The sequence below is a fragment of the Streptomyces sp. NPDC030995 genome (assembly GCF_055571215.1).
Window position 1 is genome coordinate 57672 of the sequence record NZ_JBVIFS010000012.1, and the last position, 113470, is coordinate 171141.

The following is a 113470-nucleotide window of genomic DNA, read 5'->3' on the forward strand; positions in this document are numbered from 1 at the left end:
GCACGCTGCGCTCGTACGTGCGGACCTGCGCGAGGGTGCCCTTCACGCGCTCCCGCCCTTCGCGCCGCCCTTCGCGCCGCCGGTCCCGCCCCCCTTCGCGCCGCCGCCGGTCCCGCCTGCGCCGGTCCCGTCGGCTTCCGGCGCCCGGCCGCCCAGCGTGAGCGGGTCGACCACGGTGGTGCACCGGGTCCAGTGGGTCACCTCCTTCTCGTTCAGGCGGCCGATGACCTCGGGTTCGGGCGCGGGCGGTGAGCCGAGGAGGCCGTGGGCCGCGCAGTAGTCGTCGTCGTAGACGGTGCCGAGGTAGCGCTGCGGGCCGTCGGGGAAGACCGCCGCGATCCGCGTGTCCTTCGGCAGGGTGCGGGCCGCCCAGCCCGCCACGAGCGCGACGGCGCCGACGCTCCAACCCCCGGTGGCGTAGTGGGAGGACGCCAGTTGGCGGCAGGTCCACACGGCCTCCGCCGGGGCCACCCAGTGCACTTCGTCGAAGTGCTCGTACGCGACGTTGCGCGGGTAGATGCTCGAACCGAGGCCGCGCATCAGCCGGGGCCGGGCGGGCTGTCCGAAGATCGTGGATCCGACGGTGTCCACGCCCACCAGCGTCAGCTCCGGGTAGAGCTGACGCAGCACGCGCGAGATGCCGGCGGAGTGGCCGCCGGTGCCCACGCTGCACACCAGGACGTCGATGTGCCCCAGCTCGGTGGCCAGTTCGAGGGCGAGCGGGGTGTAGGCGGAGGTGTTGTCGGGGTTGTTGTACTGGTCCGGGCACCACGAATCCGCGTGCTGTTCCATGAGTTGGACCACCCGGTCGCGGCGCGCCTGCTGCCAGCCGCCCGTCGGGTGCGGTTCGGAGACGACGTTGACCTGGGCCCCGTACGCGTTCAGCAGCCGGGTCATGGACATCTCCAGGCCCGGGTCGGTGACCAGGGTGACCGGATGGCCGTACACCATGCCGGCGAGCGCCAGGCCGAGCCCGAGGGTGCCGCTGGTGGACTCGATGATCCGGGCCCCCGGCTTCAGGTCACCGCGGGCACGGGCCCGCTCGACCATGTGCAGACCCGGCCGGTCCTTGATCCCGCCGGGGTTGAATCCTTCCAGCTTCGCCCAGAAGCCCCGTCCCGCAGGGGCGAGCGGCTCCGAGACGTGGAGCAGCGGGGTGTTGCCGACCAGCCCGGAGAGGGTGGATCGAGCGGGGGGAGTCACGTCGGTCGTTGAGGAATGCATGGGTTCGCTCTCGGTCGGTGATGCGCGTCGTGTAGTCGCTCGTGTCGCAGGCGCATGCCGCCGCTTCGGCGCAGGGCTGAGCGCCCCGGCGGTGCGTACGGCTGCGTGGCGAGCGGTCTAGGCCGTCTCTTTCGGATCTTGTCGGCCGAGCCCGCGGCGTCTGGTGCCGTGCATGGCAAGGCGGAGGGGCGTGCCGCGTACTGGACGTACTCGGGCGCCCCGACAACGCGGCCAGGTGCGGTGCCAGGCGTCGCGGGCCCGACAAGATCCGAAAGAGACGGCCTAGATGCGCCACCGACAGGTGCTGGTCAGTGTGGAGCGGCCGCTCTGGGGCGGATGCGGTCCGCAGGCCCGCCGGGGGGACGCCGACGGTTCGAGGGCCGGCGGTTGGCCGGCCGAGGACAGGAGCGCCGGCCCCGGCGCGGCCGCCGTGGGCTGAGACGTGTTCTGCGTCTGGGGAGTGAGGCCGGGAGAGACGCAGACGGAGTTGTGATCGTGCTGGGGGTGGTGGTCCTCGCCGGCCCCGACCGGCGCCGCCGTGCGCACCGCGTTCTCGACGGCGGACACCGTCGCCGAGGCGTGTCCGTGTCCGTATCCATGTCCGTGCCCGAGGCTGTGGCCGTCGTCGGCGGGATGGAAGGAGCAATGGACCGTCGCGAGCAGCAGCAGGCCCAGCAGGCCCGCGAGCACACGGCCGGGCCGGGCGACTGCTCGGTGGGCGCGGCGTAGGAGGGGGTGGCGTACGAGCAAGTGGCGTACGAGCAAGTGGCGTACGAGAGGGTGGCGGGGCACAGTTCCTCCGTGCGGCAGTCGCCTCCCCTGTGGGGCACGGGGAGTGGCTGGACAGGCGGCGGGCATCATCGGCGATCCGCCCTGCGGGACGGCGAGTCCGTGGTCACAGGGCCTTGGGCCGTCAGGGAAACTGGACGATTCCGAACATAGCGGCCGCAGGGCCGCATACGCGTGAGCGGAGTCGCCGGCCGGATGCGCGCGCCGCCGCTATACCTGGAGCACGCTCGAAGTTCCGGGGTGCCGCGGCAGGGAAGGGCCGCCGTACCCCGCTGTGCGATGGGGCGCGATGCCCGGACAGTCCGCGGAGGAGCGCCGCGCTTCGACCAGCGGGACGGGACAAGGCGTGTCCGGCGCGGCCGTCTGCCGCGGGGTCCCCACAGCGCACTCGTGCGCGGGGTGGGCCGGCTCCGGGTGGCCGGGGGCCACCAGCGCCTGCACGATGCTGGCGCCGCCGCCACCGATCGGCGCGGGGGCGGACGCGCGGTGGGCCGCATGGCCCGATGTGGGGTCCTCGATGGCCGCGCCGAGCGTACAGAGGAAGCCCAGGAGCAGGATGATCAGCCCAAGCAAGCCCGCGAGACCCGCACTTGAGCGGGCCCGTGCAGCGCATAAGTGCGGTCGGGCTGTCATCACGTGGTGATCTTAAGGGCTGCTCCGCGTGGCGGGGGAACGAGATCTGGACAGTTGCTCCCGGGATCGGGGAAGTGGCCGAAGCCCGCCGGGACGGGCGCGGGCCGATCAGCCGTGGCGATCGGCCCGCGCCCGGACGTCAGCCGGCCTGGACCGTGACCGTGCGGCCCGGAGCGACCACCGGGGTCACGTAGGTGTACGTCACCCCGTCCACCACCTTCGTCCGGGCCGGCTGGGCCACCCCGTCGACCTGGAGCGTGGCGTAGGTGCCGGGGAAGCGTGCCTCCCAGGTGTAGGGGGAACTGCCCGAGTCGTGCGTGAGCGAGGACTTCGTCGCCCCGTCGTGGCGCAGCGAGAAGGCCGAGTCACCGACCCGGAGGTCGTCGATCCGCAGCCAGTCCATGCCCGACGGCAGCCGGGACTGGGTGCTCAGGGCGTGCGCGGGCGCGTTGGGTGCGACGCCCATCAGGCCTTCGACGCTCTGGCCGAGCAGGGTGAAGGAGACCTCGGGGTAGTCGCCGTTGGTGCCCTGCTTGGTGTTGACGTGCTGGACGTCCTTCCGGTCGTAGACGTGCTTCATCCACTTCCAGGCGGTGTCGTTGCGGTTGTTGCGGAAGAAGGTGTCCGGCAGGTAGGTGAGGGCTTCGATGTTGGTGGGCCGGTCCGTCCCCGAGGCCTGCTGGTCGATGTAGTCGAGGTAGGCATCCCGGCGGGCGCCGGGATCGAGGATCTGCTTCATCGGCATGAACCAGCTGTTCTCCTTGCCCCAGCCGGTCAGAGCCCGCCCGTCCGTGGTGTATCCGCGCACCATGTTCGCGCCCGAACCGCTGCCGCTCCAGGTCGAGTTGAAGTACATCTTCAGGTCCCGGGCCTTGGCCTCGTACCGGTCGGCGAGCACGCAGTCACCCTTGCCGCGCGCCAGCGAGGCCATCGCCAGGTACGCCTGGTACTGGGAGCCGATCGCGTCGCCGGCCTCGGCGAGGGGCTCGCCGCTCTGCTCGTTGTAGCTGGCGGTGCCTTGGAAGATCCCCTGGCCGGTGCCCTCGGCCACCTTGACCGGCCCGTTGTCCTTGAGCCCGTCGTGCAGGGTGACGAACTCGTCGGTGGCGTGCCGGTAGAAGTCCCACAGGACCGGATCGTCGATGTAGGAGCGGTCCCCGCTCCAGCGGTACGCCTCCTCGGACTTCTGCACCAGCTCGAAGGTGGCGGGCACCTCGCGGACGAAGTTCGTGGGGCTCTTGTAGTCGATCGAGAGGTAGGTCCTCGTGTCGAAGTTGAGGGCCCACGCCGGGTAGTACTTGTGCTCGGCGGTGGCGGACGCGGCGAAGGAGCGGAGCATCGTCTTGTTCTCCGCGTGCAGGCCGAGGACCCCCGCGCCGGCCAGCTGGTGGGCCATGTCGCGCGAGTAGTAGCCGCTGCGGTTGGCGTAGCCGGCCCAGTAGGAGGCGGCGTAGGTGCCGGTGCCGCTGCCACCGGTGTGGTTCTCGTCGACGTTGAGCGGGCCCTGGGTGCCCGGCAGGTGGACCCAGCTGTTGGCCTTCCGCTTGGACCAGTCGAACATCTCGACGATCTTCGGGTCGGAGGAGCTGATCCGCGGGTTCGCGGGGGAGGCGGGGGAGAGCATCACGTCGTCGGCGTTGACCCAGGCGTCCCCCGACTCGAAGGCGATCTGCAGGGTGTCGCCGGGGGCGAGGCCGATCCGGCTGAGCGTGTAGCGCCGGTAGTTGGAGGCGCTCGGCAGGGTCTGCGCCGCGACGACCGTGCCGTTGACGCGGGCGACGAACCGGCCGTTCGGCCCGCCCGTCGCGATCCAGGCGGATATGTCGTACGTGCCGCGGCCCGTGGCCGTCACGTTCTGGGACACCTTCATCCCCGGCCCGCCGTCGAGGTAGGCGAGCCGCGCCCCGCCGTGCGGGTAGTTCGTGGCGACCCCGGAACCGGAGGTGAACTGCCAGCCCCCTCTGCCCTGTTCGAAACCGGGGTTGGCGAGGGCGAGCGCGGCGGGCGCGGCCTGCCTGGCGGTGGTGCCCGGGGGCGCCGCCGCGGCCGGGCCGCCGAGGGCGAGCGGGGTGAGCGGGAGGAGCAGGGCGAGGGCGGACAGGAGCGACACACGGGAACGCGTCATCGGGTTCTCCCGGGTTGTGGTGGGCGGCCGGCCTGCGCTGAGCCGGGCGCGCGGCACGCTAGCAACCCTCTTTGAGGATTTGCAATAACTCTTGTCAAAATCCATTGTCGGATCGGACTGAAAGATTTCATCGCAGTCTTGCAAGTCGACAGGTGGCGTGGTTACAGTCCTGGCCAGTCGGCTTCCGTAACGGTGCGAGCAGGGGTGGATCAGGCATGGAACTGGAACGTCGCAGAGTGCTGCAGATGGGCGGCGCGATCGCCGCAGGAGCCGGGCTCACCGGCCTGACCGCCTGCTCCGGCACGGGTGACACGGGCCAGGGCGGCTCCGCCGGGGAGAAGGACAAGGGCAGGATCGCGGTCTGGTCCTGGCAGGGGCCGGCCGCCGAAATGAAGGCGCTCGTCCCGGAGTTCAACAAGAAGTATCCGGAGATCGAGGTGACGGTCGAGGACATCGGCAACCCGGCGATCTGGGACAAGATCACCACCGGCATGGCGGCCGGCGGCCAGGGCCTCGCCGACGTCCTGCACATCGGCGTCGACTACCTGCCGGGCTACGTGGAGAAGTTCCCCGGGGGCCTCGCCGACCTCGGCCCGCTGGGTGCGGACGCCCATCGGGACGCCTTCGCCCCGGGCCTGTGGCAGACCGTGTCCCCCGACGGCAAGCGCGTCAACGCCCTCCCCTGGGAGGCCAACTCGGCCGGCTTCTACTACCGCGCCGACCTCTTCGAGAAGGCCGGGGTCGACGTCGGCGCCCTCCAGACCTGGGAGGAGACCATCGAGGCCGGCAAGGAGATCAAGCAGAAGACCGGCGCCCACCTGCTGGGCATCGACAAGCCCGCCTCGCAGGCCGACGCCGCCAACTTCTTCCAGATGCTCCTGCAGTTGCAGGGCGCCTTCTACTTCAACCACGCCGGGGACATCACGCTCGACTCTCCGGAGGCCGTGAAGGCCATGACCCTCATCAAGACGATGAACGACGCCGGCCTGGTCAGCGATCTCGCCGGCGGCTGGAACGCCCTGATGAGCTCCCTGAAGCAGGGGACGGCGGCCGTCCTGCCCATGCCCACCTGGTTCGGCGGCATCATCGAGGAGCAGGTCCCCCAGGAGGCGGGGAAGTGGAGCGTCCGGCTTCCCCCGGCCGTGCGCCGGGGCGGCGCCACCGCGGCCACGGTCAACTCCACCCACCTGGCCGTCGCGGGCAGCAGCAAGCACCAGGCCGCCGCCTGGTCGTTCATCGAGTTCGTCCTCACCCGCCCGGCCTCGCAGGTGCAGATCTACAAGGGCAAGGGCATCGCGCCCGCCCTGATGAAGGCCTACGACGACTCCGCCTTCCACGAGTCCTCGCCGTTCTTCGGCGGAGTGAAGAAGGGCGAGGTCTTCCTGGAGGCCCTGAAGGCGCCCTCGCCCGCCTTCAACTACACCGCCGACTACGCCCGCGCCCTCAAGCTGGTCACCGACGCCCAGTCCAAGGTGCTGCTGGCCGGCGCCGAGCCGGCGAAGGTCCTCAAGGAGGCCGCCGACCAGCTCGCCCAGCAGACCGGACGCAAGGTCTCCCGATGACCGTGACGCTCACCGGCCGCGCGGCCCCGGCCGCCCCCGCCCCGGGGGCGGCCGCGAGGTCCCGGCCGCGCCGGCGCGTCGCCCCGTACCTCTTCGTACTGCCCGCGCTGCTGCTCTTCGCCGCCTTCAAGATCTACCCCATCGGCCGGTCCTTCGTGATCAGCCTCCACAAGACCGTCGGCGGGACCGAGCGGTACGTCGGCGCCGACAACTACACGCGGCTGCTCGGCGATCCGCTGTTCTGGACCGCCCTGAAGAACACCGCGGTGATCCTCGCCGTCCAGGTGCCGGTCATGCTGGCCCTGGCCACCGGGATCGCCGTGGCCCTGAACTCCCGTCTGCTGCGCGGCCGCGCGGTCTTCCGGCTCGGCTTCTTCCTGCCGATGGTCACCGGCCTGGTCGCCTACGGGATCATCTTCTCCGTCCTGCTCAACAAGGACTACGGGCTGGTCAACTGGCTGATCGGGCTCGTCGGCCTGGACCCGGTGCCGTGGCTGACCGACGCCCTGTGGGCCAAGGTCTCCCTCGGCCTCGCACTGACCTGGCACTACACCGGATACAACGCGGTGATCCTGCTCGCCCGCCTGCAGTCCGTGCCCGCCGAGCTGTACGACGCTGCGGCCGTGGACGGCGCCGGCGCCTGGACGTCCTTCCGGCACGTCACCCTGCCGGGCCTGCGCCCCGCGCTCCTGCTCACCACGGTGCTCTCCACCATCGGCACCCTGCAGATCTTCGACGAGCCGTACGTGCTCACCGGCGGCGGCCCGGACAACGCCACCCTGACCATCGGCGTGTACCTCTACCAGAACGCCTTCAAATACTTCGACTTCGGATACGCCTCCGCCATCGCCTACGCCCTGACCGTCCTCATCGGGATCCTCGGCGTGATCCAGTTCCGCTTCCTGGGGGAGAAGTCGTGACCGCCCACCACCGAGGCAGGAGCATCCTGCTCACCTCCGGACTCGCCATCGGCCTCGCCGCCGTCCTGCTCCCCTTCTACTGGCTCGTCGTCGCGGCCACGCACAGCTCCCAGGAGATCTTCGACAGCCCACCGCCCCTGCTGCCCGGCAGCCACCTGGCGGCCAACCTGGAAACGCTCCAGGAAACGGCGCAGTTCGGGCGGGTGATCCTCAACTCCCTGCTCATCGCCGTGGTCTACACCCTCTGCGCCGGCGTCGTCTGCGCACTGGCCGGCTACGGCTTCGCCAAGTACCGCTTCCGGGGCCGCGAAGCCCTCTTCGGGCTGCTCATGCTCGGGCTCGTGGTCCCCGCCCAGGTCACCCTCGTACCGCTCTTCCAGCTGATGGCCGAGCTGCACTGGCTGAACACGTACCAGGCCGTGATCATGCCCAACATGGCGCTGCCCTTCGGCATCTTCCTGATGCGCCAGTCGATGGCCGCGCTCCCCGACGAACTCCTCGACGCGGGACGCATGGACGGCTGCGGCGAACTGCGGCTGTTCTGGAAGGTGGTGCTCCCGCCGATGAAGCCCGCCCTGGCCGCCCTCGCGATCTTCCTCTTCCTCTACCAGTGGAACGACTTCATCTGGCCGCTGATCGTCCTGCGCGACAGCGCCTCGTTCACCGTCCCCGTGGCCCTGGCCTCCCTCCAGGGCCTCGACGAGACCGACTACGGCGCGATCCTCGCCGGAACCGCCGCCGCGGCCATCCCGATGGCCCTCGTATTCCTCGCGCTGCAGCGCCAGTTCGTCTCCGGCCTGCTCGCCGGCGCCGTGAAGGAGTGACCGTGCACAGCATCACCACCACCTCGGCGGCGGGCACCGAGGCCGTGACCACCGCGGGGCTGGCGCCCGCCCGCGACGAACCCCTCATCGACGGGGTCTCGCTCGCCGTGCTCGCCCACGCCCCCGGCGTCCACCCCGCCTGGACCTTCGGTGAACTCCCCGGCGGAATACACCTGCTGGAAGTACGCGCCGACGGATCCCCCGTCGAGATCCGCTTCTCCGTGCCCCTCGGCGACGCCGCCGGATACTGGCACCCGCACGGCGCCTGGAAGCGCACCCTCCTCGCCGACTGGGAGGGCCTCTCCCGGGTCTCGCTGGTCGACGGACACGCCGCCGGATGCCTGTACGACCACACCGGCGCCACCCTGCTGACCTTCGCGGCGGCCGACCCGGTCCCCGAGGCGACCCTGCGCTTCGGCGTGTCCGAGGAGAACGACACCCACGTCGTCCACCTGCGCCTGCCCGCCTCGGGGCAGCCCCACCGGATCCTGCTCGTCCCCCGCTCGCCGTCCGTGGCACGCGCCATGCGGGCACTGCGCGCCTGGTTCGGTGCCGCGCTCGCCCCCGTGCCGGTGCCCGACGCGGCCCGCACCCCCGTCTACTCCACCTGGTACGCCTTCAACCAGGACGTCAGCGCCGCCGCCGTCGAGACCCAGGCCGAACTGGCCGTCGGCCTCGGGTGCGGGGCGCTGATCCTCGACGACGGCTGGCAGGAACTGGGCCACGGACGCGGCTACGCCGGCTGCGGGGACTGGCTGCCCGACCGGGCGAAGTTCCCGGACTTCGCCGGGCACGTGGCCCGGGTCCGGGCCGAGGGGCTGCGCTACCTGGCCTGGGTGGCGCCCCTGCTGCTCGGCCCCGGGGCCACCTGCCACGACCGGTGGGCGCCCTGCGCGGCCGCCCCCGCCACCGTGCCCGGCGCGCACGTGCTCGACCCGCGCCTCCCGGAGGTGCGCGAGCACGTCGTCGGGCTCTGCGTCCGGCTGGTCCGCGCGTACGGGCTCGACGGACTGAAGCTCGACTTCCTCGACCAGGCCATGGTGTACGCGGGCGACGGCGCGGGGGACGTCGGACACGCCATGGTGGCCCTGCTGACGGAACTGCGCGCGGCCCTGGAATCCGTACGCCCCGGCGTGCTGCTGGAGCTGCGCCAGCCCTACGCGGGACCCGGCATGGCCCCCTTCGGCAACATGCTGCGCTCCTTCGACTGCCCGGCGGACGCCACCGCGAACCGGGTCCGCACCCTCGACACGGCGCTGCTCGCCGTCGGCGGAGCCGTCCACTCCGACATGCTCCTGTGGTCACCCGACGCGCCCGTGGCGACGGTGGCCCGGCAGCTGATCGGGGCCCTGCACGCGGTGCCGCAGATCTCCGTACGGCTGGACCGCGTGCCCGGGGCGCACCGGGAGGCGGTCGGCTTCTGGCTGAGCCAGTGGCGGCTCCATCGTGATCTGCTGCTGGACGGGGAGGTCGAACCGGGCCGGCCCGACGAGCTGTACCCGCTGGTGCGGGCGAGCGCCGGGGACCAGTGCCTGCAGAGCGTGCACGGTGACCGGGTCGTCCCGCTGGACTTCTCCGCGTACCGGCGCTTCCACGTGGTCAACGGCTCGGACCGGGACCGGGTGATGGTCGAGGTGCTGGGGGGCGGGGGCCGGGTCCGAGGCGTGGTCCACGGGCCGGACGGCCGTATGATGGACGGTCCGCCGACGTTCCTGCCGGAGGGGCCGCACTCGCTGGCCGTACCGCGCGGAGGTCTGGCATCGCTCACGATCACGGAAGGACCGCGATGAAGGTCGGCATCACCGACGTCGCAGCCCTCGCTCAGGTCAGCGAGGCGACCGTCAGCCGGGTGATCAACCGACGCCAGGGCGTTTCGAAGAAGACCCGGGACGCGGTCGAGCGGGCCATGGCGGAGCTCGGCTACGAACGCCAGACCCAGGGCCAACTGGTCGCGGTGGTCACCGAATTCGTGTCCAACCCGTTCTTCGCCGACGTCGCCGAGCGCATCGAGTCGGCCCTGGCCCCGCACGGACTCAAGACGATCCTGTGCCCTGCCTTCCCGGGCGGAGTGCAGGAGCGGGACTTCATCTCCGCGCTCGTCGACAAGGGCGTCGCGGCCGTCGTCTTCCTGTCCGCCTCCAACACCGTCGAGGGCGCCGACACCGAGGCGTACGAACTGCTGCGCCAGCGCCGGGTCCCGTACGTCGGGATCAACGGCGAGTTCGCGGACGGGGTGTCCGTCCCGGTCTTCTCCACCGACGACGCGCTCGCGGCCGAACTGGCCGTCGACCACCTCCACCGGCTGGGCCACCGCAGGATCGGGATGGCCTCGGGACCGGCCGGCAACCAGCCCGCCGACCGCCGGGTGCGGGGCTTCCTGGAGGCCATGGCCAAGCGGGGCATCGAGGAACCGGAGCGCTGGGTGATCCGGCAGTCCTACACGGTGGAGGGCGGCCAGGCCGCCGTCGGCCCGCTCCTCGCCCTGGGCGCCACCGCGATCGTCGCGGCCAGTGACTACATGGCCCTCGGCGCGATCCGGGGCGTCCGCCGGCAGGGGCGCTCGGTGCCCGGGGACGTGTCGGTGGTGGGCTACGACGGTGCGGCCATCACCGAGTTCACGGATCCGCCCCTGACCACGGTGCGGCAGCCCGCCGACCGGCTGGCGCTGGAGGTGGGCCGCAGTGTGCTCGCGCTGGTCAGTAACCGGGACGTACCGGCCGGGGAGCTGCTGTTCGACCCCGAACTGGTCATCCGGGCGACCACCGGTCCGGCTCCCGGGGAACCCGGCTCCGGAGCCTGATCCCCGTCCCTGATCCTCGTGCCCGATCCCGGCGTCTGATGTCGGCGTCTGATGTCGGCGATGGAGCTCAGTGCTCCTCGCCGGCGACGAGGAGTTCGCCCACCGCGTCCGCGAGAGCGGCGCGGGCCGGGCCGGGCATGCCCGCGTCGGTCACGAACCAGTCGGCCTGGTCGAGCGTCGCGAATCCGCTGAGCCCGACCACCCCCCACTTGGTGTGGTCGGCCACGACGGCGATCCGCCGCGCCGAGGCGACCAGCGCCCGGTTGGTCTGGGCCTCCATGAGGTTCGGGGTGGTCAGGCCGGCCTTCTCCGACACGCCGTGCGCGCCCAGGACGAGCAGGTCCACGTGGAGGGAGCCGATCACCAGGTCGGCGAGCGGGCCGGCCAGCGCGGCCGAGGGGGTGGGGGAGCCGCCGGTGAGTAGCAGGGTGGGGGCCCCGGCCCCCGGATCGCGGCCGGCGGCGCGCACCAGGTCCGCCACCGGAAGGGAGTTGGTGACGATCGTGAGCCGCGGGACGCCGAGGAGCCGGCTGGCGACCGCGTGCGCGGTGGTGCCGCCCGAGATCGCGACCACGCTGCCCGGTTCCACCAGGGTGGCGGCCGTGTTCGCGATGGCGGCCTTGGCCTCCCCCTCCAGATCGGACTTGGCCTCGAACCCGGGCTCGTCCCCGCTGGCTCCGGCCGGGGCGACGGCCCCGCCGTAGACCTTCTCCACGACGCCGCGCCGGGCGAGGGCGTCCAGGTCCCGTCGGATGGTCATGTCCGAGACACCGAGCTGACCGACCAGGTCCGCCACCCGTACCGCGCCGTCGCGCCGGACCGCGTCCAGGATGAGTGCGCGTCGCTGGTGGGCCAGTTGGGCAGCCTGCTCGGCCAAGGGTCAACTCCCGGGTAGCGGCGAATCCGGTCAGAAGGCAACAACCTAACACGGCGTTGATGGTGGATCCTGAGGAAGTCATCCCGTGTGGGTGTTGATTGATGTTGAGATCTGTTTATTCTTGGTGGGTGAAGAAGACCCTCGCGAAACTCGCGGACGGCCGCGAACTGATCTACTTCGACACCGACGAGAGCGCCGTGCGCGAGGCGCGTGACCTCCGCCCGCTGGACCGGGTGCGCAGCCACCCGGAACTGCGGCGGGACGAGGCCACCGGTGACTGGATCACGATCGCCTCCCACCGGCAGGACCGCACCTACCACCCGCCGGCCGGCGAGTGCCCGCTCTGTCCCTCCCGGGACGGCCGGCTCAGTGAGATCCCCGCCGCCGACTACGAGGTGGCCGTCTTCGAGAACCGCTTCCCCTCCCTCGCGGGCACGGCCGGACGCTGCGAGGTCGTGTGCTTCACCCCGGAACACGAGGCCCGGTTCGCCGACCTCACCCCCGCCGCCGCCCGCCTCGTCCTGGACGCGTGGACCGACCGCACCGCGGAGCTCTCCGCACTCCCGGGCGTGGAGCAGGTGTACTGCTTCGAGAACCGGGGGGCCGAGATCGGGGTGACGCTCGCCCACCCGCACGGCCAGATCTACGCCTTCCCCTTCGCCACCCCGCGCACCGCCAAGATGACGGCCGCCGCGGCCGCCCACCGCGCCGCCACCGGCCGCAACCTCTTCGAGGACCTCCTGTCCGGCGCCCGCGCCGCCACCGAGCGGGTGGTGACGGCGGGGGAGCACTGGACCGCCTTCGTGCCCTACGCCGCCCGCTGGCCGTACGAGGTGCACCTCTACCCGCACCGCCGCGTCCCCGACCTGACCTGCCTCACCGAGGCCGAGCGGGCCGAGTTCCCGGGCATCTACCTGGACCTGCTGCGCCGCTTCGACCGGCTCTTCCCCGTACCGGGGGAGCCGGAGCGGACGGCTCCCGCGCCGTACATCTCGGCCTGGCACCAGGCGCCCTGCACCCAGGGCGCCGAACTGGCCCTGCACCTGGAGCTGTTCACCATCCGCCGCACCCCGGACAAGCTCAAGTTCCTCGCCGGCACGGAGTCCGGGACGGACGCCTTCATCAACGACGTGGCCCCCGAGGCGGCCGCGCGGCGGCTGCGGGAGGCCCGGTCGTGACGCGGACGGCGCAGTGGGACGAGGACAACCGGGCCGACCGCGTCGCGGACAGCTTCGACCGGCTCTTCGCAGGCTGCCCGGACGGGGTCTGGGCGGCGCCGGGCCGGGTCAACCTGATCGGTGAACACACCGACTACAACGACGGGTTCGCCCTCCCGATCGCCCTCCCGCAGACCACCCTGCTCGCCGCCCGCGCCCGTACGGACGGGCTGCTGCGGCTGCACAGCGCCCAGGGCGACGGCCGGACCACCGAACTGCCCGTGGCCGCCCTGGCCCCCGGCGCCGCGACGGGCTGGGCCCGCTACCCGGCCGGCGTGGTCTGGGCACTCGCCGAGGCGGGACACCCGGTCGGGGGCGCGGACCTCCACTTCGACAGCACGGTGCCCACCGGCGCGGGTCTCTCCTCCTCCGCCGCCCTGGAGTGCGTGGTCGCCGTCGCGTACGACGAGCTGTACGGGCTGCGCCTGCGCGGGCCCGAACTGGCCCGGATCGCCCAGCGCGCGGAGAACGCCTTCGCGGGAGTCCCCTGCGGGATCATGGACCAGATGGCCTCGGTCTGCTGCACCGCCGACGCCGCCCTCCACCTCGATGCGCGCACCCCGGAGCGCCACCGGCAGGTGCCCTTCGACCTGCGGGGCCAGGGCCTGCGGCTCCTGGTGATCGACACCAGGGTCACCCACGACCTCGGCGACGGGGCGTACGCCGGACTGCGCGCGGGCTGCGAACGCGCCGCCGCACTGCTCGGCCTGCCCGCCCTGCGCGACCTGCCCGCCGGGGAACTCCCGCAGGCCCTGGACGCCCTGCCGGCGGCACTCGCCCCCCTGGTCCGCCACGTGGTGACCGAGAACGCCCGGGTCGCCGAAGCCGTCTCCCGGCTGCGGGAGGGCGATGTCGCGGGGCTCGGCCCGATCCTCACCGCCGGCCACGCCTCGCTCCGCGACGACTACCGCGTCTCCTGCGCCGAGACCGACCTCGCCGTGACCGCCGCGCTGGAGGCCGGGGCGCTCGGCGCCCGGATGACGGGAGGCGGCTTCGGAGGCTCGGTGATCGCCCTGCTGGAGGCCGGGCAGGAGAGCGCGGTGGGCGGGGCCGTGACGGCCGCCTTCGCCGCCGCCGGCCACCGGCCCCCGCGCACGCTCGCCGTCACTCCCGCCGCGGGCGCCCGGCGGATCGTGCCGCCACCGGGAACGGCGAGCTGAATCCGCACCCGCGTGCCCCCAACCCCCGTACCCCCTACCCCCGTACCCCCCTACCCCCGTACCCCGTTCCTCCGGAGGACACAGTGAGACGATGTTTATGGCCGGCGCTGCTCGCCGGGGTGCTGCTCCTCGGAGCGTGGGGAGGTTCCCCTTCTCCGGCGTCCGCCGCGGACTCCCCGGGCGCTCTGGCCGACACGTGGACCGCGCCGCTGAGCACCCGTGGCCGGTACGTCGTCGACGCCGCCGGCAACCGCTTCAAGCTCAAGTCCGCCAACTGGCACGGTGCACAAGGGTCTTGGAACGGTTCCGGAGACATCAACGACCCGGCGACCCACCATGACGGCGAGAAGGCCGACCAGATGCCGCTCGGCCTGGACCGGGCACCGGTCGGGGTGATCCTCGCCGGTTTCCGCGAGCTGGGCATCAACAGCATCCGCCTGCCGTTCTCGAACGAGATGCTGCACGATCAGAGGCCGGTCTCCGACGCCTCGGTCGCCGCCAACCCGCAGTTGCGCGGCAAGACCCCGCTCCAGGTCTTCGACGCCGTCATCGCCGCCACCACGGCCGAGGGCTTCGCGGTGGTCCTCAACAACCACACCAACACGTCGCGGTTCTGCTGCGGACTCGACGGCAACGAGCGCTGGAACACCAGCCAGTCCACCGCGCAGTGGGAGAACGACTGGATCGGCCTCGCTCGCCGCTACAAGGACAACAAGCGCGTGGTCGGGGCCGACCTCTACAACGAGGTCCGCCGCACGGTCACCGACGACGCCAACTGGAACTGGGGCAACGACCACGACTGGTGGACCGCTTCCCAGCGGCTGGGCGACCGGCTCCTCACCGAGGCCAACCCCGACCTCCTGGTGATCGTCGAAGGCATCAACTGGCAGGGCGTCCCCCTGGACGGCTTCCCCCACGAGCGCCCCACGCTGGAGCCGGCGCGCACCCTGTCGCACACGCTGGTGGCCTCGAACAAGCTGGTGTACTCGGCGCACTTCTACGGGTACACGGGTCCGAACCACACCGGGGCGACCGGGCTCGGTGAGACCCATGATCCGCGCTATCAGGACCTGTCCCGCCAGGACCTGTTCGCCACCCTGGACCGACAGGCGCTCTTCGTCGCCGGCGAGAGCGGCCGCCACTTCACCGCGCCGGTGTGGATCAGCGAGTTCGGCATCGGCAGCGACGAGACGAACCCGAAGGCGCGTGCGTGGTTCGGCAACTTCGTGGACTACCTGATCGACCGTGACGCGGACTTCGCCTACTGGCCCCTCGTCGGATGGACCGGACACGGCACCTGGTCGATCCTCAACTACGACGCGCAGGGCCGCCGTTCCGGCATCCTGGACGGCGGAGACTGGCGTGCGTCCCACTGGTCCCGCCTGGCCGGCGCCGCCCAGAAGAGCGGCCCCGTGGCCGTCTCGGACACCTGGGACATGCTCAACCTCGATCACGCCGACGCCGTCCAGTCGCTCCGTGTGCGCGCACGCGGGGACTGGGACCCGGGATCCCGCAAGGGAACGTGCCCCGACGGCCAGCGCCTCATCGGCCTGGCGCACCGGGACGGACGTGGTCTGTGCGCCGACGCGGGCGCTCCCGGGCTCGCCGCTCCCGACGCGCGGGACACCGTGGTGCGTGACGAGCGGTACGTCCAGCAGGGCGACTGGGCCGGCGGCTACACCAAGTACCAGTGCGGGCCCGGCCAGTTCATGACCGGCTACAGCGTGTGGCGCCAGGAGGTGTCGGCGGTGCTGTGCAGCGATGCGGGCCGGACCCTGGGGACGAGCGGCCGCACCGTCTGGTTCGACCGCGGGGACGCCCGGCCGGCCGGAGCGCCGGGCGGGGAGTTCGCCCTAGGGAACTACAAGGGCCAGTGCGGTACGGACGAATACGCGGCCGGTGTGGCCTTCACCGGAGCCTGGGCCAAGGGGAAGACCCCGGACGCCCTGCTGTGCCGCAAGCTCTGACCTCGTAGCCGGACAGGGGGGCCGGGGGCCGCGCTGCGGCGCCCGGCTGCCCTTGGGCGGAAGGCGGCCTACGGAGCCGGGCTCACGTCGTCCGGCCAGCCGTATCCGGTGCGCGGCGGCTCGGGTACGGCGCCCACCGCGGCCAGGTCCCGGTCGGCCGCGCGCATCAGCTGACCGGCCAGATCGCGCATCGCCCTGCTGGCCGCCAGCTCGTCGCCGATCGCGGGGATCTCCACGTCCTGCGGATTGCAGTGCGCCGTGCCACGGCCGACCATCGTGGTCTTCCCGTTGTCGAGTACGGCCCGGGCTTTGGTCGTGCCGGACTCCTCGGTCAGGTAGACCCCCACCTTCCACTCTTCTGCGTGTGTCATGAGGTGCCTCCTCGCGCTCCGGTTTCCCGGTTCCACTAGCTTCCAGAATCCCTCGCTCCGCCGCCCGGAGCGAGGGCGGCGAGGGTGAGGCTGCCGTCCGGGTCGTAGGCGAGGCGCGAGCCGAAGCCGCGGTTGATCCGGTCCAGGAGATCCTGGACCCACCTGCAGTCCTGCGGCGACGCCCTGTGCAGCCGCATGCGCCGGGCCTGGAAGGGCGTGATGCGCAGGGCGCGGAGCCGGCCGGTGTCGGGCTCCAGCGAGGCGGAGTAGAGCAGCCGCAGGTCGTCGCGGTAGTTCTCGTAGCCCGTGATGCCCTCGTAGTCGTTGACCAGGTCGCCGCAGCCGTAGGCGATGAGCTTTCCCCGGTACAGCTCCAGCGGCCGCGGATGGTGGGAGGAATGCCCGTGGACGACGTCCGCGCCGCCGTCGACGAGTGCGTGGGCGAAGCGGACCTGGTCGCGGGGGAGGGCGTAGCCCCAGTTGGACCCCCAGTGGATCGAGGCGACGACGATGTCGCCCGGTCGCTTCACCTGCCGGATCCGGGCGACCATCGCGGCCGCCGCGCTGTCCGACGCCTCGGCCACGAAGTCGATCCCGCTCCGGTCCGCCGTGGCGGCCCAGCTCGGCGGGATTCCGCTGGACCGCATGCCGAAGGAGTGGACCACGATCCGGCGGCCGCCCCCGGCGGGGACGACCGCCGGACGGCGGGCCCCGTCCACATCGCGTCCGGCGCCCGCCGAGACGAACCCGGCGTCCGCCAGTACGTCGAGGGTCTCCGCGAGCCCGCGGCGGCCGAAGTCGAGGACGTGGTTGTTGGCCAGGACGCAGACGTCGGGACGGGCCGCGGTCAGGCAGGGCAGGTTGGCGGGATGCATGCGGTAGTGCACCGCCTTGCCGGGCGCGAAGTCGTCGCTCAGCGTGACGCTGGTCTCCAGATTGAGCACCACGGCGTCGGGCGCGTCCCGGTCGAGGACCCGCGGCACGTCGCCCCACGGCCAGGAGAAATCGACCGGGCGGGGAATCGGGCCGTTCGCCGCCTCCGCCAGCTCGACGTAGGAGCGGGCGTCCCGTACGTACGTCTCCGCCAGCTCCGGATCACCGGGGTGCGGAAGGATCTGGTCGACGCCCCGGCCGAGCATCACGTCGCCGGCGAGGCACAGCGTGATCGGATCACCCTGCATCTGTCCAGGCTAGAACCCCCGCCACCGGGATGTCACGCGAGCCGGGTCAGACCATGGCCAACTGGGGAATCAGGCGCAACGCGTTGTCGCGGTAGATCCCCGGCAGTTGCTCCGGGGTGAAGGCGGGGTCCGCGTCGAGTGCGGGGAGCGCCAGGTCCAGGACCGTGTCGGCCGGGGCGGCCGGCCAGTCGGTGCCGAAGAGGATGTGCTCGGCGGGCACATGGGCGAGGAGGGTCGCCGCGGGCGCCATGGGCCCCGCGGTGTCGTAGTAGAAGCGCCGCAGGTGGTCGCGGACGGCCGCGGGCTCGACGGGCGGGTCGCAGAACCGTCCGAGGGCCTCCATGCGCGTCGCGATGTACGGCAGGAATCCGCCGGCGTGCGGAAGGATCACCGAGATGTCCGGGAAGCGGTCCAGGGTCTTCTTGCTGATCATGTTCACGGCGGCCCGGGTGGTGTCCAGGAGGAAGTCGCACATGAAGTTCGGAATGCCCGGGACGGCCGCCGCGCCGGGCGGGCAGCCCGGAAGGTTGTGCGGATGGGTGTCCACCACGGCGGAACAGTCGTTCAACTCGTGAAACACGCGGTCGTAGGCGGGATCTCCGAGGTAGACGCCCCCGTAGTTGGCCGTCACGTTCACCCCGACCGCCCCGAACTGGCCCAGTCCGCGACGCACGGCCCAGGAGGACGCGTCGGGGTCGTCCAGGAAGAGCGGAACGTAGAACGAGAACCTGCCGGGATGCGAGTTCGCCACGTCGAGCATGGACAGGAGCGTGATGTTGATCGCCTCGCGCAGCTGCGCGGACGAGTGGTAGCGCGCCGGCAGCATGGGCTTGAGCACGGCCGTCGAGATCCCCGCGCGGTCCATGAAGCGGACGGAGGCCTCGGCGTCGAACCGAGCCCAGGGAGGCAGCTGTTCCGGCTTGATCAGCCCGTGGCGCTCGGCCCACTCGCGCCACTCCGGCGGGCAGAAGTGATGGTGCATGTCGATCTTCGACTGGACCGCGTGCGCGACGCGGAGCTGTTCGCCCTCGCCCGCCGCTTCGACCGGCCCGTCCGCCGGCCGTCCCGGGAGGTTCAGTTCAGAGGTGCTCGCAGAGTCATGCATACGGTCCGCCGTTCGTTCGTCCGTCGGGTCTGGGCTACTTTCCGGAGGTCACGGAGGTCACGGAGGTCACGGAGGCCGCCACCGCGGCCAAGGGCGCCGACGCGCGCTCCGCGGCGACCCGCGACGGATCCAGGACGATCCGAAGCTGCTGAAGACCCCGGAACGCCGGCATGGGGCCCTTGAGCCAGGCGCCCTTGCTCTCCTGGGCGTCGCACAGCGCCATATCGGGGAATCCCCGCAGGAGGGCGGAGAGCGCGATGTCGAGTTCGAGCCGCGCGAGCGGCGCCCCCAGGCAGTAGTGCGTTCCGAAACCGAAGCCGAGGTGCGACCCCTGAAGTCCCTCGCGCGTCACGTCCAGGACGTCGGGGCGGTCGAACTTCTCGGGATCCCGGTTCGCCGATGTGAGGGCGATCTGGACGAGGGATCCCTTGGGGATCACAGTTCCCCGGATCTCGACGTCCTCAGCCGCGTACCGGAAGGTCGACGACTCCACCGATCCCTCGAAACGCACGTTCTCCTCGACCGCCTGCGGGATCAGCAGCGGGTCCTTCCGCAGCTTCTCCATCAGGTCGGGACGGAGCAGCAGGTTGAGGACGGAGTTGCCGATCTGGAACGCGGTGGTCTTGTGACCGGCGAAGAAGATGACCCACAGGGACGACAGGAGCTCCGTGTCGTCCAGACCTTCGTCGGCCTGGATGAGGTCGCTCAGGAAGCAGTCCGACGGGTGGTCGCGCGTGTACGAGATGAGCCGCGCGAACCGGTTGCGCAGCCACTCCTCGGCCTCCTTCAGCTCCGGCTTCAGCCGGGGATCGAACCTCGACCGCGCCACGACCGAGAACTGCTCGGTGATCTCGGCCCGGTCGCCCTCGGGGATGCCGATCAGCTCGCACAGCACCGCGATGGGCAGCGGGAACGCGAACGACGACATCAGGTCGACCGGGTCGCTGCCTCTGCACCCGTCGAGGAGGCTCTCGGCGATCTCGGTGATCCTCGGCCGCAGCTTCTCCACCCGGCCCGGTGTGAAGGCGCTCCGCAGACTGCGCCGCAGCCGGGTGTGCCTCGGCGGGTCCGAGAAGAGCACGTTGTCGTCCAGCTCGTCGAAGACGCTCCCGTACACCGCGTGGTAGGTGTCGAGGGCTCCGCGCATGTCCTTGCTGAAGCGCGGGTCCGACAGGGCGTCCCGGGCGTCGTCGTAGCGCGTGATGAGATAGGTGTCGATCCCGTGCGGGGGCGTCAGCACGCACACCGGCGCCTGCTCGCGCAGTGCGGCGTAATGGGCATGAGGACACGCCCGGTACTCCGGTGCCCCTCGGGACACGGCCGCCACGATCTCGTCAAGGGTTCCGCCGCCCGCTGGTGCTGCCGTCTCGTGAGCCATGCTCCGTACCCTCCGTGACACTCGCGCTGTTCGCGACAGACCGGTTCCCTGCCTCGGCCGCCCGCGAAACGACCGGCGTCCCGTTGGAGTGGTGCTGCTCCCCGTGGATACGGGCCCGTCGCTCCCGCCGGCCCGGAGGGGCGCGTCGATCGGCGGTCAGCCGATCAGCGGTCAGCCGTCCGGTCCGGCGGTGTGGCGAGCCCGGAATTCCGGGGGCATGCTGCTCGTCCAGCCAGCTCGCCCCAAGGAGTCCGCGCATGCTCCGAAGCTTCGCCCTGGCGCTCACGACAGCCGCCTCGCTCGCCCTGCCGCCCCTCGCCGCTCCCGGCGCCTTTTCCGGCGCCGCCGACACGGACCCCGGCAGAGCCGCCGCCGACCGTGCCGTCACCTACCGGGCGACCGGTGGCTTCCACCTGCACTCCAACGCGGTGAGCGCGGGCTACGTGCCGGACAAGTACTGCGTCGCCAACCGCGCGGGACCGGGCGCGCTCGGCTATCCGCACTTCAATCACGCCTACGACAACTCCGTCGACCCGGCCACACCCGCCGCGCTGTTCTACGAGGACGACCGGCACGGCGGCAAACGCCTCGTCGGGGTCCAGTGGGTCGTTTACGACCGGGACCAGAACCCGGCGACGGACGACGACCGCCCCACGATGTTCGGCATCCCCTTCAAGGGCCCGCAGCGCGGCAACTTCCCCGGCCAGCCGGTCCACTACGCCCTGCACCTGTGGCTGTGGAAGAACAACCCCCTGGGGGCGTTCGAGACCTACAACCCGAGGGTGACCTGCCTTCCCGGTACCACCCGTCCCGCGCCGCGCGTGTAGTTGGAGGCGCAGAGCCGGGGCCCCGGTGTCCCGGACGTCCTGGAGGTCGGGAGCACGCCGCGGACCGCCGTGGCGTGGATTCCCCCGGCCGAGCTGTGGCCGGCCATCCAGGGCATCCGCGAGGAGCACGATCCGCAGATCCGGCGGTGGCCACCCCATGTGAACCTGCTCTTCGGCTTCGTCCCGGAGTCCGATTTCGAAGCCGCCGCTCCGCTGCTCGCGGCCGCGGCGGCCGAGCGGGCGCCGTTCGGCGTCAGGCTCAGCGGGGTGCGCAGTTTCCGGCACCGCGCCTACGCGACCGTGTGGCTCGATCCCGCCTCGGCCGACACGGCCCCCTGGGCCGGGCTGCAGCGCGCGCTGGTGGAGCGCTTCCCCCTCTGCCGAGGCCGCTCCGCCCGCTTCACGCCGCACCTTTCCCTCGGGCGGACCAGGGACCCGCACCGACTGGCCGCGGAGTGCGCCGTACGGCTGGGCAGCATGCGGGCGCAGGTCGACCACCTCGTCGTGCTGTCGCGTCGCGGCGAGGAGCCGATGCGCCCCCGCGCCACGATCGCCCTCGGGACGGGCGAGGTGCGCTGGCAGCCCGACTCCGATGCCCCGGGCGCCACGACCGGACCGCCGGGCACACCGCCCTCGCACCGGCAGCAGGCCGCGTGGGCCGTACTGACCGTGCGTGCGGCGCCGGGCGAAGACCTCGGAGCGCGCCTGGACCGGGTACGCGAGCGGCTTCCCGCGCTGCTCACCCTCTTGGAGGAGGCGGGCACGCCCGACGCGTGCGCATGGCCCCGCCCCTTCGACACCGAACCGGGCCGGGCGCGCCTGGCGATCGGCCTCGGGCGTACGCCGCCGGACGCGGCCCGGATCGCCGACATCGCCGCCGACTGGGTCGCCCCGCTGCCCGGTGCGGAGATCGAGTGGGTGGAGGGCGGCGCCGTTCCCACGCTCCGCTGACCCGCGGGACGGAGGCCGGGCAGCCACCGGTCACCGCAGCTGGCGGCGGACCAGCTCGTGGAACAGGCCGGTCGTGTCGGCGAGCAGTTCGGCGGGCGGGCCCTGTTGGACGATCCGCCCGTCCGCCATGGCGATCACACGGTCGGCGTCCATGATCGTGGACAGGCGGTGGGCGATCACGATGCGGGTCGCGCGCAGCGCGCGCGTGGACTCGATGACCACGCGCTGGGCTTCGTTGTCCAGCGCGCTGGTGGCCTCGTCGAAGAACAGGATGCGGGGGCGGCGGATGAGGGCCTGGGCGATCATCAGCCGCTGGCGCTGGCCGCCCGAGATGGTGCCCCCGCCGTCGGACAGCATGGTGTGCATGCCCATGGGCATGGCCTTGATGTCCTCGGCGAGGCCGGCCATCGCGGCGGCTTCCCAGGCCTCCTCCGGCGAGTACGCCTCGGCGCCGCGGATGCAGTCGAGGATCGAACCGGTGAAGGGCTGGGCGTTCTGCAGGACGACGCCGCACTGGCGGCGCACGGCCGACTGGTCGAGCGCCGCCAGGTCCTGGCCGTCGTACAGCACGTTGCCCGCGGACGGCTTGTCGAAGCCGATGAGCAGTCGCAGCAGGGTCGACTTGCCGCAGCCGCTGGCCCCGACGATCGCGACGAACTCCCCCTGCCGCACCCGGAAGTCGACGCCGTCGAGCACCAGCGGGCCACCCTCGGTGTAGCGGTAGGACAGCTGCCGGGCCTCGACGGATCCGCTCAGCACACCCGGTGGGACAGCGGCGCCGGACACCTCGGGCGCCGCATGCAGGATCGGTTCGACCTCCTCGAACACGGGCAGGACGGCGGCCGCCGACAAGAGCGCGCCGGTCACCTGGGTGACCGAGGACAGCAGCAGCGTCACGGCGGTGCTGAAGGTGAGGAACTCACCCGCGGACATGCTGCCGCGGGCCGGTCCGGCCAGCAGCATGAACATCACCAGGGTGCACAGCGGCAGCCAGACCGCGTTGAGCACCGTGATGACGTTCTGGATCCGGCCCGCGCGCTGCTGGAGCTCGCGCGTACGGGCGAACTCCCGCGCCCAGGCCGCGTAGGCGAAGCTCTCGGCCGCGGCGACGCGCAGCTTGGGCAGCCCGCGCAGGGTCTGGAAGGCCTGGTTGTCGAGACGGTTGTTGATCTTGACCAGCCGGCGCTGGTAGCGCAGCTGCCACAGCCCCAGCCCCAGGAAGGCCGCCGCGATGACCAGCAGCATCGCGACCGCCGCCAGCGCCAGCGGCACGCTGTAGAAGAGCAGCAGCGCGAGGTTCATCGTGCCGACCGTGCCCGCCTGCACGCAGACCGCACCGATACCGGACAGCATGCGGCGGATGGAACTGATTCCCATGGCCGCACCGGCCAGTTCGCCCGTCGAGCGGCCCGCGAAGAACGTCGTCGGCAGCCTCAGCAGCCGATCCCACACCGCGGGCTGAAGCGTGGCCTCGATACGGCCCTCCATGCGCAGGATGGAGGTGTTCTGCACCAGCATGAAGGCGGCCGAGACCACGCTGGTCGCGATGAGCGCGACCGCGGTCTGCACGATCAGCCCGGTCTCGGCCTCCGGCACGTACTGTCCGAGCACTTTGCCGGTGGCCACCGGCACCAGAGCGCCCAGGACCACCGCGACCAGCCCGCCCAGGACGAGGCCGCGCACCTCCTGGCGGGTGCCCCGCACGCTGAAGCGCAGCAGCGCCAGGAGGCCCGGCTTCCCCAAGGGCAACGGCCGGTAGAACATGACGGCACGCGGCTCGAAGGCGGCCGCACCGGACTCCCCGGACGTGGTGATCCGCTCGCGCCTGCCGGTGTCGGGGTCGACCGCCACGTAGCCGCCGCGCCTCCAGAGCAGCGCGACCGGCGCCCCGTCCTTCGCGCGCCTGCCCACCAGCGGACCGCTGTTCTCCCGCCACCAGCGCCCGCCGAGTCCGACGACGCGGGTGCGGATGCCCGAGGCGAGCGCGATGCGTTCGACCGGGTCCGTCCGCTCGGAGCCGCCGCCCGCCTCGGCCGGTGCGGACAGCGTGATGTGCGCCTCGGCGGCGACCAGACGGCACACGGCCAGGGCCGCGTCGACGCTCGCGCCACGGCGGCCCGCTCTGCCGGAGCGGCCGGAGCGGCCGATGGAGGCCAGCAGCGTACGGTCCGCCTCGGTACGGGCGGCCCGGCCGGCCTCGATGCCGGCGGCCGTACGGTCCTCGTGGGCGCGCTCGCGCTGCTCGATCCAGCGGTCCAGGGCGTACAGCAGCCGGTACTGCTGCTCGACCATGCCCTGCCACAGCGCAGGGTCGACGAGCAGGCTGCCGGCCGCCTCCGCCTCGTAGGTGGCGCCGTACCGCACGCTGCCCGGCGTGATCCGCATCCACACGATGTCGTCGTCGGCCCCGCCGTGGGCGGCGCCGGCCGGGCCGTCGAGCGGGGCCTCGTACAGCACCCGCAGGCCGCGGCCGATGCCGCGCGCGAAGGCGGCCTCCAGGGGGCTCAGATACCCGTCGGTGGCGCCGTACCCGCCCTGGTCGGCGTGCCACTGCCCTTCGTGCCACTGCCCCTCGTACCACTGGCCTTCGTGCCACTGTCCCTCGTGCCACTGGTACGGCGGCTCCCGCAGCTCGATGCGGCGCAGCAGGCACTCCCGCGAGGGCCGGGCGACCACGGTGTGCTCGGGACCCTCGGCGGGGCCCAGCAGCAGGGCGCCCGCCTCCAGCCGGCCCAGGAAATGCCAGTGCCCCAGCTGCGCGGCGTCGACGGCGAACAGGTCCAACTCGCCCTGCACGACGAGCCACAGTACGGACGGACCCTCCAGGTTCAGGCTCCGCAGGCCCGTGCAGTCCACCGGCGAGCCCAGTGCGCCCAGGGCCGCGACGACCGGGTCCGCGACGACCGGGTCCGCGGACGTCACCCCGGAGCCGACTCCCGTGCCCGCTCCCGGGCTTGCCGCAGTGCTCACCTCAGTGCTCCTTGACCAGTTCGGCGTACGGGCCCCGCGCGGCCACCAGGTACTCGTGCCGCCCGCGTTCCACGACCGTGCCCCGGTCGAGCACGAGGATCTCGTCGCTGTCGCGCACGGTGCTGAGCCGGTGGGCGATGACCACGCAGGCGCAGCCGCGGCGCCGCAGGTTGTCGATGACGACCCGTTCGGTCACCGCGTCCAGGGCGCTGGTCACTTCGTCGAGCACCATGACGCTGGGGCGCCGTACCAGCGCCCGCGCGATCTCCAGGCGCTGGCGCTGGCCGCCGGAGAAGTTCCTTCCGTCCTGCTCGACGCGACTGTGGATGCCGCCGGGGCGCCGGGAGACCACGTCGAGGACGGCGGCGTCCTCCAGCGCGGCGACGACGGCCTCGTCCGGGACGGAGGGGTCCCACAGCGCCACGTTGTCGCGGACGGTGCCCTCGAAGAGGAAGACGTCCTGGTCGACGAAGGAGACGGAGGCGGCCAGTGCTGCGCGCGGGATGTCCTCCAGCCGCATTCCGTCGATGCGGATGGCCCCCTCCCAGGGGGTGTACAGGCCGGCTATCAGCCGGGAGACGGTGGACTTGCCACTGCCCGAGCCGCCGACCAGCGCGACCTGCTGCCCGGGGCCGACCGACAGCGAGAAGTCCTTGAGCAGCGGGGCGTCCAGCGGGCTGTAGCCGAAGGTGACCCGGTCCAGCTCCACGTGGCCCGTGAGGCGGCGGGTGCCGGCGGCGGGCTCGCGCCGGGTGTGGACGGGGTCGGCCGGGAAGTTCTCGACGTCCTTGAGCCGGGCGACGTCGGCCGCGAAGTCCTGGATCCGTCCGGCCACGCCGTTCAGCCGGGTGATCGGCGCGGTGAAGCTGGTCACCAGGGCCTGGAAGGCGACGAGCAGACCGACGGAGAGGTGCCCCTCGACCGCCCGCAGGCCGCCGATCATCAGGATCAGCGCGCTGTTGAGCGCGGCCAGGGTGGGCGCGACGATCGCAAGCCACGCGCTGGGCACGCCGAGCCGCTGCTGCACGTCGAGCGTGACCGCGTGCTGTCCGGCCCAGCGGCGGAAGAAGCCGTTCTCGCCGCCGGTGGCCTTCATCGTCTCGATGAGCTGGAGGCCGCTGTACGAGGTGTTCGTCAGCCGGGCGCTCTCGGCGCGCAGCTTCCGGGTGCCGGTGGCCCGCACGTGGACCGCGATCCGCATGGCCACCACGTTGAGCAGCGCGATCAGCACTCCGACGACGGTGAGCTGCGGATCGTAGGTCCACAGGAGCACGGCGTAGAGCACGACCACGACGGCGTCCACGCCCGCCGCGGACAGGTCGCGGGCGAGGGTTTCGGCGACCGAGTCGTTGGACCGCAGCCGCTGGACCAGATCGGCCGGGTTGCGCTGGGCGTAGAAGCTGACGGGGAGTCTGAGCAGGTGCCGCAGGAAGCGGGCGCTGCCCAGCGTGGAGGAGATGACGCGCCCGCGCAGCAGATTGGCCTGCTGCACCGCGGTGAGCGTCGCCGTGAGCGCCAGGGCGGTCGCCATCGCCGCGAAGAGCACGCCGAGGAGGGACGACTGTCCTGCGATGAGGAACATGTCGATGTACGTACGGCTCAGCGCGGGCACGGTCACGCCGACGGCCACCAGCAGGAGGCTGGAGATCACGGCGGCGGCCATGGTGCCCGAAGTGCCGCGCAGGCGGGCCGGTACGGAGCCGAGGACGCCCGGCTTGCGGCCGCTGCGGCGGAAGCCCGCGCCCGGCTCGAAGGTGAGCACGATGCCGGTGAAACCGGAGTCGAACTCCTCCATGGGGACGAACCGGCGCCCCTTGCCCGGGTCGTTGACGTACACGCCCCTGCGGCCGAAGCGGCGGCCCATGCCGTCGTAGACGACGTAGTGGTTGAACTCCCAGAACAGGATGGCCGGGGCGCTCACCTCGGCGAGCGCGGCCAGGTCCATCTGCATGCCCTTGGCCTGGAGCCCGTAACCGCGGGCCGCCTTGAGGAGGTTGCTCGCCCGGGAGCCGTCGCGGGAGACGCCGCAGGCGATGCGCAGCTCTTCCAGGGGGACGAAGCGGGCGTAGTGGCCGAGCACCATGGCCAGGGCCGCGGCGCCGCACTCCACCGCCTCCATCTGGAGCACGGTGGGGGTGCGTACGGTACGGGGCCTCCTGCCCTTGGGCGCGGGGGCGCGGCGTCGGCTTCCGGCGGGCGGGAGCCTGCGCGACGGTGGCTTGGGCCGGGCCCGGGGGCGGTCCTGGGCACGGGCGGTTTCCTGGGGCACGGTCATGGGAGCAGCCAGTCGACGGGGCGTTGTGCGGAGAGGCGGACGGCGCCGGTGACCGGCGTACGGGAGTCGATGGCGTACGGGGGCCCGTCCGCGGAGGACCAGGAGTAGCCGGACCGGGTGGCCGCGGAGCGCTCCAACGTCACGAGCACCGCGACCGGGTTGCCCGGCCGGGAGAACTGCGCGGCGAGTCCGTCGTCGCCGAGGAAGCTGCCGATCTGCGCCTGCGTCTGGGGCGCACGGCCCACCGCCTGGACGCGGCCGCGCAGCACACCGAACCGGTTCCGGGGGGCGGACTCGACGCTGAGGTCGACCTGGGCGCCGACCCGGATCGTCGACGCGCTGCCGCCCGGCACGTACAGCACGGCCACCAGCGGGTCGTCCGGGTTCGTCGCGCGTTCCACGGTCGCCACGTTCGCGCCGGTCGTGATGACCGAACCCATCCTGGCGAAGAGCGTGGTCACCCGGCCGCCGGCCACCGCGCGCACAGGCCGGTCGCCCTGGTCCGTGCGGACGGTGAGGAGGGGTGCGCCGGGGGACACCGGCCGGCCCTCCTCGACGAGGACGCCGGTCACCTGCCCGGCAACCGGACTCTGCAGCAGGTAACTGCCTTCGGCACGGGTGAGGATGCCGGGCGCACTCAGCTTGGCGGACACGGTGCCCGTGAGGCCCCAGAAACTCGCGGCGGCCATGACGGCGACCGTGACGGCCAGAACGAGACGCCCCTGCGGGCGTGCGAAGCGTACGGGCACATCGAGTTCTTCGGGGGATTGCAGCTTGGAAAGAGCCTTTTTGCGGAACTCCACGGACTATTCCTTCAACTGCAATCGTTTCGCTTGCATGCGTTTCGTTCGGGCGCGGTGCCCACGAACCCCTGAGCCGGGAAAGCCCAGGGGTTCATGGGGAAATGCCGCTTAGAGACCGGCGATACCGGTGACCGCGCCGGTGTTGACCGAAACGCCGGTGATGCCCGAGGCCAGGCCGGGGACCGAGCCGACGAGGCCCTGCGCCGCCTGGACGGTGTGCAGGGAGCCGACGATGCCCAGGACGCCGGCGACGTCGCTGGTCGCGGCGCCGGCGAGGCCGCCGGAGATGCTCACGAGGCCGCCGGAGACGGCGTCCAGCTCGGTGTCGGCGATCTCGCGGGTCTCAAGGTTGTCACGCATGATGCGCACCCTTCATTCGTTGGGGGGATGTGGGGGGAATCCAGTTCCTGCGGCGGTCCAACGGCCCTGAGCTCGAGGGTCGTTCTCTCGACTGCCGCAGCGGGCAAGATGAAAGCACGCGAACGGGTCACCCGGCCAATTCGATTGACGCTCCCTCACGGGTGGACGTGTACCCGGGGCAACGGGTGTGCAGCTACTTTCACCAAATGGTGACAACCTCTCCGCGAGATCGAGTAACAGATACGGACGCCCCGTCATGCGCGGGGAGCATAACGGGACAGAACTCCAACAGCCGGACGGGGCGGGCCCTGCGGACCGGTGAACCGTGAAGGAGGGCGGGCCGGGTCACGCGCACGATGTGGAGATTTTCGACAGGTGCGACGGGGCGGCCCGCAGTCCTCGTGCGGCGCGGTCAGGATGTGATCGGGTGACGGGCCAGGAACCGGGCCATGGCCTCGGCGACCGGCCGGGGCCGTTCGATCTGGAGCAGGTGGCCGACGCCGTCGATGACGCATTCCTCCACGTCGGGCACGTTCGAGCGCAGGAAGGAGGCGACGTCGACCCACAGCGGTCGGGTGTCGCTTCCCAGCACCGACAGCACCGGCTGGCGGATCGCCGCGGCTTCGTCGGGGCCGAAATTCCACTCGCCCAGGGCGGGGAGCTCGACGCCGAAGAGCGTGTCGGCGTCCTTGACCGTCTGCGCGACGGTGCCCGGCAGGCGCTCGTCGAGCAGTGCTCGGCAACGCTCCGCGTCCATGCCGCAGACGGCGGACAGGAACAGCCCGAGGGCGCGCTCGGCGTCCCCTTCGCCGTAGGCCTCGAACGCCGGCGTCACCTGCGCGAGGAACGCCCCGCCCGCCGGCACCGACAGCAGGGAGAGCTCCAGCAGGGAGACGGTGACGACGCGGTCGGGCTGATCCTGGGCCATCTGGGCGGCGACCGCCGCGCCGGTCGAGTGCCCGGCCACGTGGACGCGGTCGATGCCGAGCCGGTCGAGCAGCGCGACGGCGTCGGCGACGTGGTCGGCGACGGAGACCGGCCCGAAGGTGTGGGTGCTGCCGCTCCAGCCCCGCTTGTGATAGCGGATGAGCCGGTAACGCTCGGTGAGCGCCGGTTCGGCGAGGAGCGGGACGAACCCGTCGGAGAGGACGGGGTTGATGAGCAGAACCGGCTCCCCGGTGCCGCGGATCTCGTGCTCCAGCCGGATGTCGTTGACCGTGACGGTGTCCATGACGTCCTCCATTGCGGTTGTGGCTCACCATGGAGGCGTAAGCGGGACGGTTACCGCCGTAACCGGCTCGACCCGGGATCGAAGGACATGCCCGTGACCCCTGCCGCCGGCGACGGATCCGCGCTGGAGCGGGCGCGGGACGCCGCTGCCCGCGGGGCGTGGGCGGACGCCCACGCCGCCTATCTCGCGGCCCAGGAGGCAGGCGGCCTCGGCCCGGCGGAGCTCGCCGACCTCGCCGCCGTCGCGTACGCCGCGGGGCACCTCGACGTCGCGATCGAGACCTGGGAGCGGCTCCACGACGAGCTGTCCCGGCTCGGCGAGGACAACGGCGCGGCCGCGGCCGCCGTACGGGTCGCCATGCACCTGCTCTTCGACACCGCGCTCATGGCGCCCGTACGGGGGTGGCTGCGTCGCGCGGAACGCCTCCTCGACCCCGCGACGACGACCCCGGCGCACGCGTGGTTCGCGGCGGTGCGCACCTTCGAGCGACTCCTCAGCGGCGACCTCGACGCGGCCCGGGACTGGGCCGGGCGGGCGATCGAGGCCGGCTCCCACACCGACCCGGCGGCAGCGGCGATCGGGCGCGTGGCCCAGGCCCGGCTGGTGATCCTCGACGGCGACGTCGAACGGGGCCTGGAGCTCCTCGACGAAGCCGGCACGGCGGCGATGGCCGGCGACCTCGACCCGCTGTCGACCGGAGTCGTCTACTGCGAGCTGGTGTGCGCCCTTCAGGGCCTGGCCCAGTACGACCTGGCCGAGCAGTGGACCGAGGCGATGGAGCGGTGGGCGCGCACCAACGCGATCGGCAGCCTCCACGGCCGGTGCCGGGTGCACCGGGCCGAGATCCTGCGCCTGCGGGGCCAGTGCGAGCACGCCGAGCAGCAGGTGCTGCTCGCGTGCGACGAGCTGCGCCCCTACGTGCGGCGCGAGCTGGGCTGGCCGCTGACGGAGCTGGGCCGGATCCGGCTGCGCCGGGGCGACCTGACCGGCGCCGAAGAGGCGCTGCTCGCCGCCCACCGCCTCGGGTGGGACCCCGAGCCCGGGCTCTCGCTCGTACGGCTTGCCGACGGCGACGCCGACACGGCGGCCGCCGCGATCCGCGAGGCCCTGGCCCGGCCGCTGCCGGTGCCGTCGAAGGAGCTGCCGCCCACCTCCGGGCTGCGGCGGGCGCCGCTGCTGGACGCGCAGGTCAGGATCGCCCTTGCCCGCGACGACGTGGAGACGGCGCGGGTCGCGGCCCGGGAGCTCGAAGAGGTCGCCGTCCGCTTCGGGAGCAGCGCGCTCGCGGCGTCGGCCCTGCGTGCCAGGGGTGAGGTCCTGCTGGCGGAGGGTGACGCGGCCGGTGCGTCCGCGCTCTTCGCCGACGGCGTCCGTACCTGGATCGAGGTCGGCGCCCCCTACGAGACGGCCGAGTGCCGGCTCCGGCTCGCGGACGCCCAGCGCGCCCTGGGCAACCTCCAGGCCGAGACCTTCGAGCGGGAGGCGGCGCGCACCGAGATCGAACGGATCCCCCAGGTTCCCGCGGCCGCCGCGTCACGGCCCGTCACGGCCGACCCGGACACGTTCGTCCGGGAAGGCGACTACTGGAAGGTCGTCTTCGACGGCCGGCGCGTCACCACCCGCGACAGCAAGGGCATGCACCACCTCGCCCGGCTCCTCGCCGCGCCGGGCCGGGAGTTCCACGTCCTCGACCTCGTCGCCGCCAACAGCGACGACCCCGATGCGGTCGCCGGGCTCTCCCGCGCCGGCGACGCCGGTCCCCTCCTGGACGACCGCGCCAAGCGGATGTACCGCCGGCGGCTCACCGAGATCGAGGACGACATCGAGGAGGCCCGCGCCGACAACGACATCGCCCGGCTGGAACAGACCGAGCTGGAACGCGCGTTCCTCATCGACGAACTCGCCCGGGCCGTCGGGCTCGGCGGGCGCGACCGGCACGCCGGCGTCGCCTCGGAACGGGCACGGGCCGCTGTCACCCAGGCCGTACGCAAGGCCATCGGCCGCCTCCGCGACGCCTCTCCGGCGCTCGGTGACCACCTCGACCGCACGGTCCGCACGGGGACCTACTGCGCGTACGCCCCGGACCCGCGCGTCCCTTCCGGGTGGTCCACCTGAGCGCGAGCGCGGCACCGGTGTCACAGGTCGCCGCTACCCGGCCCGGCCCGGCGTCGGCCCAGGACCGTCCACGCGCGGGCGGTGAGGGGGATCGACCCGTCGGCGGCAGCCGGGAGCGACGTGCGCAGCAGCTCCCGCAGCCGGGCCCGCCGTTCCGGGGGCAGGGCGGTGGCGTAGCCGGGCGCGGGTCCTTGGCCGCCCAGGAACGGTGTCCAGTAGTCGTCGAAGTCGCGAAAGCGCGTCGGCACGTCGATCGCCGTCACGTGTACGGAGGTCAGGCCCGCCCCGGCGAACAGCGCGCGCAGCGGGCCGGGCCGGCACAGCGGGAAGCGCGTCCCCTCGTCCAGATCGCGGGCCCGGTCGTCGAGCGCGGCGGCGGCATCCCAGAAGCGGCGGATGAGCTGCATGCCCCCGGCGTAGTCCCATACGTAGGCGCCCACGACCGAGCCCGGCCGCGCGGCGCGCACCATCTCGGACACCGCTCGCGCGGGATCGGGTACGAAGTTCAGCGTCAGCCCGCTGACGACGGCGCCGGCCACGGCATCCGGGACCGGCAGGGCCATGGCGTCGCCGACGACGAAATGCGCGCGGGGACCGGACACGAGGCGGCGGGCGTGGTGGACGAACCCCTCCGAGGAGTCCACGCCGACCACCTCACCGGCCCCGCCCGCATCCAGCGCCGCCTGCGAGACCGCACCCGTGCCGCAGCCGATGTCCAGCCAGCGCTCACCCGGGACCGCGCCGAGCCGGCCCGCGAACTCGGCCGCCACCGCCCGGCTCCACCGCCCGATGTACGGTTCGTACGCCGCGCCGACGGCCCACGCGTCGCGACTGCCGTTCTGCGGCATCACAGCACCACTTCCTCTACGTCGTACCGACTCCGGTGAAATAGTTCGAGTCCTTGGGGCGCGTCGCCGCGTCATGGCTGGTGGGACGGGGGGCCGGCTCCAGATGGGGTATGAACTTGGAGCAGTGGATGTAGGCCTCTTCGATGCTCACATGGACCCACATCTCAGGACTGCGCCCCGGCGCGACGTCGGTGGGCAGTGCGGGATGGAGGGAACGCAGGTCCGTGTCGGTGTGGAGCCGGGCCGCGCCGTTGACGTGAAGGCCCACGTGGTGGTGGGTGAAGTCCACGAACAGCATGCCGAGGTGGGGGTTCTCCGTCATGTTGCCGGCGCTGGCGAGCACACCGTTCCCGCGGAATTCGGGGTACGCGAGGGTACGGTCGTCGATCACGTGGACGAACCCCGGCGGCCCCGCCCGGAAACTGGCATCGCATTCTCCGTGGGAGTCGGCGGTGGCCAGGAAGACCATGGCCTGGCGGCCTATGAAGTCCCGCATCTCGGGTGTGAGGCAGGGGCGCACCTGCCGGTCGTAGAACCGGGCGGCGCGCTCGGCGGTGCCCAGTTGCTGCTGCAGCCGGTGTTCACCTGCTGATCCGAAGGGCGGCCGGGGCGAGGTCACGGGTGTTCTCCTGGCGGGACGAGTGAGCGCTTGACTCAGGGACAGGACAGGGCGGGTGTCTCGAACGGGTCGTGATGGATGCGTTCCGGCAAGGTGCCGCCGAGCGTGAGCGTCTCGCTGGCGGAGACGACCATCGGGGCCGGACCGCTGAGATAGACGTCGTGCTGGTACCACGGTCCGTACTCTGCCAGCACCTGCGGCAAAGACCCCCGGATTCCCGGGATGTACTCGTGGGAGACCGCGCCCCTGATGGTCAGCCAGTGGTACCGCTGGGCCATCCGGAGCATGTCGTCCACCCCGTACAGCTCGGCGCCGGTGCGGGCACCGAGGAACAGGTCCACCTGATGGTGCCCGCCGCGACGTGCCACCTCTTCGACCAGCGCGCGGATCGGGGCGAGGCCGGTGCCGCCGGCCACACAGAGCAGGTCCCTGTGGACGGCGGCGTCCAGCACCATGTCTCCCAGCGGGGCGCCCAGTTGGACCACGTCGCCCACCGCGGCCCGGTGCACCAGGGCGTTGCTGACCGAGCCGCCGGCCACGGCCCGCACGTGAAAGGTGAGGGTGCCGTCCTCGCGGGGCGCGTTGGCGGGGGAGTAGTAGCGCCAGTGCTTCGGGCACCACGGGGTCTCGACGCTCACGTACTGTCCGGCGGCGTACCCGTAGGGCAGGTGGGGACGTACGGTGATCTCGGCGATGCCGTGTCCGCGCGAGACGCGGTGCACCACCGTGGCGGGCCATACGGCGGGCCGCACCGCCTCGTCCTCTTCGGCCGCACTGATCATGACCTGGGCGACCACGCCGTACGCCTTGGTCCACGCGGCGGCGATGTCCGCGGTCCACGCGGGGCCCGCGTAGCGGGCGAGCGAGGCCAGGAGGCACTCTCCCACGGCCGGGAAGTGCGCACTGAGCGTGCCGAACTTGCGGTGATCGCGCCCGAGGTGTCCACAGAAGCGAACCAGGCTCTCGGGGTCGTCGACCAGGTCCACGATGCGCAGCAGCGCGCGCAGCAGGCGCCCGCGCTGGGCGTCCATCCCCGGCGGAAACATCGGACGGACCTGGGGGTAGCGGGCGAACAGGATCGCGTAGAAGTAGACCGTCATTTCCGCGGCAAGCGGCTCGACCACCGCGACGGAGGCGCGAATGAGGTCGATCTCGCCGGGCGACAAGGGCGCCTCGGCGACCTCCGGCCGTGGCTCGACGGCATGGACGGCCGGGGTGGGTGCCGGGTCCTGCGCAGACGGGAGCGCGGATGTGGCGTTCGAGCGATTGATCCGGAATCTCAAGGGACCAGCGCTCCTCCATCCGCTATTCGAGATGGCTTCCCTCCGGCGAATCGTCGTCTCGGGACAGCGGTGGTCGGGGCGTCGAATGTGGCGGCCATGAGTCCTCATCGGGGTCGGGAGCACCTAAGCGGATCAAGCGCTTCCGGACGGTACATGACCATGCGGGTACTCAGAAGTAGCAAAGGAAAGGGGTCGCCCGGGCGACCCGCTTGATGAACGCCTCGGAGTACGACTTCGGGTGTGCAGGACCTCACGGGCTCCGCCGGGTACCTGACGCGGGAGAAGGACCCCAACGTCTCAAGCCCGCCTGACAGCCCATGAGTGACCCCGCCATCGGCGCTCTCGCCGATGGCGGGGGTGGGGGAGGGAGTGGGGGAGGGGGAGCGTGGTCAGAACAGGGTGTTGTCGTTCTTGGACGTGGCCGGAACGGCTTGGAGTACGTCCCAGTGCTCGACGACCTTGCCGTTGTCGTCGAAGCGGAAGATGTCGATGCCGGCGTACTCCTCGTCGGGCCACACCTGGCGGCAGTGCAGGATCACGTGGTCGTCGTCGGCGAACGCGCGCTTGAACTCCACCCGCTTGCCGGGGTACTCGGCGGCCATTCGCTCGAAGTATTCGATGAATGCCTGCTTGCCGTCGCCGACGTGCGGGTTGTGCTGGATGTAGGTGTCGCCCGCGTACAGCTCGATGGCCTCTGCCGGGCGGCACTGGTTGAACATCAGGTCGTAGAACGCCAGGGCCGCCGCCTTGTTGCGTTCAAGATTGCTGTCGGTCATCACCACACCCTAGGGGGTTCTAGTGGATCGGGGTCTTCGCGAGGACTGCGCGGAGAACCGGCCAGGAGAGGTCCGAGTACGTCGTGAAGTCCCGCTTGGCGTGCCAACCGGTCGAGGTAGCCGTGGGTACGGAGCGTGCTTGGGTCATGACCGAATGCTCCCGGTGTCCCGGGCGGTCCCGTGGAAGACCTCGAACGAGTGAGACCCGGCGCCCAGCGCAATGCCCGGGGCATCCGCATAATGGGATGGGTAGGACGGCGGGTGGAAGGGGCGTCTCGTGCCATCGGCTCGGCCGGGGGGCGAGAAGGCTCACGGCCCGTTCTGGTCCGAGCCGGGGACGCTGCTGGAGCATGTGCCCGTGGCGGTCTTCGGCCTCGATGACGGCGACCGCGTCTGTTACTGGGGGCCCGGCGCGCGGGACCTCTTCGGATACGACTCCACCGCCGTCCTGTCGAAGCCCGGCGCCGTTCTCTTCGCCGACGAGCCCCAGGACGGTTCCGGTCCGAGCGCCCGGCTGACGGAGCGAGGCCGGACCCAGGGATATTGGAGGGGCCGGCTGACGGCACGGCATCGCGACGGCACCGTCTTCGAATGCGGCTTCCGGGTCTTTTCCGTGACCGGAGCCGGAGGACCTTCGGTGGTGATGGTCCTCGCGAGCCGTAGTGACGAGCTCGACCGGGTCAAGACCAACCTCGCGTTCCTCGACGCGCTCTTCGAGACCTGCCCCATCGGCCTGGTCATGCTCGACCAGGACCTCCGGTACGTCCACCTCAACCAGGCGCTCGCCGACATGGACGGCCTTCCGATCGAGGCGCACCTCGGGCGGCACATGGAGGAAGTCATGATCATGTCCGACGGCGGCGAGTACCAGCGCATGCTCCGAGCCGTCGCCCTGGGGGGAGCGCCGGTCGTGGGGACGCTGGTGGGCATGCGCCCGCGGGGGCATCCGGACCGTGATCAAGTGCGGTCGGTGAGCTTCTTCCCCCTGAGCCAGGCGGTCGGCTCGCGGGCCGGAGTGGGCGGGCTGATGGTGGACGTGACGGACCGCGAACAGGCCATCCTGGAAGCCACCGCCAGCCGTCGACGGCTGGCGCTGCTCGACGGGGCCTCCACCCGCATCGGGACCACCCTGGACGTGAACCTCACGGCCCAGGAACTGGTCGACGCGTCGATGCCCGACTTCTGCGACGGCGCCGTGGTCGAAGTCGTGGAGTGGATGGACGAGGCAGCGGTTTTTGACCCGGAGCGGCCGCTGATCACCCGCAGGATCGCCTCCGGGACGATCCTGCCCCCTCCGGCCATCGAGCTCGTGAGCGGGGTGGAGACGGTGCGGTATCCGCCGGGCTCCGTCATCCACGACATGCTGCGCACCGGTCGGGCCCTCTCCGCCGAGGTGAACGAGGAGTTCCTGGCCCGGACCGTCCTCATCGAGTCGCGTGCACGGCTCCTGGCCGAGAGCGGGGTGGCCTGTGTCCTCGTCGCCCCGCTCATCGCCAGGGACACCGTCCAGGGAATCGCCATGTTCGGCCGGTCCGCCGGCCGGCCGGCCTTCACCCGGGAAGATGTCAGCCTGGCCGGTGAGCTGGCCTCACGCGCTGCGATCTGTCTGGACAACGCCCGTCTCTACAGCCGTGTCCAGGACATCGCCCTCACCCTGCAACGAGCCTTGCTGCCCAGCGCGTTGGCGACCAGCCCGTACGTGGACGTGGCCCATCGCTACCTGCCCGGCAGCCGGATCACCGAGGTCGGCGGCGACTGGTACGACGTGATCAACCTGCCCGACGGCCGGGTCGTACTCGTGGTGGGCGACGTGATGGGGCACGGGGTGTCGGCCGCCGCCGCCATGGGCCGCCTCCGCATCACCGCCAAGGCCCTGGCCAGGCACGACAGCGAGCCCGACGAGCTGCTCGCCGAGCTCGACGCGTGCGCCCAGGAGGCCGGCATCGAGCTGGCGACGTGCCTGTACATCGTCTACGCCCCGGACAGCGGCCGCGCCCGCATCGCCAGCGCCGGCCATCCCCCGCCCCTGGTACTCCGGCCGGACGGCACGGTGGAGAGCATCGACGACGTCCTGGGGGTCCCTCTCGGCGTCGGCGGCTGCCCCTTCCTCACGACCGAGATCGAACTGCCCGAGAACGCGATTCTCGCGCTGTACACCGACGGCCTCATCGAGGCACGCGGCCGGGACATCGAGGCCGGCCTGGAAGCACTGCGCGCCGAACTGGGCAGAGCCGCAGGGACGTTGGAAGAAATGGCGGACCGCATCCTCGCGAGCCTGCTGCCCGACCCGCCGACCGACGACACGGTTCTCATCCTGGCCCGGGTCCGTCGTACCCCGTGAGGAGGCGTCGCGACAGGCCCGGACGGACCTCACGACGAGGAGGCGTGGGCCATCGACGGGGCCGCGGACGGCACGGCGGGCTTCGGCAGCAGGACGTTGAGCAGGGGCGCCGCGATGGCCGTGGTGATCAGGGCCATCAGAACCATCGAGGAGAACAGCTGCACGGTCAGCAGTCCCATGCTCAACCCGACGTTCAGGATGACCAGTTCGGTCAGACCGCGGGTGTTCATCAGCACGCCGAGCGCGGTGGAGTCCCGCCACCCCATTCCGGTCAGGCGGGCGGACAGCGCGACGCCGCCGAGCTTGCCGAGGCAGGCGACGACGATGATCGCCCCGGCCTGCAGGAAGCCGGTCATGGACAACGAGGTCAGGTCCACCGAGAGGCCGGTGACGACGAAGAAGACCGGCATCAGGACCTTGCCCACCGTCTCGATGGGGACACCCGCGGCCCGGTGCAGCAGGCCGTCGGCCCGCCGCGGCATCACCAGACCGAACATGAAGGCACCGAAGATGGCGTGGATGCCGATGTGCGAGGTGACGACCGCCGAGGCGAACGCGCCGCCCGCGACGAGCACCGCCAGGTACGGACCGTGCTCGGGACGCAGCCGGTTGTTCAGCGCGGCGAGCGCCGGCCGGACCAGCCACAGCATCACCACGAGATAGACCACGGACCAGGCCATCACGCCCAGGAACCCGGACGCGCCGGTGGCGTTCGTCATGGCGACGACCACGGCGAGCATGCACCAGGCGAGCACGTCGTCCACGGCGGCGAGGCCCAGGGCGAGCACACCGGTGCGGGTGTTCTGGAGGTTGTGTTCGGCGATGATGCGGGCGAGCACGGGGAAGGCCGTGATCGACATGGCGACGCCGAGGTAGAGCGCGAACTCGGCGAACGGCACGGTGTGGCCCTTCACCACGTCGTGTGATTCGTAGATCATCCAGGCGAGCCCGACGCCCAGGACCATCGGCAGGGCGATCGAGCTGATCCAGATCGCCCCGGTGGAGCCCATGTGGCCCTTGAAGGAGCGGCTGTCGAACTCCCAGCCGATGGTGAACATGAAGAGGAGCAGGCCGACTTGGGCGACCAGGCCCAGGTGCGGGCGGATCTCGGCCGGGAAGAGCTGGGAGGGCAGGTCGCCGGGTAACAGGCCGAGCAGGCTGGGCCCGAGGCAGATCCCGGCGGTGATCTCGCCGACCACCGCAGGCTGCCCGATGCGGCGGAACAGCACGGTGAGGGCGGTCCCGACGACGAAGACCAGGGCAATACCGCCGATGGCGGTGACGGTGATCCATTCGGCGTGGGGCACGGTGTTCTCCTCTTCGGTGAGTCCGCGGCTCACGGTAGCCAGCCCGAGCCGCCGGCGCGGCGGCTCTTTCGGACCTCTGTCCTGGCGCGGCAAAGTGGTCGTTCGCACCTTCCACGCATCCGACAGCACCACTGGACCCATGGAGTTCCGCTGTGGCCACGACCTCTGAGACATCAGGGACGACGCCCGCCGACCCGCCCGCCGACCCGCCTGCCGTCCGGATCGAACGCGATGGCCCCGTCCGTACGGTGATCCTGAGCCGTCCCGGGGTCCGCAATGCGGTCGACGGCCCGACGGCAGCCCAACTCGCGGACGCCTTCCGTACGTTCGAGGAGGATGAGGACGCGTCCGTCGCCGTGCTGTGGGGCGAGGGCGGTACGTTCTGCGCGGGCGCGGACCTCAAGGCCGTCGGCACCGACCGTGGCAACCGGGTGCTGGCCGAGGGCGACGGGCCGATGGGCCCCACGCGGATGCGCCTGACCAAACCGGTGATCGCCGCGGTCAGCGGCCACGCGGTGGCGGGCGGACTCGAACTGGCCCTGTGGTGCGATCTGAGGGTGGCCGAGGAGGACGCGACGTTCGGCGTGTTCTGCCGCCGCTGGGGCGTGCCGCTGATCGACGGCGGTACGGTGCGGCTGCCGCGCCTGATCGGCGAGAGCCGCGCGATGGACCTGATCCTCACCGGCCGCCCCGTGACCGCCGCCGAGGCGTACGAGATCGGCCTCGTCAACCGACTCGTGCCGCCCGGGGAAGCCCGCCGGGCGGCGGAGCGACTCGCCCACGAGATCGCGGGGTTCCCGCAGTTGTGCCTGCGGCACGACCGGCTCTCCGTACGAGAACAGCACGGTCTGGGCGAGCGGGAAGCCCTGGCCGCCGAGTACCGGCACGGCCTCGTTCCGCTCACCGCGGGGGAGACCCAGGCCGGAGCCGACCGGTTTGCGGGCGGCGCCGGCCGCCACGGCTCCTTCACCAGTTGAGACGCACGGCCCCGCCCCGTCAGGACGGGGCTCAGCTCCGGGCCGGGGCCAGTACCACGAAGTCCGCGTTCGACGGGTCGAGGCAGACGGCCAGCCGGCCGACGCCCTCGGCGTCCTGCGGCCCCATCTGCACGCTGCCACCGTTCTCGGTGACCTTGGCGACCGCGGCATCGCAGTCGGCGACGGCGAAGACCGGGTGCCAGTACGGCCGCCCGTTCGCCAGGGCGAGGTTCTCCTCGGGCATCTCCATGAGGCCGCCGTGCATGCGCTCCTCGGGAAGGCCGGCGGGGGTGATGAGGGCGTAGGTGCCCCCGCCGCCCGGCAGCTCCATGTCGCTGAACCGCCAGCCGAAGACACCGCCGTAGAAGTCCTTGGCGGCCGCCGCGTCGCTCGTGTACAGCTCCGTCCAGGACAGCGAGCCCGGCTCGTCCACGAGCTCGGCACCCTTGTTCGTCCCCGGCTGCCACACGGCGAACTGGCCCCCCAGCGGGTCGCTGTACTGCGCCATCCGGCCCCACTCGTCGAGGTCCCTCGTCGCCACCCGCACCGTGCCGCCGGCGCGCTCGACGGCCTGGGTCGTGGCGTCCGCATCGGCGACGCAGAAGTAGATCATCCAGGCCGAGCGTGCTCCCTCCTCGGTGAGCTTGCCGAGCCCGGCGACGACCTTGCCGTCCTTCCGGAACATGCCGCCTTCCATGTCCTGACTCTCACCCATGGACTCGTACTCCCATCCGAGTACGGCGCCGTAGAAGGCCGCGGCGGCACGGACGTCGGGGGCACCGAGGTCGAGCCAGCAGGGGGAGCCGGGGACGAAGTCAGTGGTGATCATGGTCGTTCCCTTTCACGCATCCTGTATGGCCTCAGCTATGGCCTCAGCTATGGCCTCGGCTACGGCCTCAGCGTGGCACCGGACGCCGACAAGCGCCCCTCGACCGTCGAATCCCTCGCCACGCTCGAAAAGGTGCGGGGCCCGAGCTGAGAGGCGCAGGCTGGTGGAATGGCAGCCGCCCGCTGATCGCGCGCTCGACCAACCCTGCAGCAGGCATCCTCACCGCGCTACGCGCCGAAGCCGCGCGCTTCTTCACCCTGGACGAGGACGTCAAGCGCCCTCATGGCAGCGACGACTTCACTCGTACGTCAGGCGGCCGGCTGCAGTCGGACGCAGCATCGTCCGGGGCTGGGTGCCAGGCATGCCTCGAGTCCTGCCTCGTCCAGCCCGCCGAGGACGCCGCGAAGCAGGTGGAGGTTCATGCCGCACACCGTCTGGGTGTGCTCACGGGCCAGTACGTGGAAGGGGCAATTGGCCAGAACGATGGCCTCGCCCTCGCGGCGTGGCTCGAAGCCGTACCGCTCCAGCAGGTCGAAGACGCCCGTCCCGTTCTGCTCGCCCAGTTGCGTGCCGAGTTCCTCGGCCTTGCGGTGCAGCACGGCCCGCACCGGCTCGCCGGTGGCGTCGGATTCTTCCACCGCTTGGGCGAGGAGCCGTCCGGCCAGCTCGTAGCGGCGGTCCGGCAGGCTGACGGCGATCTGCTTCGCCGAGCGGCGGTAGAGCTTGGCCGGCCTGCCCGCGCCCGGTCCGGAGCGCCCGCTGCGGCGCTCGTAGACGACGTCGAGGAGTGATTCGTCGGCCAGCCGGTCCAGGTGGAACGCGGCGGTCTGCCGTGCCAGCCCGAGGGCGGCGGCCGCCTCGTCCCTGCTGACCGGGCCCGGCTGAAGCACCACGTGGTCGTACAGCCTCCTGCGGGTCGGCTCGCCGAGAGCGGCGATGGCGGAGACGTCGGCGTCGCGCACTTCCTTCGGGGTATCCACGCACACCATTGTAAAACCCACAGTCATTGACTAAAGAGCGAATCCGCGCTTCTATTATTAATGAACCTTGTCGATAGAAGGAGGGGTCATGAGAACCTCCGCAAGCACCACCTCCGCCGCCCCACGGCGGGTGTTGTTTTCCGACCCCGGCTACCAGGCGTTCGTGATCCTGCGTACCGGATTCACGGTGGCGCCGATCCTGTTCGGGCTGGACAAGTTCGCCAACCTGCTCGTGGACTGGCCCACCTACCTCGCGCCGTGGATCGACAACGTCGTTCCCGGTAGCGCCCAGGCGGCCATGTACGCGGTGGGTGTGATCGAGATCGTGGCCGGTGTCGCCGTGGCGCTGGCTCCCCGCTTCGGGGGCTGGCTGGTGGCCGGCTGGCTGGCGGGCGTCATCGTCAACCTGCTGACCATCCCGGGCCACTACGACATCGCGCTCCGTGACTTCGGACTGCTCCTCGGGGCCGTCGCGCTTGCACGGCTCGCCCAGCGTTACCACGGCAAGTAGCAGCCGCCGCGAGGAGAGCCGGGGCGGGTGGCGCCTCAGGGTGCCCAGCCGACGAGGGTCACGGCGGTCAGGGCGAGGGCAGAGGCGCCGAAGACGATGGCGTGCCTGGGCCTCCTCGGGGGTGGGGCCGTGGAGGAGGGCGGTGGCGCCGCGCTCGGCGACTACAGGCGGTCGATCCGGTCTCCCCGGCAGCGGTTGCGGGCGTCGAAGACGTACGTCGCATGGCGTTCCACCAGGCCGTAGTCGAGGCAGTCGTGGTCGGTCAGGACAACGACTGCGTCCGTAGTCGCGATCTCCGCCTCGGTCAGCTCGACGCACAGCACCCCGGGCGGCAGCAACTGGGCATCGGCGTACGGCTCCACGGCCCGGACGCGCGCGCCGCGCGCCATCAGCAGCTCGGCGACGGCGGCGGCGGGGGACTCCCGTACATCCCCGGTGTTCTTCTTGTACGCGAGCCCGAGCACCAGCACCCGTGCGCCGGCCAGCGGTCGGCCGAGCCCGGCGAGACCGCCTTCGATGCGCCCCACCACGTACTCGGGCATGTGTTCGTTGATCTCGTGGGCGAGCGAGACGAAGCGCACGTCGTGCTGGAGCTTCTGCCGTACCTGCCAGGAGAGGTACGACGGGTCGACCGGCAGGCAGTGACCGCCCACCCCGGGGCCGGGCGTGAAGGGCATGAAGCCGAACGGCTTGGTGGCGGCCGCGTCCACCGCTTCCCAGATGTCGACGCCGAGGGGGCCGGCGCACATCGCGAGTTCGTTGACGAGCGCGATGTTCACCTGCCGGAAGGTGTTCTCCAGCAGCTTGGTCAGCTCGGCGGTGCGCGGGGAGGAGACCGGCACGGTCCGGGTCACGATCCGGTCGTAGAACTCCGTGACGGCTTCGAGGGAGGCGTCGTCGATGCCGGAGACGACCTTGGGAGTGTTCTCCAGCTGCCAACGGGCGTTGCCCGGGTCGATGCGTTCCGGGCTGTACCCGAGCCGGAATCCGTCGCCGGCCCGCAGCCCGCTGCCCGCCTCCAGGATCGGCAGGAGGATCTCCTCGGTGGTGCCGGGGTACGTCGTCGACTCCAGCACCACGACCGCACCCGGACGCAGGAACGGGGCGACCGACCGCCCCGCGCTTTTGACGCACCGTAGGTCCGGGGCGCCGTCGCGCAGGGGAGTGGGCACGGTGATCACGCAGACGTCGAAGGTGCCCGCGTCGGCGTAGTCGGTGCTGACCTTCAGCCGCCCGGAATCGAGCAGCGGCAGTAGTCGTTCGTCCGGGATGTCCTCGATATACGAGTCGGCGGCCTCCAGCCGCTTGACGCGCTGCTCGTCGGTGTCCAGGCCGGTGACCCGGAAGCCCGCCTCCGCAGCACGCACCGCCAGCGGCAGCCCCACATATCCCAGTCCAACTACCAGAACGTTCCGTCGTGCCGAGGTCTCTGTTGATCCCATCTGATGTTTCTCCGATCTGCGTGCGATGTGAGCCGTGTTGTTCGTTACAGATTGTGACAAAAAGGGCTATTTTGTCAGCGGCATATAACAGATGCCGTTCCGCATCACTCGGATACCGCAACCGAACAGGCGGCGTATGAACCCCTCGACGTACTTGATCACTGGCGGTGCCGGCTTCATCGGCTCACATCTCACCGACGCCCTGCTCGCGCAGGGCCATGCGGTCGTCGTGCTCGACAACCTCGCCACCGGAAGCGAGAAGAACCTGGACGAAGCCCGACGGAATCCACACTTCCGATTCGTCCATGGCTCCGTACTCGACCAGCTGCTCGTGGACGAATGGGTCCGCCGGTGCGACACGGTGATCCATCTGGCCGCCGCCGTCGGCGTCCGGCTGATCGTGGAACGGCCTCTCCAGTCCTTCACCACCAACCTCCGCGGTACCGAGACCGTCATCGAGGCGGCCCACCGGTACCGCCGCAAAGTGCTCGTCGCCTCCACCTCGGAGATCTACGGCAAGAACTCCTCGGGACCACTCGCCGAGGGCTCCGACCGGATCCTCGGCAGCACGAGCGTGGCGCGCTGGTCCTACTCCACCGCCAAGGCCGTCGACGAGATCCTCGCCTTCGCCTACCACCGCGAACTGGGCCTGCCCACCATCGTGGTACGGCTGTTCAACACGGTCGGACCACGGCAGAGCCCCGCGTACGGGATGGTCATGCCCCGGCTGGTGCGCCAGGCCGTCGAGGGGGAACCGCTCACCGTGCACGGCGACGGCACGCAGCGGCGCTGTTTCGCGCACGTCGCGGACGTCGTCGACGCGCTGCTGCGGCTGCTTGCCCACCCGGACGCGGTCGGCAAGGTCTTCAACATCGGTACGAACGAAGAGACCACCATCGCCGGGCTGGCCGCCCGCGTCATCGCACGCAGCGCCAGCAACTCGGACATCCGGCTGGTCCCCTACCACCAGGCGTACGGCGAGGGTTTCGAGGACATGGAGCGCCGGCTGCCCGACACCGCACGCATCCGCACCCTCACCGGCTGGCGGCCGCAGCGCACTCTCGACGACATCCTCGACGCGACCATCGCCGAGGCGCGCGCCGAGCGCGTGCCGGTGCCGGCCTGACCTGGTCTGAGAGGACCTTCACCGTGCCCTACGCGCTCGCGGCCGCAGCGGCGGCCCTGCTGCTCACCGCCGTACTGACCGAACTCCTACGTGCCCTCGCGCTGCGGTGGCGGCACGCCTGTGCCGGTCTCCTGGACCGGCCCGGCGCGCACAAGGCGCACACCCGCCCCACCCCCCATCTGGGCGGGGTCGCGGTGGCCGCGGGAACCCTCGCCGCGGCCACCTCGGGACTGTGGACCGGGCAGGCGCCGCTGGGCCCCGAGGTCGGCACGCTGCTCGCGGCCGCAGCCGCCGTCGCCGTGCTCGGACTGCTCGACGACCTGCGGCCGCTGGGGCCCGGGGCGCGACTCATCGTGGAGACGGGTGCCGCGTGTGCCGTCGCGTACGGCAGCGGACTGGGGCTGCTGACCGGGGCCCTCGCCGTGCTGTGGATCGTCTTCGTCACCAACGCCTTCAACCTGCTGGACAATTCCGACGGAGCAATGGCGACGGTCGCTGCCGTCACCGCACTGGGGCTCGCCATCTGCGCGATCACCGAGGGCCGTACCGGTCTCGCCCTGCTGCTCTGGGTACTGGCCGCCGCCCTCACCGGCTTCCTGCTGCACAACTGGCATCCCGCCCGGATCTTCCTCGGTGACTGCGGCTCGCTGTTCACCGGTTTCGTGCTGTCCTCCGCCGCTGTACTGCTGCACACCGGCGACACCCCGGCCCGCACCATGGGCGCGGTGCTCGCCTTCACCCTTGTCGTCACCGCCGACACCGCGCTCGTCCTCGTCTCCCGGCGCCGGGCCGGCCGCCGGCTGCTGCTCGGCGGCACCGACCACATCGCGCACCGGCTCCAGCGGCTCGGGCTGACGGTGCGGGGAACGGCCGTCGTACTGGGCGTCACCGCGTTCGTCGGGACGGTCATCGGGCTGCTGATCCACCACGCCTGGCTGCCGCCCTCCGTCGTACTGCCGGTGGCGGTCGCCGCGCTTCTGGCCCTCGGCGGACTGCTCAGGGTGCCGGTGTACGGGGCCGGCCGGGTTGCCCGGCCTCGCCGACCGACCGGCCCGCGCCGGGGCCGGGGCCGCCGGACCGTTGGCAGACCCCGTGCTGCCAGGGCGAACGATCCGGCGAGCAAGTGACGGGCAGGGTCGTGCGCCTGCCGGCCACAACGCGCACGGACGTGTCCACCGGCCTGACCACCGTCCTGTGCGCCGGGGTTCCTGTGGCCGCTGCGACTCCGGCCGCCGCGGCCGCCGCGGTCGTCCGGCTCGCAATCGAGGGCGTGGCGGCCGACGTCCACCTCTGCAACGCGTACACCCTCGCCCTCGCCGACCGGGACCCACGACTCGGCCAGGCGCTGCGGACCGCGACGCTCAACCTCCCCGACGGGCAAGGGGTGGTGTGGGCCAACCGGATCGTCCACCGGAGCCGCTCCTTGCCGCGGATGCGGGTGTACGGCCCCGACCTCTTCCTGGACGTCTTCCGAACCGGCCAGGACGTGGGCCTGCGCCACTACCTCCTCGGCTCCACCCCCGCAGTACTGGAACAGCTGGGCGCCGAGCTGCTCGCCCGCTTCCCGCGCGCCCTGATCGTCGCCGCCGAGTCGCCGCCGTTCCGCGAACCGACCGACGGGGAACGGCAGTCGCAGCTCGACCGGATCCGCGCGAGCGGCGCCCAGATCGTCTGGCTCGGCCTCGGCACCCCCAAACAGGACTACGAGGCAGCCCGGCTCGCCGCCGCGCACCCCGCGGTGTTCGCCGCCGTCGGCGCCGCCTTCGACTTCGTCTCCGGCAACAAGCCGCAGGCCCCGCTGTGGATGCAGCGGCACGGCCTGGAATGGCTCTTCCGCCTCTGCAGCGAACCGCGCCGGCTGTGGCGCCGGGTGCTGTGGGGGCATCCCCGTTTCCTCTGGGCAGCATACAAAGGAGCACGACAGTGACCCTCCTTCACCGTGCGCGCAGCACCATGCAGCGCCTCGGCATCGATATCGCCCGCTATCCGGCAAGCTGGAGCGGTCAGCAACTCGTGCAGTTGCTCCGAAAGTTCGATGTCGGCCTCGTCATCGACGCGGGTGCACACGCCGGCGGCTACGGCACGATGCTCCGCCACTGCGGCTACCGCGGCCGAATCGTCTCCTTCGAGCCGCTCACCGGCCCACGCACGGAGCTCAACCGCAGGGCGGCGTCGGACACGGCCTGGACGGTCCTGCCGTACGCGCTCGGCGACCACTCCGGCACCGTTGTCATCAACGTCGCGGGCAATGCGGGTGCGAGCAGCTCCGTCCTTCCCATGCTCGAACGCCACCGCGCGGCCGCCCCGCACGCCGCCTACCTGAGTCGACAGACCGCCGAGATCCGTCGCCTCGACGAGCTGTGGGAGCAGATCGTGGCCCCGGGCGAGCGGGCGTTCCTCAAGATGGACGTGCAGGGGTACGAGGCGCATGTGCTGCGCGGCGCCGGTCGGTACGCGAGCGAGTGCGTCGGCATCCAGACCGAGACGTCCTTCGTGCCCCTGTACCGGGACGGACTGCTCTTCGATGACGCCCTCGCCCTCACCCAGGGCGAGTTGGGCCTCACTCTGATGTCCGTCGTGCCCGGGTTCACCGACCTGCGCACCGGCCAGATGCTCCAGTGCGACCTGGTGCTCTTCCGCGCGGACACCGCCCCCAAGGACGGGCGCATGCCGGCCCAGGCGGCGCGGGCGGCCCGGTGAGAAGAGCCGTCGTCGTCCAGCAGTACGTGCCGGGCTACCGCCTCGCGTTCTACGAACGCCTGACCCGCGAGCTCGCCGGCCGAGACATCGAGCTGACCATCGCCCACGGCCGACCCTGGGGCAAGGACATCCGGCGCGCCGACGCCTGCGCCCTCGCCGGAACGGTCCTACTGCCGCAGCGCACCTTCCGCCTCGCCGGCCGCCATCTCGTCTGGCGGGGCCTGGGCCCCCTCGCCCGCGACTGCGACGCCCTGGTCCTCGGTCAGTCCCTGCACAGCCTGGAGAACTACCGCGCACTGCTGAGCCGTGGCGGCCCACCCGTCGGGCTGTGGGGCCACGGCGGGACCTACACGCGCAGCCACCCGGCCCCGCTGCGCGCAGCCAAGCGCGCTCTGACCCAGCGGGCCCGCTGGTTCTTCGCCTATACGGAGAAGGGTGCCCGGCACGTCATCGGCGAGGGCTTCCCCGAACAGCGGGTCACGACGATCCGCAACACCGTGGACACCAGGGCCCTGGTAGCAGCCCGTTCCCGTATCCCCGGCACCGAACTCTCGGCCCTGCGGAAGTCGTACGGGCTGCGCCCCGGCCGTACCGCGCTGTACGTCGGCGGCCTCGACGCCGCCAAACGCATCCCGTTCCTGCTGGCGGCGGCCGACCGGGTTGCGCAACTGCTGCCCGGCTTCAGACTGCTCGTCGCGGGCGACGGGGCGCAGCGACACCTGGTGGAGGAAGTCCAGCGTGCGGGCGGTCCGGTCGTGTACGTGGGGACGGCCACCGCTGAGGAGAAGGCCCGGCTCGGCGCCGTCGCCGACGTCCTGCTGGTGCCCGGCGCGGTGGGGCTCGCCGCGGTCGACTCGTTCGCGCTGGACACGCCCCTGGTCACCACCGCCCACGCCGCGCACGGGCCCGAGTTCGAGTATCTGCAGCACGGCCGCAATGCCCTCGTCGTGGAGGGTGGCCTGGACGCGTACAGCGCGGCCGTCACGGAGCTGCTCACCCGGCCCGCACTTTACGACAGACTGCTTTCCGCCTGCCGGACGGACGCCGAGCTGTACACGGTCGAGTCAATGGCACGGCGATTCGCCGACGGGGTGGAGGGCCTGATCCATGCCGGTACCTGAGAGCTGGTGGCGCAGTCGCAAGGTCCTGAGACGGCTCGGTATCGGCGCCGTCCTGCTGTTCGCGGTGACGGCAGGTGCCGGCTGGCTGCTCTACCAGCGGCTCGACGGCAACATCCGCACCGACGAGGCCGCCGCCCGGGCCCTCGCCGCGGACCACGGCAAGCGGCCCCGCCCCGCGCCGGGCAAGGCCCAGAACATCCTGGTGCTCGGCTCGGACAAGGAGGCGAACTGGGGCAGCGAACGCTCCGACACCGCCATGCTGATCCACCTCTCCGCGGACCGAAGCCGGGCTTCCGTGGTCAGCGTGCCACGGGACCTGGTGGTGGACATCCCCAGCTGCCTGCAGCCGGACGGCTCCCGCAGCACGGCCCAGCACGCCCCGTTCAACTGGGCCTTCCAGTTCGGCAGGGCCGCCTGTGCGGTCCGTACCTTCGAGGACCTCTCCGGCATCCCGGTCGACCACCATCTCGTCGTCGACTTCTCCGGCTTCAGAAAGGTCGTCGACGCTGTCGGGGGCGTGGAGGTGAACGTGTCCGAGAAGGTCCGTGAGCCTGAGTACAACATCACGCTCCAGCCCGGCAGGCAGCTGCTGCGCGGACAACAGGCACTCGTGTTCGTACGCACGAGGGTGGGCGTCGGCGACGGCAGCGACCTCCAACGGGTGGAGCGGCAAAAGCAGTTCATTCGGGAGTTGTTGAAGAAGGCGCAGGGCGACGGAGTGCTGACCAACCCCACCAAGCTGTATCCGCTGCTGGACGCGGTGACGTCCTCGCTTGTGGCGGACCCCGGCCTCGACTCGCTGGACGAGCTCTACCGGCTGGTGAACAGCGCGCGGGCGATCCCCGCGAGCGGCACGCAGATCCTGACCGTTCCGAGCGTGGAGCACCCCGATCAGCGGGGCCGGTACACGATGGTCGAGGATCAAGCCGATGCCTTGTTCCGGGCGATCCGCGACGACCGGCCGCTGCCGAGGGTCTACAACGCGTACGAGAAGGACCCGTCCGGCCGGTCCTTTCTTGACGGCTCCGACTCCTAGGAGTCCAAGGCGGCGAGCCCGGCCCACGGGTCGGTGGGCGGGGCGGGCAGCGGGATGTACGGCGAGAGCATGTGGAGCAGGGCTTGGCGCTCGGTCAGCCGGGCACGGGCCCACTCGCTCATCCGCCGTCCCTGCTCGAGAAGTTCCTCGGGGTCGCGGCGAAGCAGCTCGCGGACCCGCCCGGCCGCGGCGCGCGGGGTGTCCATCAGGTGCAGGCCGCGGTCGGGACCCGGTAGCCAGCCGAGTCCCGGCTGGCGGGAGGTGACATGGACCCGGCCCGCGCACATCGCGATCGGCAGCCGGTCGGAGAAGTAGCCCGTGTGCTTGCGATAGCGGTCCCAGCCGGCGCTGATCAACGCTGCCTCCATGACGGTCAGCTGTTCGGGGAAGGGGACGGGGCCGCGTGCGCAGGGGCCTCGCCATCCCGTGCCGTACACCGCGAGCCGCGCTCCCGCGACCTTGTGCAACTCCTTGACGAACAAAGCCCGTTCGCGATCATCGGGGATCAGTTCGATTCCCAGGTACGTGAGTCGCTTGCCGACCAGGGTCACTCCGCCCGGGGCCGGCTCCGGGCCGCACGGTGCGGCGAGCAGATGCAGCGGCGCGACGTGCGGCACGTACCGCACCGGCCGGCCGCAGGCTCGACGCAGCATCGCGGCCTGCCCACCCGCGGCGACGCTGAAGACTTCTTCCGCGGCCCGCATCCAGGCCAGGTTCCGCTCGCGCAACGGCTTGGTGAGCCCTCCCCACGCGTCGCCCTCCCACACCACGACGGGCGGCTCCCCGGCGGTCCGCAACCACTTCCGGACATGCCGGTTCGTCCACGGGTACGACTGGGGGGACTGGACGAAGACCAGGTCCGGACGGGACGAAGGCAGTTGGTCCCCGGCGGCGGGGACGGCGCACGCGTACCGCAGCCGGCCCGCATCGGCGAGGTCCTCGAAGGCACGAGCGAAGCGGGTGTGCGGGCCGAAGGGCTGAGGTTCATTGCTGATCTGCAGTACGAGGGGCGTGGTGGTCATGGGCGGCTGCCTTCCGTGGTGAACCAGCACGTGTATGCGGCGGCCACGTCCCGCAGCTCGAAGCGGCGCGCCGTCCGCTGGTGCCCCGCCGTCGCGAGCCGGGCTCGCAACTGCGGGTCGCGGGCCAGCCGGCTCATGGCGTCGGCCAGCGTCCGGGGCGAGTCGATGTCCACGGCGAGGCCGCCGTCCCCGGCGACCCAGGGCACGGCTCCACTGCGTTCGCCCACGATGACGGGGAGCCCCATGCCCATCGCCTCGGCTGTGATCATCGAGAACGACTCGATACGGGACGGGTGGACCAGGACGTGGGCCTCGGCGGCGATCCGGCGCAGCAAGGTGTCGTGCGCCAGCGGGCCGGCGAATTCGACCCCGGCGGTGAGCCCGTGTGCGGCGGCCCACTGCCGGGCCGGTCCCCGCGCGTCGTGTCCGTCGCCACACAGCAACAGCCGGGCGTGCGGGAGTTCGACCCGTAGCAGCGCGAAGGCGCGCAGCAGCGTGGCCGTGTTCTTGAGCGGCCCCCAGCCCTGGACGGCGGTGGCGAACACCGGGGCGGCGTCGGGCGGCGCCGTGGCGCTGGGCAGATGCTCCATCCGCACCCCGTTGGGGATGACCTCGATGGGCCGTCGTACACCCAGCACCCGGCGCAGATGCCGTGCGGTGTAGGGGCTGTTGGCGCTGAGCGCGGTGGCGCGGTGGACGGCCGGAAGAGCCATGGAGTGGCGCAGCCAGCGGTAGGCGCTGCGCATCTCCCAGGCGTAGCGCAATGGGGTGTCGTGGGCGGTGACGAAGGACGGCAGGCCGCTGGCGATCGCGGCCAGCGCGAACTCGTACGTCCAGTGGGCGCTGACCAGGTCGGCGGGGTGAGCCCGCATCGCGGCGGCGAGCCCTCGGCGTTCGGCGCGGAACAAGTCCTTCAGCCGGTGTCTGGCCCGCGCGCGCTGCGGTACGACGACGAGGTCGATGCCTTTGCCGCTGTACACCTGCCGCCCGGGGACGGCGCCACTCAGGGCGTACACCGTCACTCGGTGCCCCTGCTCCAGCCAGGTCCTGGCGAGCCAGCCGGTGCACGGTCCGCTGTAGACGGCGGGCAGCCGCGCGGGCAGCAGGTGCTGGAGGGGGGTCAGATCGACGGGGCCTGCGAGGCCGATGTGCATGGGTGGCTCCTCGGATGGGATCTGACGAGACCGTGGCGGCGGGCCGTGGCATAGACGGGCAGACGGGTGCGGAGCACGACGCAGGCGAGGGCCACCGGGAGCATGGCGCCGAGGCCCAGCAGCAGCCCGTAGTGGGGGGGATGGGAACGCAGGCCGAGCGCGGCCGAGAGACCGAGTGCGGTGCCGACCGCCGCGTGCACGGCGTGCGCGAAGAGCAGCGGACGTACACCGAGGACCTTGGCGGTATGCCAGTGGGCGAGCTGGACGAGATGACCGGCCAGCGGGGCGACCACGGTGGCGCAGGTGGCGAGGAACAGGCTGTGGTGCGCCCGGGCGAAGCAGAGCATCAGCGCGGTCGCGCCGATGGCGGCGAGCTGGGCGCGCAGCAGGGCCCTGGTGTCCATGCGGACGGTGTCGACGGAGCTCGCGGTGGAGCAGAGCATCCACAGTGCGGCCCCGGCCGCGAGCACCGGCACCAGCCGCGCGGCCGTTTCCCAGGCCGGCCCCAGCAGCAGGAGCAGGGCGGCCGGCCCGAGACCGGCGAGCGCGCCCAGGCCCATCAGTCCCACGGCGGATGCCGAGCACAGCACGTCATGCACCGCCTGCGGAGGAATCCTCCCGGCCGCGCGGGCGTCGGCCAGCGCCGGGGTGACGGCCCGGTGGAGGCCCTGCGCGAGGACGGTCAGCGGGATACCGGTCAGGAGTGCGGCCCGCGAGTAGTGACCGGCCGCGGCGGCACCGAGGGTGGCACCCGCCAGCCACAGCGGGGCGTTGTTGGTGGCGGACTGTACAAGGCCGTACCCGGTGAAGAAGCCGGAGGAGCGGAGAAGTTCGCGGGCCGGAACGGGACGGCCGACGGGCAGCCGTGCCGGCGCACCGGGCACCGACGGCGCACCGGGCACCGACGGCGCACCGGGCACCGACGGCGCACCGGGCACCGATGGTGCGCCGGGCTCCGTCGGCGCCTGCGCCGCGAACGCCGGGCGGGGACGCCGGCGCCACGGCCGTGCGGCGGCCGGGGAGCGGCGCCGTTCGGGTAGCAGGGCGCCGGCGGCCAGGACCAGGGTGCAGGCCGCGGACAGCGGGAACGCGGTGGCCAGGGCGTAGGGGTTCCAGCCCGCCAGCAGGAGCGTCAGCGCCAGGGCCGATCCCGCGATCTGGCCGGCCAGTTCGGCGCGTACCGCCGTGCGAGGCCGCTCCAGCCTGCGCAGTGCGGCGACCGCCGCCAGCGCAGCCGGCTGGACAAGGAACTGCGCCGCCAGCACGCGCATCATCCCGGCCGTCTGCGGGTCTTCACAGACCGCCGTGAGCAGCGGGGCGGCGAGCAGCGCGGCGCAGAAACAGACGAGGCCGAAGGCGGCGGCGAGTGTGAAGACGGTACGCAACAGGCACCTGGTGAGCTGCTCGGCGCGCAGCACACAGGTGGCCAGGCCGGAGTTGGCGACGTAACCGAACAGGACGGTGACACTGCACGCGGTGGCGTACGCGCCGAAGTGGTCGGGGGACACCAGGCGCGCGGCGATCGCCGTGTAGCCGAGCTGGAACAGCATTCCGAGCGCGGAGCCGCCGTAGTTCCAGCCGAGGCTGCGCGTGACTGCGCTCATGTGCCGGCGGCGTCCATCGCGGAGATCTCCTGCCAGGGGTCGGCGCGCGGTGCGGGCACGGTAGCCAGGTGGCGGGTGAGCATGTGCCGCAGCGCGTTGGTCTCGGTGAGCCGGGTACGGACCCACGTGTGCCCGGCGAGACCGGCGGCATGCAGCTGTGCGGGGTCGGCGCGCAGCAGTTCGGTGACCCGGTCGACCGCTTCGGCGGGGGAGTCCACCAAGTGCAGGCCGCACTCCGGGCCCGGCAGCCAGCCGGCGTTCAGGGGCCTGGTCGTGACGTGCGGGCGTCCCGCGAACAGACTGATCGGCAGCCGGTTGGAGAAATAGCCGTCGCGGCCGGGGAAATGGTCCCAGTTGGCGCTGATCCGGGCGGTGCGCAGAGCGTCCACCTGATCGTCGAACGGGACGGGTCCGAGTGCGCCCCGGCCGCGCCAGCCGTGGCCGTGCACGGCGAACCGGCAACCGGGCAGCCGCTGGAGGGAGCGTACGAACCGCCGACGCTCCCGAGCGCCGTCGATCCGTTCGAACACCCCGAAGCGCACGAAGCAGCTGCCGATGTGCATCACGTCGTGTGCCGTGGCGTCGACGCCCGGGACGGGCCCGTCGTCCCAGAGGCGATGGGGCACGGTCTGCGGGATGTATTGAACGGGCCGCCGGGTGTACCTGCCCAGGAGACGGGCCTGGATGCCGAGGCCCGGGGTGAAGACGGTGTCCGCGTAGCGCAACCAGGGCTTCATGGAGGGAAGGACGGGTTTGCGCCCGCCCCACGGGTCGCCCTCCCACATCACGACGGTCGGTGAGCCGAGGCGCCGCAGGAGGTTGGCCACATCCGCGTCGGTCCAGGGGAAGTTACCAGGTGTCTGGACGAACAGGACTTCAGGGCGGGCCCGTTCGGCGGTCCGGAGGATTGCGGCCAGCGCGGCAGCGCGGCCAGCCGACAGAAGCGCTGCGGGGGCGAGCGGCACATGAGTGAGCGCGCCGTCGATGGCCAGGGCACGGAACGCACCGCCGAAGCTCAGCCGCGGGCCCGGCGGTTCGCGGTCGTTGGTGAGGTGGAGGACGGTCGGCGGGGTCACCGGGCCACCTGCCCCTCGGGCAGCTGTGCGCCCAGCTCGGCGTCGGTCATGAGGCGGGCCAGGTCGGGGGTCAGCACGGTCGGCCGCCAGCCCAGCTCGCGTTCGGCCTTCGACGCGTCGCCGATCAGGTCCGGCACCTCGGAGGGCCTCAAGTAACGCTCGTCGAACCGTACGTGGCGCTCCCAGTCAAGGCCCGCACGCTCGAAGCAGAAGGTGAGGAAGTCCCGGACGCTGTAGCTGGTGCCCGTGGCCACCACATAGTCGTCCGGCTGGTCGCACTGGAGCATCCGCCACATCGCGTCCACGTATTCGGGCGCGTAACCCCAGTCGCGGCGGGCCTCCAGATTGCCGAGGTGCAGGAACTCCTGCTCGCCGCGGGCGATCCGGGCCGCGGCCCGGGCGATTTTGCGGGTCACGAAGGTCTCGCCGCGCCGGGGTGACTCATGGTTGAAGAGGATGCCGTTGACCGCGTGAATTCCGTACGCCTCACGGTAGTTGCGGGTGATCCAGTACGCGTACACCTTGGCGGCCGCGTACGGGGATCGCGGGTGGAAGGGCGTCGTCTCGGACTGCGGGGGCGCCGTGATCCCGTACATCTCCGAACTGGAGGCCTGGTAGAAACGGCACGGCAGCCCGGTCATCCGGATGGCCTCCAGCAGCCGCGTGGTGCCGAGACCCGTGGTGGTGCCGGTGAACTCGGGCTCGTCGAAGGAGACGCGGACGTGTGACTGGGCAGCCAGGTGGTAGACCTCGTCGGGTTGGATGTGTTCCAGGAGGGCGGCGATCCGGGAGCCGTCGGCCAGGTCCCCGTAGTGCAGGCGGAGCCGGGCGTCCGGCTCGTGCGGGTCCTGGTAGAGGTGTTCGATCCGCTGGGTGGTGAAGGTGGACGAGCGGCGGATCAGGCCGTGCACCAGATAGTCCTTGGAGAGCAGGAGTTCGGCGAGATACGAGCCGTCCTGTCCGGTGATGCCGGTGATCAGCGCAGTTCTACGGGACATCTGACGGCTCCTGGGTTGCGGAGGGGGGGACGGGGGTTCCGTGGAGCAGAACGCACCACACCACGGTGAGCAGCAGAACGGGGGCGGACAGTCCGCCGAGAGCGCGCAACGGAGCCTCGGTGGTGCACGCCACGATCAGCAGGGTGACCAGCGCGGTCGAGAGGCCACTGGTGTGCGCGGAGGCCCGCCGGGCCTGTACGACCAGCGAGCTCACCAGCAGACACAGCCCGGCGAACCCGATCAGACCGGTGGCCCCGAGCGTTTGCATGACCTGGCTGTGCGCCTGGCCGATCCAGTGGTCCGTGGTGCCGAAGAGCTCCAGGCGGTGGGCCGGGCTGAACAGAGTGGGCCCGTAACCGAACAGCGGATTGCGTTCGAACTCGTCGTAGGCGAGCCGCCAGGCAAGGGTGCGGCCGTTGAAGTCCCCGTACATCGGATCGGCGGCGAGCCGGGCGAGCGCGGCCTGTACGGGGGCCGCCATCAGCACCATCAGGGCGGCGGCGCCCCCGAAGACGGTGAGCAACTGCCTGCGGAGCACGGTCCTGCCCCATGCGCCGTGCACGAAGAACACCGAGGCGGCGCAGATCCAGCCCGTTCTGGACTGGGTGAGCGTCAGGGCGAGGAGCGCGGCAGCCGCATGGATCGCACGGCCGCGCCACCGCCCCACCGGGGTGACTTCGAGGAGCAGAGCCGCCGCCATCAGGGGCCCCAGATGGTTCGGGTTGGGGGCGAGGCCCATGAACTGGCCCCAGCCGAGGCCGAGGAAGTCCCGCCCCCCGTCGCCGTGGACGGGCAACAGGAAGGCCCAGCGCGGTGCGACCAGGGTGCTGAGCAAGCTGCCCCAGACGTAACAGCGCAAGATGGTGCGGAGTTGGCGCAGCACCTCGAGGAAGGGGCGGCGAGGGCACAGGTAGAGGGCGGCGAACAGCAGCGGCGCGAACACCACCGTCGCGTCCAGAGCGCCGTGCTCGCCGAACACGGCCGACAGGACGGGGCCCGCGGCGAACGCGACGGCGGCCCAGGCGAGCCCCTGGCCGGTCCTGGGTGGGCGCGTACCGGCCCCCGCGCCCTGGAACACACTGCGGGTCACCAGGGCTGCCGCCAGGACGGACACCAGCAGGATCACGCCCTGGGAGAAGAGCAGCTGCGGGCCGGAGAGGGGTTCGCCGGCCGCCGTGCCGAGCCCGTGGTAGAGATGGGGGACCAGGGGCGCCACCGCGATGGTGCCGAAACCGGTGATCCACAGCAGCAGGGCGCCGCCCCCGGCGACCGGCGCGATCGGCCCGGTCACCGCGGGTACTCCCCGCCCCCCGCGCGCCGCCCGGCCAGAGCCAGCGCCACCGTCTTCAGGTACGGCGAGACCATCAGCAACGGCGCCCATGGCCATGCGTGCCGTCGGCAGTACACCCACCACTGGCGGGGCGGCAGTTCGCGCTGCGAAGTGACGCGGCGCAGCGCCTCACGCACCCCGATGCCCGGTTCGCGGGAGCCGGTGTCTGGCGGGTTGCGGTCGCAGCTGCCCACGTGGCGTGGGCTCACATAGGCGGGGATGCCGGCCCGACGGGCGCGGAAGCCGTGGTCGTAGTCACCCATGCCGTGCCGGAAGACCTTGTCGATGTCGCCGATCCGTTCATGTACTGCGCGGGGCAGGAGCACCACGTTGCCGTTGTACGTGTCACAGGGCTCGGGCCGTCCCGTGGGCTCGACCAGGGAGAGTGCGCGGCCGGTCCGTCCGGAGTACGTCGTATGCGCGCCGCTTCGCGCGCGCACCGCGCCGACGACGACGGCGCCGGGCCCGACGGCCCGTACGGTGTCGAGCAGGACGGCGAGGGCGTCCCGGTCCAGCACCACGTCGTCGTTGAGCCAGAGCTGGTACTCCCAGGGCGGCAGGCCCGCGGCGTGGCTGTTGCGGCTCGCGATGCGCATGCCCTCGCCCCAGTAGACGTCGTCGCCGACCGTCACCACGTCGACCCGCGGGTGCGCCGCCCGGACCGCCTCGGGTGTGCCGTCGGTACTGCCGGCATCCACGAGGTGGATCCGCACCTCCGTGTCCTCGGGCAGTCCGCGCTGCACGTGGAGGGCAGAGAGGGCGGACAGGGTCTTCTCGCGGCGGTTGTGACTGGTGATCAGCACGGCGATATGGGCTGGCAGCACGAAGGACTCCTCCGGTCAGCTCCCATGGTTGCCAGACAAACCAGACAAATTAGTCTAACCTGGCCCGGCGCGCTGCCCGAACGACCCGATGAGGTGCACATCTTGGAACTTCGCAGCATCCTGAGAGCGTTGGCCAGGAGCTGGCCCGTCGTGATCGTCTGCACCCTGCTCGGGGTCTCTGCCGGCTGGGCGGCCACTGCGCTCTCGACCCCCGTCTACCAGGCGCACGCCCAGCTGTTCGTCTCCGCCCGGTCCGGCGGCGAAACCAGCGAGCTCCAGCAGGGCAACAGCTTCTCCCTGGCCCGGGTCCAGTCGTACGCATCGATCGTGACCAGTCGTCAGGTCACCCGGCACGTCGTCTCCTCCCTCGGCCTCGACACCACGCCGGACGAACTCGCCGGCCGGATCACCGCGGAAGCGCCGATCGGCACCGTGCTGGTCAACATCACGGTCAGGGACACCGAGCCGCGTCGCGCGGCGGCCGTCGCAGATGCGGTTGCCTACCGCTTCAGCGATGTCGTCGAGCGCCTGGAGACCCTCGACGCCCCGTCCCCCAACAGGGTGGCCAATTCCCCGGTGAAACTGGGCGTCACCCAGACAGCCTCGGTCCCCTCGGCCCCGGTCAGCCCGCGTCCTGCCCTCAACCTTGCCGTGGGCCTCATCGCCGGTCTTTTGCTGGGCGCGGGGGCCGCCCTGCTCCGGGAGACGCTCGACGTCACCCTCAAGACCGCGGATGCCTTGGCTGCCCTCACCGGCCTGCCCGTACTCAGCTCGATTCCCTTCGACAAGGACAGCCCGCAGCAGCCGCTCGCCGCCGGTGCCGCAGGGCACTCGGCGCGGGCCGAGGCATTCCGTCATCTGCGGACGAACCTGCAGTTCGCCCAGATCGGCGACCGGCCTCGGGTCATCGTCGTCACCAGTTCGCTGCCCGGCGAAGGCAAGACCAGTACCGCGGTCAACCTCGCCTTCTCGCTCACCGAGGCCGGCACCTCCACCTGCCTCGTCGACGCAGATCTGCGCCGCCCCCGCGTCGCCCACACCCTCGGGCTCGTCCAGGACGCCGGCCTCACCAGCGTGCTGATCGGCCAGGCGCGGATCGGGGATGTGATGCAGACGGCGGGCGGGCTCTCCGTCCTGACCAGCGGCCCCGTCCCGCCCAACCCCACCGAGCTGCTCGCCTCCGACCGGATGGCGGAGTTGCTGCGAGAACTCGCCGCCGGCTACGAGGCCGTGATCGTCGACACTGCCCCGCTGTTGCCCGTGGCCGACACGGTGGCCCTCGCCACTCTCGCCCACGGCGCACTCTTGATCGTACGGGCCGGAAAGACCCCGCGCGACCGGGTCGCGGCGGCCACCGAAGCCCTCCGTACGGTGGGGGTGCGGACCCTCGGCACGGTCTTCAGCATGAGCCCGAAGCCGAGGCAGGGGGGATACGGATATGGATACGGATACGGCGACCCGTCGGCCGCACTGACCCCGCCGCCGCGTTCATGTGCCGAGGATGAGCTGCCCCGCGGGGCGAGGCTGCTGCGGGGTGGGGTCAAGTGACGCGCCCCGACGGCATCCCGCGGTATCGAGGAGACCTACCCGTGGATGACGACGACGCGGCTCGGCTGACCATCCTCTTCGTCTGCACCGGCAATGTGCACCGCTCCCCCCTGGCCGAACGGCTGCTGGCGGCCAGGCTCCCGGAAGCGCGGGTGGGCAGTGCCGGCACCAGGGCCCGGCACATCGCGGGCATGCATCCGGCGACCGGTTCCGTGCTGAAACAACTGGGCGGGAACAGTGCGAGGTTCACGTCACGGCTATTGAGGCCGGAGCTGGTCGCGGAGGCCGATCTCGTACTGGGTCTTGAGCGGGAGCACCGGGAGACGGCCGTGCGGCTGTGGCCGGTGGCCCTGCGCAAGTGTTTCACGGTCAGGGAGTTCGTGCGGCTGGCCCAGGGGGAGGCGGTCCCGCCCCGGGAAATGATCGCCCGGGCCGCGGCCGCCCGCGGCAGTCTGGCGCCGGTGGAGCGGGCCGCAGACGGGATCGCAGATCCCTGGGGTGCCTCGTACGACGTACTGCTGACGTGCGGGCGGGAGATCGACGAGGCGGCCGCGGAGCTGGCCGGGCTGCTGGCGGAGGGGCAGCCCGTAAGGCCAACCATCGGTTGTGACTGATTCCCCATCGTCATTGGCGGCCACAGCACTGGTCTGGTGTCCCGCGCACGAACGATGCGCGGGACACCAGGCTCTCCTGGCCCAGTTCTCGCGTAGTCGATGGCCTCCAGGCCGGTCGGCAGCCGTGCGTGGCGCTGGGGGACGAGATGGCCGCCCGCTTCGCCGACCGGGAGGTCCAGGCCCGCACTTACCCGATGGAGAAGGATCTGCGCGGCCACGACGAGAAGCTCGGTCGACTCCATGCGGTCGCGCACGGCGCGGACCTGCTGGCCCCGCCCCCGGTCATCAGCCCGAGACGGCCTCGGCCCAGCCGCGGTTGACGGTCTCTCTTGCCTTCTCCCTCTGTGCCTCCGTCGGAAACGTCGGCGTGCCCTCGACCGTCGGCAGTTTCTCCGCCGTGGCCTTGTCGAGGGTGCCGTCCTTCTCCATGGCGTCCATGAGGACGGGGCGTGCATAGGCGCCGAGCCGGAGGTTCTGGCCCTCCGGGCTGAAGACGTACTCCTGCCACAGACGTGCCGCCGCGGGGTGCGGGGCGTCTTTGTTCACCCCGTTCGCGTAGTACTGGGCGAAGCTGCCGTCGAAGGGGATGGCGGTCCGCCAGTCGACGTCCGTGCCCTTCTCGCGGAATCCGTCGGCGTATCCGAGGTTGAGGAAGTCCCAGTCGATGCTGATCGGGGTCTGGCCCTTCGCGATCGTGGCCGGGGTGGATTCGACCGGGATGAAGTTGCCATTCCTGCTGAGCTCGGCGAAGAAGTCGATGCCGGGCTGGACGTCGTCGAAGGAACCCCCGTTCGCCAGGGCAGCCGCGTACACCCCGGCGAAGGCGGAGCCGGACTTGGTGGGGTTGCCGTTGAGCGCGATCTTGCCTTGGTACTCGGGCTTGCGCAGGTCGGCGAAGGTCGCGGGGCAGGTCTTGACGCGCTTGGCGTCACAGCCGATCGAGATGTAACCGCCGTAGTTGTTGTACCAGCGGGCCCGGTGGTCCTTCTGTTCCGTGGGGATCTCGTCGTACGCGGCGACCTTGTACGGAGCGAGCAGGCCCTGCCGTGCCGCGGCCTGCGCGAACGAGCCCCCCACGTCGATCACATCGGGGGCTCGGCCTTCGCCCCTGTGCTCCTTCAGGGCGTTGATCTCGTCCTGGCTGGTGCCTTCCGGGTTCTCCACCATGACCTTGATCCCGTACTTCTTCTGGAAGCCGTCGATCAGTGCGCCGTAGTTGGCCCAGTCGCTCGGGAGCGCGATCGTGTTGAGCGAGCCCTCTTTCTTCGCCGCCGTGGTCAGTGCTGCCATGCCGCCGGCATCCGCGGCGGAGGTGGCCACCGCGGGTGCTCTGGGCGCGGCGGTGGGCTTGTCTCCGCAGGCGCCGAGGGGTGCCGCCGCGAGGGCCAGGCAGGCGGCGACGAAGGCTGTCCGGAGACGGGGTGCGGGCACAAAGGCTCCATAACGGGCGGCGCGTACTGATCGAGGTCAGCGTACGTTCGGCGGCCTCGGCAGCGCAGTCCCAGACGGTGGTGTCCGCTGTCTTCCTGCGGCTGCCGTACCGGCGTGTCCTCAGAACCCCTCGTCGTCCCACCCGGCCAGGAGCGCCTCCCCGAGATCCATCGCGAGTGGTGCGGCCCCGTCGTGGAGGGCCTGCTCGCTCCAGATGATCTTGCCGCGGGCGGTGTAGCGGGTGCCCCAGCGCTCGGCGAACTGCGCGACGAGGAACAGGCCGCGACCGCCCTCGTCGGTGGCCTCCGCCCGGCGCAGGTGCGGGGAGGTGCTGGACCCGTCGGAGACCTCGCAGACCAGGCAGCGGTCGTACAGCAGTCTCACCCGGATGGGCTCGGTGCCGTAGCGGATGGCGTTGGTTATCAGCTCGCTGAGGATGAGTTCCGTGGTGAAGGCGATGTCCTCCAGGCCCCAGTCCACCAGTCGGCGGGCGCAGGCGTTGCGCACCGGGGACACCGCCGCAGGGTCGGGGGGCACGTCCCACTCGGCGATCCGCGCGGGGTCCAGTCGGCGGGTGCGGGCCACCAGCAGCGCTACGTCGTCGCTGGGCCTGGTGGGCAGCATCGCGTCGATCACCGCGGTGCAGGTTTCCTCCGGGGTGCGGGCGGGCCCGGCCAGGGCGGCGCGCAGCGCTGCCAGGCCCGCGTCCGGATCGCGGTCGCGGCTCTCGATCAGCCCGTCGGTGAAGAGTGCCAGCCGGGAGCCTTCGGGCAGGGTGACCGTCATGGTCTCCATGGGCAGGCCCTCGCCCAGGCCCAGCGGCGGGGAGATCGGCACCTCGGGGAAGGACACGGTTCCGTCGGGGCGGACCAGAGCGGGGCCCGGATGCCCGGCGGTGGCGGCGGTCACCTGCCCCGAGACGGGATCGTAGAGGGCGCACAGGCAGGTGGCACCGGTGATCCCCTGCCACTCCTGCTCGTCGGTGTCGATGTGGGTGACCAGCTCGTCCAGGTGGCTCAGGAGTTCGTCCGGGGGCAGGTCGAGTGTGGAGAAGTTGTACACGGCGGTGCGCAGGCGGCCCATGGTGGCGGCGGCGTGGAGACCGTGGCCGACGACGTCGCCGACCACCAGGGCCACTCGGGCGCCGGGCAGCGGGATGACATCGAACCAGTCACCGCCCACCCCGGCCTGGGCGGCCAGATAGCGGTGCGCGACCTCGACGGCGGACTGCTCCGGTACGCGCCGGGGCAGCAGGCTGCGCTGCAGGGTGACGGCCATGTTGTGCTCGCGGGTGTAGCGGCGGGCATTGTCGACGGACAGTGCCGCCCGGGCGGTCAGCTCCTCGGCGAAGGACACATCTTCCTCGTCGAACGGCGGGGAGTCCCGCCCGCGCCAGTAGCCGGCCATCCCCAGCACCACGCCCCGGGCCCGCAGGGGCACGACGATCAGGGAGTGGATGCCGCGGTCCAGGATCTGCAGGGCGTTGGCCTGGTCCTGGGCCCGCCAGCTGTGGGTGGCGCGCAGGTCCGCCTCCAGGACCGCATGGCCGCCGGCCAGCCCGGCGGCCATGGGACCGGTGGGAGCGAACCGGATCAGCTCGCCGACGGGGGAGAGCGGGTGGTCGCCCTGAAGGCCGACTACGGCGGTGCGGCGCATCTCGGTGCTCGCTTCGGGCGGCTCCTCGCCGCGCAGCACCGGGTCCAGCAGGTCGACCGTTACCGCGTCGGCGAACCGCGGGACCGCCACCTCCGCCAGTTCCTCCGCGGTGCGCTCCACGTTCAGCGTCGTTCCGACCTGCACCCCCGCGTCGTAGAGCAACTTCAGCCGCTCGCGGGCCACCTCGGCCCTGCCGGAGAGTGCCCGCAGCTCGGTGGTGTCCCGCAGCGTGACGACGGTCCCGGCCTGCCCGTAGGGGGCGGTGGGCCGGATGTTCACCGCCAGCAGCCGGTCGGCTGCCATGTGCAGCTCGTCGGTCGCGGAACGGCCCGATGCGATCGGTTCGGCGATCCCCTCCTCCAGACCCAGGTCCGTGACGGGGAGCCCTTCCGCGTCCACCGGCAGATCCAGCAGCCGCCGTGCCTCGTCATTGGCCAGCAGCAGCCGCCGCTGTCCGCCGCCGCCGACGATCAGCACGCCCTCCCGCACCGCGTGCAGCACCGCGTCGTGGTGCTCGTACATCCTCGTCATCTCGGCCGGTCCCAGGCCATGGGTCCGGCGCAGCAGCCGACGGCTCACCAGAGCGGTTCCGCCCGCGGACAGGGCGAGCACCGCGGCTGCGCTGCCGAGGACGACCGGCAGCTGCCGGTTCACCATGCTCTGGACGTTCTGGACCGTGACCGGGGAGGAGACGACGGCGATGACGCGGCCGTCGGAGTCCTTGACGGGGACCACCGAGACCACGGACTGGCCCAGGGACCCTTCGAACGTCTCGGTGAAGGACTGGCCGGCCGCCGCCTTGGAGAAGGGGCCGACGACGTGCCTCCCGATCTGTCGCGGGTCCCTGTGGGTGAGGGTGACCCCGTCGAGTGTGTACACGTTGATGCCGTCGACCCCGGCGATCTTCCGGGCCGCTTCTGCGCTCGGCTGTAGCACCGCGCTCGGATGGGGGCTGCGCAGGGCCGCGACGGTTCCCGGAGATTCCGCGAACGTTCCGGCGGCGGCGAGCGTACGGTGCCGGGCGTCCAGCATGCCGGCGCTCCGGGCCTGCACCACGAGCGCCACCACCGCGGCGGCGACGAGAAGCACCACGACGGCCAGCTGCAGGAGGAACACCTCGCCGGCCACGCTGCGCACGCTCAGCAGGGAGGACAGACGCTGCGGCCGCCGCGCCCTTCCCTTGGGGGGCCGGGCGTGCTCCTGATGCTCCTGCTGGTGTCCTGAGCGGGGACGCCGAGGGGGAGAGGAAGAGCTCGTGGTCGATCCCAGCAGCCGGCGCCGGAAATGTCCAAGGAGGTCGCTCACTACTCCATTTTCTAACCTCTACGGGCCGTCGGCAGCGGGGAGCGACGATCGCCGAGCAGCAGCGACCGGGGGCGACCCTCGGCAGAGCGAGGGCGTGGCGCGACGCGTGGGGGCGCGGGCGGGATCCGGGCCGCCGCCACACCGACGAAGGATGGCGGCAGGTTGCTGTGGTCGCGGTCGGCATCAGGCCTGGCCGGGGGATCCGTCGGGGCCGGGGCCTCGATGTCGCCGTTCGGCCACGAACACTTCGTCACCGCGCAGATGATGTGTCACGCTCGACGTTCAGCTGGTCGAGACCTTCGCTGTGAGGTCTTCGTCGCGGCAGGGGAGGCGGGATGCTCGGTGTGGCCCAGCCGTAGCCCGACGGGGCACCAGGAAAGTCGGCAATGGGTCAGCGTGAGTCCTGAAGGCCCGCGGGGAGCTGACCGAAAACACGAACCGTTGTAGTCTGCCGAGACCGCCCTTGACCTGCGTGAAGCAGGCAGGGAGCAGACACATCGGGAGTATTCGCATGCTTCGTACCATGTTCAAGTCCAACACCTAGCATTTCGGCGTTTCCCCAGGTCACGGCGTTACTGTCCGGGTCAAGGTCAGCAAGTGGTCAGCATCGGCCCCGATCACGTCCCGCCGTTGCTGACCTCGGTGACGGCAGTGGGCGAATGTCGGCGGCCTCTCGCCCTGCACCGGAGACTTCGCTCTTGCCCTGCTGGTCACAGCAGGGTCTTCGTGCATTGGTGGTAGGCCCGCACCTGGCCCTAGACCTTGGTCCGCCGGTCGCTCGTGGCTGCCCGATGAACCGACGAGCCCGCAGGCCCGTGCGTGTCCATGCGTCGTCTTGTGTTATCCCACGATCCGTACTCAGCACGGGGCCGTCCGCCGAAGCGGATTCCTTTCTCGCTGCGGATGCGGACGCGTTCGCGTCGTTGGGCGGCGAGGACGTCGGGGTGGCGGGTGTTCTTGTTGCGCCAGCGCAGGCAGGCGTGCAGGGCCCGGGTCTGGGCGGTGTGGTTGGGATGGTGGGAGTTGACGAGGGTGAACTGCCGCAGCGGCCCGAAGTGGGCTTCGATGGGGTCGGCCCAGGAGGCGTAGGTCGGGGCGAAGCACAGCCCGACCGATGTATCGGCGCCCCCTTCCTCGCCCACGCCGCCCCGATCGCCCTGGCAGCCCTGGCCGCACGCTCTTCCAGCTGCGCCCGGCCGACCCTCGCGGCCGGGTACGCGCCGTGCCGGGTGTCTTCACCCGGCCGAGGCGGCTCGTCATGGCGACTGCCCCGCGTGAATGACGCTGTCTTCCCTTGCGAGTGGCGTGTAAGTGATTGTCGGAATGTGCGCCCTTTCGCGGAGCGTAGGCGATCTGTCCGGCTTTCCGGCTGATGAACAAGATCGGCCCGGCCCGATGGGCAGGGGCGGTGATGCGCGCCCTCATGGTCCCCCTCGACACCACCCTGCAGCGAAGGAGCGACGGACGCCTCAGCATCGGCCGCACCCTGGGCTTGGCCTCTCTCCTCTTGACGACGACCGGAGCCCGTAGTGGCCGTGCCCGCCCCACACCCTTGTTCTACGTCGAGCACGCAGACGGCTACGCCGTCGTCGGCTCCAACTTCGGCCTCGCTGGTATCTGGACATACGTGCAGGTCACAGGGGTGTTGCGGGGTCCCAGGTCAGCAATCACTCAGCACGAGACCGGACTGTGTTGCGCCGATGCTGACCTACGAGCGTGACAGCGGGGCCTCTCCAGCCCGTACCGGAATACCCCCACATGGCCCGCCAGCTCGCCGTGGCATGGGCTGGTTCTTCAAGCTCTGCGACTGTGCCAAGCTGACGCGCTGCCCGCATGCGTACGTGATAAACGACCTGCTGTCCGATGGGAACGCAGAGTCGACCCGGAGCTGCTCCCATCTCGCGCAGCCACTTCGGGTCGATATAGCTCACCGCGAACGGACGAGCGGCGGGCCCCATATCGCGCGGAGCCATATCGGGACCGCACGCTCGCGCATGCAGACTGACGATCATTGGTTGATCATGGCTAGCTTCTGGATCGAATTTGAGCCAAGTTGACCCAGAAGGATCGTTTCATTCCCCGCAAACCGGCCTTAATCACGGGCCGAGGACGGCTACGCGGGGTTGCGGATTGGCCGGGGTGGGCGCACGTTTTGGAGCACCAAGGGTGGGAAGGTTCGGCGTCCGTCCCCGTGGCAGCAGTGGATCGTCAGCCTATGGGCCGTCTCGGAGGGAGAAACCATGCCTCAGGAACTGACGTTCGCGATCCTCGTCCAGTCCCCGATCAAGAGGCATGACCCGGACGCGCCAGAGACCCGCCACGGGATGATCTCGAGCTCGTGACGGGGCGTCACCGGTTCGTATCGCTGCGGTGCCGGGACTCCGGCGGTCTGCTCGTCGTGCTCGCGCAGCATCCGCATTTCCTGGTCACGCAGACGCCGCCGCGTGACCATGGGCATGCACGCCGCAGAGCTGCTGCGGACGTGGCGAGTACATGGGAACCAAGGCGGCATCGGCGATGCGCAATGCGCCTTCACGAATGCCCCTATGCGCAGCACGTTCACTTCCTCGCCCACTGCGCGCGGGTTCTGCCGGACCCTGTAATTGCTCAGGGCACGCCGGGGCGACACGCAACACCGAGGCGCGCCGAAAGGGAAGCAGGGATCTCATGACAGTGCAGGCCATCAAGCTGCCCATACTGCGGATGCCGTACCCGGTGCGGGTGAATCCGTACCTGCTGGCCCTGCGCGAGGAGACCGAGACGTGGGCGCGAGAGATGGGCATGCTGGACAGCGACGAAGCACCGTCGGCCCGCCGGGCGATCTGGACCCTGTCCCAGTTCCACGCCATGGCCGTTGACCAGCTGACCGCCTGGGCTCTTCCTGACGCCTCACTCACCGACCTCCGGCTCAATCACCGGCTCAACCTCTGGGCTCTGGCCTGGGACGACTACTTCGCCTCCGCCTTCAAACGGACGGGCGACCTCACAGGCGCACAAGCCTTCACGGCCCGCCTCCATGCCTTCCTGCCGCCGGAGCCGGGCGCCCGGTTGCCGGAGCCGACCAATGCCGTCGAAAGGGGCATGGCCCACCTCCAGCAACGGCTGTTCCCCCCGAGAATGGCGCACTGGCAGCAGGGGCTCAACCGTGCCCTGGCAAGGTACATCGACGCGGGAGTTCAGGAACTGGCCAACAGCCGCGCCGGCCGTGTCCCGGACCTCATCGAGTATGCCCAGTTCCGCCGTGAAAGCTTTGCCGCCTATACCGCCCCCTACTCCGTCGAACTCTCCACTGGCGCACGGATCCCTGAGCAGATCCGGCACAGCCGAGCCTTCTGCGCATTGCTCGACGCCTTCATGGACTACATGGGAATGGCGAACGACATTGCCTCCTATCAGCGGGAAGTCCATGACGAACACGACGTCAACAACCTCGTCATAGTCCTCCAAACATCCCTGCGCATCACAGTCCAGGAGGCGATGCATGCGGCCGCCGATCTGGTGACCGCCCGACTGCGCCACTTCGAGCACCTCAGACGGAGCGAACTGCCCCCGGTCGTCCAGCGAGCCGGGTTGAACCACGGCGAACGGATCGAGCTGGAGGCGTGGCTCCGGGGAGCCTGCAGTTTCCTGTCCGGCCTCCATGCGTGGTACACCGGGGCGCCCCGCTACGCTCCGGCAGACGGTCCGTTCCAAGAGCAACGGACTTCCACCGCCGCTGTGCCCACCGGCGAGCGGTATGTCTCAGCGTCATCAGGCCTCACAACGTCGACGCACGCGTGAAGGGCGCCGTACGACGAGCGCGACGTGGGCGCCGAGGTGCTCGCCCAGCTCGGAGGAGGCTGCCGACCACGCCGTCCGGCAGCCTCCTCGGCTATTGGTGCTCGGCTCTGATGCGAGCTGCGAGGCCTACAGCCTCCGCAGAAACCACCTCAGCCGCGCCCGCCACGAGGTGCGGGGTTCGGTTGGGCGCGACAACTCGTGCTCGGATACCGGCCATTGGGACGCCACCGGAATACCGCTGCTCGGCGGGGGCGCGGCCGGCAGCGGTGTCAGAACATCATGGGCTTCCGGACTGCGGTACGCGAACTTCACGGGCAGCGCCGTCAGATGCCGCGACCAGGTGGAGGAGCGCCAGGTGAGCTCTTCCTCGGGCACGGCCAGGCTGATGTCGGGAAGCCGGGTGAGCAGGATGTCGATGCCGGTGTCGGCGATGACACGGCCGATGTCCTGGCCCGGGCACTCATGGGCGCCGGCGCTGAAGGACAGGTGCGCGCGGTTGTGGTGCACGCGGGTCGAGGGGTCCGGGCGGACCACCTGATCGACGTTCCCGGCGGCCAGGCCCAACAGGAGCATGTCTCCCGCCTTGATCTCCTGTCCTCCGAGAGAGGTGTCACCGGTGGCCCAGCGGCCCGGGCACACCATCAGCGGCGGCTCGTCCCAGAGCACTTGCTCCACTGCTTCAGGCAAGGTCATCTGGCCGCCGGCCAACGACCCGCGGAACCGCGGGTCGGTGACCACCATTCGGAGCACGTTGGACATGAGATTGGCGGTCGTCTCATAGCCCGCGAGCAGGATGAGGCGCAGGTGGTGCTGAACCTCCTCGTCCGTGAGGCCGGCCGGGTGGGCCATCAGTACGGATGCGATGTCCTGCCCGGGCAGGGCGCGCTTGGCGACGACAAGCTGCTCGAGGGTCTCCAGCACATAGGCGTTGCTCGCGAGCGACGTTTCGGTGCCCTTGAAGAGGTCCCGGGCGGCGTGCACGAGCTTGGGGCCGTACTCGTCCGGCATTCCGAGCAGGTGGGTGAGAACGAGCATGGGCAGGTGCTCGGTGAACTGACCGACCAGCTCCGCGTTGCCCGTTTCGCAGAACTCATCGACCAACTGGTGTGCGAAGCGGGTGATGTGGCGGCGGATTCCGCGTTGGTCGAACTGGTTGAGGCCGGCCGTGACCGCGCCGCGCAGGCGCTGGTGCTCTTCGCCGTCCGCACATACGCAGTCGGGTCGCCAGCCGATCATCGGCACCAGCGGCGAGGTGGTGGCGTCGATCTCGCCACTCTTCCAGCCGTGCCAGGTGCGGGGGTCGCGGGAGAACTGGGTGGAGCGGCTGGCCACATCACGGTTCTCGGGGTATCCCAGGACGAGCCAGGCCCGTACGTCCCCGTCGAGCAGGACGGGCGCCACCGGACCGTGGGCGGCACGCAACTTTTCGTACAGGCCCATGGGGTCGGTCTCGGCAGCGGCGCCCCAGAGCGGGGTCGCTGCGTCGAGTCCCGTGGCGGTGTGGGCCGGACAACCCGGGGGCGGGGTGAGCCCGGGTTCCGTGGTGGTGTGGTCAGCGGGTGGGACGGTCATACGGTCTCCTGAGCGGCGGCGAGGGTGCACAGGTAGCCCATCAGCGAGAGCAGGGCGTCGCGGCTGGACGACCGGTCGCGTGCGTCACAGGTGATGATGGGCACCGATTCGTTGAGCGCCAGAGCAGTACGCAGGGCTGGTACCGGGTGCTGCGGCGCCTCGGGGAAGGTGTTGACGGCCACGACGAAGGGGACGCGGCGGTCTTCCAGACGGGTGATGATCTCGAAACAGACTTCGATCCTCCGGGTGTCGACGAGGACCACGGCACCGAGCGCGCCTTCGAAGATGCCGTTCCACAGGAACCAGAAGCGCTCCTGTCCCGGCGTCCCGAAGAGATAGAGGATCAGCTCCTCGTTGATGCTGATGCGACCGAAGTCCAGAGCAACGGTCGTGGTGTTCTTACCGTCCGCACCGGGATTGTGGTCGATCCCGACGCCGGCCTGAGTCATGGTTTCTTCGGTGGTCAGCGGCGGGATCTCGCTCACCGCCCCGACCATGGTCGTCTTGCCCACCCCGAAGCCGCCGACGATCACGACCTTGACTCCCCTGGCGCCGTGCGGCAGCAGCACGTCCGAGCGGCGGGGGCCGGCGGCGGGAGCGTCAGAGCCTACGTAGTCCATGGATCACCGCCTCCAGAAGGCCAAGTTCGGGGACCGCCGCGACAGGAACGGGAGCAGTAGCCTGAACTCGCTCGTTGTCCACGAGCTTGGAGAGCAGCACCGTGATGACGCTGAACGGCAGGCTTAGGTACGCGGAAATCTCGGCCACCGACAGCGGGTATTGGCACATGGTGAGGATGGCCGCCTGCTCGGGCTGCATACCAGGTTCGGGTGCGGACCTCGATGAGATGAGGGTGACCAGGTTGAAGGCTTTGGCGGAGGAACCTGGGCCACCGGAGATGACATAAAGCGGCACGGGACTGCCTTCGTCCCATGCTTCGTGGTTCTGTGACGTCACATCGCCTGCCCGACGTCCTCACGAGGCGGGCTGGTCATGTGTTGGCCGATCCGGACCACCAGCGTACGCATGCGGTCGCCCAGCAAGCCCGCGTCCACCTCCGCATCGGCCAGCACCGCGAGATAGGCCCCGGGACCGGCCGCCATGAGGGAGAAGTACCCGCCGTCGACTTCGATTCCGACCATGTGGGTCGAGCCGTCTCCGTGCGGGAACTTCTGTGCGATGGCCTTCGCCAGGCTTTGGATTCCCGAGCAGGCAGCGGCGATCGCGTCAGCGGTGTCGGGCTCCGTGTTTGCTTGACCGATGCACAGGCCATCCGATGACAACACGACCACGTGTCGCACGTACGGGACGCTGGCTGCGAGCTCCTTGAGCATCCAGTCCATGTTGAGCAGTGGCGGCACGGTTACTCACCCTCGTCTGATGGCTCGTTGGTTCGAATGGAAGGGCCCGTACTCGGTCTCTTTTCGCCGCTGAACGCCTCCCACATCAGGCCCGGCTGCCGAGGTGCGTCGGCCGTTCCCGGGGTGGCGGCCGGAGCGGCCGGGGGATGGGGGGTCGTGCGGACGACCGGTGTCGGGACGGGCGACTCGCGTCGCCGTTGAGGCAGTCCGTTCACCGTCTTTTCGGCCTCGACAGAATCTGCTGCGGCATCGCGCGTCCTCGTCGGCCTCGGCACGGCCGGTGCGCCCGTGGGCCTCGGCGCGAACTGTTGGACTTTCGAGGCAGGCTGCTGAACTGTGGTGATCAGGCGCCGCGGAACGAGCACGACGGCCCGCACGCCTCCGTACGCGGAGGTGCGCAAGTCGACGTCGAGGCCGTGCTCGCGGGCCAGCCTGCTGACGACGGGCAGGCCGAGCTGCGTTGCCTCGCCCAGGTCGGCCAGATCCATGCCGGATGATGCCTGAGCCATGACGCGGTCGATGCGCTGGCGGGCCTCTTCGGTGAGCCCGACCCCACGGTCCTCGATCTCGATCGCGACACCAGAGGGCACCTCGCTCGCGGTCACCTCGACCGGGGCGTGCGGCGGTGAGAAGGTCGTGGCGTTGTCGAGCAACTCGGCGAGCAGGTGGATCAGCGGCTCGGCTCCCTGGCCGATCACAGCCACCTCTGTCACCGACTGCAGCTTCACGCGGGGATAGTCCACGATGCGTGACATGGCCCCTCGCACGATGTCGTAGAGAGGGATCGCTTTCGACCACTGACGCCCGGGCCGGGCGTCACCCAGTACCGCGATGCTGGCCGCAAGGCGCCCGATCAGGGCATTGCGATGGTCGATGTCCTGCAGGCCATGGGAGACCACTACATCCGTACCATGCAGGATCTGCATGTCGCGCAGGTCCTTGGCGAGTTGATGCACGATCGCCTGGACCCGCCGGGCGATCGCCACCAGTGCCCGCTGCGACGAGTCCCGTGTGCGTTCCTCGGCATCCACGGCTTCCAGGAGCGTCCGCAGAGCTGCCCGGAGGGCTTCGGCGAACTCGCTGTCGAGATGTTCCCCGAACGGGACGGACTGCAGGATTTCCGAAGGGGGCTCACCCTTCTGCAGGCGGGCGACAGCCGCGGGGAGGAGCTCTTCGGCGAGCCATACAGTGGTGGCCCGCTGGTCGGACAGGCGCGCGAGCAGCACGGTCTCGCGTTGCGCGTAGTACCGCTGCACCTCGGCATTCGCCCGTGCGTAGCGGGCCGCCTCTGCCAAGCGCGTCCGGCGCGCCGTCTCAGCCGAAGTGATGGCCGTCAGGACGACCGCGACGAGGCCGCACCAGGCAACCGGCGTGCGTATCTGCGCGGAAACACAGATCAGCGCCACGACGCAGGCCCCAGCCAGGACACCAGGGGGGATTAGCCATGCTGGAGCCACTGCACGTGGCAGCGCTCCAGGGGTTGAACCTGCACGAACCATCGAAGGGTCCCTAAACAGTCTGGAGTTAGTGGACTGGGCGTGATGCGGTGCGACGACAAGAACGGTCGGGACTTCGCTCGGCCGGGCAAAGATGTTCCAATGGGTGTGCCCGATGGGCCGGTTCGAGATCGCATCGGTGGTCACGCCTCTCTGCGGCCAGGCTCCGTCTGCGCGCAATGCGACGTTCGACTCGCGGTGAGTGCAGCGCAACACGCGAGGCGAGCATAGTCAGTTCGGGTACGCCAGGTGGCCTTGACTGGAGCGAAAAGCTCCGTTGATCGATCTGGACCCATAGTTGATCGATCACCGCCATGACACACACTGCAAGTGGATGGAATCGACTGCATTCAGCAGCTTGCTGTTCATGGCTCCCAGTTCCGGCCTCCGCCGCCTCTAGGCCCGTGCGTGCCATGGAGCAGGGACGCCTCTGCGGGCACGGCATTGGCGTCGTCGTACGTCACCTGTCTGTCGGGTGGTGAGGGGGGATCCGTGACCCTCTGGCCCGCCATTCGCTGTCGGAAAAACCTCCTTCGCGAATGACGCCGAGTCAGTCCTGCCACGTACAGGCAATTCACATTTCGCCACGCCAAGGAGCCTTGCAGCTGCGGTCCTGGTGGCACGTCCACGGGCACGGGGATCGCGGACAGGCCCGCCGAGGCGGTGGCCGAGGCCCTTCGCGTAGCCGGAGTAGATCACGATCCGTTCCGGATCCGCGGCGGCGGCGCGCACCCGCCGCAGATATCCGACCACGACATTGCGCGGTACGGCGCTGCCGCGCGGAGCCGTAGTCGAGCGCTGCCGTCGGCATGGTGCGTGCCGCCTCGAGCGCGGCGGAGCGGCTCAGGGTCAGGACGGAGACGAGCGCGAAGGGGGCGATCAGTGTGCCCATTGCGCGCCGGTCAGGCCGACCGCCGCTGCCAGTGCGGCGGCTGCGGCGATCAGGCCGGCGAGTGCGGCGGTCAGGTCGAGCCAGTGGTTCGTGGTGCGGGCGAGCCAGGCGAGGCGTTCCCCGTCGGGTATGACCATGGCGGGCCGGGCCCCGGTCGGGCCCGGAGCGGCGGCCGTGCGCCGCCCTGTCAACCGGCCGAGCATGCCGGCCGTGAGCGCGGCGGCCGCTGTGATCGCGACCCCCGCCCCCACCGATCCGGCATCCCGCCAGTCGGCCCGGTCCAGGTTGGCGCGCACGATTGCCGCCTGGGTGCCGACGAGGACATGTCAGGGCAGGCCCGGCCGGAGAGGGCCAGGGCCATATTGTCGCCGATGGGCAGGTCGACGTCCGCGTCTTCGGGGCGGCGAGGCGGGGTGGCGCCTACGGATGCCGCCGTGGTCCAGGAGTCGACCACGCTGCTGCGTTCCAGGAGTGCCACGGAGTCCATGGCGAAGGTCTCGTGCAGGCGTCCGAGGAGGGCGTCGAGGAAGGAGAGGATCTCGGACTCGGCGCGCAGCCGCGAGTTTCTCGACTGGTCGTCGTTCGGCAGCGGGTCGGAGGGTGCGGGAGAGCCACCGTACCGGCCTGACGGTGCGTCGGAAAAGTCAGCAGTAGGTCAGCATGAGTCCTGAAAGACCTGGGGACAGCTGACCGAACATGCGAATCGTTGTAGGCTCCGGAGACCGCCCTTGACCTGCATGAAGCAGGCAGGGAGCAGACATTTCGGGAGTTAATTCATGCTTCGGACCATGTTCAAGTCCAAGATCCACCGGGCCACGGTCACCCAGGCCGACCTGCACTACGTCGGCTCCGTGACCATCGACGCCGATCTGCTGGACGCGGCCGATCTGCTGCCCGGGGAGCTCGTCCACATCGTGGACATCACCAACGGGGCGCGGCTGGAGACCTACGTCATCGAGGGGGAGCGCGGGTCCGGGGTCATCGGGATCAACGGCGCCGCCGCGCACCTGGTGCACCCGGGGGACCTGGTCATCCTCATCAGCTACGCGCAGGTCGAGGACGCCGAGGCCCGGGTGTTGAAGCCCCGCGTCGTGCACGTCGACGCCGACAATCGGATCGTCGAACTGGGCGCGGATCCCTCTGCCCCGGTGCCGGGTACGGATCAGGAGCGCAGCCCCCACGCCGTGGCTGTCTGAGGGGAGTCGGGGACCATGGCGATCGAGTTCCGGGACGAGCGGAAGGCCGGACGGCTGCTCGCCGTCGAGGACGGGGCGGTGGCCGGATCCATCGCCTACTTCGTGCTCGCCGAGGCCCCCCACGCCCTGGTGGCGGTGCACACCGTCGTCGAGCCGGGGCACGAGGGCCGCGGCATCGCCAGCGGGCTCGTGAAGACCTTCTACGGGATCGCCGCCGCCGAGGGCGTGCCCGTGGTCCCGCTCTGCCCGTACGCGGCCAGCTGGGCCGCCAAACACCCCGATCAGGCGCCCGAGGCGCCGACCGACGTCGTGGCGGCCGCCAAGGCGCAGCTGGCCGCAGACTCGGACCTCTGGTGACGGCACCGGCGGCCGGGGCGGCGGCCGGGGCAGCGGCCGGGGCTCAGGCCGGGGTGGCGGCCGGCGGCCCCGGCCTGACCTTGCTGCACACCTCGCCCGTGCACGTCCCGGTCTTCGACGCGCTGCGCGACCGGCACCACCCGGGGGCCGTCCTGCGGCACCTGGTGGCGCCGGAGCTGCTGGACCGGGCCCGCGCGGAAGGGCCCGAGTCGGTGGCTCCGGACCTGCTCGGGCTGCTCGCCGAAGCCGGGCCCGGGCCCGCGCTGGTCACCTGCTCGACGATCGGGGCGATCGCGGAGTCCCTGGCTCCGGTGCTCGGCGCCCCGGTACTGCGGGTGGACCGGCCGATGGCGGCCGCGGCGGTGCGTACCGGCGCGCGGATCGTCGTACTGGCCGCCGTGGAGTCGACGCTCGCCCCGACCCGGGAGCTGCTGGCCGAGGAGGCGGGCGGGCGGCCCGTGTCGATCCGTGCGCACGTGGTCGCCGGGGCCTGGGAGCAGTTCGAGGCGGGGGACATGGCTGGATATCTCGCCCGGGTGGCCGCGGCCGCCGGCGCCGTCACCGATGCGGACGTCATCGTGCTGGCCCAGGCATCCATGGCCGGGGCGGCCGAGCTGGCCACGGGCCGGATCCCGGTGCTGTCCAGCCCGGCACCGGGCCTGGCGGCGGGGCTGAGGCTGCCCATCCCGGAGGGTGAAACGGGCTGAATCGCGGCAAAATGGGAGTCATGGTACGTACAGCCGAGCAGACCGTGCCGCCGGTCCCCGAGCCGTCACCCGTCCCGGAGCCGCCCCCCGCGCCCGGGCCCGGGCCGAACCCGGGGCCCAGTCCCTTCCCGGACCCCGAGCCCATTCCGCGGCCCGTGCCGCCCAGCCCGGAGCCGATGCCTCCGCCGATGCCGCCGCCGACCCCGCTGACCTGAGCCCTCTGGCTTGAGCCTCTGGCCTGAGCCCTCTGATCGGAGCCCGCCGGCCCGAGCCTTCCGGTCGCGGCGGGTGGCCATCGATGCGCTCCCGCGTGCTCCCGCCGACCGGGACGCGGTCAAGTGCCGCACGAGTGCGCCCTGTTGTGCCCCTTGTCATGCCCTGGTCGGGTGGTTAGGTTGTGGGGTTCCTGATGTCTTCGATGGGGGCTCCCATGGGTGTACGGGGCCGGCACCGCCGGTATCAGCCGAGCAGCATCAACCGGGCCTCGCTGGCCGTCACCGCCGGTGGCGCCGGGATCGCCTTACCGCTCATCGGCGCCGGAGCCGCACACGCCGCCTCCGTGGACACCTGGAACAAGGTCGCCACCTGCGAGTCGACCAACAACTGGCGCATCAACACCGGCAACGGCTACTACGGCGGCCTCCAGTTCAGCCAGAGCACCTGGCGGGCCTTCGGCGGCACCGCCTACGCCCCCCGCGCGGACCTGGCCACCAAGGACCAGCAGATCGCGGTCGCGGAGAAGGTCCTGAAGGGCCAGGGGCCCGGGGCCTGGCCGAACTGCGGCAAGCAGGCGGGCCTCACCCGCAGCGGTCCGGCCCCCGCCGTCACCGCGCAGGGCCCGTCGCAGCCGAAGACGATTCCGGCGCAGGCCACCGCCCCCCGCCCGACGGGGACCTCCGTCCTGCCGAACCCGTACGTCGTCGCGCCCGGCGACTCGCTCTCCGCGATCGCCACCCAGCAGCACGTCGAGGGCGGCTGGCAGGCGCTGTACGAGACCAACCGGGCCACCGTGGGCGGCAACCCGAACCTGATCTTCCCCGGCCAGCGGCTCACCCTGCGGATCACGGCCGCGCCCGCCCCGCCCGCCGATCCGCCCGCGCAGGACCCCGAGAAGCCGCCGCGGACCGCCGAGCCGGTGAAACCCGTGGAGCCGGCGGCCGAGAAGCCCGCCCAGAAGCAGGTCGAGAAGCCGGCCGAGAAGAAGGCCGAGCAGAAGGCGGAGAAGCCAGCTGAGAAGCCGGCCGAGAAGCCCGCCTCAGCGCAGCAGAACCCGGAAGCGGGCGGCTTCCACGCCCCGGTCGACGCCGCCCTCGGCACCGCCTACCGCGTGTCCGGTTCCTCCTGGTCCAGCGGCTACCACACCGGCGTCGACTTCCCGGTGGCGACCGGCACCACCGTCAAGTCCGTCGGACCCGGCCAGGTCGTCTCCGCCGGCTGGGCCGGTGCCTACGGCTACCAGGTCGTCATCCGGCACACCGACGGCCGGTACTCCCAGTACGCCCACCTCTCGGCCCTCGGGGTCAAGGCCGGCCAGCAGGTCTCCGGAGGCCAGCGCATCGGCCGCTCCGGCTCGACCGGCAACACCACCGGCCCGCACCTGCACTTCGAGATGCGCACGGGGCCCGGCTACGGCTCCGACATCGACCCGCTGAAGTACCTCCGGGGCCACGGAGTCCGCATCTGACCCGCGCACGTGCGACGGCACGGCGGTGAGCAGGATCAGGCCCGCCGCCGCCAGCGCGGCGCTGGCCACGGCCGCCGTCGTGCCCGCCGCCCCGTAGCGGAATCCCTCGCCGAACAGCGTGATGCCGACCGTCGCCGCGACGACCGGGTTGATCACCGTCACCGTGGCCAGCGGCGCGGTCAGCCCGGCCCCCCGGTAGGCCGCCTGCGAGAGCAGCAGCCCGCCGGCCGCCAGCACCGCGATCGCCGCCAGATCGGGCCACATGGCGGTCAGCGCGTCCGGGGCGAAGTTCTCGGCCACCGACTTGGTGAACACCGAGGCCATGCCGAAGGCGGTACCGGCCGCCGCAGCCAGCAGCACACTGCGCAGCACCGCCCGGTGCACCCGGTGCGCCGCCAGGAACAGCACCGCCACGGCCGCCCAGGTCGCGGTGAGCAGCACGCCGCGCTCACCGCCCGCCAGGGACTGCTCGGCCCGCCCCTCCCCGCCGGTCAGGGCCAGCAGCCCGGCGAGACCCACCGTGGCCAGCACGGCCCCGCGCCAGGCAGCCGCGCCCGCCCGGCGCCGTACGAAGACGGCCGCCATCGGCAGGGCGAAGACGATGGTCAGCGCGCCGAGCGGCTGGACCAGGCTCAGCGGACCGTACGCGAGCGCCACCACGTGCAGCAGTGCGCCGAGGCCGTTCAGCCCCACGGCCACCCACCAGCCCCCACGGCGCAACGGCGCGTACGGGCGGTCCGGCGTGCTCGCCGCGACCTGTTCCTGGACGATCGCCCCGCCGGCGTACGCCAGGGCGGACACGAGGCAGAGCAGGACCGACAGCGCCAGTGCACTCATAAGGTCCACAATGCACGACCCCTCGGCGCTATTCCTCCGCCCACAGGTGGTGATCAGTCATACTCCCGACGTAGTACGGGAGTACGCAGCGTCGTCCCTTCGGCTGCGGAGCGCGACCCCTGCCGCGCCCGAGAGTTACCCCTCCGCCCCCCAAAGTGACGGTCTGGTCGCGGTGCGTGAGGATGGCGCGGGCGGGTTTGGACCGGGGCGCGCGGGATCCGTACAGTTCCTCTTTTGAGGACTTCCGCAGCAGGCGGATGCGGACGAGTGATCAAGGAACGCAGCGGCCATGACGGTGACCGAAGACAGCCAGGACCACGGGCAGGACTACGGTCCGGGCATCGACCCCGACCGGCTCGCGCTCTGTCTCAGCGTGCTCGACGAGCTGGACAAGATCGACGTCGACCACCCCGACGCGATCACCGTACGCCGCGCCACCGCCGGGCTCTACCGCACGGTCAAGCAGCGCCGCCGCCAGGAGCGCCGCGCCGCCAAGACCGCCAACGACAAGGCCGTCACCGAGGCCACCGCGACCGGCTCCGCCGAGCGCATCGACGACGAGACCGAGGGCATCCTGCCCTCCTCGGTCACGGACGCCGGCCGGATCGCCGGGATACTTCAGCGCCCGCGCTCCTGCTACGTCTGCAAGGTGCGGTACGTCGAGGTCGACTTCTTCTACCACCAGCTCTGCCCGGGCTGCGCCGCCGAGAACCGGGCCAGGCGGGAGGCCCGCGCCGACCTCTCCGGCAAGCGCGCGCTGCTCACCGGTGGCCGGGCCAAGATCGGCATGTACATCGCGCTGCGGCTGCTGCGCGACGGCGCCCACACCACGATCACCACCCGCTTCCCCAAGGACGCCATCCGCCGCTTCAAGGCGATGGAGGACTCGGCGGACTGGATGCACCGCCTGGAGGTCGTCGGCATCGACCTGCGCGACCCGGCCCAGGCCGTGGCGCTCGCCGACCAGGTGGCCGAGGCCGGTCCGCTGGACATCCTGATCAACAACGCGACGCAGACCGTGCGCCGCCTGCCCACCGCGTACGCCGCGCTGGTCGAGGGGGAGAGCGCCCCGCTGCCGGCCGGCGAGCTCCCCGCCCACCACGTCATCGGCGCCTTCAACTCCGGTGCGGTCGACGGCTTGGCGGCGCTGCCCGTCGGCGTGAGCGGGCTCGAGGCGCAGAAGGTCGCCGACCTCGCCCTGGTCGCGGGCAACGCCAGCCTGGAGCGGCACCTGGCCGGAACCGCCATCGACGCGGGCGGCCTGCTGCCCGACGTCGTCGATAGCAATACCTGGGTGCAGACCATCGACCAGATCTCCCCGGTGGAGCTGCTCGAGACCCAGCTGTGCAACTACACGTCGCCCTTCATCCTGATCAGCGCGCTCCGGCCGGCCATGGCCGAGGCCGCCCGGAAGGCGTCCAGCGGGCGTGCGTACGTCGTGAACGTCTCGGCGATGGAGGGAGTCTTCAGCCGTGGCTACAAGGGTGCGGGGCACCCGAACACCAATGCCGCCAAGGCAGCGATGAACATGGTGACGCGGACCAGCGGTCAGGAGATGTTCCAGACCGACCGCATCCTGATGACCTCGGTCGACACCGGCTGGATCACCGACGAGCGCCCGCACTTCGACAAGCTGCGCCTCGCCGAGGAGGGCTTCCACGCCCCTCTCGACCTGGTCGACGGTGCGGCCCGGGTCTACGACCCCGTCGTCCGGGGCGAGGCCGGCGAGGACCTGTACGGCGTCTTCCTGAAGGACTACGCCCCCGCGAACTGGTAGTCCGCCCCCGGCCTACTGGATACCCGCGATCGACCCCCTCGGCGAACCGAGGGGGTCGTTGCCGTTCGGGGGCCGTGCCGGGCGGGTGGGGCGTACGGGCCGGTAGGCCCCGGCCGCGACCAGTTCGAGTACCGGCTGCCAGTCCTCCAGCACTCCCGCGTCGAGGCCGGCTGCTGCGGCGGCGTCCCGCGCCTGGCGCAGGGTCGCCGCCGCCGCGCCGGTCTCGTCGGTATCGCCGGCCTCGTCGCTCTCGGCGAGGGCGACGAGCAGGGCCACCCGTTCGCCGAGGAGGGGCCGGACCGCCGCGGCCGCGAGGTCCGCGCGAAACGTGCCGTCACCCGGACAGAGCAGCGCCCCGAGCTCGTGCACCAAGCCCGCGACCTGGAGTTCCTTGTCGAAGGGGTGCGAGCGGCGCAGCAGTGCCGCCGTCCGCAGACCGCGGTCGCCGCGGCACGCGTACAGAAGATCCATGAGCTCCTGCACGCTTGTGACGTACGGCACTTCGGGCCTCGACGCCCCGGACCTGACCACCCGCCGCTCCCCTCCGTCGCACCGCACACATCCGGTGCCGAGCAGACCATTCGTCACGGACCCGCCGCCCTACGACTTGCTGAACTCGCGGCGAAACTGGGTGGACGGACCGGATTTTGCCGTTCCATCGAGCGGGGGTCCGCTCATATGTGTACTCTGGGGCATCAAGACGGCCCCTATCCGGGCCGCGCTCCACTAAGGCGCCACCGCGTCCGGAACCCTTTTCATCCCTGCCCGGCGCGCGGTCCGCCGCCGGGTTACGCGACACGAAGGAGTGCGCGGTGACTGAAATGACCAAGCCCGAACCGGAGTTGCTGGAGCGGACGGGAACGCGGCGCAAGCCCCGGACCGACGAGCTCGGGAGCCTCGAAGTGTGGGCACGATCCGCCCCGATCCGGCTGGCGGGGTACGAGGACGACCTGGCGGAATCGCACATCCTGCCCGGCATCGACTAGCCCGTGTAGCGGTACCAAGCGCCCCCTGCCCACCAGCGCCGGGGGCGCTGCCCTTGCCCGCCGCTCGCCGCGCTTGCCGGGCGCTCGCCGGCCTTGCCCGCCGGGCCGCCCACCGCCCGGGCCCGGCGCGGTTCCCGTACCGGCTACGCCCTGAGCGTCATCGCCGTGAGCGATCACCGCTTCCGTCGCCCCGCCCGCCCGGGCAGGCTGACGCACATGAAGCTGCTGATGCTGGGTGGTACCGAATTCGTCGGACGCGCGATCACCGAGGATGCCCTCGCCCGGGGCTGGGAGGTGACCGTCTTCCACCGCGGACACCACGCGCCCCCGCCGGGCACCTCCGCCCTGCACGGGGACCGCACCGCCCCCGGGGGCCTGGACGCCCTCGCCGCGGGGGAGTGGGACCTCGTCGTCGACACCTGGGGCGGCGCCCCCACCGCCGTGCGCGACAGTGCCCGCCTGCTGCGCGACCGGGCCGCGCGGTACGTGTACGTCTCCAGTCGCTCGGTGTACGCCTACCCCGCGCCCGCCGGGCTCGGCGAGGACGGCCCCGTCGTCGAGGGCTCGCCGGACGCGGGGTCCACGGCCTACGCCGAGGACAAGCGGGGCGCCGAGATCGCCGCCCTCGACGCCTTCGGCGACCGCGCCCTGCTGGTGCGCGCCGGGCTGATCCTCGGCCCGTACGAGAACGTCGGCCGGCTGCCCTGGTGGCTGAACCGCACCGCCCGCGGCGGCCCGGTGCTCGCCCCCGGACCCCGCGAACTCCCGATCCAGTACATCGACGTACGCGACCTCGCGCGCTGGGCCCTGGACGCCGCCGAGGCGGGCCTCGGCGGGGCGTACAACCTCGTCTCCCCGGTCGGGCACGCCACCCTGGGCGGCCTCCTCGACGCCTGCGTCGCCACCACCGGGGGCGGCGCCGAACTGCGCTGGACCGACCCGGCCCTGCTGGAGGAGGCCGGCGTACAGCCCTGGACCGAGCTCCCGATCTGGATCCCCGAGGGCGAGCCGCACGACTTCATGTTCGGCGGCGACGTCACCAGGGCGCTGGCGGCCGGCCTCACGTGCCGCCCGGTCGAGGAGACCGTGGCCGACACCTGGGAGTGGCTGCGGACGCTCGGCGGGGCGGCCCCGCAGCGGACCGACCGGCCGGCCCCCGGCATCGACCCCGAGCGGGAGGCCGCGCTACTCGGGCTCTGACCAGGACGCCTCCGCGAGACGGGTCGGCGGCAGGTACTCGCGCACCAGCGTGCGGTGCCACCAGGCGCCCGTCTCGCGCAGCTCCCGCCAGGTGGTGAACCGGTAGCGGTACAGCAGCGCCCGGACGTACACGGGCGGCGCGTCCGGGAAGGGATTGTGGCGCAGCAGCCGCAGCGTGTCCCGGTCGCCCGCCAGCAGCCGCTCCACGAACGGCCCGAACCAGTCCCGCGCGTAGCCGGGGGAGATCGCCGCGAACCACATCAGCCAGTCCAGCCGCAGGTGGTACGGGGCGAACTGGCGGGGGATCCTGCGCAGTTCGGTCGGCTTGCCCTTGAAGCCGTACTCCCGCCAGGCGCCGTCCGCGCGCGGTGCGCGGTCGGCGGTGCCCTCCACCACCACCTCCATGCGGACCCGGCCGACCGAGCCGAAGGCCCCGTAGGTGTTGACCAGGTGCAGTGCGTCGAAGGAGCGGTTCATCACCTGCCGGCGCGAGATCATGTTGAGCACCGGATGGCGGCTGAGGAACAGCACCAGCGCCGTCACCGCACCGACCAGGACCATGAACCAGACCGGAGCCGACCGCGCGGCGGCGGCCGGGGGAGGGCCCGCGAGCCCGGTGAAGTCCACGGCCGACACGGCCAGCGTGATCGTCAGCCAGTTCAGCCAGGCGAAGTTGCCCGACAGCACCAGCCACAGCTGTGTCGCGATGACGATCCCGGCCGCGTACGAGGCCACCGGCTGCGGGGTGAACAGCAGCACCGGGACGACCAGCTGGGTCACGTGGTTGGCCGCGCACTCCGCCCGGTGCAGCGGCTTCGGCAGATGGTGGAAGAACCAGCTCAGCGGCCCCGCCATCGGCTGCGTCTCGTGGTGGAAGTACAGGCAGGTCAGCTTGCGCCAGCAGGAGTCCCCGCGCATCTTGATCAGCCCGGCGCCGAATTCCACGCGGAAGAGCACCCAGCGCAGCAGCCACAGCACCAGCACCGGCGGCCCGGCCCGCGCGTTGCCGAGGAACACGGCGAGGAAGCCCACCTCCAGCAGCAGCGACTCCCAGCCGAAGGAGTACCAGGTCTGCCCCACGTTCACGATGGACAGGTAGAGCAGCCACAGCAGTGCCCACATCGCCATGGCCGCGCCCAGCGGCACCTCGTCCCCGGCCCCGGCGGCCAGGGCCGCGGCCAGCGCCGCCCCGGTCCAGGCGCAGCCGGCGAAGAGCCGGTCGGAGTAGTGCAGTTGGAACAGGCTCGGGGCGCGCCGGAAGGGCACGTACCGCACGTAGCGCGGCACGGGCAGCATGCCGTGCGCCCCGATCAGGGCCCGGAACTGCAGGGCGGCCCCGATGAAGGCGACGAGGTAGACGCCGGCCAGGGCCCGCTGGAAGACCAGCCGGGCGAGCCAGTATCCGGGCGCCGTGAACCAGTCCATCGCCTCCAGTATCGGACCGGTCAGGCGGCGCCGGCCAGCGCGCCTTGGTCCGCTTGGTCCGCCTGGTCGGCCGGGGCGGCGCAGAATGCGCCCAGGGTGACGATCGCGTTCACCAGTACCGTCACCCTGGACTCCCCCCAACGCAGTGACCCGACGCCTTGAACGCGTTCAACCCACGTGGTGAGCCTATGAGATTCCTTGAACATGTTCAAGGTGCGCTCCGGTTGCGCCACTCCCGGGCATGCGGCAGACAAGAGGGAGCAACCGGGGCGAAAGGGAGATCCACGTGCAGGCACCGTCACCTCCGACACCTCGTCAGGCGTCGCACCGTCACGCACCGGCCGGCGCCGCCCTCTTGGCCGTCCTCGGCCTGTTCGCCGCGGCCTGCGGCGGCTCCGAGGCGCCCAAGAGCTCCGCCGGACCCGAGAGCCAGGAGGTCCAGCTCCAGCCCGTGGGCTCCCCGGGCCCCGACCCCTTCACCGCCTCCTCGGCCACCGCCGAGTCCGCCCCCGTACAACCCCCGCTGCCGAACCCGACCGGGCAGGGCATCCGCACGGTCAACGCGGCCACCCCGGGCCTGTACGGCGGCACCCAGCGGCTCGGCAGCTGCGACGTGGAGCAGCAGGTCCGCTCCCTGACCGCCGACAACGCCAAGGCACGTGCCTTCGCCCAGGCCTCCGACATCGAACAGGCGAAGATCCCCGAATTCCTGCGCGGCCTCACCCCCGTGGTGCTGCGCGCCGACACCCGGGTCACCAACCACGGCTTCCGCGGCGGCCGAGCCGATGGCTACCAGTCCGTCCTCCAGGCCGGCACCGCCGTCCTCGTCGACGAACACGGAATGCCACGGGTCCGCTGCGGCTGCGGGAACCCGCTGGCCTCCCCGCGCGCCGCCAAGGGCTCCCCGGTACACAAGGGCGCCCCGTGGAACGGCTACCAGCCCAACCAGGTCGTCGTCATCGAACCCACCGCCCATGTGATCAACAACCTGGTGATCGTCAACATCGCCGACAACACCTGGATCGAACGCAAGCGGGGCGACGACGGCGCCCAGGACCGGACCCCGCAGGTGGCACCCCCGTTCGACCCCGCCGACGGCATCCCGCCCGGCCCCGTCACCCCGCCCGGGACCGCCTCGACCGAACCGTGCCCGGGCCCCGAGGAGAGCGGCCCGTCCGGCAGCACGCCGCCGGCATCGCCCCCACCCCCGCCGACGGGGACGGACTGCCCGCCGAGTCCGTCGGATCCGCCGGCCTCGCAGAGCTCGCCGGGCGAGAACCTTCCGTCGAACCCGGCCACGCGGCCGCAGCAGCCGCCCTCGGACATCCCGTCGGACATCCCCTCGGACACCCCGTCGGACGTCCCCTCCGACCTGCCGTCGGACATCCCGCTCGACCCCGGGATCCCGCTCGACCCCGACGGATCGACACCGCCGCCGAGCGATCCCTACGACCCGTACGCGGACCCGTACGCCGACCCGGGCCTGCAGCCGCCGCCCTCGGACGAGGGCTACTCGCTGGAGAGCGCCTGACCGGCCCGTGTGTCATGGTGGATCGGTGCCGACCACCGTATCGCTGCCGGACGACTGGCCCGCACACCCGGACCAGTCGCTGTTGCTCAACCGGATGGGCAGTTTCGACTGGGACCTGACCACCGGGCTCATGCACATGGACGCAGCCGCCCTCGACGTCTTCGACACGGCCCCCGAGGAGTACGACGGCCGGCCCGCCGCCCTCTCCCCGCGCGTCCCGCCCGCCGAGGCGGCCCGGCTCGACGCCCTCGTCTCCTCCGCCCTCAAGAGCGGCCAGGACAGCTACGGCGCCTACTTCCGCATCCGCTGCCACGACGGGCGGCTGCGCTGGACGCACACCCAGGGCCGGGTCATGCGCGGCCGCGACGGGCGGCCGTACCGGATCATCGGCATCGTCCGGGACGCGACCGAGGAGCTCAGTCATTCGGCGGAGCGCCTCGGCCTGGACGAGGAACGGCGCCGCCAGACCTCGGTCGTCGAGTCCACCACCGCCGCCCTCGCGCACGCCCGGACCGTGCAGGACGTCATCGACGCGCTCGGCGACGCCCACGGCCTGGAGCGGCTCGGCTCGATGGGCATGGTGATGGGCCTCGTCGAAGCGGGCCGGATCCACCTCGTCGCCGAGGGGCCGGCGGGCAGCTTCGTCCCCGGCACCCGCTACACCCGCGTCGACGAGCAGTACCCGATGAGCGAGGTCGTCCGCTCGCTCCAGCCGCGCTTCCTCGACTCGGCGCAGGAGTTCGCCGCGGACTACCCCGGGCTCTGGGCGAAGATCTCGGACATGCGGATCTCGGCGGCCGCCTACCTGCCGCTCATCGCCCAGGCCCGCCCGATCGGCGCGATCGGACTGCTCTACCAGGACAAGGACGGCTTCACCCAGGACGAGCGCAACCTGCTCGTCGCACTCGGCAGCAGCATCGCGCAGAGCCTCCAGCGGGCCATGCTGCTGGAGCAGGAGCACGACCTGGCCGAGGGCCTGCAGCAGGCCATGCTGCCGAGGCGGATCCCGTCGGTGCCCGGTGGGGAGATCGCCGTACGGTACCGCTCCGCCCGGATGGGCCAGGACATCGGCGGCGACTGGTACGACGTCATCCCGCTGCCGGGCGGCCGGGTCGGCGCGGTCATCGGCGACGTCCAGGGCCACGACACGCACGCGGCGGCGGTCATGGGCCAGCTGCGGATCGTCCTGCGCGCCTACGCCGCCGAGGGGCACTCGCCGGGCACCGTCATCGCCCGGGCCTCCGTCTTCCTGCACGAGCTGGACACCGACCGCTTCGCGACGTGCACGTACGTGGAGGCCGACCTCTCCACGGGCGTGCTCCAGCTGGTCCGGGCGGGCCACATCGACCCGCTGCTGCGCACCCGCGACGGGGACTGCCGCCGGCTCCCGGTGGAGGGCGGGATGCCGCTCGGCCTCTCGGCGGAGTTCGGCCACATCGAGTACCCGGTGACCACGGTGGAACTGGACCCGGGAGAAACGCTCCTGCTGTGCACGGACGGCCTGGTCGAACAGCCCGGCGCCGACCTCGACGACGGGATAGGGCTGCTGACCTCGCTCATCCGCGGCGGACCGGCGGACCTGCAAGTCCTGGCGGACCGGCTGTGCGAGATCGTCGACGACCGGGGCGGGGACGACGACATGGCGCTGCTCCTGCTGCGCCGCGAGGCGGCGGCAGCCGCACCGGGCGGCGGCCGCCTGCAGCAGCACGTGGCCCCGGGCGACCCGGAGGCCCTGGTGGCGGCCCGCCACATGATCGGGGCGGCGGTACGGGCATGGGGCGCGCGCGAACGCTCCGACGAGATCGAGCTGGTCGCGGACGAGCTGATCGTGAACGCCCTGATGCACACGGACGGCCCGGCGATCGTGACCCTGCGGGTCCTGACGGGTCCCCAGCGCAGACTGCGGGTCGAGGTCGAGGACCGCTCCAGCGCGTTGCCGCGGCGGCGGGAGGCCGGGGAGTCGGGGGTCTCGGGGCGCGGCCTGATGCTGGTGGACCGGCTGGCCGATGTGTGGGGCGTGGAGTCGCGGGGCGGCGGCAAGTGCGTGTGGTGCGAGTTCGTGATGGCGTAGGGGGCGCTGAAGTACAGCCCCGCCGGCGTTTGAGGCGCGGGTCCGGGCAGAGCCCGAAAACGGGCGGGGCCCCGTGCCCAGCTCGCGTTTCGCCTGAGGCGGCGGCACGCTGGACCCATGCCGGAGCTGCCCGAGGTCGAGGCCCTGAGGGAGTACCTCGACGAGCACCTCACCGGGCGGGTGGTCGAGCGCGTCCTCCCCCTGGCGGTCAGCGTGCTCAAGACGTACGACCCGCCCCTGGCCGCCCTCGAAGGGCAGCCGGCCGGCGCCGTCGCCCGGTACGGCAAGTTCCTGGCCCTGCGGATCGGCGAGCTCCACCTCGTCACCCACCTGGCCCGGGCCGGCTGGCTGCGCTGGCGGGACACCCTGCCCGCGCAGCCGCCGGGCCCCGGCAAGGGCCCGCTCGCGCTGCGCGTGGTCCTGGAGGGCGGCGGCGGCTTCGACCTCACCGAGGCCGGGACCCAGAAGCGCCTCGCCGTGTACGTGGTCCACGACCCCCGGGAGGTGCCCGGCATCGCCCGCCTCGGCCCCGATCCGCTCGCCGAGGACTTCGACCGGGAGGCCTTCGCCGCGCTGCTCGCGGGGGAGCGGCGCCAGATCAAGGGCGTCCTGCGCGACCAGAGCGTCATCGCGGGCATCGGCAACGCCTACAGCGACGAGATCCTGCACGCGGCGCGGGTCTCGCCGTTCAAGCTCGCCGCGTCCTTCGGCGAGGAGCAGATCACCCAGCTCCACGCGGCCGTTCGGGACACCCTGCGCGAGGCCGTCGGGCGGGCGCACGGGGTGGCCGCGGGTTCCCTCAAGGCCGAGAAGAAGAGCGGGCTGCGGGTGCACGGCCGGGCCGGGGAGCCGTGTCCGGTGTGCGGGGACACCGTACGCTCGGTGTCCTTCGCCGACTCCTCGCTCCAGTACTGCCCGACGTGCCAGACGGGCGGGAAGCCCCTGGCCGACCGGCGGCTCTCGCGCCTCCTCAAATAGCCGGGCGCTGCGTAGACTTCCTCGCCATGGCCGAGGAGCAGCAGCAGGCGCCACCCCGGCGCGAGATCGTCACCGGGGTGCCCCGGGGCGCCCGCCGCCGGCCGCCCGCGCACGCCCCGGCGCGCTCGGAGATCTCCGAACAGACCACCCTCGGGGCCACCTACGTACGGGCCCTCATGCGCAGCCAGCTGCGCGCCGGGCTGGGCGCGCTGGCCGCGCTCGTGTCGCTCGTCGGGACGCTGCCGTTGCTGTTCGCGCTGCCGCGCGCCACGTCGGGGCCGCTGGTCTGGGTGGCGCTCGGCCTGCTGGTGTATCCGGTGATGTGGCTCATCGCCCGGTGGTACGTCACCCGGGCGGAGCGCAACGAGGCCGATTTCACCGGCCTGGTGATGGACCCGGCGGACCGGGCCTAGGGACTGTCCGGGGTGCGTCCGCAGCGACGGCAGCGGCCGCGCGTCAGAAGAGGTGCATCGCCAAGTGGCCCAGGGGCAGGCCGAGTTGCCAGGCCGGGGTCCACACCCGCGCGTTCTCGTCCAGCCCCGGAGGGGTGTCGGCGTGGCCGTGCCGGCCGGGGTCGAGGTTGGTGGCGAACAGCTCGGTGCGGTCCAGCCAGCGCCACGCCGCCCGGGCCAGTTCCAGGTCCGGGTCCTCGCGGCCGTCCTCCCTGGCTTCCTCGCCCAGCGCCAGGAAGCGGGTGTGCACCCAGTCGCGCCATGGATGTCCGTACGCCGTCAGTGACAGCCACTCGTCGAGCTGCGACACGACGCGGATCCCGGAGAGCTCGCCGGCGGCGTCCGACAGGTAGATCGTCAGGGCGAGCGTGTCCCGTCCGGCCCGGAACTCCAGGGTGCTGACCGGGATCAGCCGGCCCGTGCGCAGCAGTTCGTCAGCGATGTACTCGGCGTAGAGCCAAGCCATGGGCACCGCGAGCCCGCCGTCACTGGTGCCGTTCATACCCTCGGGCTGCACCGTTCCACCTTCTCCCGTGCGTCGAGCGTCCCGTCGTCAGCCCTGAGCCTTCACCGAGCGACTCGCCGGGCGGGGGATGTTTACTCAACTTGGACGGTCTGATGCCGAATTCAATGCGTTTTTTGTCCGATCCGCGTCCATCGGGGAGCGTTCCCCGACCTCTTCCCGCCCCGGCCCCCGGCCGCGCCCCCGCGTCGGGGGTTCAGGCGCCGAGGTCGTATCCGTAGCCCTGGAGCCCCTTCTTCAGGGCGCGGAGGGCGTAGTGCGTACGGGATTTGACCGTTCCGGCCGGGATCCCGAGCTCGGCGGCGGCCTCGGCCACCGACAGGTCGCGGAAGTAGACCTGCACCAGTACCTCGCGGTGCTCCGGCCCCAGGGACCCCACGGCCCGCCTGACATCGATTGCCGTGACCGAGCCCACCACCGCGTCCTCGGGTGCGGGTGCCTGCTCCAGGCCTTCCGGGTCCACCTCCTGCGGCCGCGACAGCCGGGCCCGCCGGGCGTCGATCGCGAGCCGCCGGGCCACCGTGAACAGCCAGGGCCGCAGGGAGTCGTGCCCGCTCGCCAGCACCTCCGGGTGCTGCCAGACCCGTACGAGGGTCTCCTGTACGAGGTCCTCCGCGCGCTGGGCGTCCCCGGCGGTGAGGCCGAGCAGGAAACCGAACAGGGCTCGCCCATGGTCGCGCTGGAGTTCGGCCAGCGCCTCGGGATCCGTGCGCGGGAGGGTGGGGGAGAGCGGCACGAGGGGCTCCTTCCGAGGTGGGTGGGGGCCGGGTCGGCGGCGGCGGCTCATCCACCCTGACCTGCGCGGAGCCGACCGGGAACCGTCCGGCCCCGGCGTTGCGCCCAAGCACCCGGGTCGTCCGCCGGGCGGCCGTGCCGGGCGGTGAACGGTCGAACGGCGCGGCGAACGGCACAGGCCGGCCCGCGGCGGGCGCGCGTATCCGCCGTTGGAGTGGGCGCGTGCCGGGCGGACGGATCCGTTCCTTGACTTACGGCGTGTATTTCTATGGATTGCAGGTGATCGGTTGTCGGATAGTCGTACTAATGAGAGCTGCGCAGATGACCAAGCGAACCCGTCCGCAGGCGGTCGCCCTCCTGTCGGCCCTCCTGTTGTCCGCGGCCGCCGGATGCACGGCCGCCGGGGGATCCGCACCGGCCCGCCTCGGGGACTCCGGCGCACCGGCCCCGTCCCATGCCGCGGGATCCCCCGCCGCCAAGGGCTTCACACTGGTCGCGAGCGGCGACGTACTGCCGCACACCTCCGTCATCCAGCGCGGAGCGAACGACGCGGGCGGCGACGGCTACGACTTCAGGCCGATGTTCTCCGGGGTCAAGCCCGTGGTCTCCGCCGCCGACCTGGCCCTGTGCCACATGGAGACCATCTACGGGGAGGAAGGCGGGCCGTTCTCCGGCTACCCGGCCTTCGAGTCCCCGCCCGAGGTCGCCGACGCACTGAAGGACGCCGGGTACGACGGCTGCTCCACCGCCTCGAACCACACCCTCGACGACGGGGGCGCGGGCCTGCGCCGCACGCTGGACCGCTTCGACAAGGTCGGGCTGGGGCACGCCGGTTCGGCCCGTACGGCGGCCGAGGCGGCAACGGCCACCATGTACACGGCGGGCTCCGCCAAGGTGGCGCACCTCGCGTACACCTACGACACCAACGGCTACCCGCTGCCCGAGGGACAGCCGTGGGCGGTCAACCTGATCAAGCAGGACAAGATCATCGCGGATGCGCGGGCCGCCCGGAAGGCGGGCGCGGACGTGGTGCTGGTGAGCGTGCACTGGGGCACGGAGTGGCAGACCGAACCGGACGCGACCCAGCTCTCCCTGGGCAAGGCGCTGACCGCCTCGCAGACCGGCGGCCGGCCCGACATCGACCTGATCCTCGGCACGCACGCGCACATCCCGCAGCCCTACGAGAAGGTCAACGGGACCTGGATCATCTACGGCATGGGCGACCAGGTCGCGGGCGAGATGTTCAACTACACCGGCGCGCGCGACATGCGCGGCAATTACGGCTCGATCGGCCGTTTCACCTTCGCCCCGCCGGCCGCCGCCGGGCAGCGCTGGCAGGTCACCAAGGCCGAGTTCGTGCCGCAGATGATGGACCTGTCGGCCGGCCGGGTCGTCCACCTCCCCGACGCCCTCGCCAAGGATCCCGGCCAGGACGACTACGAGAGCGCCCGGGACGCCATCAGCGAGGCCGTCCTCGGCCGCGGCGCCGCCAAGGACGGCCTGACCATGGGCCGGTAGCCGGGCACCGGCTGCACCGGCTCCCGCCCCACGATGCGGGGTGGCCGGCCTGCTCGGCGCGCGCAGGGGCGCGGCCCTCCCTACAGTGCGAACCATGAGTGCCACCGTGGAGCAGACGCGCGGAACCCGGAACCGCTTCCTGAACCGGGTTCCCGACGCATTCGGCGCGTTCTTCGGAACGCTCGGCCTGCTGTGCGCGCTGCTCTCGTTCTCCCCGACGCTGCGGCGGCTCCTGCGGCACGTCGTGCGGTTCCTCGACACGGTCGTCGTCCCGGTCAGCGCGAACCTCGCCTACGCGGTCTTCCTCTTCCTCCTCGCCGCGGCCCTCGGCACCCGCAAGAAGGTCGCCTGGTGGATCGTCATCACCTATTTGGCCCTGCTGATACTCGTCGACGTGCTGATCATGGCCGAAGGGGACTACTGGGTCGGCGGCCCCTCCATGGCCCTCGCCGTCGCCGCGATGGGCGTGCTGATCGCCGCCCGGGGCGAGTTCTACGCCGCCTCCCGCCCCGGGGCCCTGTGGCGGGCCCTGCTCGTACTGGGCCTCGGCCTGCTCGCCGCCGTCCTCGTCGGCTGGGGGCTCGTCGCGCTGTTTCCCGGTTCCCTGCCCCGGGGCCAGTGGCTGGACTGGGCCGCCAAACAGGTCTTCGGCGGCCTCTTCTCGGCCCGCCAGTTCGACGGCCGCCCGCCCCGCCCGCTGTACTTCCTGCTCGGCCTCTTCGGCGCCCTCGCCCTGCTGAACGCCGCCACCACCCTCTTCCGCTCCCAGCGCCTGACCGCCGCCCTGCACGGCGACGAGGAGCCCCGCATCCGCGCCCTCCTCGGCGCCTACGGGCGGGCGGACTCCCTCGGCTACTTCGCCACCCGGCGCGACAAGGCCGTCGTCTTCGCCCCCAACGGCAAGGCCGCCGTCACCTACCGCGTCGAGGCCGGCGTCTGCCTCGCCAGCGGGGACCCGGTGGGGGATCCCGCCGCCTGGAGCCCCGCCATCGACGCCTGGCTGGCCGTGGCCCGCCGCTACGGCTGGCAGCCCGCCGTCATGGGCGCCTCCGAGGACGGCGCCACCGCGTACGCCCGCTCCGGACTCAGCGCGCTCCAGCTCGGCGACGAGGCCATCCTGCACGTCGCCCACTTCGACCTGGACGGCCGTGACATGCGCGTCACCCGCCAGGCCGTCAACCGCGTGAAGCGCACCGGCGCCAGCACCGTCATCCGCCGCCACTCCACCCTCTCCGAGGACGAGATGCAGACGATCGTGGACCGGGCCGACCGCTGGCGGGACACCGAGACCGAGCGCGGCTTCTCCATGGCCCTGGACCGGCTCGGCGACCGCGCCGACGGGGACTGCCTGCTGGTCGAGGCCTTCGACGACAAGGGCGAGCTGATCGCCCTGCTGTCCTTCGTCCCCTGGGGCAAGGACGGCATCTCCCTCGACCTGATGCGCCGCGACCGCACCGCCCCCAACGGGGTCATGGAGTTCATGGTCGCCCAGCTGTGCGCCGCGGCCCCCGGCCTCGGGGTGCGCAGGATCTCACTCAACTTCGCCGTCTTCCGCTCCGCTTTCGAGGAGGGCGGCCGGATCGGCGCCGGCCCCGTCCTCAAGCTGTGGCGCAGACTGCTGCTCTTCTTCTCCCGCTGGTGGCAGCTGGAGGCGCTGTACCGCTCGAACGTCAAGTACGGCCCCGAGTGGTACCCGCGGTTCCTCTGCTACCAGGACGCCGGCTCGCTCGCCCGGGTCAGCCTCGCCTCCGGCATCGCCGAGGGCTTCGTCTCCGTACCCAGCCTGCGCACCCTGTGGGGCAACGGCCACCCCAAGGGCCTCACCGCCCCCGTCACCACCGAGGGGCTGCCCTCCATCGACTCCCTGGGCCTGGACGCCGTGGCGCAGGAGGGCGAGGCCGTCCAGGCCGAGCGGCTGCCCGAACAGGTCCGCGTCCGGCACGCCAAGCTGGAGCGCATCCGGGCGGCCGGCACCGACCCCTACCCGGTGGGGATCCGCCCGCGGACCCACACCGTGGCCGAGCTGAAGGCCGTCCACCCCGGCCACCCGCCCGGCGCCCGGTCCGGCGAACCGGCCACCCTCGCCGGGCGCGTGATGCTCGTACGCGACCTGGGGGGCGTGGTCTTCTGCGTCCTGCGCGACTGGTCCGGGGACATCCAGCTGATGTTCACCCGCGACGAGAGCGGGGCCGACGTACTGGACTCCTTCACCTCCCAGGTCGACTTCGGGGACCACGTGGTCGTCAGCGGCGAGGTCGGCGCCAGCAAGGCCGGCGAACTGTCGCTGGTGGCGCAGTCCTGGCAGCTCACCGGCAAATGCCTGCGCCCGCTGCCCGACAAGCGCAAGGGCCTCGCCGACCCGGAGGCCCGGGTCCGGCGCCGCTACCTCGACCTCGTCGCGAGCCCCGACGCGCGGGACGTCGTACGGGCCCGTTCCAGCGCCGTCCAGGCCCTGCGCCAGGGATTGCTCGACCGCGGCTACCTGGAGGTCGAGACCCCGATGCTCCAGCAGATCCACGGCGGCGCCAACGCCCGTCCCTTCCGCACCCACATCAACGCCTACGACCTCGACCTGTACCTGCGCATCGCGCCCGAGCTGTACCTCAAGCGGCTCTGCGTCGGCGGCATGGAGAAGGTCTTCGAGATGGGCCGCACCTTCCGCAACGAAGGCGTCTCCTACAAGCACAACCCCGAGTTCACGATGCTGGAGGCGTACCAGGCCTTCGCCGACTACGACGTGATGCTCGACCTCACGCGCGAACTGATCCAGGGCGCCGCCGCCGCCGCCTTCGGCTCGCCCGTCGCCCACAAGGCGGGACCGGACGGAAAGCTCGTGGTCCACGACATTTCCGGGCCGTGGCCGGTCAAGACCATGTACGGGGCCATCAGCGAAGCCCTCGGCGAGGAGGTCGACGCCGACACCGAGGAGCCCGTCCTGCGGAGGCTCTGCGACCGGTCGGGCGTGCCGCACGCCCCCGAGGACACCCGCGGGGACGTGGTGCTGGAGATGTACGAGCGGCTGGTGGAGGAGCGCACCAAGCTGCCCACCTTCTACAAGGACTTCCCCACCGACGTCTCCCCGCTCACCCGCCAGCACCGCAAGGACCCGCGGCTCGCCGAGCGCTGGGACCTGGTCGCCTTCGGCACCGAACTGGGCACCGCGTACTCGGAGCTGACCGATCCCGTGGAGCAGCGGCGCCGGCTCACCGCCCAGTCGCTGCTCGCGGCGGGCGGCGACCCGGAGGCCATGGAGCTCGACAATGACTTCCTGGACGCGCTGGAGTACGCGATGCCGCCGACGGGCGGGCTCGGCATCGGCGTGGACCGCCTCGTCATGTTCCTCACGGGCCTGGCGATCCGAGAGACGCTTCCGTTCCCCCTGGTGCGACGCGGCTGATCGGGTGAGGGGGAGGGGGCGCGTCCGCGCCTCTCGACATCTTCGGTGATGTCGTTGATACGTAGTAATAATGAAAAATGACGAGCCGACAGTAGGGCGGCGCACGCTCCTGCGCACCGCCGTCTTCCTCGGAGTGGCCGCCGCCTCCGGACTGTTGTCCGTGGGCGGTGACACCGGTGTGCCGGGCGCCGGCTCCAGCGGCGCCGGCCCCGGCAGCCCCGGCCCCGCGGCCGGGCCGGGCCCGAACCCCGCGGCGGGAGCACCCGGGGCGTTCCCCCAGGGGCTGCCCGAGAAGTCCTACCGGCTGCGCCCCATGACATCGGAGGCCCCCGCCCGCCGGACCGCCGCGAAACCGGCCGTCCGGACCCGGCCCCTCCTGGAACTCCCGCTCGACGCGACCACGTCGAGCTCCATGGTGCTCACCTTCGACGACGGGCCCGACCCCCGCTACACCCCGGGCATCCTCGACACCCTCGCCCGCTACGGCGTCCGCGCCATGTTCTTCGTCTGCGGGGAGATGGCCGCGGAGAACCGGGACCTGGTGCGCCGGATGGTCGCCGAGGGGCACGTCATCGGAAACCACACCTGGACCCACCCCCTCATCCCCCAACTCAGCCGGCCCGCCCTCGCCTCCGAGATCGGCCGCACGAGCGAGGTCGTGCAACAGACCGTGGGGGAGGCGCCGCTGTGGTTCCGGGCGCCCTACGGGGCGTGGAACCGGGCCGCCTTCGAGATCGGGGCCGAGCTGGGCATGGAACCGCTCGCCTGGACCGTGGACACCCTGGACTGGAAGGAGCCCGGGACCGGCACGATCGTCTCCCGGGTCCTGGGCGCCGCCGGGCCCGGCGTGATCGTGCTGTCGCACGACGCGGGCGGCAACCGGTCGCAGAGCGTCCAGGCGCTCTCCTCCTACCTGCCCCAACTGCTCGCGCGGGGCTACCGGATGACCGTGCCGGCGCTGCCGCCCCGCTGAGGGGGCGAGCGTTCCGCGCCCCTGGCGCCCCCACGGTCCCGGGCCCTAGCGGGCCTCCACCATGCGGGCGAAGACGACCACGTTGCCGTCGTAGCCGCGGGCCTTCGAGTACCCGCCGCCGCAGGTGATCACGCGGAGTTCCGGATGCCCGGTGTCCCCGTACACCCGGGCTCCGGGGAAGGCCTCCTTGGAGAACACCTCCACGCCGTAGACCTCGAACACGGCCGTGCGTCCGTCGTACCGCTCCACCTCGATGGTGCTGCCCGGCTTCACCGAGCCCAGGCCGTAGAAGACCGCCGGGCCCTGCGCGTTGTCCACGTGCCCCACGATCACCGCCGAGCCGCGCTGGCCCGGCGAGATGCCGTTGAGGTACCAGCCGGCGAGATTGCGGTCCTGCGGCGGCGGGGCGTCGATCCAGCCCTCCGCGTCCAGCCCGACCGTCATCACCGGCGCGTCCACGCTGATCGTGGGGATCCGGATGCGCTGCACCGAGGAGTGCTCCAGCACCTCCATGTCCGCCGGCGGCGTCGGCGGATTCGCCGGCAGCTGATCGGCCGTCACCGCGACGGCCGAGGCCGCGGTGGGCTGGGGCGGTCCGTCGTCGACGTCGACACCGTTGCGCACCATGGCGAGGCCGGTGAGCATGACCAGGGCGATGACGCCCCACGGTGAGCGTTTGCGTGACTGCCCGGTCTCGTCCTCGCCCATCGTTCTCCCTTCCCGACGCGGGGGTCCCGACCCGCGTTCCCGTCCCACCCCTGTACGCCCTGCTTCACGCACGTTAAGGCTGCGTCGGCAGGACGGCGAGAGGGGAAGGGCGAACGGGTGGCCGCGCGCCGGAAGGGGGCCGCAAGGGGCCGGAAGGGGTGCGCCCATCCAGGTAATCGTCACATAAATCCCTGACGGGTCGTGACCTGCGGATCCGTCAGCTGCGCCGCTCGCGCTTCGGCGTGTCGCTCAACCGGGCGGCCCAAAGCCGGAAGTGCGGAGCTTGCGGGTGGACCCGAGGGTTCGATTGGGAGGCGTTCTCGTCGATCATCCGGGGCCGACGCTCCGGGGCGCTTCCCGCTGGAGGTTCCACCATGCGTGTCTTGCGCGCTCTTACCGTGACGGCGGCAGCCTGCGCCGCGATCGGCCTCAGTGCCCCGTTCGCCTCTGCGAACCCCCCGCAGGGTGGGAACGGCGGCCCCAGCAACATCTCGGTCAACCCGTACGCCGTGCACCAGGGATCCACGATGCAGGTGAGCGCGTCGGGCTGCGGATCCGGCGGTACCGTCACGTCGCACGGCAACTTTCCGCCGGCCAACCTGTCCGCCGGGTCGATCGGCTTCGCGACCGTCCGGATCTTCAACCACGCCTCTCCGGGCACCCACACGCTGCAGGTCAAGTGCAACGACAGCAGCCTGGTCGCCACCGCCCGCTTCAGGATCCTGGACGGCAATCCCGCACAGGGCGGCATCGGCGGGTCCTTCGGCCCGTCCACCGCCGAGACCGCCATCGGCGCCGGCCTCGTCGGCGCCGCGGCCCTCGGCGCGGGCGTCCACGTGATGCGCCGTCGCCGTCCGCTCCGTGGTCGGGCCTGACGGCCGACCTCCCCGGACACGGCCCACCGCCGGTCGCCCCCAGTCCTGACCGGGACTCGGGGCGACCGGCGGTGGCGCGGAGCGTCCGGTGGGTTCGTTCAGGGGTTCGTTCAGTGGTCCGTTCAGTGACCGCGACGGCTTCCCCTGCGGCGCAGTGCGTACGCGCTCCCGCCCGCGGCGGTGAGGAAGAGGCCGACGCCCGCGCCGAACTCCACCGGATCCATGCCGGCCACGCTGCCTCCGAGGCCGCCCCGGACACCGCGGGCGGCGGCCGACGCGGCGGCGGGCGCGGTGGCCGTCCTCGTGGAACTCGTGGTCGGTCTCGTGGTGCCGCCGGCGATCGTCAGGTCGGCGGAGCCGGTCTCACCGCTGCAGGTGAAGGAGACGGAGTAGACGGCTCCGCGCCGGGCGTCCCGGTCCACGGTGACCCGCATGGTCTGGCCGCGCGCGATGCTCACCGTGTCGAAGACCCCGGAGGAGGCGGTGGCGTAGGCGGCGTTGCAGCCGCTGACCGCGAGCACCACCTGGCCGCCGGGGGCGACGGTCGAGGGGGTGATGGTGAAGCCGAACGAGGTGATGGGCTGGGCCTCGGCCGCGGAAGCGGAGGGCGCGCCGAGGACACCGAGCGCGAGTACGGCGCCCGAGGCGCCGGCGCTCAGCAGGGCTGTGGCGGCGGTACGTATCGCACCCATGGTTGATTCTCCGGATCTCCGAGGAGCAGCCGCGGAACGGTTTCCGCACGTGGGGGGTCGCGCGCCTCGATGTCCGCCACGCTAGGTCCGGGTGCGGTGACCCGCGATCAGGAACGGGCGAATGGGTTATACCCCTGGGCCGAACCGGGGACGGGGAGCCCGTCCCCGGTTTGCGGGTCCGTGCTCAGCCGCCGAGGTGCAGGTGGGGGAACTGCGAGAGGAACGGGTCGGCGGTGGCCGCGATGCCACGACCGAACGGCGCGTCGAAGTCCCAGATCAGGAACAGCAGGAACGCGATGAGCGCGCTGAACAGGCCGGCCAGCAGCAGCTCCCGGAACGACCGCCTGATCTGCAGGGTGAAGATCAGACCCACCGTCACCAGGGCGCCGGCGATCAGCCCGAACCACACCACCCCGGGCATCGTGGCCCCGGCGCTCTCGCCGCGCGCACTGCGGGCGTCGTCCGCCACCGCGACCTGGTCGACCAGCGGCTGGTAAGCCTGCCCCTCGTGGTCGGTCTGCGGCTCGTAGTCGGTGACGTCCCGGCGGATACGTTCCAGCAGCTCCCCGCCGCGGTCGGTGAGGTTGCCGTGGTCGGCCATCTCCTTCCACTCCGTGTCAACCACGTACGTCACGTACGCGTCGACATCGGACCGGATCTTCTTGCGGACCTCGGCCGGGTAGACCTCGGAGCGGACGCTGATCTCGTGCAGGGCCTGCGCCTCCTGGCGCACGTACTCCTGGGCGGCCCCGCGCCCCTCCCAGACGCCGACGATCGCCAGGCCGAGGACGATCGCGTAGATCACCCCGATCATCATCGTCATGTACTCGATGACGTCCGGGGTTTCGTTCGGATCGTCGTCATCGCCGATCCTGCGGTGGTTCAAGAGGGCGATGGACAGCACCACGGCACAGGCCGCGGCCATCGCGATGGACAGGACGAGCCATTCCGACAAGATGACTCCCAATCGGTCACAGGTGGGACGGACGGGCTACCGCGGGCGCAGCGCGACGATGGCGAGCACCGCGGGAGCCGCGGTCAGCAGGGTGAAGGTCACCGGCGAGACGTGATGCTCGGCCGGCTTGCGGGCCGGAGCGTGGTACGCCGGACGGGCCACGGGCTTCGGCTTGGCCGGGGTCACCACGGGGTCGGGCGCCGGCCGCGATACGGGCCGTGGCGGTGCGGGCGCCGGCTTCGGCGGGGCCGGTTCGGGCCGGACGGGCTTCGGTACGGGTTTCGGCGCAGGCTTGGGCGGCGGCGGGGGCGCCGGTGGCGTGGGCTTCGGACTCGGGGCCGGTTTCGGCGGGGGCGGGGGCGGCGGCGGTACGGGGGGCGGCTCGGGCGGTGGCGTGGGCTTCGGGGGCGGCTTCGGCGGACACGGCGGGGGAGGCGGCGGCGGGCACGGCGGGTGGCCGTGATGGCCTCCGCCATGACCTCCGCCATGACCTCCGCCATGACCTCCTGCGTGGCCTCTGCCGTGGCCGCCTCCATGACCCCCGCCGCGGCCTCTTCCGTGGTCGGCGGCGTGGTCGTCACCGTGATGTCCGCCACCCGGGCCGCCTCGACGGGCGCCGCCGTCGGCCACCGCGACCACGGTGGTGGCGGCCCGGCCCTCGCCGGAACAGGTCGTCGCGTAGGCGCAGCTATCAGCCACGGCCGGCGTGGCGGACAACGCCGCCCACAGCAGCACCGGGACCGTCAGCAGGCGCCTGGCACAGGCTCTCTTCACCCGGGGAGCATGGGCCCGGGCACTCCGGCGCACGCGATGCTCGGCCCCGGTTCGCCTGAACGGGTGGAGCGGTGACCATAGAGGTTTGAGCCAGCCGTGGATCGGTCGCGTGGTGGCTCTGATCACCTACCGACAATTCCCAAAAGGGATTTGTCGGTAACGGTCATTCTCCCTCCCGGGTGCGGCAGGTGCCTTTGGTGTGTGACGAAGAACGGATCGCCAATTTCCGCTTTTGCTCGCCCTGTTGGGCAATGATCAGTACATTCGGCTCGGACAGCAGTCCGACCTCGGACGGACACCGTAGGAACAACGCTTGGAGACCCCGATGGAGCGCCCGGCCTGGGCCCCGCCAGGCATCGACATATCGGTGCCGAGCGTGTCCCGCATCTATGATTACTACCTGGGCGGGTCCCACAATTTCGAGGTCGACCGCCAGGCGGCCCGCCGCGCCATGGAATTCATGCCGGGACTGCCCAAGATCATGCAGGCCAACCGGGCATTCATGCGCCGCGCCGTCCGGCACGCGGTCGCCGAGGGCATCACGCAGTTCCTCGACATCGGCTCCGGGATCCCCACCTTCGGCAATGTCCACGAGATCGCCCAGGCCGCCAGCCCCGAGGCGCGCGTGGTCTACGTGGACCACGACCCGGTGGCCGTGGCCCACAGCCAGGCGGTCCTCGCCGGCGACGACCGCACGGGCATCGCCGCTGCCGACCTGCGCAAGCCGAAGGAGATCTTGGCCGCCCCCGAGGTCGGCCGACTGCTCGACCTCGGCCGTCCCGTCGCCCTGCTCCTCGTCGCCGTCCTGCACTTCCTGGAGGACGCGGACGACCCGTACGCCGCCGTTGCCGAGCTACGCGACGCGCTGGCCCCCGGGAGCCTGCTGATCCTCACGCACGCCTCGTACGAGGGGATCCCGCTCACCCAGGAGGTCGCGGGCGGCGTCGTGACCGTCTACCGGGACATCCGCAACCCCCTCGTGATGCGCACCAGGGAGCAGATCAGCGGCTTCTTCGACGGGTTCGAGATGCTGGAGCCCGGGCTGGTCTCCATGCCCGACTGGCGGCCGGACCGCCCCGAGGGGGCGCTCGACGGCGAGGCGGCGGAGGACCCCTACGCCTTCTCCGGCTTCGGTGGCGTGGGACGCAAGGCGTGAGACTTCCGGTACAGACGACGGGCGCGCCGGACGCTCCGGCGCCCGAGCCCGCCGCGGCGCCCGCCGCGGCCCCGGCCGCCGAGCAGGCGTCGGCCCCGGGGGGCGGCATAGAGGACCGGATCGCCCGCTTCGCGACCATCTGGGGGCGGGCGATCTTCCCGGTCACGGCGACCTCGCTGACCCGGCCCGAGTTCGAACGGCACCTCGTACCGCTCACCCGGACCCTCACCGAGGCCCTGCGCGCCCGGCCCTTCGACGCCGGCGTCGCCCAGCGGGTGGGGGCGGAGCTCGTCGCCGTGCACTGCACCGACCCCGAGGCCCTGGCCTGCACCCTGGGCGTGGTCGAGTCGTACCTGGTGCTCTACTGCGGCCCGGACGGACCCGAGGGCTCCGGCGTGGAGGGCACCGAGGAGTACCGGTCCCGCTGCGCCCGGCTCCAGCACGGCATCGCGGCGGGATACGCCCGGGCCCTGCGCGAGCGCACCCTCAAGGAGCAGGAGGCCATCGCCCGCTCCGCGCTGACCGCCCGCTCCGATGCCCAGCAGGCCCTGCACGCGAGCGAGGAGCGCTTCCGGGCGGTCTTCGAGGGCGCGGCCATCGGGATCGGGATCGCCGACCTCGAAGGGAACGTCCTGGAGGTCAACGACACGCTGCTGCAGATGTTCGGCGGCCTGGAGGGCCACGTCCGCAGCCGCAACGTCAGCGAGTGGGGCCACCCCGACGACACCCCCCACGTCTGGCGGATGTACGGCGAGCTGGTGCGCGGCGAGCGCGAGAGCTACCGCGTGGAGAAGCCGTACTACCGGCACGACGGGACCGTGCTGTGGACCAACCTGACGGTGTCGCTGCTGCGCGACGCCGAGGGGAAGCCGCAGTACCAGCTGGCGCTGATGGAGGACACCACCGAGCGCCGGCTGCTGAACCTGCGCCTGCGCTACGAGGCCACCCACGACGCCCTCACCGGACTGCCCAACCGGACGCTGTTCTTCGAACGGCTCGAGAAGGCCCTCAGCGGGGCCGGCGGCAGCCGCTTCGGCCTGTGCTACCTGGACCTCGACGGTTTCAAGGCGGTCAACGACAGCCTCGGACACTCGGCGGGGGACCGGCTGCTCGTGGAGGTCGCCGACCGGCTGCAGAGCTGCGCGACCGGCCCCGGCGAGGTCGTCGCCCGGCTCGGCGGCGACGAGTTCGTGGCCCTGACCACCGGCAGCGACACCGAGGAGAAGGTCACCGACCTCGCGGTCCGCATCCTGTCCGCCCTGTCCACGCCGATCCGGCTGGAGGGCCGGGAGCTGACGGTCCGGGGCAGCATCGGCATCGTCGAGGGCCGCGCCCAGGAGCGCACCGCGGCGGAGGTGCTGCGCAGCGCCGACATCACGATGTACCGGGCCAAGGCGGCCGGCGGCAACCGCTTCGAATTCGCCGACGCCGAGGCCGACGCCCGCGCCATCACCCGCCACGGCCTGACCAACGCCCTGCCTGCGGCGCTGGAACGCGGCGAGTTCTTCATCGAGTACCAGCCGCTGGTCCACATGCGCGACGGCAGCGTGCACGGGGCCGAGGCCCTGGTGCGCTGGTCCCACCCGCAGTACGGGGTCCTCGGCCCGGACCGGTTCATCCCGCTCGCCGAACGGACCGGGCTGATCGTGCCGCTCGGACGCTGGGTCCTGGAGGAGTCCGTCCGCCAGGCCCGCATCTGGCAGCGTCAGCACGGCGGCTCGGCCCTGCGGATCAACGTCAACCTCTCGCCGACCCAGCTGCACCACCCGGGGCTGGTCGCCGACACCGTGGCGGTACTGGAGAAGTCCGGCCTCGCCCCGGGCGCGTTGTGCCTGGAGGTCACCGAATCGGCCCTGATAGGGGCCGACGACGAACTTCTGGAACCGCTGCGCAGGCTCGCCGCCCTGGGCGTGGACATCGCGCTCGACGACTTCGGCACCGGCTACTCGAACCTGGCCAATCTGCGCCGCCTGCCGGTCAGCGTCCTGAAGCTCGACCGCTCCTTCACCCAGGGGATGCAGCAGCAGCCCGCCAACCCGGTCGACGTCAAGATCGTGGAGGGGATCGTCGCCCTGGCCCACAGCCTCGAACTGGCCGTCACCGTCGAGGGGGTGGAGACCGGCGTCCAGGCCGCCCAGCTCCGCGCCCTCGGCTGCGACACCGCCCAGGGCTGGTACTACGCCCGGCCCGGCGCCCCCGACCGCATCCACGCCCTCTCCCTCTCGGACGCCGTGCCCACTCCCTCCTGACCCGGGCGCGGGCCCGGCGGTCAGCCCAGCCCGGCCTCGGTGCCGCGTCCGGGCTCCCGCACCGCGGCCAGCACCCGCTCGTGCCGCGCGACGGTGTCGGCCAGGACGTGGGCGGCCGCCGGGAGCCGCTCGGCCTCGTACGCGTCGAGCGCGCTGTCCGCGGCCGGGCCGGTGAGGGCTGCGGCCAGGATCCGGCCGAGGGCGGCCGCGTCCTGTATCCCGGTGTTCATGCCCAGGCCTCCGGCTATGGGGTGCACGTGCGCGGCGTCCCCGGCGAGGAAGACCCGGCCCTCGCGCATCCAGGCGGCCATGCGGACATTCACCCGCCAGGACGAGAGCCAGGTGGGATCCGCGAGGCGGATCCCCGGGACCCTGGCGTGCCGGTCGAAGAGCCTCTGGAAGCCCTCCAGTGAGGGCGGCAGCGGCTCGCCGCCCTCGGCGAGCTCCGGTGAGGCCTGGAGCTGGAAGGTGTCCGTCCCCGGTATCGGGCAGAGCAGCATCCCGCCGCCGTCCGAGGTGAACCACTGGTGCCAGAACTCGCGGCTCAGCCCGGGCGCCCTCACATCTCCGAGCACCATCGTCTCCGTCACGTCCGTGTGCCCCTCGAAGGGGATCCCGAGGAGCTTGCGGACCGAGCTGTGCCCGCCGTCGCATCCGGCGGCGTAGCCGGCGAGGACCGAACGGCCGTCCGCCAGCCGCGCGGTGACCCCCGCCTCGTCCTGCGTGATGTCCGTGACCTGGGCTTCGTACTCGATCCGGACGCCGAGGCCGGCGAGCCGCGCGCGGAGGACCTCCTCGACCTGCCACTGGCCGATCAGGAGGCCGTCGCCGGTCGGAGTGTCGGTGACGTGGTCGCCGTCGAAGTACTTGCGCAGGACCACGCCCCGGGCGCCGATGGCGGACACCCCCTCCGCGGCGCCGAGCCGGGCGAACACCCTCAGGCTGTCCGGGGTGAGGCCCTTGCCCCGGGACTCGCGGTGGGGTCCGGCCCGTCCGTCGAGGACCCGGACGGCGATGCCGCGCAGGACCAGCTCGCACGCCAGGGTGAGTCCGGTGGGGCCGGAGCCCACGATCAGTACGTCGGTCATCGGAAGTCCTCTCGTCGTCGATGTCTCAAGGAGAACCCCTCTCGAGAGAAAAAGCAACCCGGTTACAAAGATTACTCAGTCAAGATTCTGTGCTACGCTGGACGCATGGACAACACGTCTGGACTGCGCGAGAACAAGAAGCTCCGTACCCGTCGACAGCTGGCGGCCACGGCGCTCGAACTCTTCCTGGAACGGGGCTTCGACGACGTCTCCGTGGCGGACGTGGCCGCTGCCGCGGAGGTCTCCAAGCCCACGCTGTTCCGGTACTTCCCGAGCAAGGAGGATCTGGTCCTGGACCGGTTCGCCGACCACCAGGACGAGGCGGCGCGCATCGTGCGCGACCGGCCGGCAGGTCAGGAGCCGGTCGGCGCCGTGCACACGCACTTCGTCGAGGCCCTCGACCGGCGGGACCCGATCACCGGTCTCTGCGACCATCCCGATGTCGTCGCCTTCCAGAGGCTGCTCTACTCCACCGCGAGCCTGCAGACCCGGATCGCCCACTACAGCGCCCGCGAGGTGGAGCTGCTCGCCGCCGTGCTGGAGGCCGAATCCGTCCCGCCCCTCACCGCCAGGCTGGCGGCCATGCATCTGGTGGCCGTCCGTCACGAGCTGGGCCGGGAGAACTGGCGTCGGATCGACTCCGGGAGCAGCGCCGACGAGGCCCACCCGGCGGCCGTCGCCGATGCCGACGGGGCCTTCGGGATGCTCGCCGAGGGGCTCGATCGGGCCCTGCCCATACGCACGGCCTGACCGCCCGGACCTCCGCCGCCGGTCAGTCCAGAAGCATGCGCTTCAGCTCGCGGGCCGCGCGCGGGGGAGCCACGTCCGTGCGGTGGGCCAGGGCGATCGTGCGGCGCAGCGGGGAGCCGGCGAGCGGGGTCACCCGCAGCCCCGGACCCGCGCGGTCCACCACCATCGCCGGGACCACCGCGAGCCCGAGCCCCGCCCGGGCGAAGCCCAGTACCGCGTCCATCTCGCCGCCCTCCACGGTGAAGGCCGGCTCGAAGCCCTCCGCGCGGCAGGCCGTCACAGTCAGCTCCCGCAGGTCGTAGCCGTGCCGGAACATCACCATCGGCTCGTCGCGCAGCCCGGAGATGGTCAGCTCGCCGCCCCCGCCGGGCGCCGGCCGCTCCGCCGAGGAGACCACCACCAGGTCTTCCGTCAGCAGCTCCACCGTGGTCAGGGCCGGAGCCGAGGGCGGCAACGGCAGTGCGATCAGGGCCAGGTCCAGGGCTCCGCGCGCCAGTTCCCGTACGAGGTCGAGCGAACCGCTCTCCTCGATCAGCAGCTCGATGCCCGGGTGCGCGTCGTGAAAGGCCCGCAGTACGTCCGGCAGCAGGCCCGTGCACACGCTCGGCGTGGCGCCCAGCCGGACCCGGCCGCGGCGCAGCTGCGCCAGTTCCTGCACCTCCAGCCGCGCGGTGTCGGCGTCCGCCAGGATCCGCCGGGCCAGCGGCAGCAGCGTCTCGCCCGCGTCGGTGAGCGTGATGTTGCCGCGGGCCCGGCTGAACAGCTCGGCGCCCAGTTCCCGCTCCAGCGCCTTGATCTGCTGGGAGAGCGAGGGCTGGGCCACGTGCACCCGTTCCGCGGCCCGGGTGAAGTGCCGGGTCTCGGCGACGGCCACGAAGTACAGAAGCTGCTGGAACTGCATAGGCCATGTCTATCAAGATGACCGGCATCATGTCTTGGACCTTTCGGGTCCCCCGTCCCTACCTTCGATCCATGGCTCTGGCAACGCGCACCCGGACCGGCGGCTCCGCCGCCTCGACCGTCTGGGGCTCCACCATCGGAAAGAAGACCGTCATGGCGGTCTCCGGGCTGATCATGCTCGGCTACCTCGTCGTGCACATGCTCGGCAACCTCAAGATCTTCTTCGGGCCGGACGATTTCAACGCCTACGGCCGCTGGCTGCGGCACATGGGCGAGCCCTTCCTGCACAGCCACTGGGGGCTGTGGACCGCCCGGGTGGTCCTGCTCGCCGCGGTGGTCGCCCACGCCGTCTCCGCGTACCAGCTCAGCCGCCGCGACATCAAGGCCCGCCCGGTCGCGTACGCCCACAAGCGCCGCCGCGCGAGCTACGCCACCCGCACCATGCGCTGGGGCGGCGTCATCCTCGGCCTCTTCATCGTCTGGCACCTGCTCGACCTGACCACCCTCACGGTGAACGAGCGGGCCCTGGAGGGCCACCCGTACGAGAACGTGGTCGCGACCTTCTCCACCTGGTACGGCAACACGATCTACCTCGTCGCGATGATCGCGATGGGCCTGCACGTGCGGCACGGCTTCTGGAGCGCCGCCCAGACCCTCGGCGCCGGCAACGCCCGCCGCGACAAGGTCCTCAAGGCCCTGGCCAACCTGCTCGCACTCGTACTGACCGCGGGCTTCGTCTCCGTCCCGATAGCCGTCATGACCGGACTGGTGAGCTGACTGTGACCACCTACGCCAACTACTCGACCGGCGAGACCGTCGCCGACACCAAGGCCCCCGAAGGCCCGATCGCGGACCGCTGGGACCGCCGCCGCTTCGAGGCCAAGCTCGTCAACCCCGCCAACCGGCGCAAGCACACCGTCATCGTCGTCGGCACCGGCCTGGCCGGCGGGGCGGCCGGCGCGACCCTCGCCGAACAGGGCTACCACGTCGTCCAGTTCTGCTTCTCCGACTCCCCCCGCCGGGCCCACTCGATCGCCGCCCAGGGCGGCATCAACGCCGCCAAGAACTACCGCAACGACGGCGACTCGGTGCACCGCCTCTTCTACGACACCGTCAAGGGCGGCGACTTCCGCGCCCGCGAGTCCAACGTGCACCGCCTCGCCCAGATCTCCGTCGAGATCATCGACCAGTGCGTGGCCCAGGGCGTCCCCTTCGCCCGCGAATACGGCGGCCTCCTCGACACCCGCTCCTTCGGCGGCGTCCAGGTCTCCCGCACCTTCTACGCCCGCGGCCAGACGGGCCAGCAACTCCTCCTCGGCGCCTACCAGGCACTCTCCCGGCAGATCGCCGCGGGCAACGTCGAGATGCACGCCCGCACCGAAATGCTCGACCTCGTCGTCGTCGACGGGGTCGCCCGCGGCATCGTGGCCCGCGACCTGATCACCGGCGAGATCTCCACCCACTACGCCGACGCGGTGGTGCTGGCGAGCGGCGGCTACGGCAACGTCTTCTACCTCTCCACCAACGCCATGAACTCCAACGCGACCGCCGTCTGGCGGGCGCACCGGCGCGGCGCGTACTTCGCCAACCCCTGCTTCACCCAGATCCACCCCACCTGCATCCCGCGCACCGGCGACCACCAGTCCAAGCTCACCCTGATGAGCGAGTCCCTGCGCAACGACGGCCGCATCTGGGTCCCCAAGGCCAAGGGCGACACCCGCCCCGCCGCCGAGATCCCCGAGGCGGAGCGCGACTACTACCTGGAGCGGATCTACCCCTCCTTCGGCAACCTCGTGCCCCGCGACATCGCCTCCCGCGCCGCCAAGAACGTCTGCGACGAGGGCCGCGGCGTCGGCCCCGGCGGCCAGGGCGTCTACCTCGACTTCGCCGACGCCATCCGCCGCATGGGCCGCGACAAGGTCGCCGAGAAGTACGGCAACCTCTTCGACATGTACGAGCGGATCACCGCGGAGAACCCGTACGAGGTGCCCATGCGGATCTACCCCGCCGTGCACTACACGATGGGCGGCCTGTGGGTCGACTACGACCTCCAGACCACCGTCCCCGGCCTCTTCGCGATCGGCGAGGCCAACTTCTCCGACCACGGCGCCAACCGCCTCGGCGCCTCCGCGCTGATGCAGGGGCTCGCCGACGGCTACTTCGTGCTCCCCTCCACGATCAACGACTACCTGGCCCGCCACCCCCACCACACCACCGTCGACGACACCCACCCCGAGGCGTTGGCCGTCGTGCGCGAGACCCGCGACCGGCTCGCGAGGCTGCTCGCCGTCGACGGCGACCGCACCCCCGACTCCTTCCACCGCGAGATCGGCGAACTCATGTGGGAGTACTGCGGGATGGCCCGCAGCGAGGAGGGGCTGCGCAAAGCGCTCAGCCGCATCCCGGAGATCCGCGAGGAGTTCTGGCGGCGCATCAAGGTCCCCGGCAGCGGCAACGAGTTCAACCAGTCGCTGGAGAAGGCCAACCGCATCGTCGACTACCTCGAACTCGCCGAGCTGATGTGCCTCGACGCCCTGCACCGCACCGAATCCTGCGGAGGCCACTTCCGCGAGGAGTCCCAGACGCCGGACGGCGAGGCGGCCCGGCGCGACGAGGAGTTCTCGTACGCCGCCGCCTGGGAGTTCGCCGGCACCGGCGCCGCCCCCGTCCTGCACAAGGAAGACCTCGTCTTCGAGTACGTCCACCCCACCCAGCGGAGCTACGCATGAAGCTCACCCTGCGCGTCTGGCGCCAGCGCGGCGCCGCCGCCCCCGGCCACATGGCCTCGTACGAGGTCGACGGGATCTCGGAGGACATGTCCTTCCTGGAGATGCTCGACACCCTCAACGAGGACCTCATCCTGCGCGGCGAGGACCCGGTCGCCTTCGACCACGACTGCCGCGAGGGCATCTGCGGCGCCTGCAGCCTCGTCATCAACGGCGACGCCCACGGCCCGGAGCGCACCACCACCTGCCAGCTCCACATGCGGTCCTTCGCCGACGGCGACACCATCGACGTAGAGCCCTGGCGGGCCGCCGCCTTCCCGGTGGTCAAGGACCTCGTCGTCGACCGCGGCGCCTTCGACCGGATCATCCAGGCCGGCGGCTACATCACCGCCCCCACCGGCGCCGCCCCCGAGGCGCACGCCACCGCGGTGCCCAAGGCCGACGCCGACTTCGCCTTCGAGCACGCCGAGTGCATCGGCTGCGGCGCGTGCGTGGCGGCCTGCCCCAACGGCTCCGCGATGCTCTTCACCTCCGCCAAGGTGAACCACCTGAACGTCCTCCCGCAGGGCTCTCCGGAGCGGGAGACCCGGGTGCTGGACATGGTGGCGCGGATGGACGAGGAGGGCTTCGGCGGCTGCACCCTGACCGGGGAGTGCGCCACCGCCTGCCCGAAGGGGATCCCGCTGCCGTCGATCGCGGCGATGAACAAGGAGTGGCTGAGGGCGGTCCGCAAGGGCCCCCGCTGACCCCGCACGGCCGACGGCGCGGTCCCGCGGCCGTGCCACCCCTCCCCGTACGGGCCGTACAGGGGCTCTGCCCTGCGGGGCCCGGGCCTGCGCCGATCGGCTGACCGGCGCAGCCCACCCCGCGCCGCGCCCCAGTGGCGCCCGGGCCATGGGGGACAGTGGGCCCCATGCCAGAAGCCCCCGCCGGGTCCGGACCGCGCCGCCGAGCCGTACTGGCCGCAGCCCTCGCCCCGCTGGCCGCGGCCGGCTGCTCCGCGGGGGAACCCGCGCCGGGCCCGGCGCCCGGCGCGCAGGCCGGGCCCAAGGACGCCCTGATCATGGTGATCCGGCACGCGGAGAAACCGTACGCGGGTGACTCCGGCTGGGACGAGGAGGGCGAGGACGATCCCGGCTCGCTCGCGGGCCGCGGCTGGCGCCGGGCCGAAGAGCTCCCGCGCCTCTTCCCGCCGGCCCGCAGCTCCTCGCTGCCCCGCCCCGCCGTGGTCTTCGCGGCCGGTGGCAAGGGCGCGGCCCCCGCCCGGTGCAAGCAGACCGTGGCGGCGCTGGCCACCGCGCTGCGCACCCCGGTCCGCTCGGAATTCGCCGTCGGCGCCGAACCGGCCCTGGTCCAGGCCGTGTTGGCCGCCCCCATGCCCGCACTCGTCTGCTGGGAGCACACCGGGATCCCCCGCCTGATCCGCGCCCTCGGCGCCCACCAGGTCCCCGGCACCCCCGCGACTTGGCCCGACCGCTACGACCTCGTCTGGATGTTCACCCGCCGCCGGGGCCAGTGGAGCTTCCGCGAACTGCCGCAGCACCTGCTGCCGGGGGACGCGTAGGCGGCGGGGCATCGGGGCTCCGGTGACCCGTACGGGTCTTCCGTAGACGTCTTCTGCCATACGGGCAGCCAGAGTTGGGGTAGCGGAGGCGGCCGCGGGAAGCATCACCGGTGTGCGCCGAACCTCTGCCGCCCTGGCCGTCCTCGCCGTCACCACCGCCGCGTTCTGCGTCCTCGTCCCGCCCGGGCCGCCCGCTGTCGCGGCTCCTGCCGCCCAAGCTGCTGCCACCACTGCCACGACTGCCAGCACTGCCGCTGCTGCCGGGACGGTCCGGCTGACCAGCTACAACATCTGCGGCAACATGTGCTCCGCTGCCCCGTACGATCCGGCGCGCCGGATCGCCGCCGTGGCCGCCGAGGCCGACCCCGCGGGCTGGGGCGCCGACCAGCTCTTCCTCCAGGAGGTGTGCGAGCACCAGTACGGTGCCCTCCTCGACCGGCTGGGCCCGCTCGGTTACGCCGGCTTCCACTCCGCCACCCTCCCGGCCGGGAACCCGGCCATCTGCGAGGGTCACGCCTACGGGAACGCCGTTCTCGTGCGCGGCCCGGTCGCGGCGACGGCCGAACTCGACCTCACGGTGGGCGGCGAACGCGAGCCGATCACGGTGCCCTGCGCCCTGACCTCCCTGGCCGACCGTCCCACCTGGTCCTGCTCGGTGCACCTCTACTGGGACGACGGCACGCTCGCCGTGCCCGAAGCCGACCGGCTGGCGGCGCAGGCCCGCCAGTGGCTGGACGAAGGATTCACCGTCGTCCTCGGCGGGGACTTCAACCACTCCCCGCGCACCGCCACGCTGTCGCGCTTCTACCTGCCGGAGCGCGGGGACGGCGCCCACGGCTCCTTCGTCGAGGCCGACGAGAGCGACCCGGAGTTCTTCGACCCCGCCGTCTGCCCACCCGCCACCACCTCCGCATGCCGGTCGGGCGAGACGACCTTCGGCGTGAAGAAGCTCGACTACCTCTTCCTCAGTGCCCCGCACTTCCGAGCGGCGAGCGCCGACGCCCTCCCCCTCGACCCGGCGGTCTCGGACCACAACCTGCTGCGCGTCTCCGCCACCACCACCTGACCGTCATGGCAGCGGGCCGGCGCCCGCACGCTCCCTACCCGCCGAGCGCCCGCGCCAGGTAGGCCGCCGTGCGGCTGCCCGGGGTACGGGCCACCTCGGCCGGGGTGCCGGAGGCGACGACGCGACCGCCCTCCGTGCCGCCGCCCGGGCCCAGGTCGATGACCCAGTCCGCGCCCGCCACCACCTCCATGTCGTGCTCCACGACCACCACCGAGTGCCCCGCGTCCACCAGCCCGTGCAACTGCCGCAGCAGCACCCGCACATCGGCCGGATGCAGGCCGGTCGTCGGCTCGTCCAGCAGGTACAGAGTGTGGTCCCGGCGCAGCCTCTGCAGCTCCGTGGCGAGCTTGATCCGCTGCGCCTCGCCACCCGAGAGCTCCGTCGCCGGCTGCCCCAGCCGCAGGTAGCCCAGCCCGATGTCCTCGAGCGCACGCAGACTGCGCGCCGCCGCCGGGACCTCCGCGAAGAAACCGGCCGCGGACTCCACCGTCAGGCCGAGCACCTCCGCGATGTTCAGCCCCGCGTAACGGACCTCCAGGGTCTCGGCGTTGTACCGGGCGCCGGCGCACTCGGGGCACGGGGCGTACGTACTCGGCAGGAACATCAGCTCCACCGAGACGAAGCCCTCGCCCTGGCAGGTCTCGCACCGACCGCCCGCCACGTTGAAGGAGAACCGGCCCGCCTTCCAGCCGCGGGCCTTCGATTCCGGCGCCGCCGTGAACAGCCGCCGCACCACGTCGAACAGGCCCGTGTACGTCGCCAGGTTGGACCGCGGGGTCCGGCCGATCGGCTTCTGGTCCACCTCCACCAGCCGCCGTACAGGGAAGTCCGGCTCCGCGAGCCGCTCGCCGACCTCCCGGGCCAGCACCTGCCCCACCAGTGTGGACTTTCCCGACCCCGAGACCCCGGTGACGGCCGTGAACACCCCGAGCGGGAACCGCGCGTCCAGATCCCGCAGGTTGTGCCGGTCCACCCCGGTCAGCGGCACCGCCCCGGCCGCCTCGCGCACCCGTCGGGGCGCTCTCGCGAGCCCCCGCTCCGGCTCCGGCTCCCGCTCCGCGAACAGATGCCGGGCCGTCGCCGACTCCGCCACCCCGGCCAGGGCCTTCGGCGGCCCGCTGTAGAGCACCTGCCCGCCGTGCTCCCCGGCCAGCGGGCCCACGTCCACCAGCCAGTCCGCGTGCCGCACCACGTCCAGCTGGTGCTCCACGACGAAGACCGTGTTCCCGGCCTCCTTGAGCCGGTCCAGTACGCCGAGCAGCGCCTCGGTGTCGGCCGGGTGCAGCCCCGCCGACGGTTCGTCCAGTACGTACACCACCCCGAACAGCCCCGACCGCAGCTGCGTCGCCAGCCGCAGCCGCTGCAACTCGCCCGCCGACAGGGTCGGCGCGGTGCGGTCCAGGCTCAGGTAGCCGAGCCCCAGCTCCGTGACGGGCCCGATACGGGAGCGCAGGTCCTCGGCGAGCACCCGCGCGGCCTCCCCGTCGACGCGCGCGGAGGCGAGTACGCCGTCCAGCTCGGTCAGGGGCATCGCCGCGAGCGCTGCGATGCCGTACCCCGCGAAGGTCACGGCCAGGGCCTCCGGGCGCAGCCGCCGCCCCTCGCACACCGGACACGGCGAATCGGCGAGGAACTTCTCGGCGCGGGCCCGCAGGGTGGCGCTCTTGGTGTCGGCGAAGGTCCGCATGACATAGCGCTGGGCGCTCATGTACGTGCCCTGGTAGGGGCGTTGGATCCGCTCGGCCTCCCGCACGGGGTGCACGGTCACCACCGGCTGCTCCTCGGTGAACAGGATCCACTCGCGGTCCTTCGCGGGCAGCTCCCGCCAGGGCCGGTCCACATCGTGGCCGAGGGTCTCCAGGATGTCGCGCAGGTTCTTGCCCTGCCAGGCGCCGGGCCAGGCGGCGATGGCGCCCTGACGGATCGACAGGCCGGGGTCGGGGACGAGGAGTTCCTCGCTGGTGCGGTGGATCCGGCCGAGCCCGTGGCACGAAGGGCAGGCCCCGGAAGCGGTGTTGGGCGAGAAGGCGTCGGAGTCGAGCCGCTCCGCCCCCGGGGGATAGGTCCCGGCCCGGGAGTACAGCATCCGCAGGGAGTTGGACAGCATGGTGACCGTGCCCACCGAGGAGCGCGAGCCGGGGTTGGAGCGCCGCTGCTCCAGCGAGACGGCGGGCGGCAGACCGGTGACGGAATCCACCTTCGGGGCGCCGATCTGGTGGATGAGACGGCGGGCGTACGGGGCCACCGACTCGAAGTACCGGCGCTGGGCCTCGGCGTAGAGCGTGCCGAAGGCCAGGGAGCTCTTCCCGGACCCGGAGACCCCGGTGAACACGGTGAGCGCGTCGCGTGGGATGTCCACGTCGACGCCCCGCAGGTTGTGCTCCCGGGCGCCCCGG

At 71.7% G+C, this 113470-nt stretch carries 98 protein-coding genes and 3 pseudogenes (2 of these 101 only partly in view); 49 read left to right on the forward strand and 52 right to left on the reverse strand.

Translation table 11 applies throughout. The features are described 5' to 3' along the window. Positions 1-46 carry the 5' end (the start) of an MFS transporter gene (locus tag ACZ45T_RS19525; RefSeq protein ID WP_468442857.1) on the reverse strand. It extends 1259 nt beyond the left edge of the window, so the window shows 46 of its 1305 coding nt (coding positions 1-46); the start codon lies at positions 44-46; the stop codon falls past the left edge of the window. Next, positions 43-1224 (reverse strand): PLP-dependent cysteine synthase family protein, encoded by a 1182-nt coding sequence (locus ACZ45T_RS19530; RefSeq protein ID WP_468442859.1) that lies wholly within the window; start codon positions 1222-1224, stop codon positions 43-45. Before ACZ45T_RS19530 ends, ACZ45T_RS19525 begins: the two co-directional genes overlap by 4 nt. A 489-nt stretch (positions 1225-1713) precedes the next feature. On the opposite strand from ACZ45T_RS19530, the gene ACZ45T_RS19535 reads away from it, so the two are divergent. Continuing rightward, on the forward strand, positions 1714-1953 hold the full coding sequence (locus ACZ45T_RS19535; RefSeq protein WP_468442861.1) for a hypothetical protein: 240 nt from the start codon (positions 1714-1716) through the stop codon (positions 1951-1953). Between the two features lie 270 nt (positions 1954-2223). On the opposite strand, the gene ACZ45T_RS19540 is transcribed toward ACZ45T_RS19535, so the two are convergent. Together ACZ45T_RS19540 and ACZ45T_RS19545 are read right to left on the reverse strand one after the other, a co-directional pair. Then, a complete protein-coding gene (locus ACZ45T_RS19540; protein WP_468442862.1) occupies positions 2224-2586 on the reverse strand; it encodes a hypothetical protein in 363 nt (120 codons plus the stop codon). A gap of 199 nt (positions 2587-2785) precedes the next feature. Then, on the reverse strand, positions 2786-4771 hold the full coding sequence (locus ACZ45T_RS19545; protein WP_468442864.1) for a carbohydrate-binding protein: 1986 nt from the start codon (positions 4769-4771) through the stop codon (positions 2786-2788). Positions 4772-4986: 215 nt separating this feature from the next. On the opposite strand from ACZ45T_RS19545, the gene ACZ45T_RS19550 reads away from it, so the two are divergent. The 5 genes from ACZ45T_RS19550 to ACZ45T_RS19570 are packed head-to-tail and all read left to right on the forward strand — an operon-like array spanning position 4987 to position 10877. Continuing rightward, a complete protein-coding gene (locus ACZ45T_RS19550; protein ID WP_468442866.1) occupies positions 4987-6333 on the forward strand; it encodes an ABC transporter substrate-binding protein in 1347 nt (448 codons plus the stop codon). Next, positions 6330-7253: a carbohydrate ABC transporter permease gene (locus ACZ45T_RS19555; protein ID WP_468442868.1), complete on the forward strand. Its 924-nt coding sequence runs from the start codon at positions 6330-6332 to the stop codon at positions 7251-7253. The genes ACZ45T_RS19550 and ACZ45T_RS19555 overlap by 4 nt, the downstream gene beginning before the upstream one ends. Further along, positions 7250-8077, forward strand: coding sequence for a carbohydrate ABC transporter permease (locus ACZ45T_RS19560; RefSeq protein WP_468442870.1), 828 nt, complete (start codon positions 7250-7252; stop codon positions 8075-8077). Before ACZ45T_RS19555 ends, ACZ45T_RS19560 begins: the two co-directional genes overlap by 4 nt. 2 nt (positions 8078-8079) lie before the next feature. Beyond that, positions 8080-9867, forward strand: coding sequence for a glycoside hydrolase family 36 protein (locus ACZ45T_RS19565; RefSeq protein ID WP_468442872.1), 1788 nt, complete (start codon positions 8080-8082; stop codon positions 9865-9867). Then, positions 9864-10877 carry a LacI family DNA-binding transcriptional regulator gene (locus tag ACZ45T_RS19570; protein ID WP_468442874.1) on the forward strand — a complete coding sequence of 338 codons (1014 nt, stop codon included), beginning with the start codon at positions 9864-9866 and terminating at the stop codon, positions 10875-10877. The genes ACZ45T_RS19565 and ACZ45T_RS19570 overlap by 4 nt, the downstream gene beginning before the upstream one ends. A 67-nt stretch (positions 10878-10944) precedes the next feature. Here ACZ45T_RS19570 and ACZ45T_RS19575 read toward each other — a convergent pair whose 3' ends face one another. Continuing rightward, positions 10945-11754, reverse strand: coding sequence for a DeoR/GlpR family DNA-binding transcription regulator (locus ACZ45T_RS19575; protein ID WP_468442876.1), 810 nt, complete (start codon positions 11752-11754; stop codon positions 10945-10947). 128 nt (positions 11755-11882) lie between these two features. On the opposite strand from ACZ45T_RS19575, the gene galT reads away from it, so the two are divergent. The 3 genes from galT to ACZ45T_RS19590 all read left to right on the forward strand — a co-directional run bounded on the left by galT (position 11883) and on the right by ACZ45T_RS19590 (position 16098). Then, complete coding sequence (galT, locus tag ACZ45T_RS19580) at positions 11883-12932, forward strand: galactose-1-phosphate uridylyltransferase (RefSeq protein ID WP_468442878.1); 1050 nt, start codon at positions 11883-11885, stop codon at positions 12930-12932. Then, positions 12929-14131, forward strand: a complete 1203-nt coding sequence (gene galK, locus ACZ45T_RS19585) for a galactokinase (RefSeq protein ID WP_468442880.1) — start codon at positions 12929-12931, stop codon at positions 14129-14131. The genes galT and galK overlap by 4 nt, the downstream gene beginning before the upstream one ends. Positions 14132-14214: 83 nt before the next feature. Further along, positions 14215-16098 (forward strand): glycoside hydrolase family 5 protein, encoded by a 1884-nt coding sequence (locus ACZ45T_RS19590; protein WP_468442882.1) that lies wholly within the window; start codon positions 14215-14217, stop codon positions 16096-16098. A 68-nt stretch (positions 16099-16166) separates the two neighbouring features. On the opposite strand, the gene ACZ45T_RS19595 is transcribed toward ACZ45T_RS19590, so the two are convergent. The 4 genes from ACZ45T_RS19595 to ACZ45T_RS19610 are packed head-to-tail and all read right to left on the reverse strand — an operon-like array spanning position 16167 to position 20133. Then, complete coding sequence (locus ACZ45T_RS19595; protein ID WP_468442884.1) at positions 16167-16469, reverse strand: DUF1876 domain-containing protein; 303 nt, start codon at positions 16467-16469, stop codon at positions 16167-16169. A 35-nt stretch (positions 16470-16504) separates the two neighbouring features. Next, on the reverse strand, positions 16505-17650 hold the full coding sequence (locus ACZ45T_RS19600) for a CapA family protein (RefSeq protein WP_468442886.1): 1146 nt from the start codon (positions 17648-17650) through the stop codon (positions 16505-16507). Between the two features lie 46 nt (positions 17651-17696). After that, complete coding sequence (locus ACZ45T_RS19605) at positions 17697-18755, reverse strand: amidohydrolase family protein (protein ID WP_468442888.1); 1059 nt, start codon at positions 18753-18755, stop codon at positions 17697-17699. A 34-nt stretch (positions 18756-18789) separates the two neighbouring features. Next, the gene (locus tag ACZ45T_RS19610; protein WP_468442890.1) at positions 18790-20133 is read right to left on the reverse strand and encodes a cytochrome P450 family protein; all 1344 of its coding nucleotides are present in this window, start codon (positions 20131-20133) and stop codon (positions 18790-18792) included. Positions 20134-20390: 257 nt separating this feature from the next. Here ACZ45T_RS19610 and ACZ45T_RS19615 point away from each other — a divergent pair, with 257 nt between their 5' ends. Beyond that, positions 20391-20960 (forward strand): hypothetical protein, encoded by a 570-nt coding sequence (locus tag ACZ45T_RS19615; protein ID WP_468442891.1) that lies wholly within the window; start codon positions 20391-20393, stop codon positions 20958-20960. A gap of 69 nt (positions 20961-21029) precedes the next feature. Then, positions 21030-21911 (forward strand): 2'-5' RNA ligase family protein, encoded by an 882-nt coding sequence (locus ACZ45T_RS19620; protein WP_468442893.1) that lies wholly within the window; start codon positions 21030-21032, stop codon positions 21909-21911. A gap of 30 nt (positions 21912-21941) precedes the next feature. Here the strand turns inward: ACZ45T_RS19620 and ACZ45T_RS19625 are convergent, their stop codons facing one another. From ACZ45T_RS19625 to ACZ45T_RS19645, 5 genes are all read right to left on the reverse strand, one after another. Next, on the reverse strand, positions 21942-24833 hold the full coding sequence (locus ACZ45T_RS19625) for an NHLP bacteriocin export ABC transporter permease/ATPase subunit (protein WP_468443092.1): 2892 nt from the start codon (positions 24831-24833) through the stop codon (positions 21942-21944). Between the two features lie 49 nt (positions 24834-24882). Then, a complete protein-coding gene (locus tag ACZ45T_RS19630) occupies positions 24883-27156 on the reverse strand; it encodes an NHLP family bacteriocin export ABC transporter peptidase/permease/ATPase subunit (protein ID WP_468442895.1) in 2274 nt (757 codons plus the stop codon). Then, entirely contained in the window at positions 27153-27959 is an 807-nt protein-coding gene (locus tag ACZ45T_RS19635) for a biotin/lipoyl-containing protein (protein ID WP_468442897.1), read from the reverse strand. Before ACZ45T_RS19635 ends, ACZ45T_RS19630 begins: the two co-directional genes overlap by 4 nt. A 108-nt stretch (positions 27960-28067) precedes the next feature. Next, a complete protein-coding gene (locus ACZ45T_RS19640; RefSeq protein ID WP_468442899.1) occupies positions 28068-28319 on the reverse strand; it encodes a hypothetical protein in 252 nt (83 codons plus the stop codon). A gap of 412 nt (positions 28320-28731) precedes the next feature. Beyond that, complete coding sequence (locus ACZ45T_RS19645) at positions 28732-29550, reverse strand: alpha/beta fold hydrolase (protein ID WP_468442901.1); 819 nt, start codon at positions 29548-29550, stop codon at positions 28732-28734. 93 nt (positions 29551-29643) lie between these two features. On the opposite strand from ACZ45T_RS19645, the gene ACZ45T_RS19650 reads away from it, so the two are divergent. Beyond that, a complete protein-coding gene (locus tag ACZ45T_RS19650) occupies positions 29644-31665 on the forward strand; it encodes a transcriptional regulator (RefSeq protein WP_468442902.1) in 2022 nt (673 codons plus the stop codon). Between the two features lie 20 nt (positions 31666-31685). Here ACZ45T_RS19650 and ACZ45T_RS19655 read toward each other — a convergent pair whose 3' ends face one another. The 5 genes from ACZ45T_RS19655 to ACZ45T_RS19675 all read right to left on the reverse strand — a co-directional run bounded on the left by ACZ45T_RS19655 (position 31686) and on the right by ACZ45T_RS19675 (position 35339). Next, positions 31686-32513 (reverse strand): class I SAM-dependent methyltransferase, encoded by an 828-nt coding sequence (locus ACZ45T_RS19655; RefSeq protein WP_468442904.1) that lies wholly within the window; start codon positions 32511-32513, stop codon positions 31686-31688. Positions 32514-32529: 16 nt separating this feature from the next. Then, the gene (locus ACZ45T_RS19660; RefSeq protein ID WP_468442906.1) at positions 32530-33132 is read right to left on the reverse strand and encodes a pyridoxamine 5'-phosphate oxidase family protein; all 603 of its coding nucleotides are present in this window, start codon (positions 33130-33132) and stop codon (positions 32530-32532) included. A 35-nt stretch (positions 33133-33167) separates the two neighbouring features. Next, complete coding sequence (locus ACZ45T_RS19665; RefSeq protein WP_468442908.1) at positions 33168-34415, reverse strand: globin domain-containing protein; 1248 nt, start codon at positions 34413-34415, stop codon at positions 33168-33170. Between the two features lie 389 nt (positions 34416-34804). Beyond that, positions 34805-35191, reverse strand: coding sequence for a nuclear transport factor 2 family protein (locus ACZ45T_RS19670; protein WP_468442910.1), 387 nt, complete (start codon positions 35189-35191; stop codon positions 34805-34807). Positions 35192-35210: 19 nt separating this feature from the next. Then, positions 35211-35339: a hypothetical protein gene (locus ACZ45T_RS19675; protein ID WP_468442912.1), complete on the reverse strand. Its 129-nt coding sequence runs from the start codon at positions 35337-35339 to the stop codon at positions 35211-35213. Between the two features lie 129 nt (positions 35340-35468). Here ACZ45T_RS19675 and ACZ45T_RS19680 point away from each other — a divergent pair, with 129 nt between their 5' ends. Then, positions 35469-37532 (forward strand): SpoIIE family protein phosphatase, encoded by a 2064-nt coding sequence (locus ACZ45T_RS19680; RefSeq protein ID WP_468442914.1) that lies wholly within the window; start codon positions 35469-35471, stop codon positions 37530-37532. Positions 37533-37561: 29 nt separating this feature from the next. Here the strand turns inward: ACZ45T_RS19680 and ACZ45T_RS19685 are convergent, their stop codons facing one another. After that, a complete protein-coding gene (locus tag ACZ45T_RS19685; RefSeq protein ID WP_468442916.1) occupies positions 37562-38872 on the reverse strand; it encodes a cation:proton antiporter in 1311 nt (436 codons plus the stop codon). Positions 38873-39060: 188 nt separating this feature from the next. Here ACZ45T_RS19685 and ACZ45T_RS19690 point away from each other — a divergent pair, with 188 nt between their 5' ends. Beyond that, positions 39061-39816 carry a crotonase/enoyl-CoA hydratase family protein gene (locus ACZ45T_RS19690; protein WP_468443094.1) on the forward strand — a complete coding sequence of 252 codons (756 nt, stop codon included), beginning with the start codon at positions 39061-39063 and terminating at the stop codon, positions 39814-39816. Between the two features lie 31 nt (positions 39817-39847). On the opposite strand, the gene ACZ45T_RS19695 is transcribed toward ACZ45T_RS19690, so the two are convergent. Further along, positions 39848-40645 carry a VOC family protein gene (locus tag ACZ45T_RS19695; protein ID WP_468442918.1) on the reverse strand — a complete coding sequence of 266 codons (798 nt, stop codon included), beginning with the start codon at positions 40643-40645 and terminating at the stop codon, positions 39848-39850. A gap of 308 nt (positions 40646-40953) precedes the next feature. Further along, positions 40954-41634 (reverse strand): helix-turn-helix transcriptional regulator, encoded by a 681-nt coding sequence (locus ACZ45T_RS19700; RefSeq protein ID WP_468442920.1) that lies wholly within the window; start codon positions 41632-41634, stop codon positions 40954-40956. A 79-nt stretch (positions 41635-41713) separates the two neighbouring features. Between ACZ45T_RS19700 and ACZ45T_RS19705 the strand changes: the two genes are divergently transcribed. Beyond that, entirely contained in the window at positions 41714-42136 is a 423-nt protein-coding gene (locus ACZ45T_RS19705; protein ID WP_468442922.1) for a hypothetical protein, read from the forward strand. A gap of 161 nt (positions 42137-42297) precedes the next feature. Here ACZ45T_RS19705 and ACZ45T_RS19710 read toward each other — a convergent pair whose 3' ends face one another. Then, positions 42298-43578: a nucleotide sugar dehydrogenase gene (locus ACZ45T_RS19710; RefSeq protein ID WP_468442924.1), complete on the reverse strand. Its 1281-nt coding sequence runs from the start codon at positions 43576-43578 to the stop codon at positions 42298-42300. A 136-nt stretch (positions 43579-43714) separates the two neighbouring features. Between ACZ45T_RS19710 and ACZ45T_RS19715 the strand changes: the two genes are divergently transcribed. The 6 genes from ACZ45T_RS19715 to ACZ45T_RS19740 are packed head-to-tail and all read left to right on the forward strand — an operon-like array spanning position 43715 to position 49561. Beyond that, positions 43715-44704 carry an NAD-dependent epimerase/dehydratase family protein gene (locus ACZ45T_RS19715; protein WP_468442926.1) on the forward strand — a complete coding sequence of 330 codons (990 nt, stop codon included), beginning with the start codon at positions 43715-43717 and terminating at the stop codon, positions 44702-44704. A gap of 23 nt (positions 44705-44727) precedes the next feature. Then, a complete protein-coding gene (locus ACZ45T_RS19720) occupies positions 44728-45831 on the forward strand; it encodes an MraY family glycosyltransferase (protein ID WP_468442928.1) in 1104 nt (367 codons plus the stop codon). A 41-nt stretch (positions 45832-45872) separates the two neighbouring features. After that, positions 45873-46631, forward strand: a complete 759-nt coding sequence (locus tag ACZ45T_RS19725; RefSeq protein ID WP_468442930.1) for a WecB/TagA/CpsF family glycosyltransferase — start codon at positions 45873-45875, stop codon at positions 46629-46631. Next, complete coding sequence (locus tag ACZ45T_RS19730) at positions 46628-47404, forward strand: FkbM family methyltransferase (RefSeq protein WP_468442932.1); 777 nt, start codon at positions 46628-46630, stop codon at positions 47402-47404. Before ACZ45T_RS19725 ends, ACZ45T_RS19730 begins: the two co-directional genes overlap by 4 nt. After that, positions 47401-48525 carry a glycosyltransferase family 4 protein gene (locus ACZ45T_RS19735; protein WP_468442934.1) on the forward strand — a complete coding sequence of 375 codons (1125 nt, stop codon included), beginning with the start codon at positions 47401-47403 and terminating at the stop codon, positions 48523-48525. The genes ACZ45T_RS19730 and ACZ45T_RS19735 overlap by 4 nt, the downstream gene beginning before the upstream one ends. Next, entirely contained in the window at positions 48512-49561 is a 1050-nt protein-coding gene (locus tag ACZ45T_RS19740) for an LCP family protein (RefSeq protein WP_468442936.1), read from the forward strand. The genes ACZ45T_RS19735 and ACZ45T_RS19740 overlap by 14 nt, the downstream gene beginning before the upstream one ends. Here the strand turns inward: ACZ45T_RS19740 and ACZ45T_RS19745 are convergent. From ACZ45T_RS19745 to ACZ45T_RS19775, 7 genes are read right to left on the reverse strand one after another with little or no spacing between them, the layout of a single operon-like run. Next, the gene (locus ACZ45T_RS19745) at positions 49558-50583 is read right to left on the reverse strand and encodes a glycosyltransferase family protein (protein WP_468442938.1); all 1026 of its coding nucleotides are present in this window, start codon (positions 50581-50583) and stop codon (positions 49558-49560) included. The two genes, ACZ45T_RS19740 and ACZ45T_RS19745, sit on opposite strands and share 4 nt — an antisense overlap. Next, entirely contained in the window at positions 50580-51737 is a 1158-nt protein-coding gene (locus ACZ45T_RS19750) for a glycosyltransferase family 4 protein (RefSeq protein ID WP_468442940.1), read from the reverse strand. Before ACZ45T_RS19750 ends, ACZ45T_RS19745 begins: the two co-directional genes overlap by 4 nt. Beyond that, positions 51704-53341, reverse strand: a complete 1638-nt coding sequence (locus tag ACZ45T_RS19755) for an oligosaccharide flippase family protein (RefSeq protein WP_468442942.1) — start codon at positions 53339-53341, stop codon at positions 51704-51706. Before ACZ45T_RS19755 ends, ACZ45T_RS19750 begins: the two co-directional genes overlap by 34 nt. Beyond that, on the reverse strand, positions 53338-54417 hold the full coding sequence (locus tag ACZ45T_RS19760) for a glycosyltransferase family protein (RefSeq protein ID WP_468442944.1): 1080 nt from the start codon (positions 54415-54417) through the stop codon (positions 53338-53340). The genes ACZ45T_RS19755 and ACZ45T_RS19760 overlap by 4 nt, the downstream gene beginning before the upstream one ends. Then, on the reverse strand, positions 54414-55415 hold the full coding sequence (gene gmd, locus ACZ45T_RS19765) for a GDP-mannose 4,6-dehydratase (protein WP_468442946.1): 1002 nt from the start codon (positions 55413-55415) through the stop codon (positions 54414-54416). The genes ACZ45T_RS19760 and gmd overlap by 4 nt, the downstream gene beginning before the upstream one ends. Further along, positions 55405-56706, reverse strand: coding sequence for an O-antigen ligase family protein (locus ACZ45T_RS19770; RefSeq protein WP_468442948.1), 1302 nt, complete (start codon positions 56704-56706; stop codon positions 55405-55407). Before ACZ45T_RS19770 ends, gmd begins: the two co-directional genes overlap by 11 nt. Beyond that, entirely contained in the window at positions 56703-57569 is an 867-nt protein-coding gene (locus ACZ45T_RS19775; protein ID WP_468442950.1) for a glycosyltransferase family 2 protein, read from the reverse strand. Before ACZ45T_RS19775 ends, ACZ45T_RS19770 begins: the two co-directional genes overlap by 4 nt. A 102-nt stretch (positions 57570-57671) precedes the next feature. On the opposite strand from ACZ45T_RS19775, the gene ACZ45T_RS19780 reads away from it, so the two are divergent. The 3 genes from ACZ45T_RS19780 to ACZ45T_RS19790 all read left to right on the forward strand — a co-directional run bounded on the left by ACZ45T_RS19780 (position 57672) and on the right by ACZ45T_RS19790 (position 60051). Further along, entirely contained in the window at positions 57672-59117 is a 1446-nt protein-coding gene (locus ACZ45T_RS19780) for a tyrosine-protein kinase domain-containing protein (protein WP_468442952.1), read from the forward strand. Positions 59118-59158: 41 nt separating this feature from the next. Beyond that, positions 59159-59731, forward strand: coding sequence for an arsenate reductase/protein-tyrosine-phosphatase family protein (locus tag ACZ45T_RS19785; RefSeq protein ID WP_468442954.1), 573 nt, complete (start codon positions 59159-59161; stop codon positions 59729-59731). Between the two features lie 194 nt (positions 59732-59925). Further along, positions 59926-60051, forward strand: coding sequence for a DUF2785 domain-containing protein (locus ACZ45T_RS19790; protein WP_468443096.1), 126 nt, complete (start codon positions 59926-59928; stop codon positions 60049-60051). Here ACZ45T_RS19790 and ACZ45T_RS19795 read toward each other — a convergent pair. The 3 genes and pseudogenes from ACZ45T_RS19795 to ACZ45T_RS19805 form a co-directional block, all read right to left on the reverse strand. Then, positions 60017-61162, reverse strand: coding sequence for an ABC transporter substrate-binding protein (locus tag ACZ45T_RS19795; protein ID WP_468442956.1), 1146 nt, complete (start codon positions 61160-61162; stop codon positions 60017-60019). The two genes, ACZ45T_RS19790 and ACZ45T_RS19795, sit on opposite strands and share 35 nt — an antisense overlap. A 120-nt stretch (positions 61163-61282) precedes the next feature. After that, complete coding sequence (locus tag ACZ45T_RS19800) at positions 61283-63955, reverse strand: SpoIIE family protein phosphatase (protein ID WP_468442958.1); 2673 nt, start codon at positions 63953-63955, stop codon at positions 61283-61285. Between the two features lie 1037 nt (positions 63956-64992). Further along, positions 64993-65247, reverse strand: a pseudogene (locus tag ACZ45T_RS19805) (IS630 family transposase); the annotation flags it as partial. A 299-nt stretch (positions 65248-65546) separates the two neighbouring features. On the opposite strand from ACZ45T_RS19805, the gene ACZ45T_RS19810 reads away from it, so the two are divergent. Then, positions 65547-65843, forward strand: coding sequence for a nitroreductase/quinone reductase family protein (locus tag ACZ45T_RS19810; RefSeq protein WP_468443098.1), 297 nt, complete (start codon positions 65547-65549; stop codon positions 65841-65843). 947 nt (positions 65844-66790) lie between these two features. Then, positions 66791-67903, forward strand: a complete 1113-nt coding sequence (locus ACZ45T_RS19815; protein ID WP_468442960.1) for a terpene synthase family protein — start codon at positions 66791-66793, stop codon at positions 67901-67903. Positions 67904-68029: 126 nt separating this feature from the next. On the opposite strand, the gene ACZ45T_RS19820 is transcribed toward ACZ45T_RS19815, so the two are convergent. The 7 genes and pseudogenes from ACZ45T_RS19820 to ACZ45T_RS19850 all read right to left on the reverse strand — a co-directional run. After that, on the reverse strand, positions 68030-69475 hold the full coding sequence (locus tag ACZ45T_RS19820) for a cytochrome P450 (RefSeq protein ID WP_468442962.1): 1446 nt from the start codon (positions 69473-69475) through the stop codon (positions 68030-68032). Further along, the gene (locus ACZ45T_RS19825) at positions 69472-70095 is read right to left on the reverse strand and encodes a GTP-binding protein (protein WP_468442964.1); all 624 of its coding nucleotides are present in this window, start codon (positions 70093-70095) and stop codon (positions 69472-69474) included. Before ACZ45T_RS19825 ends, ACZ45T_RS19820 begins: the two co-directional genes overlap by 4 nt. Further along, on the reverse strand, positions 70076-70432 hold the full coding sequence (locus ACZ45T_RS19830) for a DUF742 domain-containing protein (protein WP_468442966.1): 357 nt from the start codon (positions 70430-70432) through the stop codon (positions 70076-70078). Before ACZ45T_RS19830 ends, ACZ45T_RS19825 begins: the two co-directional genes overlap by 20 nt. Further along, positions 70429-70818: a roadblock/LC7 domain-containing protein gene (locus ACZ45T_RS19835; protein ID WP_053788756.1), complete on the reverse strand. Its 390-nt coding sequence runs from the start codon at positions 70816-70818 to the stop codon at positions 70429-70431. Before ACZ45T_RS19835 ends, ACZ45T_RS19830 begins: the two co-directional genes overlap by 4 nt. 20 nt (positions 70819-70838) lie before the next feature. After that, on the reverse strand, positions 70839-72242 hold the full coding sequence (locus ACZ45T_RS19840) for an ATP-binding protein (RefSeq protein ID WP_468442968.1): 1404 nt from the start codon (positions 72240-72242) through the stop codon (positions 70839-70841). A 969-nt stretch (positions 72243-73211) separates the two neighbouring features. After that, complete coding sequence (locus ACZ45T_RS19845) at positions 73212-73520, reverse strand: hypothetical protein (RefSeq protein ID WP_468442970.1); 309 nt, start codon at positions 73518-73520, stop codon at positions 73212-73214. A gap of 32 nt (positions 73521-73552) precedes the next feature. Continuing rightward, positions 73553-73786: pseudogene (locus tag ACZ45T_RS19850) on the reverse strand (hypothetical protein); the annotation flags it as partial. Between the two features lie 214 nt (positions 73787-74000). Between ACZ45T_RS19850 and panD the strand changes: the two are divergent. The 4 genes from panD to ACZ45T_RS19870 all read left to right on the forward strand — a co-directional run bounded on the left by panD (position 74001) and on the right by ACZ45T_RS19870 (position 77168). Next, positions 74001-74420: an aspartate 1-decarboxylase gene (gene panD, locus ACZ45T_RS19855; RefSeq protein ID WP_030301145.1), complete on the forward strand. Its 420-nt coding sequence runs from the start codon at positions 74001-74003 to the stop codon at positions 74418-74420. A gap of 15 nt (positions 74421-74435) precedes the next feature. Then, the gene (locus ACZ45T_RS19860) at positions 74436-74777 is read left to right on the forward strand and encodes a GNAT family N-acetyltransferase (protein ID WP_468442972.1); all 342 of its coding nucleotides are present in this window, start codon (positions 74436-74438) and stop codon (positions 74775-74777) included. Positions 74778-74830: 53 nt separating this feature from the next. After that, on the forward strand, positions 74831-75484 hold the full coding sequence (locus ACZ45T_RS19865) for an aspartate/glutamate racemase family protein (RefSeq protein ID WP_468443100.1): 654 nt from the start codon (positions 74831-74833) through the stop codon (positions 75482-75484). Positions 75485-75914: 430 nt separating this feature from the next. Then, the gene (locus ACZ45T_RS19870) at positions 75915-77168 is read left to right on the forward strand and encodes a transglycosylase family protein (RefSeq protein WP_468442974.1); all 1254 of its coding nucleotides are present in this window, start codon (positions 75915-75917) and stop codon (positions 77166-77168) included. Between the two features lie 24 nt (positions 77169-77192). Here ACZ45T_RS19870 and ACZ45T_RS19875 read toward each other — a convergent pair. Beyond that, a pseudogene (locus tag ACZ45T_RS19875) lies at positions 77193-78005 on the reverse strand (DMT family transporter); the annotation flags it as partial. Positions 78006-78294: 289 nt separating this feature from the next. Between ACZ45T_RS19875 and ACZ45T_RS19880 the strand changes: the two are divergent. Beyond that, positions 78295-79782, forward strand: coding sequence for an SDR family NAD(P)-dependent oxidoreductase (locus ACZ45T_RS19880; protein WP_468442976.1), 1488 nt, complete (start codon positions 78295-78297; stop codon positions 79780-79782). 12 nt (positions 79783-79794) lie between these two features. On the opposite strand, the gene ACZ45T_RS19885 is transcribed toward ACZ45T_RS19880, so the two are convergent. After that, on the reverse strand, positions 79795-80253 hold the full coding sequence (locus ACZ45T_RS19885) for a hypothetical protein (protein WP_468442978.1): 459 nt from the start codon (positions 80251-80253) through the stop codon (positions 79795-79797). Positions 80254-80594: 341 nt separating this feature from the next. On the opposite strand from ACZ45T_RS19885, the gene ACZ45T_RS19890 reads away from it, so the two are divergent. Both ACZ45T_RS19890 and ACZ45T_RS19895 read left to right on the forward strand, forming a co-directional pair. Further along, positions 80595-80768, forward strand: coding sequence for a hypothetical protein (locus tag ACZ45T_RS19890; protein ID WP_468443116.1), 174 nt, complete (start codon positions 80595-80597; stop codon positions 80766-80768). A 216-nt stretch (positions 80769-80984) separates the two neighbouring features. After that, the gene (locus ACZ45T_RS19895; RefSeq protein ID WP_468443102.1) at positions 80985-81968 is read left to right on the forward strand and encodes an NAD-dependent epimerase/dehydratase family protein; all 984 of its coding nucleotides are present in this window, start codon (positions 80985-80987) and stop codon (positions 81966-81968) included. On the opposite strand, the gene ACZ45T_RS19900 is transcribed toward ACZ45T_RS19895, so the two are convergent. Then, positions 81954-83393, reverse strand: coding sequence for a lipase maturation factor family protein (locus tag ACZ45T_RS19900; protein WP_468442980.1), 1440 nt, complete (start codon positions 83391-83393; stop codon positions 81954-81956). The two genes, ACZ45T_RS19895 and ACZ45T_RS19900, sit on opposite strands and share 15 nt — an antisense overlap. 286 nt (positions 83394-83679) lie before the next feature. Between ACZ45T_RS19900 and ACZ45T_RS19905 the strand changes: the two genes are divergently transcribed. The 4 genes from ACZ45T_RS19905 (at position 83680) to ACZ45T_RS19920 (ending at position 88386) form a co-directional block, all read left to right on the forward strand. Beyond that, positions 83680-84924, forward strand: a complete 1245-nt coding sequence (locus tag ACZ45T_RS19905; protein WP_468442982.1) for a DUF6777 domain-containing protein — start codon at positions 83680-83682, stop codon at positions 84922-84924. 7 nt (positions 84925-84931) lie between these two features. Next, on the forward strand, positions 84932-86995 hold the full coding sequence (locus ACZ45T_RS19910) for a SpoIIE family protein phosphatase (protein ID WP_468442984.1): 2064 nt from the start codon (positions 84932-84934) through the stop codon (positions 86993-86995). A gap of 117 nt (positions 86996-87112) precedes the next feature. Beyond that, complete coding sequence (locus tag ACZ45T_RS19915) at positions 87113-87973, forward strand: Fpg/Nei family DNA glycosylase (protein ID WP_468442986.1); 861 nt, start codon at positions 87113-87115, stop codon at positions 87971-87973. 26 nt (positions 87974-87999) lie between these two features. Then, positions 88000-88386, forward strand: a complete 387-nt coding sequence (locus tag ACZ45T_RS19920; RefSeq protein ID WP_468442988.1) for a hypothetical protein — start codon at positions 88000-88002, stop codon at positions 88384-88386. Between the two features lie 43 nt (positions 88387-88429). Here the strand turns inward: ACZ45T_RS19920 and ACZ45T_RS19925 are convergent, their stop codons facing one another. Together ACZ45T_RS19925 and ACZ45T_RS19930 are read right to left on the reverse strand one after the other, a co-directional pair. Beyond that, complete coding sequence (locus tag ACZ45T_RS19925) at positions 88430-88927, reverse strand: hypothetical protein (RefSeq protein ID WP_468443104.1); 498 nt, start codon at positions 88925-88927, stop codon at positions 88430-88432. Positions 88928-89144: 217 nt separating this feature from the next. Further along, positions 89145-89684: a sigma-70 family RNA polymerase sigma factor gene (locus ACZ45T_RS19930; RefSeq protein ID WP_468442990.1), complete on the reverse strand. Its 540-nt coding sequence runs from the start codon at positions 89682-89684 to the stop codon at positions 89145-89147. 320 nt (positions 89685-90004) lie between these two features. Between ACZ45T_RS19930 and ACZ45T_RS19935 the strand changes: the two genes are divergently transcribed. The 3 genes from ACZ45T_RS19935 (at position 90005) to ACZ45T_RS19945 (ending at position 95571) form a co-directional block, all read left to right on the forward strand. After that, complete coding sequence (locus tag ACZ45T_RS19935) at positions 90005-91201, forward strand: CapA family protein (protein ID WP_468442992.1); 1197 nt, start codon at positions 90005-90007, stop codon at positions 91199-91201. 94 nt (positions 91202-91295) lie between these two features. Further along, a complete protein-coding gene (gene lysX / locus ACZ45T_RS19940) occupies positions 91296-94598 on the forward strand; it encodes a bifunctional lysylphosphatidylglycerol synthetase/lysine--tRNA ligase LysX (protein WP_468442994.1) in 3303 nt (1100 codons plus the stop codon). Between the two features lie 70 nt (positions 94599-94668). Next, complete coding sequence (locus ACZ45T_RS19945; RefSeq protein ID WP_468442996.1) at positions 94669-95571, forward strand: polysaccharide deacetylase family protein; 903 nt, start codon at positions 94669-94671, stop codon at positions 95569-95571. 45 nt (positions 95572-95616) lie between these two features. Here the strand turns inward: ACZ45T_RS19945 and ACZ45T_RS19950 are convergent, their stop codons facing one another. Further along, on the reverse strand, positions 95617-96279 hold the full coding sequence (locus ACZ45T_RS19950) for a class F sortase (protein ID WP_468442998.1): 663 nt from the start codon (positions 96277-96279) through the stop codon (positions 95617-95619). Positions 96280-96653: 374 nt separating this feature from the next. Here ACZ45T_RS19950 and ACZ45T_RS19955 point away from each other — a divergent pair, with 374 nt between their 5' ends. Next, complete coding sequence (locus tag ACZ45T_RS19955) at positions 96654-97154, forward strand: hypothetical protein (RefSeq protein WP_468443000.1); 501 nt, start codon at positions 96654-96656, stop codon at positions 97152-97154. 122 nt (positions 97155-97276) lie between these two features. Here the strand turns inward: ACZ45T_RS19955 and ACZ45T_RS19960 are convergent, their stop codons facing one another. The 3 genes from ACZ45T_RS19960 to ACZ45T_RS19970 form a co-directional block, all read right to left on the reverse strand. Then, positions 97277-97846, reverse strand: a complete 570-nt coding sequence (locus tag ACZ45T_RS19960) for a hypothetical protein (RefSeq protein WP_468443002.1) — start codon at positions 97844-97846, stop codon at positions 97277-97279. Between the two features lie 184 nt (positions 97847-98030). Beyond that, the gene (locus ACZ45T_RS19965) at positions 98031-98801 is read right to left on the reverse strand and encodes a bestrophin-like domain (protein ID WP_468443004.1); all 771 of its coding nucleotides are present in this window, start codon (positions 98799-98801) and stop codon (positions 98031-98033) included. 36 nt (positions 98802-98837) lie between these two features. Beyond that, positions 98838-98963, reverse strand: coding sequence for a hypothetical protein (locus ACZ45T_RS19970; protein WP_451181429.1), 126 nt, complete (start codon positions 98961-98963; stop codon positions 98838-98840). Positions 98964-99900: 937 nt separating this feature from the next. On the opposite strand from ACZ45T_RS19970, the gene ACZ45T_RS19975 reads away from it, so the two are divergent. Beyond that, on the forward strand, positions 99901-100731 hold the full coding sequence (locus tag ACZ45T_RS19975; RefSeq protein WP_468443106.1) for an SAM-dependent methyltransferase: 831 nt from the start codon (positions 99901-99903) through the stop codon (positions 100729-100731). 107 nt (positions 100732-100838) lie between these two features. Then, positions 100839-102980 (forward strand): putative bifunctional diguanylate cyclase/phosphodiesterase, encoded by a 2142-nt coding sequence (locus ACZ45T_RS19980; protein ID WP_468443108.1) that lies wholly within the window; start codon positions 100839-100841, stop codon positions 102978-102980. Positions 102981-103000: 20 nt separating this feature from the next. Here the strand turns inward: ACZ45T_RS19980 and ACZ45T_RS19985 are convergent, their stop codons facing one another. After that, complete coding sequence (locus ACZ45T_RS19985; RefSeq protein ID WP_468443006.1) at positions 103001-104068, reverse strand: FAD-dependent monooxygenase; 1068 nt, start codon at positions 104066-104068, stop codon at positions 103001-103003. Positions 104069-104173: 105 nt separating this feature from the next. Here ACZ45T_RS19985 and ACZ45T_RS19990 point away from each other — a divergent pair, with 105 nt between their 5' ends. Next, positions 104174-104818, forward strand: coding sequence for a TetR/AcrR family transcriptional regulator (locus ACZ45T_RS19990; protein ID WP_468443008.1), 645 nt, complete (start codon positions 104174-104176; stop codon positions 104816-104818). Between the two features lie 22 nt (positions 104819-104840). Here ACZ45T_RS19990 and ACZ45T_RS19995 read toward each other — a convergent pair whose 3' ends face one another. After that, the gene (locus ACZ45T_RS19995) at positions 104841-105719 is read right to left on the reverse strand and encodes a LysR family transcriptional regulator (protein WP_468443010.1); all 879 of its coding nucleotides are present in this window, start codon (positions 105717-105719) and stop codon (positions 104841-104843) included. Positions 105720-105790: 71 nt separating this feature from the next. Between ACZ45T_RS19995 and ACZ45T_RS20000 the strand changes: the two genes are divergently transcribed. The 5 genes from ACZ45T_RS20000 (at position 105791) to ACZ45T_RS20020 (ending at position 111074) form a co-directional block, all read left to right on the forward strand. Further along, positions 105791-106495, forward strand: a complete 705-nt coding sequence (locus ACZ45T_RS20000) for a succinate dehydrogenase cytochrome b subunit (RefSeq protein ID WP_468443012.1) — start codon at positions 105791-105793, stop codon at positions 106493-106495. Positions 106496-106497: 2 nt separating this feature from the next. Continuing rightward, a complete protein-coding gene (locus tag ACZ45T_RS20005; protein WP_468443014.1) occupies positions 106498-108447 on the forward strand; it encodes a fumarate reductase/succinate dehydrogenase flavoprotein subunit in 1950 nt (649 codons plus the stop codon). Continuing rightward, a complete protein-coding gene (locus ACZ45T_RS20010) occupies positions 108444-109190 on the forward strand; it encodes a succinate dehydrogenase/fumarate reductase iron-sulfur subunit (protein WP_468443016.1) in 747 nt (248 codons plus the stop codon). The genes ACZ45T_RS20005 and ACZ45T_RS20010 overlap by 4 nt, the downstream gene beginning before the upstream one ends. Positions 109191-109357: 167 nt before the next feature. Next, complete coding sequence (locus ACZ45T_RS20015; protein ID WP_468443018.1) at positions 109358-110008, forward strand: hypothetical protein; 651 nt, start codon at positions 109358-109360, stop codon at positions 110006-110008. Positions 110009-110120: 112 nt separating this feature from the next. Beyond that, positions 110121-111074, forward strand: coding sequence for an endonuclease/exonuclease/phosphatase family protein (locus ACZ45T_RS20020; protein ID WP_468443021.1), 954 nt, complete (start codon positions 110121-110123; stop codon positions 111072-111074). Positions 111075-111108: 34 nt separating this feature from the next. Here ACZ45T_RS20020 and ACZ45T_RS20025 read toward each other — a convergent pair whose 3' ends face one another. Beyond that, a protein-coding gene (locus ACZ45T_RS20025; RefSeq protein WP_468443023.1) for an excinuclease ABC subunit UvrA crosses the window boundary here: on the reverse strand, positions 111109-113470 show its 3' portion. It continues 62 nt past the right edge of the window; 2362 of the gene's 2424 nt are visible here — the last part of the coding sequence; the start codon falls outside the window, past its right edge — the gene reads right to left on this strand; its stop codon occupies positions 111109-111111.

What these genes read in the sequence shown, in the direction of transcription:
- ACZ45T_RS19530 (WP_468442859.1), bottom strand. Translation starts at nt 1,224, where the DNA reads ATGCATTCCTCAACGACCGACGTGACTCCCCCCGCTCGATCCACCCTC.
- ACZ45T_RS19545 (WP_468442864.1), bottom strand. Translation starts at nt 4,771, where the DNA reads ATGACGCGTTCCCGTGTGTCGCTCCTGTCCGCCCTCGCCCTGCTCCTC.
- ACZ45T_RS19550 (WP_468442866.1), top strand. Translation starts at nt 4,987, where the DNA reads ATGGAACTGGAACGTCGCAGAGTGCTGCAGATGGGCGGCGCGATCGCC.
- ACZ45T_RS19555 (WP_468442868.1), top strand. Translation starts at nt 6,330, where the DNA reads ATGACCGTGACGCTCACCGGCCGCGCGGCCCCGGCCGCCCCCGCCCCG.
- ACZ45T_RS19570 (WP_468442874.1), top strand. Translation starts at nt 9,864, where the DNA reads ATGAAGGTCGGCATCACCGACGTCGCAGCCCTCGCTCAGGTCAGCGAG.
- ACZ45T_RS19595 (WP_468442884.1), bottom strand. Translation starts at nt 16,469, where the DNA reads ATGACACACGCAGAAGAGTGGAAGGTGGGGGTCTACCTGACCGAGGAG.
- ACZ45T_RS19600 (WP_468442886.1), bottom strand. Translation starts at nt 17,650, where the DNA reads ATGCAGGGTGATCCGATCACGCTGTGCCTCGCCGGCGACGTGATGCTC.
- ACZ45T_RS19605 (WP_468442888.1), bottom strand. Translation starts at nt 18,755, where the DNA reads ATGCATGACTCTGCGAGCACCTCTGAACTGAACCTCCCGGGACGGCCG.
- ACZ45T_RS19610 (WP_468442890.1), bottom strand. Translation starts at nt 20,133, where the DNA reads ATGGCTCACGAGACGGCAGCACCAGCGGGCGGCGGAACCCTTGACGAG.
- ACZ45T_RS19615 (WP_468442891.1), top strand. Translation starts at nt 20,391, where the DNA reads ATGCTCCGAAGCTTCGCCCTGGCGCTCACGACAGCCGCCTCGCTCGCC.
- ACZ45T_RS19630 (WP_468442895.1), bottom strand. Translation starts at nt 27,156, where the DNA reads ATGACCGTGCCCCAGGAAACCGCCCGTGCCCAGGACCGCCCCCGGGCC.
- ACZ45T_RS19640 (WP_468442899.1), bottom strand. Translation starts at nt 28,319, where the DNA reads ATGCGTGACAACCTTGAGACCCGCGAGATCGCCGACACCGAGCTGGAC.
- ACZ45T_RS19645 (WP_468442901.1), bottom strand. Translation starts at nt 29,550, where the DNA reads ATGGACACCGTCACGGTCAACGACATCCGGCTGGAGCACGAGATCCGC.
- ACZ45T_RS19655 (WP_468442904.1), bottom strand. Translation starts at nt 32,513, where the DNA reads ATGCCGCAGAACGGCAGTCGCGACGCGTGGGCCGTCGGCGCGGCGTAC.
- ACZ45T_RS19670 (WP_468442910.1), bottom strand. Translation starts at nt 35,191, where the DNA reads ATGACCGACAGCAATCTTGAACGCAACAAGGCGGCGGCCCTGGCGTTC.
- ACZ45T_RS19675 (WP_468442912.1), bottom strand. Translation starts at nt 35,339, where the DNA reads ATGACCCAAGCACGCTCCGTACCCACGGCTACCTCGACCGGTTGGCAC.
- ACZ45T_RS19695 (WP_468442918.1), bottom strand. Translation starts at nt 40,645, where the DNA reads ATGATCACCACTGACTTCGTCCCCGGCTCCCCCTGCTGGCTCGACCTC.
- ACZ45T_RS19700 (WP_468442920.1), bottom strand. Translation starts at nt 41,634, where the DNA reads ATGGTGTGCGTGGATACCCCGAAGGAAGTGCGCGACGCCGACGTCTCC.
- ACZ45T_RS19705 (WP_468442922.1), top strand. Translation starts at nt 41,714, where the DNA reads ATGAGAACCTCCGCAAGCACCACCTCCGCCGCCCCACGGCGGGTGTTG.
- ACZ45T_RS19710 (WP_468442924.1), bottom strand. Translation starts at nt 43,578, where the DNA reads ATGGGATCAACAGAGACCTCGGCACGACGGAACGTTCTGGTAGTTGGA.
- ACZ45T_RS19715 (WP_468442926.1), top strand. Translation starts at nt 43,715, where the DNA reads ATGAACCCCTCGACGTACTTGATCACTGGCGGTGCCGGCTTCATCGGC.
- ACZ45T_RS19740 (WP_468442936.1), top strand. Translation starts at nt 48,512, where the DNA reads ATGCCGGTACCTGAGAGCTGGTGGCGCAGTCGCAAGGTCCTGAGACGG.
- ACZ45T_RS19745 (WP_468442938.1), bottom strand. Translation starts at nt 50,583, where the DNA reads ATGACCACCACGCCCCTCGTACTGCAGATCAGCAATGAACCTCAGCCC.
- ACZ45T_RS19750 (WP_468442940.1), bottom strand. Translation starts at nt 51,737, where the DNA reads ATGCACATCGGCCTCGCAGGCCCCGTCGATCTGACCCCCCTCCAGCAC.
- ACZ45T_RS19755 (WP_468442942.1), bottom strand. Translation starts at nt 53,341, where the DNA reads ATGAGCGCAGTCACGCGCAGCCTCGGCTGGAACTACGGCGGCTCCGCG.
- gmd (WP_468442946.1), bottom strand. Translation starts at nt 55,415, where the DNA reads ATGTCCCGTAGAACTGCGCTGATCACCGGCATCACCGGACAGGACGGC.
- ACZ45T_RS19790 (WP_468443096.1), top strand. Translation starts at nt 59,926, where the DNA reads ATGGAGAAGGATCTGCGCGGCCACGACGAGAAGCTCGGTCGACTCCAT.
- ACZ45T_RS19810 (WP_468443098.1), top strand. Translation starts at nt 65,547, where the DNA reads ATGGTCCCCCTCGACACCACCCTGCAGCGAAGGAGCGACGGACGCCTC.
- ACZ45T_RS19815 (WP_468442960.1), top strand. Translation starts at nt 66,791, where the DNA reads ATGACAGTGCAGGCCATCAAGCTGCCCATACTGCGGATGCCGTACCCG.
- ACZ45T_RS19820 (WP_468442962.1), bottom strand. Translation starts at nt 69,475, where the DNA reads ATGACCGTCCCACCCGCTGACCACACCACCACGGAACCCGGGCTCACC.
- ACZ45T_RS19825 (WP_468442964.1), bottom strand. Translation starts at nt 70,095, where the DNA reads ATGGACTACGTAGGCTCTGACGCTCCCGCCGCCGGCCCCCGCCGCTCG.
- ACZ45T_RS19835 (WP_053788756.1), bottom strand. Translation starts at nt 70,818, where the DNA reads ATGGACTGGATGCTCAAGGAGCTCGCAGCCAGCGTCCCGTACGTGCGA.
- panD (WP_030301145.1), top strand. Translation starts at nt 74,001, where the DNA reads ATGCTTCGGACCATGTTCAAGTCCAAGATCCACCGGGCCACGGTCACC.
- ACZ45T_RS19860 (WP_468442972.1), top strand. Translation starts at nt 74,436, where the DNA reads ATGGCGATCGAGTTCCGGGACGAGCGGAAGGCCGGACGGCTGCTCGCC.
- ACZ45T_RS19870 (WP_468442974.1), top strand. Translation starts at nt 75,915, where the DNA reads ATGGGTGTACGGGGCCGGCACCGCCGGTATCAGCCGAGCAGCATCAAC.
- ACZ45T_RS19880 (WP_468442976.1), top strand. Translation starts at nt 78,295, where the DNA reads ATGACGGTGACCGAAGACAGCCAGGACCACGGGCAGGACTACGGTCCG.
- ACZ45T_RS19885 (WP_468442978.1), bottom strand. Translation starts at nt 80,253, where the DNA reads ATGGATCTTCTGTACGCGTGCCGCGGCGACCGCGGTCTGCGGACGGCG.
- ACZ45T_RS19895 (WP_468443102.1), top strand. Translation starts at nt 80,985, where the DNA reads ATGAAGCTGCTGATGCTGGGTGGTACCGAATTCGTCGGACGCGCGATC.
- ACZ45T_RS19900 (WP_468442980.1), bottom strand. Translation starts at nt 83,393, where the DNA reads ATGGACTGGTTCACGGCGCCCGGATACTGGCTCGCCCGGCTGGTCTTC.
- ACZ45T_RS19915 (WP_468442986.1), top strand. Translation starts at nt 87,113, where the DNA reads ATGCCGGAGCTGCCCGAGGTCGAGGCCCTGAGGGAGTACCTCGACGAG.
- ACZ45T_RS19920 (WP_468442988.1), top strand. Translation starts at nt 88,000, where the DNA reads ATGGCCGAGGAGCAGCAGCAGGCGCCACCCCGGCGCGAGATCGTCACC.
- ACZ45T_RS19925 (WP_468443104.1), bottom strand. Translation starts at nt 88,927, where the DNA reads ATGAACGGCACCAGTGACGGCGGGCTCGCGGTGCCCATGGCTTGGCTC.
- ACZ45T_RS19935 (WP_468442992.1), top strand. Translation starts at nt 90,005, where the DNA reads ATGACCAAGCGAACCCGTCCGCAGGCGGTCGCCCTCCTGTCGGCCCTC.
- lysX (WP_468442994.1), top strand. Translation starts at nt 91,296, where the DNA reads ATGAGTGCCACCGTGGAGCAGACGCGCGGAACCCGGAACCGCTTCCTG.
- ACZ45T_RS19945 (WP_468442996.1), top strand. Translation starts at nt 94,669, where the DNA reads ATGAAAAATGACGAGCCGACAGTAGGGCGGCGCACGCTCCTGCGCACC.
- ACZ45T_RS19950 (WP_468442998.1), bottom strand. Translation starts at nt 96,279, where the DNA reads ATGGGCGAGGACGAGACCGGGCAGTCACGCAAACGCTCACCGTGGGGC.
- ACZ45T_RS19955 (WP_468443000.1), top strand. Translation starts at nt 96,654, where the DNA reads ATGCGTGTCTTGCGCGCTCTTACCGTGACGGCGGCAGCCTGCGCCGCG.
- ACZ45T_RS19960 (WP_468443002.1), bottom strand. Translation starts at nt 97,846, where the DNA reads ATGGGTGCGATACGTACCGCCGCCACAGCCCTGCTGAGCGCCGGCGCC.
- ACZ45T_RS19975 (WP_468443106.1), top strand. Translation starts at nt 99,901, where the DNA reads ATGGAGCGCCCGGCCTGGGCCCCGCCAGGCATCGACATATCGGTGCCG.
- ACZ45T_RS19985 (WP_468443006.1), bottom strand. Translation starts at nt 104,068, where the DNA reads ATGACCGACGTACTGATCGTGGGCTCCGGCCCCACCGGACTCACCCTG.
- ACZ45T_RS19990 (WP_468443008.1), top strand. Translation starts at nt 104,174, where the DNA reads ATGGACAACACGTCTGGACTGCGCGAGAACAAGAAGCTCCGTACCCGT.
- ACZ45T_RS19995 (WP_468443010.1), bottom strand. Translation starts at nt 105,719, where the DNA reads ATGCAGTTCCAGCAGCTTCTGTACTTCGTGGCCGTCGCCGAGACCCGG.
- ACZ45T_RS20000 (WP_468443012.1), top strand. Translation starts at nt 105,791, where the DNA reads ATGGCTCTGGCAACGCGCACCCGGACCGGCGGCTCCGCCGCCTCGACC.
- ACZ45T_RS20010 (WP_468443016.1), top strand. Translation starts at nt 108,444, where the DNA reads ATGAAGCTCACCCTGCGCGTCTGGCGCCAGCGCGGCGCCGCCGCCCCC.
- ACZ45T_RS20015 (WP_468443018.1), top strand. Translation starts at nt 109,358, where the DNA reads ATGCCAGAAGCCCCCGCCGGGTCCGGACCGCGCCGCCGAGCCGTACTG.